Annotated in this window: 69 protein-coding genes and 1 pseudogene (1 of these 70 running past the window's edge); 45 read left to right on the forward strand and 25 right to left on the reverse strand. The window is 38.0% G+C overall.

Translation table 11 applies throughout. From position 1 onward, the window contains the following. Together hemW and AAC073_RS06935 are read left to right on the forward strand one after the other, a co-directional pair. Positions 1-370 carry the final stretch of a radical SAM family heme chaperone HemW gene (hemW, locus tag AAC073_RS06930; RefSeq protein ID WP_339923117.1) on the forward strand. It extends 755 nt beyond the left edge of the window, so the window shows 370 of its 1125 coding nt (coding positions 756-1125); the start codon falls outside the window, past its left edge; the stop codon is at positions 368-370. 23 nt (positions 371-393) lie between these two features. Further along, entirely contained in the window at positions 394-708 is a 315-nt protein-coding gene (locus AAC073_RS06935; RefSeq protein ID WP_339923118.1) for a DUF721 domain-containing protein, read from the forward strand. A 134-nt stretch (positions 709-842) separates the two neighbouring features. Here the strand turns inward: AAC073_RS06935 and AAC073_RS06940 are convergent, their stop codons facing one another. After that, positions 843-2291 (reverse strand): aldehyde dehydrogenase (NADP(+)), encoded by a 1449-nt coding sequence (locus tag AAC073_RS06940; protein ID WP_339923119.1) that lies wholly within the window; start codon positions 2289-2291, stop codon positions 843-845. Positions 2292-2584: 293 nt separating this feature from the next. Further along, positions 2585-3838: a dipeptidase gene (locus AAC073_RS06945; protein WP_339923120.1), complete on the reverse strand. Its 1254-nt coding sequence runs from the start codon at positions 3836-3838 to the stop codon at positions 2585-2587. Positions 3839-4001: 163 nt separating this feature from the next. Here AAC073_RS06945 and AAC073_RS06950 point away from each other — a divergent pair, with 163 nt between their 5' ends. After that, positions 4002-4898 (forward strand): ATP-binding protein, encoded by an 897-nt coding sequence (locus AAC073_RS06950; RefSeq protein ID WP_339923121.1) that lies wholly within the window; start codon positions 4002-4004, stop codon positions 4896-4898. A gap of 208 nt (positions 4899-5106) precedes the next feature. Continuing rightward, on the forward strand, positions 5107-6111 hold the full coding sequence (locus AAC073_RS06955) for an acyl-ACP desaturase (protein WP_339923122.1): 1005 nt from the start codon (positions 5107-5109) through the stop codon (positions 6109-6111). 604 nt (positions 6112-6715) lie between these two features. Here AAC073_RS06955 and recQ read toward each other — a convergent pair. The 3 genes from recQ to rho form a co-directional block, all read right to left on the reverse strand. Continuing rightward, positions 6716-8839 carry a DNA helicase RecQ gene (recQ, locus tag AAC073_RS06960; RefSeq protein ID WP_339923123.1) on the reverse strand — a complete coding sequence of 708 codons (2124 nt, stop codon included), beginning with the start codon at positions 8837-8839 and terminating at the stop codon, positions 6716-6718. A 335-nt stretch (positions 8840-9174) separates the two neighbouring features. After that, entirely contained in the window at positions 9175-10899 is a 1725-nt protein-coding gene (locus tag AAC073_RS06965) for a hypothetical protein (RefSeq protein ID WP_339923124.1), read from the reverse strand. Positions 10900-11149: 250 nt separating this feature from the next. Further along, positions 11150-12988 carry a transcription termination factor Rho gene (rho, locus tag AAC073_RS06970; protein WP_339923125.1) on the reverse strand — a complete coding sequence of 613 codons (1839 nt, stop codon included), beginning with the start codon at positions 12986-12988 and terminating at the stop codon, positions 11150-11152. A 275-nt stretch (positions 12989-13263) separates the two neighbouring features. On the opposite strand from rho, the gene AAC073_RS06975 reads away from it, so the two are divergent. Beyond that, positions 13264-14358: an AI-2E family transporter gene (locus AAC073_RS06975; protein WP_339923126.1), complete on the forward strand. Its 1095-nt coding sequence runs from the start codon at positions 13264-13266 to the stop codon at positions 14356-14358. A gap of 82 nt (positions 14359-14440) precedes the next feature. Here AAC073_RS06975 and AAC073_RS06980 read toward each other — a convergent pair whose 3' ends face one another. Further along, the gene (locus AAC073_RS06980; RefSeq protein WP_339923127.1) at positions 14441-14824 is read right to left on the reverse strand and encodes a hypothetical protein; all 384 of its coding nucleotides are present in this window, start codon (positions 14822-14824) and stop codon (positions 14441-14443) included. 202 nt (positions 14825-15026) lie between these two features. Then, entirely contained in the window at positions 15027-15539 is a 513-nt protein-coding gene (locus AAC073_RS06985; RefSeq protein WP_339923128.1) for a GNAT family N-acetyltransferase, read from the reverse strand. Between the two features lie 359 nt (positions 15540-15898). Between AAC073_RS06985 and AAC073_RS06990 the strand changes: the two are divergent. From AAC073_RS06990 to AAC073_RS07000, 3 genes and pseudogenes are all read left to right on the forward strand, one after another. Next, positions 15899-16009, forward strand: a pseudogene (locus AAC073_RS06990) (ATP-binding protein); the annotation flags it as partial. A 59-nt stretch (positions 16010-16068) separates the two neighbouring features. Further along, positions 16069-16200: a hypothetical protein gene (locus AAC073_RS06995; RefSeq protein ID WP_339923187.1), complete on the forward strand. Its 132-nt coding sequence runs from the start codon at positions 16069-16071 to the stop codon at positions 16198-16200. A gap of 46 nt (positions 16201-16246) precedes the next feature. After that, positions 16247-16345: an ATP-binding protein gene (locus AAC073_RS07000; protein WP_339923188.1), complete on the forward strand. Its 99-nt coding sequence runs from the start codon at positions 16247-16249 to the stop codon at positions 16343-16345. Positions 16346-16637: 292 nt separating this feature from the next. Here AAC073_RS07000 and AAC073_RS07005 read toward each other — a convergent pair whose 3' ends face one another. The 3 genes from AAC073_RS07005 to AAC073_RS07015 form a co-directional block, all read right to left on the reverse strand. Continuing rightward, positions 16638-17159, reverse strand: a complete 522-nt coding sequence (locus AAC073_RS07005; protein WP_339923129.1) for a hypothetical protein — start codon at positions 17157-17159, stop codon at positions 16638-16640. Positions 17160-17750: 591 nt separating this feature from the next. After that, positions 17751-18065 carry a type II toxin-antitoxin system RelE/ParE family toxin gene (locus AAC073_RS07010; RefSeq protein ID WP_339923130.1) on the reverse strand — a complete coding sequence of 105 codons (315 nt, stop codon included), beginning with the start codon at positions 18063-18065 and terminating at the stop codon, positions 17751-17753. Then, a complete protein-coding gene (locus AAC073_RS07015; protein WP_339923131.1) occupies positions 18047-18289 on the reverse strand; it encodes a hypothetical protein in 243 nt (80 codons plus the stop codon). Before AAC073_RS07015 ends, AAC073_RS07010 begins: the two co-directional genes overlap by 19 nt. A 488-nt stretch (positions 18290-18777) precedes the next feature. On the opposite strand from AAC073_RS07015, the gene AAC073_RS07020 reads away from it, so the two are divergent. After that, complete coding sequence (locus AAC073_RS07020; protein WP_339923132.1) at positions 18778-19071, forward strand: hypothetical protein; 294 nt, start codon at positions 18778-18780, stop codon at positions 19069-19071. Between the two features lie 122 nt (positions 19072-19193). Here the strand turns inward: AAC073_RS07020 and AAC073_RS07025 are convergent, their stop codons facing one another. From AAC073_RS07025 to AAC073_RS07055, 7 genes are all read right to left on the reverse strand, one after another. After that, positions 19194-19931 (reverse strand): hypothetical protein, encoded by a 738-nt coding sequence (locus AAC073_RS07025; protein ID WP_339923133.1) that lies wholly within the window; start codon positions 19929-19931, stop codon positions 19194-19196. A gap of 734 nt (positions 19932-20665) precedes the next feature. Beyond that, positions 20666-20965, reverse strand: coding sequence for a helix-turn-helix transcriptional regulator (locus tag AAC073_RS07030; protein ID WP_339923134.1), 300 nt, complete (start codon positions 20963-20965; stop codon positions 20666-20668). A gap of 43 nt (positions 20966-21008) precedes the next feature. Further along, a complete protein-coding gene (locus AAC073_RS07035) occupies positions 21009-21308 on the reverse strand; it encodes a type II toxin-antitoxin system RelE/ParE family toxin (protein ID WP_339923135.1) in 300 nt (99 codons plus the stop codon). Positions 21309-21928: 620 nt separating this feature from the next. Beyond that, the gene (locus AAC073_RS07040; RefSeq protein WP_339923136.1) at positions 21929-22774 is read right to left on the reverse strand and encodes a hypothetical protein; all 846 of its coding nucleotides are present in this window, start codon (positions 22772-22774) and stop codon (positions 21929-21931) included. Between the two features lie 543 nt (positions 22775-23317). Next, positions 23318-25279 carry an AAA family ATPase gene (locus tag AAC073_RS07045; RefSeq protein WP_339923137.1) on the reverse strand — a complete coding sequence of 654 codons (1962 nt, stop codon included), beginning with the start codon at positions 25277-25279 and terminating at the stop codon, positions 23318-23320. Positions 25280-25352: 73 nt separating this feature from the next. Further along, on the reverse strand, positions 25353-25883 hold the full coding sequence (locus tag AAC073_RS07050) for a hypothetical protein (protein ID WP_339923138.1): 531 nt from the start codon (positions 25881-25883) through the stop codon (positions 25353-25355). 350 nt (positions 25884-26233) lie between these two features. After that, positions 26234-27163 carry a glycoside hydrolase family 43 protein gene (locus tag AAC073_RS07055; protein WP_339923189.1) on the reverse strand — a complete coding sequence of 310 codons (930 nt, stop codon included), beginning with the start codon at positions 27161-27163 and terminating at the stop codon, positions 26234-26236. A 498-nt stretch (positions 27164-27661) separates the two neighbouring features. On the opposite strand from AAC073_RS07055, the gene AAC073_RS07060 reads away from it, so the two are divergent. The 27 genes from AAC073_RS07060 to AAC073_RS07190 all read left to right on the forward strand — a co-directional run bounded on the left by AAC073_RS07060 (position 27662) and on the right by AAC073_RS07190 (position 66130). Continuing rightward, positions 27662-30763: a TonB-dependent receptor gene (locus AAC073_RS07060; RefSeq protein WP_339923139.1), complete on the forward strand. Its 3102-nt coding sequence runs from the start codon at positions 27662-27664 to the stop codon at positions 30761-30763. A gap of 27 nt (positions 30764-30790) precedes the next feature. Next, complete coding sequence (locus AAC073_RS07065; RefSeq protein WP_339923140.1) at positions 30791-32296, forward strand: RagB/SusD family nutrient uptake outer membrane protein; 1506 nt, start codon at positions 30791-30793, stop codon at positions 32294-32296. Positions 32297-32457: 161 nt separating this feature from the next. Beyond that, positions 32458-33498, forward strand: coding sequence for a ThuA domain-containing protein (locus AAC073_RS07070; protein ID WP_339923141.1), 1041 nt, complete (start codon positions 32458-32460; stop codon positions 33496-33498). Between the two features lie 27 nt (positions 33499-33525). Beyond that, the gene (locus tag AAC073_RS07075) at positions 33526-34377 is read left to right on the forward strand and encodes a sugar phosphate isomerase/epimerase family protein (RefSeq protein ID WP_339923142.1); all 852 of its coding nucleotides are present in this window, start codon (positions 33526-33528) and stop codon (positions 34375-34377) included. A 59-nt stretch (positions 34378-34436) separates the two neighbouring features. Continuing rightward, the gene (locus AAC073_RS07080) at positions 34437-35261 is read left to right on the forward strand and encodes a sugar phosphate isomerase/epimerase family protein (RefSeq protein ID WP_339923143.1); all 825 of its coding nucleotides are present in this window, start codon (positions 34437-34439) and stop codon (positions 35259-35261) included. A 3-nt stretch (positions 35262-35264) separates the two neighbouring features. After that, positions 35265-36068, forward strand: coding sequence for an alpha/beta hydrolase (locus AAC073_RS07085; RefSeq protein WP_339923144.1), 804 nt, complete (start codon positions 35265-35267; stop codon positions 36066-36068). Positions 36069-36207: 139 nt separating this feature from the next. Further along, complete coding sequence (locus AAC073_RS07090) at positions 36208-36900, forward strand: hypothetical protein (protein ID WP_339923145.1); 693 nt, start codon at positions 36208-36210, stop codon at positions 36898-36900. A gap of 113 nt (positions 36901-37013) precedes the next feature. Beyond that, positions 37014-38144, forward strand: coding sequence for a VCBS repeat-containing protein (locus tag AAC073_RS07095; RefSeq protein ID WP_339923146.1), 1131 nt, complete (start codon positions 37014-37016; stop codon positions 38142-38144). 172 nt (positions 38145-38316) lie between these two features. Beyond that, a complete protein-coding gene (locus tag AAC073_RS07100) occupies positions 38317-39894 on the forward strand; it encodes a calcineurin-like phosphoesterase family protein (RefSeq protein ID WP_339923147.1) in 1578 nt (525 codons plus the stop codon). A gap of 402 nt (positions 39895-40296) precedes the next feature. Next, on the forward strand, positions 40297-40566 hold the full coding sequence (locus AAC073_RS07105) for a nucleotidyltransferase domain-containing protein (protein ID WP_339923148.1): 270 nt from the start codon (positions 40297-40299) through the stop codon (positions 40564-40566). A 359-nt stretch (positions 40567-40925) separates the two neighbouring features. Continuing rightward, complete coding sequence (locus AAC073_RS07110) at positions 40926-42482, forward strand: sulfatase (protein WP_339923149.1); 1557 nt, start codon at positions 40926-40928, stop codon at positions 42480-42482. 430 nt (positions 42483-42912) lie between these two features. After that, positions 42913-43686, forward strand: coding sequence for a Ku protein (locus AAC073_RS07115; protein ID WP_339923150.1), 774 nt, complete (start codon positions 42913-42915; stop codon positions 43684-43686). Then, positions 43687-46119, forward strand: coding sequence for a DNA ligase D (gene ligD, locus AAC073_RS07120; protein ID WP_339923151.1), 2433 nt, complete (start codon positions 43687-43689; stop codon positions 46117-46119). Between the two features lie 246 nt (positions 46120-46365). Continuing rightward, positions 46366-47874, forward strand: coding sequence for a biopolymer transporter TolR (locus AAC073_RS07125; RefSeq protein WP_339923152.1), 1509 nt, complete (start codon positions 46366-46368; stop codon positions 47872-47874). Positions 47875-48165: 291 nt separating this feature from the next. Beyond that, the gene (locus tag AAC073_RS07130; protein ID WP_339923153.1) at positions 48166-48522 is read left to right on the forward strand and encodes a hypothetical protein; all 357 of its coding nucleotides are present in this window, start codon (positions 48166-48168) and stop codon (positions 48520-48522) included. A gap of 84 nt (positions 48523-48606) precedes the next feature. After that, a complete protein-coding gene (locus tag AAC073_RS07135) occupies positions 48607-49134 on the forward strand; it encodes a hypothetical protein (protein ID WP_339923154.1) in 528 nt (175 codons plus the stop codon). 327 nt (positions 49135-49461) lie between these two features. Continuing rightward, entirely contained in the window at positions 49462-50037 is a 576-nt protein-coding gene (locus AAC073_RS07140) for a DJ-1/PfpI family protein (protein ID WP_339923155.1), read from the forward strand. Between the two features lie 468 nt (positions 50038-50505). Then, positions 50506-51615 (forward strand): amidohydrolase family protein, encoded by a 1110-nt coding sequence (locus AAC073_RS07145; RefSeq protein ID WP_339923156.1) that lies wholly within the window; start codon positions 50506-50508, stop codon positions 51613-51615. 22 nt (positions 51616-51637) lie between these two features. Next, positions 51638-52912, forward strand: coding sequence for a hypothetical protein (locus AAC073_RS07150; RefSeq protein ID WP_339923157.1), 1275 nt, complete (start codon positions 51638-51640; stop codon positions 52910-52912). Positions 52913-52977: 65 nt separating this feature from the next. After that, a complete protein-coding gene (locus AAC073_RS07155; RefSeq protein WP_339923158.1) occupies positions 52978-53709 on the forward strand; it encodes a carbohydrate-binding family 9-like protein in 732 nt (243 codons plus the stop codon). A gap of 288 nt (positions 53710-53997) precedes the next feature. Next, positions 53998-55233 carry a hypothetical protein gene (locus AAC073_RS07160; RefSeq protein ID WP_339923159.1) on the forward strand — a complete coding sequence of 412 codons (1236 nt, stop codon included), beginning with the start codon at positions 53998-54000 and terminating at the stop codon, positions 55231-55233. Further along, positions 55230-56177, forward strand: a complete 948-nt coding sequence (locus AAC073_RS07165; RefSeq protein ID WP_339923160.1) for an IPT/TIG domain-containing protein — start codon at positions 55230-55232, stop codon at positions 56175-56177. Before AAC073_RS07160 ends, AAC073_RS07165 begins: the two co-directional genes overlap by 4 nt. Positions 56178-56640: 463 nt before the next feature. Further along, positions 56641-58218 (forward strand): GDSL-type esterase/lipase family protein, encoded by a 1578-nt coding sequence (locus tag AAC073_RS07170; protein WP_339923161.1) that lies wholly within the window; start codon positions 56641-56643, stop codon positions 58216-58218. Between the two features lie 156 nt (positions 58219-58374). Continuing rightward, positions 58375-59847 carry an aminotransferase class V-fold PLP-dependent enzyme gene (locus tag AAC073_RS07175; protein ID WP_339923162.1) on the forward strand — a complete coding sequence of 491 codons (1473 nt, stop codon included), beginning with the start codon at positions 58375-58377 and terminating at the stop codon, positions 59845-59847. A gap of 109 nt (positions 59848-59956) precedes the next feature. Continuing rightward, positions 59957-62596, forward strand: a complete 2640-nt coding sequence (locus tag AAC073_RS07180; protein ID WP_339923163.1) for a PAS domain S-box protein — start codon at positions 59957-59959, stop codon at positions 62594-62596. A 537-nt stretch (positions 62597-63133) separates the two neighbouring features. Then, the gene (locus tag AAC073_RS07185) at positions 63134-65785 is read left to right on the forward strand and encodes a PAS domain S-box protein (protein WP_339923164.1); all 2652 of its coding nucleotides are present in this window, start codon (positions 63134-63136) and stop codon (positions 65783-65785) included. Between the two features lie 33 nt (positions 65786-65818). Then, positions 65819-66130, forward strand: coding sequence for a hypothetical protein (locus tag AAC073_RS07190; protein WP_339923165.1), 312 nt, complete (start codon positions 65819-65821; stop codon positions 66128-66130). Between the two features lie 882 nt (positions 66131-67012). On the opposite strand, the gene AAC073_RS07195 is transcribed toward AAC073_RS07190, so the two are convergent. From AAC073_RS07195 to AAC073_RS07215, 5 genes are all read right to left on the reverse strand, one after another. Beyond that, on the reverse strand, positions 67013-67240 hold the full coding sequence (locus AAC073_RS07195; protein WP_339923166.1) for a helix-turn-helix transcriptional regulator: 228 nt from the start codon (positions 67238-67240) through the stop codon (positions 67013-67015). A gap of 3 nt (positions 67241-67243) precedes the next feature. Continuing rightward, positions 67244-67723 (reverse strand): DUF2975 domain-containing protein, encoded by a 480-nt coding sequence (locus tag AAC073_RS07200; protein ID WP_339923167.1) that lies wholly within the window; start codon positions 67721-67723, stop codon positions 67244-67246. Positions 67724-68259: 536 nt separating this feature from the next. Continuing rightward, positions 68260-68808 carry a DUF3575 domain-containing protein gene (locus AAC073_RS07205; RefSeq protein ID WP_339923168.1) on the reverse strand — a complete coding sequence of 183 codons (549 nt, stop codon included), beginning with the start codon at positions 68806-68808 and terminating at the stop codon, positions 68260-68262. Between the two features lie 64 nt (positions 68809-68872). Further along, entirely contained in the window at positions 68873-69547 is a 675-nt protein-coding gene (locus AAC073_RS07210) for a DUF4386 domain-containing protein (RefSeq protein ID WP_339923169.1), read from the reverse strand. Positions 69548-69593: 46 nt separating this feature from the next. Beyond that, complete coding sequence (locus AAC073_RS07215; protein WP_339923170.1) at positions 69594-70178, reverse strand: Crp/Fnr family transcriptional regulator; 585 nt, start codon at positions 70176-70178, stop codon at positions 69594-69596. A 959-nt stretch (positions 70179-71137) separates the two neighbouring features. Here AAC073_RS07215 and AAC073_RS07220 point away from each other — a divergent pair. The 3 genes from AAC073_RS07220 to AAC073_RS07230 are packed head-to-tail and all read left to right on the forward strand — an operon-like array spanning position 71138 to position 74507. Further along, positions 71138-71539: a transcriptional repressor gene (locus AAC073_RS07220; protein WP_339923171.1), complete on the forward strand. Its 402-nt coding sequence runs from the start codon at positions 71138-71140 to the stop codon at positions 71537-71539. 1 nt (position 71540) lies between these two features. Then, positions 71541-73955, forward strand: a complete 2415-nt coding sequence (locus AAC073_RS07225; protein WP_339923172.1) for a TonB-dependent receptor — start codon at positions 71541-71543, stop codon at positions 73953-73955. A 15-nt stretch (positions 73956-73970) separates the two neighbouring features. Beyond that, a complete protein-coding gene (locus AAC073_RS07230) occupies positions 73971-74507 on the forward strand; it encodes a DUF4625 domain-containing protein (protein WP_339923173.1) in 537 nt (178 codons plus the stop codon). A 209-nt stretch (positions 74508-74716) separates the two neighbouring features. Here the strand turns inward: AAC073_RS07230 and folE are convergent, their stop codons facing one another. Both folE and AAC073_RS07240 read right to left on the reverse strand, forming a co-directional pair. After that, positions 74717-75394, reverse strand: a complete 678-nt coding sequence (gene folE / locus AAC073_RS07235; protein WP_339923174.1) for a GTP cyclohydrolase I FolE — start codon at positions 75392-75394, stop codon at positions 74717-74719. Further along, on the reverse strand, positions 75387-75791 hold the full coding sequence (locus AAC073_RS07240; RefSeq protein ID WP_339923175.1) for a MerC domain-containing protein: 405 nt from the start codon (positions 75789-75791) through the stop codon (positions 75387-75389). The genes folE and AAC073_RS07240 overlap by 8 nt, the downstream gene beginning before the upstream one ends. Positions 75792-76053: 262 nt before the next feature. On the opposite strand from AAC073_RS07240, the gene AAC073_RS07245 reads away from it, so the two are divergent. Both AAC073_RS07245 and AAC073_RS07250 read left to right on the forward strand, forming a co-directional pair. Continuing rightward, a complete protein-coding gene (locus AAC073_RS07245) occupies positions 76054-76389 on the forward strand; it encodes a metalloregulator ArsR/SmtB family transcription factor (protein ID WP_339923176.1) in 336 nt (111 codons plus the stop codon). Positions 76390-76531: 142 nt separating this feature from the next. After that, positions 76532-77005 (forward strand): protein-tyrosine-phosphatase, encoded by a 474-nt coding sequence (locus tag AAC073_RS07250; RefSeq protein WP_339923190.1) that lies wholly within the window; start codon positions 76532-76534, stop codon positions 77003-77005. A gap of 110 nt (positions 77006-77115) precedes the next feature. On the opposite strand, the gene AAC073_RS07255 is transcribed toward AAC073_RS07250, so the two are convergent. Next, positions 77116-78522, reverse strand: a complete 1407-nt coding sequence (locus tag AAC073_RS07255; RefSeq protein ID WP_339923177.1) for a sulfatase-like hydrolase/transferase — start codon at positions 78520-78522, stop codon at positions 77116-77118. Positions 78523-79180: 658 nt separating this feature from the next. On the opposite strand from AAC073_RS07255, the gene tnpA reads away from it, so the two are divergent. From tnpA to AAC073_RS07275, 4 genes are all read left to right on the forward strand, one after another. Continuing rightward, on the forward strand, positions 79181-79618 hold the full coding sequence (gene tnpA, locus AAC073_RS07260; RefSeq protein ID WP_339923178.1) for an IS200/IS605 family transposase: 438 nt from the start codon (positions 79181-79183) through the stop codon (positions 79616-79618). Positions 79619-80071: 453 nt separating this feature from the next. Continuing rightward, positions 80072-80530 carry a hypothetical protein gene (locus AAC073_RS07265; RefSeq protein ID WP_339923179.1) on the forward strand — a complete coding sequence of 153 codons (459 nt, stop codon included), beginning with the start codon at positions 80072-80074 and terminating at the stop codon, positions 80528-80530. Between the two features lie 475 nt (positions 80531-81005). After that, positions 81006-81770 (forward strand): DUF1919 domain-containing protein, encoded by a 765-nt coding sequence (locus AAC073_RS07270; protein WP_339923180.1) that lies wholly within the window; start codon positions 81006-81008, stop codon positions 81768-81770. A gap of 51 nt (positions 81771-81821) precedes the next feature. Beyond that, complete coding sequence (locus tag AAC073_RS07275; protein ID WP_339923181.1) at positions 81822-83213, forward strand: NosD domain-containing protein; 1392 nt, start codon at positions 81822-81824, stop codon at positions 83211-83213. Positions 83214-83381: the final 168 nt, after the last annotated feature.

The following is an 83381-nucleotide window of genomic DNA, read 5'->3' on the forward strand; positions in this document are numbered from 1 at the left end:
GAAAGGCATCCCCTACCTTGGGGTTGGCCCAGGCGCTCATTCTTATGATGGACTGCATCGGGGACATAACCTGAGTAATAATGGCAAATACATAAAACTACTCAACTCAGGAAAACAGGCTTTCCAGGAGGATTACCTATCGGAAGAAGACAGAATCAATGAATATATCCTTACTTCTCTGCGTACAATATGGGGAGTAGACACGGGGTGGTTAAAGAAAAAATACGGCTATGACCTGTTGCTTCAACAAGTAGAAAGGATAAAATCCTTGGAAGATCAAGCGGTGATTCAAATCGAGAATGGATTTATAAAATTAAGTGACAAAGGGAAACTTCTAGCAGATTACATTGCATCAAAATTATTTATTTAAGCGATTAGCCGTATCTTTATTTCATGAAAAAATATTCATTTGAGCCATCCAGAAACAAGCACACTTCTCCGCTAAAGGAAGTGTTTGAGGAGCTATTGGAAGCTTACCGACTCAAGGATAAATTTTCAGAAAAAACCGTCATTCAGGAATGGGGCCAACTGATGGGTAATACTGTTGCCTCTCGCACCCAAAGTCTCTCAGTGAAACAAAAAATCCTTTATGTAAAAATCACCTCTGGTCCTTTGAAGAAGGAGATCATGATGAATAAATCGAAGGTGCTTACGCTCATTGCTGATAAATACGGTAAAGGGGTTATCAACGACATTGTAATTTTATAAATAGAGGCTATCTAAATCCTTAACACATAGCTTACCTCAAGGCCTGTGGCCTTTTTTTAGCTATAAAAAAAAGCTGATTTAAAGAGTACTTTTCCCTTTTAAACCAGCTTTTCACTATTTGACGTGGCACTTTTTTATCTGACAAATACGCCGTCAACCTTCCTTAAAATCCCCAATGGGTTTTTTTCCATAAGTTCCGCTGGCAATAATTCTTCTGGCATGTCTTGAAAAGCTACCGGCCTCACAAAACGATAGATTGCAAAACTCCCAACTGAAGTACTTCTACTGTCAGTGGTAGATGGGAAAGGACCTCCATGTTGCATGGCATGTCCTACTTCCACTCCAGTGGGTACACCACTGAAAAGCAATCGACCACATTTCTCTTCTACCAAATTTAGAAAATCCTTATTGGCTGATAATTCAGCAGGTTCTCCCCATACCGTACAGGTAAGTTGGCCTTTTAATTTAACGGCCACTTTTTCAAGCTCTTCTATAGATTCATATACAACCATTATAGCGAAAGGTCCAAATACTTCTTCTTGAAATGCTTCATCACTAAGCCAATCACTGGCTTTTATTTTGGCCAAGGAAGGATTTCCTGCAAGCATTTCGGAAGCTTCTGTAGTCAAAAGCCAGTCAAGCTTGTCTGATGCGGCAAGCTTTTTCAATGCTTGGTGGTAGGTATTGCAAATTCCTTCATGAAGCATTGGCGCCCCAGAGACTTCTTTAAGCTGACTAACAACTTGGTTTCCAAAGGCTTTTTCATGTGCTTTTGGCACAAAGACTAACCCAGGATTGGTACAAAATTGCCCAACTCCTAGTACCAAAGACCCTGCATAAGCATTGGCAGCAGCGACTAAGTTCTCATTCAAATAAGCTTCCATTGCAAAGATTGGATTGACGCTACCCATCTCAGCATAAACTGGTATAGGTGTTTCTCTTTTATTACATGCATCAAACAATGCTTTACCTCCTTTAAAGGATCCAGTGAAAGCCACTGCTTTGGCTAAAGGATGAGCGGCCAATTCCTGTCCCGTATCTATTCCTCCTTCTATGTGATGAAAAGTACCCTCGGGCATACCGCACACGGTAACTGCCGCTTTTATTGCATTGGCAACCATTCTTGAGGTTTCAGGATGTGCAGGGTGGGCTTTGTACAATACAGGGCATCCTGAAGCCAAAGCGGAAACCGTATCCCCACCAGCCGTAGAGAATGCCAATGGAAAATTGCTGGCACCAAATACCACTACAGGGCCTAATGGCCTTAACATATTGCGGATATCCGGTTTTGGAGCGGGTTTTCTATCCGAATCTGCATGGTCTATTGTAGCATCCACCCAGCTTCCCTCTTCTACTAAATTAGCGAAAAGCATAATTTGCCCCAGCGTCCTGCCTAATTCTCCGGTTATACGGCCTACAGGTAAATGTGATTCTCTGGCTGCTACAGGAATTAAGTCTTCGCGTAGAAGTTCGATTTGGCTGGCTATTTCTTTCAAAAATGCCACTCTCTTCTGACTTCCTTGTTGCTTTAATATTAAAAAGGCTTTCTGTGCTTCTTGAAAACTATTTGCTATTTGACTCATATTGATTTTTATCTTTTACTCTTTTTAACCCAGAACATGCGAAAGACAATCCATTTTATATCACTTTCCCAAAGGAAATTGAATCCCAATTGGCTATGCAAATGATATCCTGGCATTGCCTAATTTTATTATAAGTGAAGTTAATAGTTATTCATGGCACATACAACTTATTCAAGTCGAACCCTTCTTCTCCTTTATATTAAAGGTCCTTTAGCCTATTGAGCTATTAAGCTGAACATATAAATAATCGCCATAATCACTTATAACAAGTTGCTATAAAACTAGTTCCGCATTTATGTTGCTTCTGAAAATGCGATTACTTTATTCCAAACCCTGAAAATGTTTTGGTAACAAATTTTCTCAATATCTTCTTTACTGTAACCCCTTTTAAGCAATTCTGCAATAAGATTAGGGTACATCGACACATCTTTAAGGCCAGTTGGTAGGGTATCACCTACGCCATCAAAATCCGAGCCCAAACCGATATGATCTATTCCCGCCAGATCACGAACATGATCTATATGATCCGCTACCTTTTCCACAGATGGAAAGGGATTATTTTCTTCAACATATTTTTCAATATACGCTTTTGCTTCCCGGTCACTTCTTTTAAAATCATTTTCCGCTAACCAATTCACAATGTGCTCATTGACATTTTTGTTTTTCTCATCAAAAGACTGATCTATAAAATTACCACCAAAATTTATCATAATTACGCCACCCTTGTCCCCCAACTTTTTAATCATTTCGTCGTCCATATTCCGCTCAAAACCAGGTGTAAAATGACGTGCCGATGAATGAGAGGCGATCACAGGCACTTTACTTATCTCCATAACATCGTAAAAGGTGGCATCAGAAACATGGGAGATGTCTACCATTATTCCCAGACGATTCATTTCCTTAATTACCAAAACGCCAAACTCACTTAAGCCACCATGTATATAGGTTGTGTCATAAGAGGAATCACCTATAAGATTATCTTTGCCATGGGTAAGCGTGATGTACCTAATTCCCTGATCATAAAAATACCCCAAATTCTCAATGTCTCCTTCAATTGGCGCTCCATTTTCCATACCTAACGGAAGGGAGATTTTCCCATTTTCAAAATTATTTTGGATATCCTGCGGACTGTAAGCCATCGCAAATTTTTCTGGCCAGGTTGTCGCAATACTTTTGGTCATCTGTATAAGTGAGTCCGCAAGCATCTTGGCGCCGCCTGTTTCCTGATACCTGGAGGGAATGTAGATGGACATGAAAGGAGCGTCTAAACCTCCTTCTTTGGACCTTGGGTAATCATAATCTCCTCCTTCGGTGCGTTCTGCCACATTTAAAATTTCTTGTTGATGGGTAGATTCATCCACCCACATTCGGTAAGGCAAGTCTACATGTCCATCAACAATAATCGTGCTTTGGGCAATTTGTTGGGCTAATTCAAACATTTCCGCTTCGGATAAGTTTTGATAATCCTGGTTATTGGTAGTTGAAGATGAACAAGAGAGCAATATTACAGCGATTAGGGAGCATACAAGGGTTTTTAAACTTTTCATTTATTATATTTTAAAGAGTTATTGCCAGCATTACGGATCAAGTATCACTAAAGATAAGGATCTATGACATTATAACTAAGCACAAAAACATTCATTTTTTAATGAACATTAAGTTTTCACCAAAAAATTATCGAAATTTGATGTTCAACCAAAAACCACAGCAATGAAAACTTCTAACAAATTTGTATTCAATAGTTTTATATTAAGTGTATTTGTACTTTGGAGTTGCGGGTCAAACAATTCAGATACTTCAACAGAAGAGAATACCCTTGAGGAAGAGACTGACCAGGTAGTTACTGCATCATTAGAAATGGTATGGGAAACTCCAGCAGAGTTGACAACTAATGAGTCTGCGCATTATGAAGAAAGTGACGACATGATTTATGTAGCCAATATAGAGGGTGGTCCCTCCGAAAAAGACGGCGTTGGCTCGATTTCAAAGTTAAACTCCAAAGGAGAGATAGTTGAAAGAAATTGGGTCAGTGGATTGAATGCACCTAAAGGCATGACTGTGATGGGTGATTTCCTTTACGTCACTGATGTAGACAGGTTATTAGAGATAGAATTGGCTACCGGCAAGATCAACAAAGCCTATACCGTAGAGGATGCCGTGTTTTTGAATGATGCGGATACTGACGGTGAAAAGGTCTATTTCACAGACATGAAAGCCAATAAGATCTTATACTTGGAAAATGAAGAGATTAAAACCTTTGCAGAAAACCAGCCTAATATCAATGGTTTACGTATAGGAAACGGAAACACCCTATATGGTCTTGATGCGGATGGTTTCAAGAAGTACAATAGTGATGGTAGTTTTGAGATCATCAACGATACGGTTACTGGAGGGGATGGCTTAATTGTAATTAATGAGGATACCTTTATCGCCAGTAAGTGGGGAGGGGAAATTTTCCTTATTCAAAATGGTGAAGCAGTAAAACTACTGGACACCACTGCTGAGGAATCAAATACGGCAGACATCGGTTATATTCCTGCGGAGAAATTGGTGATAGTCCCGACCTTCTTTAAGGATAAAGTTGTTGCCTATAAGCTCTCCTACTAAGGGTAGCGCAATAGTTTTTGTGAAATTGAATGAATTTTACGGTGCATTCGTTGTATAATAAATGCATTCGTTATATTATTAAATAATACGTCAAATTTAAACCCATGAAATGGTTCTAATTTGACAGTATTGTTAGTTAAATTGTAGCTTGGTGTTAATATTTTGGATAATACCAACTAATTGGCATCATAATGTGAAAGCCTAATTTATGAAGAAGTCAGAAAATATTAATTACGAACTTGAAAAGAACGCCGAAGTTATCAGTCAGCTGAGTGACTTTGTGACAGAAACCGTAGGGACAACCCTTATGGATCCAGATGATTGTTGGCAACCAACTGATTTTCTTCCTGACATGACACAACCTGATGCATTGGATCAGGTGAAAGAATTACGGGAGAGAGCTAGTGTAATCCCTGATACCATCATTACTTCACTGATAGGTAACATGATCACAGAAGAAGCATTGCCTAGCTATCAAACCTATTTCAATATGCTCGAAGGGGTAAATGAAGATGGATCCCTTATCAGTGATCAAGGTTGGGTACAATGGACCAAGGCATGGACAGCGGAGGAGAATCGTCATGGGGACCTGCTAAACAAGTATTTGTACTTGTCAGGAAGGGCCGATATGAGAGAAGTAGAGCAAACCATTCACAGGTTAATTTACAATGGTTTTGATCCAAGGTCTGAAAAAGACCCTTACCAGGCAATTGTCTATACCTCCTTTCAAGAAAGAGCAACCAAAATCTCTCATATGAATACTGGAAAACTAGCCGACAAGGCTGGGGATCAGGTACTAGGAAAGATCTGTAAGCAAATAGCTGGAGATGAAGCAAGACATGAAAAAGCTTATAAAAGTTTTATGTCAGAAATCATTAAAATTGACCCCAGTGGGGCAGTTCTTGCATTTGAGAAAATGATGCGCAAACAAATCGTAATGCCTGCTGTATTAATGGCCAAGGGAAACAAAAACCCAAGTATATTCGACCAGTTTTCAGCAATTACCCAAAAAGTAGGTATCTATACTGGCTGGGATTATGCCCGTATAATTGATCACCTGGTAAAACTATGGGAAATAGAAACTGTTACAGGTTTGAATGAAGCGGCTACGAAAGCACAAGAATATCTTTCTGGATTGTCTTCCAGGTACATGAGATTGGCAGATCGAATGAAAACACCTGATGAAATTAGTTTGGCATGGATAAAAAAATAAAAGGGCTAAAAAAATATATAAAAATGCCCTTTTAAAATATTAAGTAAAATAAAAGCTTAAAAAGTTGCTTAATCACCCATGACAAATGTACTAAATAAGCCTTCTTCAAAAAATACCCCTATTGGGGTATTTTTTTTGCATTTATGCATCATGAAGCAATATTGATTTTCGCCTAATCAGTTGTGAATCAACCCATAGATGGAATTAAATTCACCGATTAGGCTTACTTTTTAGGGAGTAACAGTATCTCATTTTTCCTGATAACCAAAGCAACCATCCCTAGCAATCACTCCTATAACCAGTACATGTTCTCCTACCACATCACCATTAAAAAAGCTAATTGAAGCGAAAGCTTCCTCTTTGACATTATGGTCTTAATCCCAAAAAATAAGCGATCTCAAATCAGGGTTTTGGTTCCGGGTCACCGGTGGTTTCGAACTTTGGATAATAAGACTCCTTTCTGAAATGAAATAGATTGGGTAATATATATGGTATTCCTGAGATAATCTATTGAGCCCATCACTCTAATCCTTGAGGATTAAAATCAACTAAAGCATAAAAGTAATAGACAATTACCTCCTTGACAGCAGTCAAACCGATTGATTTACTTTTTCTTCCCTGCTAAAGCTACCTTCAATTGAAAATAGGTATACTTATCACCGAAATGATCTTTTAAATTTTTGAGCCCATAACTTGCAAGTTTATTGGAATAATCTAAAATGATTTGGGTATTTTCCTTATCTAATATGGTATTCTTATCAATTTTATTCTCCTCAATAAGTTGCACCATATGCCCTTCGATAGTGGTATTGGCAAGACTTCTGGCCTGAGCGATTTGAAAAACAGACTTACCTTCTTGATAAAGTTCAAAAGTCTGAAGGACTGAAGCAGAAGGAGCAGTTTTGATTTTCCTAACGATGAGAGTTCCTGAACTTTTTGTGGGGACAATATTATTTTCTTTCACATGGCTTTTTATCTCCTTTAAAAAGTCCTCCCCATATCGTTCTAACTTAAGTTGACCAATTCCACCAATTCGAATTAATTCATTGTCACTTTGGGGATAACGCTGGCTCATTTCCACAAGAGTAGCATCAGAAAAAACAATATATGGGGGAACATTCTGCTTATCTGCAAGCCTTTTACGAATCGCCCTAAGCTTGTCGAAAAGGGCTTCATCCTTTTCTGTAGTTGTTTCCGCCCGCTTGAACACCTCTTCTTCCATGGCCAAAAGAAATTTCTCTTTGCGTTTCAATTTCTCCCAGCCCGATTCACTCAATTTCAATATTGGCATTTTTGGATCCTCCTGAGTGAGGTATCCTTCGGATATAAGCTGAAAGCCTAGCCTTTTCCAAAAGTCATCAGTTCTATCTTTACCTATTCCATATACTGACAATTGTTTTTGGCTTTCGGTTACTTTCGCTGCCTGGGACCCTCTTAAAACTAAAATAACATGGCCTAAGCCAAATTGCTGTCCCAACCGAACTACTGCTGAAAGGAGCATTTGGGAAAAAACAGTCATGTCTGACTTATTGTTTTTATGAAAGCAAACATCACAATTCCCACAGTCCTGAGAATACTGCTCTCCAAAATAATTGAGCAAGTATCGCCTTCTACATGATTTCGTTTGACAAAATTGAACCATCGTATTCATCTTGGCTTTCATGTGCTTTACATAATCTTCATTATCAGCACTTTCTATCATCCTTTTTAAGGTGATACTGTCCCCCAGACTATAAAATAACAATGCCTCTCCAGGCAATCCATCTCTTCCTGCTCTTCCAGTTTCCTGATAGTAACTCTCAATGTTTTGAGGCATATTGGTATGCACTACAAACCGAACATTGGACTTGTCTATCCCCATTCCAAAAGCAATGGTGGCTACTATAATTTTCACTTCATCTTTTATAAACTTCTCCTGATTTTCCTGTCTGGTTTCTTTGCTTAGGCCTGCATGATAAGGCAAAGCCGAAAATCCATTTGCATTTAATTTAGAAGCGGTAGCCTCTACCGACTTTCTGGATAGGCAATAAACGATTCCTGAATCCTTGGATCTCAAATGCAGGAAATCAACCAACTTAACAAATGCATCAGACCTTAAGGCAACCCTATAAGTAATATTAGGTCGATCAAAAGAAGAGATAAACCATTCTGGTTTTTTTAAACCTAGTCTGGCAGCTATGTCCTTTCGCGTTTGGTTGTCAGCCGTAGCTGTTAATGCCAGAAAGGGTGTATCTGAAAAAGATTTTCTTAATGCACCTAACTTCAAATATTCTGGTCTAAAGTCATGGCCCCATTGAGATACACAATGCGCTTCGTCTACAGCCACTAAGGATAAATTCATTTCTTTAAGCGCATTTACCAAGGGATGATTTCCTGAAAAAAGTCGTTCTGGAGCTACATATAACAATTTTAATTTCCCATTCATGGCCTGATCGGAGACATGTCTTTGCTCAGAGATATCCATGGTTGAATTCAAAAAAGCTGCAGGAATACCAATTTCATTCATCGCATCCACCTGGTCTTTCATCAATGCGATTAAAGGAGAAATAACCAGTGTAAGACCAGGCAAAACCATCGCAGGTACCTGATAACAAACTGATTTACCTGCCCCTGTAGGCATCAAAGCAATGCAATCTTTCTTTTTAAGTACTTGACTTATAATCGATTCCTGCTGTCCTCTAAAAGAATCGTAGCCATAAAACTTCTTTAATACTTCTATTGGTTGCATTCCTGGTAATTAATGGGGATAGTAAAGAGAAGCCTAAATTTAATACAATTAGATGTCCTTTTCAACTTCCAAACAAAGCATTGCCTCTAGCAAGTAAGCCAAATTACCTTAATTGCAATCTAGCAAGCGCTACCTAGCTAAAATAAACGTTAAGGATTAGCCGCTTAGCCAAGTCATTACCCACATCAACTAATTATAACAGTACGAGCAATAAATTCAAGCCTAAGAAATTCAATAGTAATACAATTTAAAAAATAGAAAAGAAGCCTTCCGACATGGAAAGCTTCTAACATTTAAAATAAATAAATGCAATCATCCAAAAAATGGGTGATAAACTAAATTTTCATTATTTTGATTCTATGTGCCTTTCCTTGGTAGATAATTTCTAAAACGCCTACTCCCCTACTGGCGTTTTTCACTACTGACTGCAACCATTGGTCAAGCGCAATTCCCACTTCACCTTCATAATCAACTACTGATGAAGCTTGTAATAACCTAACATAAACAGCACCAGATGCATTTCCTGATGATAATTTGATATTTAAAGATGAACCATCTGTAGGGTTTGGATAGGCTGTCCATTGAACAGCATCCGGAGTAAAAGTTGTATTTGAAGCCTTGATGGAAACTACATCACTTACCATTTGGTTTCCATCGAAATCTACTTGCCTGATTCTATAATAAATCATCCCTGTCAATTCTATCAACTGCTTGTCTTCAAAAGAATATTTACTAACCGTATTGGTCCATCCGGAGGCATTGATTTCGGCGATTTTTTCAAAGTTGGCTATGCCTCCAATAGAACGCTCTACTTCAAAATGACTGTTACCATCTTCAGAGGCTGTTTCCCAAACCAACTGAGAAACCCTATCATTGGTGATCTTCACATCAAAAGATTTCCAAACCACTGGTAAGGCAAAACATCCACGGCCATAAAAAGAACCTCCGCTCAAATTTATGTAGGAGGAATCTTCTTTAGTTGAGTTAGTGTAATCGCAGACATAAACAGCTCCGTCATTCTTTCCTATTACCTTGGCACCACCACTGGCATTGAGTGTGCCTCCTACCATAATTTCACTATTATCACTCAAGGTTATTTTCCCATTGGTCATGGTAATATTACCGTGAACTGTTCCTTTGGCACTGTCATTCAAGTTTATTTTCGCCCCTCCACTAGTGGTATAATTGGATTCAAAAGAAAACATAGCGTTATCATTCATCGTCATTGACCCACCACGTCCCATGTCCACATCCCCAATAAAACGAACATTTGCTTGATCATTCAAATTGATTGATCCACTGTTTCCAGTGGAAGAAGTTCCTTCTACCAAGATGGTACTGCTATTGAACATATTCAGAGAGCCATTTCCAATAACCATATCACTAGCAACAGAAACTGAACCTGCCTCAGTGGCTGATCCTATATTGATTGTTCCTCCTGAAGAGTAATTCAATTCAGCCGTATGAAAGTCCCCGTAAACATTTAAAGTGCTTTTGCTTGCCATGTTGGTCTCTTCATTAACTACCAACATGCCACCTTCTTCTACCGTAATAACAGGACTATTGTCTCCTATTTCGAAATTTTGAATGGTCAATTTTGCATTGTCAGGAATTACAATTGTTACTTTTCTATCAATATCGAATTTCCCATTTACTACCAACTCTGCACCCTCAGCCAAAGTAATAGTAGGAACTGAACCGCCACCATTGATCGTAATATCGTCTTCGAAGATTAATTTTCCATTGGGGCCAATTACAAGACTTGTAAAAACGCCACTACCAAATTCAGATACATTTCCTTTAAAAGTAACCTCATGATTGATAGTCACCGTGATCGGGCAACCCCAGCTTTTAGATGCAGGTGGCTGGCCATAACTAGTATTGCTCCATTGTGAACAGCTAGTAGTACTTTCCCAGGTATTGTCCTTTTTCCATTCTCCGTTTTCTACACTCGTGAAATCTTGAGAGAAGACAGGTTCAGTAACAAACCCGAAGGCCGTCATTAATATTAAGACTAAAAAAATATTAAGAAACCGAGAAGAATTAAAAATGGCTTTCATAGCTGTTTGTTTTAATTAACAGTATAAAAGTACTCGCTAAGCCTGTGCTATAGGGGCTTTTTCGATTAACGCAGTATTTTAGGGGTTAAATAGGAGAAAAGCGCAGGTGAATTTTTCAGGAAAAGCTAAAATTTGTATTCAAAAATACTTTTACATGGTTTGAAAAGCAAAAAACCCGTATAAAACGGGTTTTTCAACAATTGTTAATATTGCTTATTTGCTTTTGTAAAAAATGGCGGTTAACCAGATTCTAACTGTTCATGCTAATCAAGAACTCAGCGTTGTCTTTTGTACCTTTCATTCGTTGAAGAAGGAACTCCATGGCTTCTTGAGAAGTCATGTCGGACATGATTTTTCGTAGTATCCATACTCGTTGCATTTCCTCTTTGTCCATCAAAAGATCTTCTCTTCTTGTACCTGAACCTGGAACGTCTATGGCTGGATAAATTCTCCTGTTAGAAAGCTTCCTATCAAGAGAGAGTTCCATATTACCAGTACCTTTAAATTCCTCAAATATAACCTCATCCATTTTAGAACCTGTTTCTACAAGAGCTGTAGCAATGATAGTTAATGAACCACCATTCTCAACATTCCTTGCAGCTCCAAAGAAGCGCTTTGGTTTATGGAGTGCGTTGGCATCTACACCACCGGACAAGATTTTTCCTGAAGAAGGCACTACTGTATTATGTGCTCTGGCCAGTCGGGTAATGGAGTCAAGTAAAATGACTACATCATGACCACATTCTACCATTCTCTTGGCTTTCTCTAATACAAGTGCGGCTACTTTAACATGTCTTTCAGCTTGTTCATCAAAAGTAGAAGAGATCACCTCTGCTTTAACTGAACGTGCCATGTCTGTCACCTCTTCTGGTCTTTCATCGATCAAGAGGATCATCAAGTGAACTTCAGGGTGATTTTCAGCAATTGCATTTGCAATTCTTTGTAAAAGCACCGTTTTACCAGTCTTAGGCTGGGCCACGATCATCCCTCTCTGCCCTTTTCCAATTGGCGCAAAAAGATCAACTATACGTGTGGACAAGTTATCCTTCGTAGTAGTAAGTCTCAGGCGCTCCTCTGGGAACAAAGGCGTGAGGTATTCAAAAGGTATTCTATCTCTTATTTCGTCTGTAGTCTTTCCATTAACAGTACCTACTTTTAATAAAGCGAAGTATTTCTCGCCTTCTTTGGGAGGTCTGATTTGCCCCTGTATACTGTCACCTGTTTTAAGGCCAAAAAGTTTTATCTGCGAGGGTGATACATAAATATCATCAGGAGAAGCTAGGTAATTATAATCTAATGAGCGTAAAAAGCCATATCCGTCAGACATGATTTCAAGAACACCTGAGTTTTCAATAATTCCATCAAAATCTTTGATCGTTACTGAAGGTTTTCTTTTAGGCGAATAAGGTTTCTCTTGAGCGGGTTGCTCTTCGTTCACCTCTTTTACTGGTTTCCTCTTCTGAAACTCCGGCTCATTGCTGGGAGGAGTTACAACCTCCTGATTTGTCTTAGATTCTTCTACATCTACTACAGCTCTTCTCCGTGGTCTAAAACTTCTTCCTTTACCATCCTCTTCTTTGGAGGGGGCGTTAGGCTTTTTATTGCTAGATTTCTCTCTGGTTGTTTTATCAACACCCTCCCCTTTTTTCACATCTGCTTTGGCAGATCTCTCATCTGATTTAGAGTGCCTTTCATCCTGTTTAGTGGATTTTTCTTCAGATTTTCCGGGCCTTTCTTTAGGCTTTATTGCCTTTGAAGGTCGATTGTCTTTTACCGATTCTTCATTATTTTCATTCTGAATCTTGGTGACATTTTGCCTTTTAAATTTGGGCTTTTCTTCACTTACCGCTTCATTTTCTTTTGCAACGGTATCTGGTTCTTTTATATCTTGATCCGCCTCCACTTCCACTTCGACTTTTGAAGGTTTCTTTCTCGGTAGAGATTTCTCTGGTGTGATAGCTTGTTGGTCTAAAATGGCATAAACCAAATCTTCTTTCTTCAAAGATTTAAAATTTTTTACCCCCAACTCCTCGGCTATCTCTTTTAATTCAGACAGTAGCCTGATTCTTAATTCTTCTATGTTATACATAAAAAACGCGTGAATGTAATTCTAGACTGTGTAAATGATAAAATGGTATGTATCTTGATAAGTATAAAAAGGTATACAGACAATTCTGAAACTGCCAGGGTGGCAATCTTCTGCTTTTCGATGCTACAATATTACATCAATCACCAGTAATACGCAAATTTTTATGAAATAGTTATTAAAATAGTGAAAACCAAGCACCTCTGTATTAAGAAACGATTTGCTGGTTTATGGTTTTACTAATCCTTATTTTTATTGCTCCAATCATTTGCATTGCTATGCCCACAAACAATCTCCATCCTGTTCAGTATTTAGCTTATACTCTGGTTTCCATTGCGCTATTACTGTGGTTGATGAATATTGGGGCATTTATATTGGTTCCTTTGGTTTGGGGCGTCTTCTTTGCCTTTGCATTGTACCCTATTAGTAAATGGCTGGAATCCAAACGCTTTCCCAGGTCATTTGCAATTGCTATCAGTATTCTATTTGTCACAATTATTGGCGCAGCAATTATTTACATTCTTACCAATCAAATGATTTCATTGCTTAGCGATATCCCTGAAATGAATACCTTATTACACGAAAAAATAAATAGGTATAGGTCAGAATTAGAATCTACTTTCGGTATAAATAATTATTTCAATAAAGAAGAATGGCAATCTATCCAATGGCTTGACAGTGGGACATTAAATCAAACAATTTTCAATACTGGCAAATCGATTACCCTAATCGGAATCATTCCCTTGTATATATTTCTCCTATTGTACTATAGAGATTTTTTTGTGGCTTTCTTATTAAAAGTATCTTCCGAAAGAAATGAAGCCATTTTAAAGTGGGTGGCTGATGCCGGAAGGGTTATCCATGCTTACTTGATCGGCATGGTTAAAGTCACCTTATTTATTGCCCTACTCTCTGGCTTGTATTTTTATTTCTTCGGCATTAAATATTATTTGCTCTTCGCTTTATTTATAGGCATCCTAAACTTAATCCCTTATATAGGGGTGGCCATAAGTTCCCTCCTTGTGATCTTTTACGTTTTCCTTACTTCTGACACCCTTTTGGCACCTGTACTCACTTTGGCCGTTCTTTGGGGAATTCAGCTTATAGAAAATAATTTGATTACGCCTTTGGTTGTTGGCGCCAAAGTTAAAGTAAACGTGTTGGCTGTTGTATTGGCTGTATTGGTTGGTGGAGCGGTATGGGGAATTTCTGGAATGGTGCTATTCATTCCCTTCGTTGGAATTTTAAAAATCACCTTTGACAGCATCCCTAAACTTCAACCCTATGGCTATTTGCTAGGTGATGATTTTCCTAAACCAAAAAATGGTCAGTCTTTTATTAGACACCTCAAAAACAAGTGGTTAAAAAAATAACTGCAGACAAAAGGAATTTATTACCACATAGAAAATCTTAACCTCGGTCTTTGTATCCAAGCCTTGGATTTAGCAATAGGAATTAAAACCTACCCGACTCCATTAGTCGGTCAAGCCTCCGCTTATTTTCCTGTTGCAGTAATGAGGGATAAAGATTCATGAATGTATTTGCCAACATAATAATAAAAGAAAAAAGGTACTGACCATATACAATCTTTACCAAGGCAAAACCTCCTACAAACAAAAATGCCCCCAAATGGCTTATTTCTGAAAATGTCATTTCCTTTCTTAATTTCACCAACTCGATATACTCAACTTTTGCCTTAAGCCTCATATTGGGATTAAAAAATTTAAAAGGGGTATTCTTTACAATCCACTTGAAATAAGGAAGCCCCAAATTTTTATTTAACGCTTTATTCTCAATAAAATTAAGCTTGGAAAGTTTTTGGTAATGGTTCGATTTCATCAAAACAGCATTGATCACCATTCCAACTATCCATGATATAAAGGTTATTGATACACTGAATATGAAATATTTGGTGAGCATTAAATTAGTATTTTCAACTTATGAGAATTCCTTTTCCAAAAGGGAAATTAATAATTTCATATTGAAAACAAATAAGCATCTGTTAATCAATGGTTCAATACCTTTTTTCAGATGTGAAAATTCAGCCCAGCTCAAAGGTTGATATCCCATATACAGCCTGCATGTCCGGTTTTTGACTTTTACCGCAGTACATTCTGGCGCATTCAAAGACATATTGGGCTTTGTACTTTTCAACCAACCTTTCATCTCTAAAGGCAATTTCAAAGCCACCTTTTTCATAAAAGGGCTGCATGGCCACCACCCCATCCATTCCGATAAGCGATCCATCATGGAGTCTTTTTATAAGCAGATCTCTTCTTAAATACCAAAGTTTTTTACCTATTCCTTTTTCTCGGAAATCAGGACGAACAATGAACAAACCCATAATTCCATATTCCTGATTATAGGAAATAATTGCTCCTCCAGCAATTAATTTATCCTCATAGAAGAAACCATAATATCCATCGGGGTCCGTTTCCCAAAATACCTCAAAATCATATTTACCGGGATTCCAGCCTTCTGTGGCCGCCCAATCCACCAAAGTGTTTAGCCCTTCCTTGTCGAGTTTTTTTAGCTTAAAATCTTCCGCTTTCAATACTTTTAAAAAATTAATTGGGTTACTTCTACTTGGTATTTATGTCCTTTGGTTTTAAACCGTCTTTAAAAAAAAGAAACAAACTTTTTACTCTCGGCCTTACCATACCAGGCAAGTTGAAGACCATTGAAGCAAAAAACCTTCTGCGTCTCAAATAGCTTTTCGGGGAGCGTTGATGCCTGCGATGAAGAGATAAAATCGGATCCATTTTTTAAAGTTTTAAAGGGTCAAAGGATAAATGAGCACTTATTATTACCTAACCTATTCATAAAGAACATGGTATCCAAATTAATTGACAGCTATTTATTACCCTGCATGCAAATAAATACATCGATTAAAGTCATGGGAGCAAGCTTGACAAAAACTTATTCAAAAGACTTGCAATCTTTGATTTTCTACGTAAAAAAGAAAACATCATCATTACCGGACCTTCAGGAGTGGGCAAAAGCTATCTCACCAAGCATCCCTGATCAGATGCAAAACAATTTACAGTACCACTTCAAACCTACTCTCAAAACTCAAACGCTTTATAGTAGACGGCACCTCTCTAAAGGAACTTCAAAACACAGATGTACTTATTCTCGATGGCTTTGGGGTACAAGCTTTTGATACAACGGCAAGGGAAATAATATTGGATATCATTGATGACAGATTTACCTAGAAATCAACCCTAGTATTTTCTCAATTACCTGTATCAACATGATATTATTGGGGAAGGAACCATTGCTGATGCAATCCTAGACAGACTTGTGAACTCCTCCCACAGAATAGATCTAAAAGGAAAATCTTTAAGAAAGGAATCTTGAAAAATGAATAAAAATTTACCTATTTTAAATGATCTTTCGTAGTGGCACGGTTTGACCGAAATCATTGGCTTGGTCAGACCGAAATAGCCAAAGGCTAAGAAAACAAATGAAAAAAATCATTCCCGATAGTAACCCAAGTTCCCAACGCCATGAACTGGTCCCTAAGCCTGTGGTCCCTGAATGGAGTAGAAGGATCGAAGGGAATATAGCATTTAGACTAGAATGTTCCAGCAGTCAGAATACTGTATTATTACCTCGTTTATTTTGTATTGACAAATCAAAATTTCTTCATTTATTCATATGTACCTTTGTAACTTCCTGTTATAATTTCTCCATCTGGCCGTATAAATTCAAATTCTAGATCTATTTCATCTACCGATATAGATTTGATATTTACAGAACTAGAAACGGCTATATTACGAACTCTCGGGTCATTATATCTTAGAATTGTATTTCCTGCAAGAATTGATAAATTCTCAAAATCTGCATTTTCACGTATCGAGTACTGGGGAACAGGTGTTATGGTTCCTTCTATTACGTTTGTTGCTTCATATGCAAAATAAAAATAATTTACACCTCCCCATTTTGGATTCGTTCTAGATGGGTCTACATTTGACAAAACTATAGCGATATTGGAAGGTTCATTATCAATAATATTAAAGTCTTTTATAAAAGCTTTATCTACAGAAAAAAATGAGCCTTTATAGTTAAATCCATTTTTAGTTTGATCTATAGGTTCAATGTCTTCATCTACAGAACAAGAGCTAAACAATACTGCTATCGAAAGAACTATAATTAATTTAAACTTATTCATTCGTTTTTAATTTATTCGATTTTTGTTATTAATAAGATTTTTTTCAGAATTATTTTTTTTTAATGACCTCATTCAACAACTATACTAGCTCTATTTTCCTTTAGACATATAATGCGTGGGTTGAGTAGCCCCTGATAACCTACTTTATTAATACCTGTAAAGTTAATAAGAAGAAGCAGATTATCAGCGCCCTCTTCATCAAACCACATTAGACATCTCGACCATTTCTTTTAAGGCTACACATCAGATCAATATCGACAGACAGATCGGACAGGTGTATAGGATTGTGGAGAAGCCCGGCATCTTTCTCATTCAGAATTGTCCTTGTTGCAAAATAGGAGAAAGCATACACTGGCATGTTTCGACAAACTGGGGCTAGCAGCTAACTGGTTTAACAAAATCAGTAAATTTTTATTCTACCAACGCAAAGAAAACAAATGAAGAAAACCATTCCCGATAGTAATCCTAATTCCCAACGCCGAGAACTGGTCCCTGAGCCTGTGGTCCCTGAGCGGAGTCGAAGGGTCGAAGGGAACATTGCATTCAGACTAGGCTTTTCAGGCCGCCAGAATGCTTGGTTATTGTCCTTCGTTATTTTTCGTCTCTTAGGCTTCTTAGAAGCTTGTTTGAATCTTGGCGATAGTCCCAAAAGGCGGAGACTATTATTTCTTCTCCGGTTATTTTGTAGTAGATACTGTAATTGCCCAGCGATGTAACCCTTATGCCGGCATGGTCCGCTTTTTTATAAATGTAGGGCGTTGCTGCAATTTCTGCCGTTTTTGCAGCCACATCCTTGATAAGTTTTTTGGAATAGGTGTTCGATTTGTTTCTTTTTACCCAATATTCGAGGATTCCGGCGAATTGGATGTCAGCTGTCCTAGTCCATCTTACAGGGTGTCGAGCCATTCTAGATTGCGTTTGTCCATGGCTTCTTGAGATATCAATCGGCCGTTTTTAATGTCGGTCTCGCTTATTTCAAGCATTTTTTTCTGCGCGGCGGTCAGTTCCACTATTTCACTATTGTTCGAGCTAGAAGAGACAAGTGTGTCGAGTGCTTCTAGAAATTCCTTGTTATTGATCCTCAATATTTTATCAATAAGTCCGGCACGTATTTTATCTACTGTTCCCATTATAAATTATTTGATAGTTAAGGTCGGAAATTTTCTCGGGTTTTCATAATATATGACTACGGCCGGGCAATGAGTCAGGTTCTATGTATTATTTAGATGGTGTTGCCAATTTTAAATAGTTCTTTCAAATATTATGATCGAAAGAGGTTCAAAACAATCATTTTACAATTGTACCATTTGATTTCTAGTAGGATTCAGTTCCGAAATTGTTATGGTGGATTTATCCTCATTCAGTTTCAGGCCCGTCCCGGAATCCTATTGCAAGTTGTAAAACTGATGATTACTGTATAAGCCAATCCCTTCACTCCATTTCTATTACAGAAATTTCAACACTACTACGGATTGGTTCGTCCCTGAACCAAACACCGCTATTCTGCCTCTAAGTTGATCTTATTGTGCGTTTCGCTTTGCATTTTGATCCAGATTCCCGAGTTCCGTAAATAAGCCTTCCTAAACCTCCCCAGATCCTATCTCGTGTTTACGGGAACATGGCATATTCCTTCCGCCAATATCCACTGGATCCACCAGTAAGCCACCTGTTAGTTACCCAACCTCTGGACGTCAGTATGGTCCCGATGGGCGGGACAAGTCGTGCTACCTCTTCCTACCTTACCGGTCTCCGTATCCAGTTTCCCGATAATCGGGACAGGCGCTGTTCGTTGAATCCAAGGTTTGCAGTTTCGCTTTTAGCATACCCTGAGGCTTCAGGGCTTCACTCCATGCTTTACAACATACGAGCTTGCGACTTGCTAATGCTTCGGGACATTGATACCCGCACATAAGGGACTTTCACCCTCTGGAATAATTTGGTATCTTCGATACCAGATGCCCATGCTGGGCACACACACTGCATTCAGACTAGGCTGATCCGGCCATCAGAATGCTTCGTTATTTTGTAGCGTTTTTATTTTCTTTTCCTCCAAATTATGTAATCTACCTTACAATTTTGAGGTTGCTCTTCAGTCAATCCAAGTTCATTGAGATTTTCCAACATTTCTTCAGTCATTGTAAAGTCACCTGTCAATTCGTAAAAAATGTTTGAACTGTCAGGGTATAAATATGTGTGTTGATGGTAATTTGTTGAATTTTTAAAATCGTTGTTTCGCTTTTCCCTGACTTCTTGATATGTGTCTCCCACTCGAACTCCGTATTGGTCAATTGCACTTGAACTTACTATTCTGATTTCTTCAAGTTTGAATTTATTGTCAGGAGCAAAATTCAAATAAGCAATAGGATTATCATCGTCCTTCAAAATATCAATATAGGTAAAATCAGGCCCATCTTGTTGGCCAATATTCGCTTCTACCCAATAAGGCTCGTAATAGCTTTTTAAAGGCATCAACATATTCTTTTCAGGGAAAGGAATTGAAAATGTGTCAAGCGAATTTTCAGAGATTACGATTTCACGATAATTGTTTGTCTGTCCAACTGTTTTCGTTTCAATTTGAGATTCTTCTGTTGGTTTTTTGCCAACCACTTTCTTGTCTTGACTGTTTGTCGAGCAACTTATTAGGCCAATCAGAAATATGTAGAGTAGAATTAGTTTCATGTCTTTTTTAATGCAGTAGTAGAGTAGCGTCTGATAGCCTACTTTTTTAATGTCTAAATGAATCACATCTGTTTTCTCTTCATATTTGAACAAACAAATAGCGACATTTAGAATTAACTACCTATAAATTCAGCCGAATTGGACTAAGCCAGTACTGAAAGTATCGATTCTATACTCGCTTCTCTAAAGTAGCGCCCCTTTCCAGATATTTATAATTTTGTTCACACTACAATCATAGGTACTATGGGCTCCTCCGACTTCTCTTGTCCCCTTGCTGAACTTCGCTATGCTTATATCAGCCAGTTTAAGGATGCCAACCTTTGAAACAAGAGATCTCCCACAGCCTGCCCTAATTCATCAGGGTTCCGTGATAACCCATCTATAACCACGTCACCCCTATGACTCCGGTAGACCATTGCACTTCACATTACTGTTAATCCATGCAATGTTCCAGGGTTTGAGACCGTCAAAATTCTCCCCATCTACAAATACACTTATCGAAGCTACTATGGGTTCACGCTTACGGGTTTTTGCTTGCACATTTGATCATACCGAGCTTCAGCGAAACCCTCACGGGTTTAACTGTCGGGAGCTCTTCTAAATGAACAGCAAATTATTTAGGTAGGATTTACACCTACTGGATCACCACAGCTTCGTGGCACACTAACGGTTGGTACATGTTGCGGAGCGGATTTCGGAGCGCGTCCCTGTCCTTCAGGACGGAACGATGATACGAGAACCGCAGATGCTAAACGCACCAACCCCGCTCGGAAATATGTACTTTGTTATGGCGTCGTAGTTTAATTTTGGTTCAGATTATTACTTTTTTAATTAATTGTTAGTCCTAATTTTTTCCCCAAACCTTCTTCAAATATTTTAAACAACGTTGATATTTGAATGTCAATTTTCCCATTTTCAAGTCGGGATATATAACTTTTTTTAGTTCCAGTTTTTTTTGCTAAATCATCTTGTGTGAGATGGGCTTTTTTTCTTTCTTCTTTTATCATTTCTCCAACAATAAAAGACTTTGCTTTCATCTCAAATTCATCACGTTTTTCTGTTCCCAGTTTTCCGTATTTGATTTCTAATAATTCATCAAAATTTGTGGCATCTTTTATTGTTTTCATTTTCCTTCTCCTTTTTTATTTTTAAAATAATCCTCTTTAATTTTTAATGCTTTTTCAATTTCTTTCTTTGGTGTTTTCTGACTTTTTTCTGAAATCCATTAAACAAAACAACAACCCGGCCAGCGTCAAAACAGCAAAATACACGATAAATGTCTGAACCAACTTTTATTCTTATTTCGTAAAGCCCATTGGTACTTTCAATATGTTTCAAAAATTTCTGAGGAATTAAATCCACGGTCTTAATAACTTTAAAAATATATTCTATTTTTTCTTGTACAGATGAATCAAGTGAAATGTAGAAATCAATAAAATACTTTTTATGAAATTTTATCTCGCGGGTCATCTTACAAAGTTAACAGGTTTGTAAACAATTTGGTTTAAATATTCAAGAAATATTTGAATGTTTTGGTTTTCTTTCACTATGCGCCATAACGACTAGCATCGAGTAGGCAAAGGGAATTTTCGCCCTAAGCTTCTCACAGAACCGTGCTTGAAAGTTTCCCTTCACACGGCTCTTGTTGTACAAATCTAAGCTATAATGTTTATTTGGGAGAAGTTTCAATGGTAAAACAAGGTGGGGTATTGACTCCGTACTCTTGCTAACCATTTGTAACCTTTCCTAATACTCGACAGCCAAATCGGTCAAGGGATGATAAAAGTGGTGGGAAATTCAGACCGAACTGTCCTTGTTGCAAAACGGGAGACAGCATACACTGCCCTATTTTGAACAACGGGTCCACCAGCCAACAGGTTTAATAAAATCAGAAAGCAAAATAAAAAGCGCCAGTTAGCTTAATGGGACAGGTTCGTGAACTTTTTAAAAATTTTGCCGCAACCTAAATCACCCAACAATTCCCCTCCAATTCCCATAGCAGAAAGCTGTCGAAGGCTGAGTCCAACATACGCTACAATGAACCGAAGCCTTACTTGGCATCATTGTAGCTAAATTGTTGGCATACGTAATTATTGTTTATACATATTCTTTAGAACTTCGATAACTTCTGCTAATATTTTTGATTTCTTAGAATAAGAACCATTTTCCAATTCATATTTCGAAACTAGATTTTCGATTACTAAAGACGTTATTCTTGAGCAAATGAATAATACCGTCGAAGATGATGATGAATTTTCATTTTTGTTGTTAATAGAAGAATTAAGCTGTCTAATACTTATGTATTCTGAATGAATATGATTAGAATAAAGAGAATGAGTTTTAGATAAATCTCCTAAATGTATTAAACTATATATTTCTTCTGGCTTTTTCAACCTCGCGTATCTTGGCTTTGTATACTTCGCTTTTTGTTTCTTCGATGCAATTTTATATTCTTTAATCTTTCTAAGAGTTCTTAATTCTGCAGCTAGCTCATCTCTCATTTTTTTGACTTGTTTCAAGTCTTTTGGATGATGGTTTGCCAATGAAATTTGTTGGTTTAATCCTTGAATTTTATAAACGCAAATTTTCAGATTATCTGGTATATCAAAATCGATAAAAAACAAATAACTTAAATTTACAAAAGTTTCAATTTGTAATCTTCCTACAGTGTATATAGCTGTTAGATCATTCATATTTAGGTCTACGCTACGGATATTAATTTTGAACCCTTTGGATATATTGACTAAGCTAGCGTTATGTTTAATTATTTGAATCAATAATTTCTCAAGAAGACCTGCATTATCGAAACCAACTTTGAAGTCATATAAGTCTTGTATACAATTTCCTAATAATGAATTCAACTCAAGCAGTATTTTTCTCTGATTGTCTAGTGACATATCATTTAATAGAAGTAAAGCTTTTATTCTGGAGCTCATTATAATTATGTTTGCGTAGAGTAGAGCCTGATAGCCTGTCTTATTTAATTACCTATAAAGATAATAATAAGCAGTAAACTATCAGCACAAGAGACCTCCCACAGACTGCCCTGATTGTTCAGGGTTCCGTGATAATCCATCTATAACCACGCCACCCCTATGACTCCGGTAGACCATTGCACTTCACATTACTGTTAATCCATGCAATGTTCCAGGGTTTGAGACCGTCAAAATTCTCCCCATCTACAAATACACTTATCGAAGCTACTATGGGTTCACGCTTACGGGTTTTTGCTTGCACATTTGATCATACCGAGCTTCAGCGAAACCCTCACGGGTTTAACTGTCGGGAGCTCTTCTAAATGAACAGCAAATTATTTAGGTAGGATTTACACCTACTGGATTACCACAGCTTCGTGGCACACCAACGACCAGCTAAAATGAGTATGCACCCCAGCTGCTAGAAGCATCTAGATTTCCTCCTTGCATCACCCTTTCAAATAGCTCAGTTCGCAAATTCATTTTAGTGTTTGTTAGTGACCGTTACTTTATTAAACCGTTTAGTTTTTTAAATGCTTTTTCAAATCGATCTAAAGTGTGGGCACTTATTTCACTTTCAAAATCCTTTAAGTTTTCCGTGAAGTATCGTGCAGGTCTATAATGGCTAAATTTTGATTTCCCTTTCATTGGATTAGATTCTAAATAGTTTTCGATTCTTACTAGAATTCGAGATTGGGTAGTATCCAAATCTGATAATTTCAAAGCCTTAGAAAGTTCTCCTTTGAATTCGGCATTAACCAGTTTGAGATATAGTCCTGAATCGAATAGGTCTTCAATATCGGCCTCATCTTGGTCTACAAAATCAGCGAAGGTTAGAACCTTCTTCTTATCTAGTAGCTTTCGTTTATATAGATTTTCGATTTTTTGAGCATCTCTTTTTTGAAAATCAATTAGAGTAGCCAAATTCAAATGATTCTGCGAACCAAGTAATGCAACAAAAGTTGATACTTTATCTGACCCACCTACTGGAGTAATAGTCCAATCTCCCGATAATCCAGTTTTACCATTTCGCTCCAAAATTCCTGAAATACATTGGATATAAATCAAATCACTAGTCCCCTCAACAATTAGGCAATTTGGACCAACAAATAAAGTTTGATGAATTTCGTATCCAAGAGCACCCTGCAAAGGAAATAATGAATCATCAGTTGCCTGAGAAAAATCGTTAATAACCTTTGTTCCGTCTTCTTCTTTTGGCAGTGCTTCATCGATATCAATCGATATATCTTGAACTATTCGTACCCGTTCAAAATGCGTTGAGTCAACCATGAATGGTGAATGAGTACTGTAGATTAGTTGATGAAACGGTTTGAGTTCCTCCTCAAAATATTTCAGTAAGTCTGACTGTGCCTTGGCATGAAGAAAAAGCCCAGGTTCATCTAGGAGAAGGATAACATTTTGATTTTCTTTTTTGATTTTTGAATACCAAGACAAAAAAGAAAAGAACCAAACAAATCCTTTTGATCTCGAACTTAGATTAGTCGTTACCCATCGCTTATTATCATAGACCCTAGCCCAAAGATTAGTACCACTGGTCATACCTTCTGGATCTCCATCTCTTCCCGGTCTTACATCAAATTTCATTTGTAGATGCTTATTTTGAGACCAATATTTTAAAACCTTTTTACTCAAATGATTTCCTGCACCTTCAATTTTATTCACAAGTTCTTGTGTTCTTTCTGGATTTAAAAGTTGGTTAACTTCAATCCTTGCAAGATTTAACAAGCCAAGCATTGGGTAATCAGAAGCCTTTAACTCTTCATCGTCCATTCGTTTAATAAGAGCTTCAATATTTTCTTGGCCAGCCAGTTGATAGTAACTATCAAAATAGAGGAATTGTGGAATGAATGGCTTGACATAATTAGTATAAATATAAAGGCGGAACCCATCTTTATTAACCTTACCAATAAATTTGATCAAATCCTCATCTTCTGACTTAGCCTCAAATTCCTCAATAGCTTCACTTGCATCTGAAAATGATTTTGATTCCTTTAACTGTTCCTTTAAATCTTTAGAACATGTTGCATTTTTTAAAGTAAATTTAAAGGCCTCTTCCTCATTAACTTCAAGCCAGTATTTCTTTGAATTCTCATATCCCTTTTTAAGAGTGAGCTTGTTGTTTTTTAAAGCTTTAGTTCCAAAATCATTGTTGATGTCCTCAAGTTCATCGTCAAGCACAAACGTTGTATCAATTACAATGGCGTGATCTCGTTCCCCTTGTTCTACGTCATATTGATAATCTTCAACATCAGTTCGTGGATAGTCATCTGTTATGTCAAAATCTGCTTCATTGGCTATTATTGGATTCAATTTGTATAGAGCCTGTAGTATTGAAGTCTTACCCGCTTCATTTTTTCCAACTAAACAAGTGATATCACCAATTTCGAAGAGATTGCTGTCTCTTACGCTTTGATATTCTTTGACTTTGACTTTAGATAATTTCATATTCTTTCGTTTTGGCGATGGTCACTAACGGCTTTGCATATACAGCGTGACCAGCTTTTGCTGGGCATGACTGTTATATGTTTTGTTGTGTGTCGTTCTCTTTTTCGGAGCTATTTAGATTTACAAGTGTTGAGGCAAAAGCAGGGCCTAAAATTTCCATGTTTGCATTCCAAAGTCTTAGCATAAGGTCAACACATATCGATTCAAACTTTTCTATTTCTTGATAATCCCTTGGTCTGATGTTTTGAAAATATTCTTTCTTGAGTTTGAATAAAGGGTCGTGCGCTGCTTTATTACGTATTTTTCTAAACCAATCGTATACTCTGTAATCCTCATCACTTAAAGCTCCTAATTCATTTAAGATTAAAATTTTGGTGGAGTATGGATAGCTTCTATTGTCTGATATTATTTTTTTATAGTTTTTGGTTTTAGCTTTAATTAATTCATTCATTAATAGTTCTAAATATCCATGGGCTATAAAAATTTGCAACCTATGGTGCCCTTTGTGCGACTGCAATTCTTGCATTACTTGAAGAATAAGATTATTCTCGATTCTTTTCTTTATCTGTTCTGGACTATTTAAGCCTTTTTCATTTTCGCTCATGATTCAATTTCTTCTTAATAACACACAACATCCGCCTAAAGCCCACAATGCACTTTATTCGCCTTACATCTTTCACTAAAACTAATGATTATTTAATGATAAAAAAATAAAACCCAGCCTTACCGGCATAAAACGTTCTGTTTTGGCTAGTTTATCACTATCAAAACCAAATTTATCTAAGCGTTTGTAAACGACTGTAAACGTTTAATAAACAGATAAGAACTTTATAAACCAATGGGTGAGTCCCAAACTAAGAGGTTGAGAGGGGTTTTGCGCACCTTTGCCTCCACCAAAGCTTATTATTCCTTATAAAGTAAAATGCATTCCCCCTAAAAAATGGAATCCATTACTTACTTGATCTTATTCAAGAGCTGATCAAAAATTGTGCGATCTACCTTAAATACTGTGCCATGCCTGGTGCCTTCCGGAAAACTGATTTTCTCAGAAATATCCGTCCAGTTTTTTAAATCTGAGGACATCACTGCTCCCATACTGTGTTCTGTATATTTATCGAAATAGACCACCCATTGATCACCAACTTTCGTAACCGTAGGACCTTCAGCCCAGTAATCCCCAGTAATGGGCTCGCCTGCATCCCCATAGCCGCTAGTAAGCGAATCACTTACAGCTATGCGAATATTCTTCTCCGCTGGCTCTCTGGTTTCGTCTTTTACAAAAAGGAAATACTCGTCTCCATCCTTCTGAATGGTGCCATCAATCACATTAAAGCCTGGCTCGTAAAACAGCTTCGTTTCTGAAAAGGTCTTGAAATCTTTTGTGGTTACATAATATTGCCTGTGGTTGTAACCATCGTCCTCTTTGGATTGTGTCTCAGGATAGAGACCTGTTATTGTGGTGGACCAATAGATAATATACAAGGCTGCTTCAGCATCATAATATACCTCTGGCGCCCAAGTATTGCGCGCTTCCGGCTCATGAGCCATCACTGGGATAAATTTTTGCTCAGACCAGTTGACCAGGTCCTTGGAATAGGCATAACCTAGCCCTTTCTCCTTCCAACTTACCGTCCAAACCATATGGAACAAACCATCTCCACCTTTTATGATGCATGGATCCCTCATTAATTTATCCCCTCCAACCATCGGTGTAAGTAAAGAACCTCCTTCATTCAAGGCTTCAAAGGTGAAACCATCTGTAGAATAAGCCAGGTGCAGCCCATCTTCACCATTTCCGGTGAAATAAGAAAAAAGATAGACCTCTTCTTCTTCTTTTTCTTCTTTGACTCCTGTTTTACAGGAATAAAACATTAGGACGACCATTAATAACATCCATCCGGAAAGCTTTCTGAAACCCATAGCATTAAAATTTACCCCTAAGATAGCAACACATAGCTTAGAAATACAACACTTTCCAATTCATCATTTACCCATTAAACATAGAAAGCTACTTTACCTTTTTTCAGCTGGGTTGGTTTATGCTTTATAACTAAAAACACTATACCCAAAACCAGCTCCGCAATTCACTTCTATCAATATAAACAGCTGACTAGTAGCACATATCTTTTGGTTAAAACCTGTAACTAAATGGGTATGTGCTACAAAACCACAAACCCAAATTAGAATGCTAAATAACCAGTTCTCGCAAAACAATATTTCAATTTGTTAAAAAAAACTATGCTTAAACAATATAAATTTGTTTGGACACCTTAATAAAACACATTAGAATCTATTTTATTAAATTATTTTATTTTATTATCAATAAATAACTATTTTTTATTTGTATTTTTTTATTTTCAAATATCATTAAACCCAAAAATTATGAAAAGAAATTTTATTAAAACTAACAAATACCAAATACTGGCATTTGTTTTCTCTCTTTTCTTATTCACCGGCCACACAATGGCTCAAGAAAGCAGAACGATTAATGGCTTGATCAAATCGCAAGAGGACCAAGAATTGATTCCTGGTGCATCTGTTTTGATCAAAGGGACAACTAGAGGTACTGTCACAGATATTGATGGCAGGTTTAGTTTGGAAGTAAGTAATGGTGAAATTCTCGTAGCCAGCTTTATTGGATATGAAAAAAAGGAGATCACCGTTGAGGCAGGAATGAACACCCTAGAAATTATACTTGGTTATTCATTTGCAGACTTGTCAGAAGTGGTAGTCGTAGGATACGGTACGCAAAAAAAATCTGACCTAACGGGAGCGGTAGGTTCAGTAAGCAGCGAGGCCCTCGAGGAGCGACCTTCAGCCTCTCTAAATCAAGCCTTGTCGGGAAGAATTCAGGGTGTAAATGTATCTGTTAATTCTGGGAGACCGGGAGGACGCGCTAATATCAGGATCCGAGGAAATACCTCTGTAAGTATTGCCAATGATCCCCTGTACGTTATTGACGGTGTCATCATACATGCGGCCGGTTTGGCCAACGGAAGCACCCCAATCGATTACCTCAACCCCAATGACATTGCTTCGGTGGAAGTGCTAAAAGATGCCTCCGCAACAGCCATATATGGAGCTAGAGGAGCCAATGGTGTGATTCTAGTAACCACAAAAAGGGGGAGTAACAAAGGGGGAATGATCACTTTTGACACCGATGTAAGTGTAGGCGTTTTACCAAAGAAAATACCCTTGTTAAATGCCGAAGAGTTTCTAATGGTAGAGGATATCGCTTACCAAAACGCCCAAAAATACGACCCTACAGGTTGGGCAAACGGCATCTACACGGATCCCAAATTAAAAAGAACCAACCCACTACTGTTTGATGCAAATAGAAATCCTCTTCATGACACTGATTGGCAAGATGAATCTTTTCGAAAAGCTGTCACTCAAAACTACCAATTGGGCTTAACAGGAGGAAATGAAAAAGACTCCTATGGCATCTATGTCAATCACAGGAATGAGGAAGGCTTAATGCGTGAATCTTACCTAAAAAGGTATGCCGGTAGATTTGTCTTTGACAGTCAAATAAAACCTTGGCTAAAGGTAGGAGGCAGCCTTAGTTATACCGATCAGAAAGAAAGCCAAGTAGACCCACTAGGTGCCGGAGGTATTATTGCTATGCGACAAGTATTGGAAGCACTCCCCATTATTCCGGTTCGCTACAATGATGGTAGCTGGGCAGGAAATGAAGACTATCCAGGAATGGAAGGTGGAAACAACCCCTTACACGTAGCAAACGAGCGGGTATACATCGTAAACACCCAAACCATGCTTGGAAACATTTATGCCAATTTCAACTTGGCAGAAGGGCTTGAACTTCGTTCCGTCCTAGCAAGCAATATAATCAATCAGAGGGTAGATTATTATGGAGGAAGAACCCTTAACTACATAGCCAAAAATCAGCGGGGTGATGCTTCGGTAATGAATGATCGCTTAAACTCCTGGCAATTTGAAAACTACCTTACCTACAATAAAGACATTGATGAAAACCAATCTATCAATGCACTCTTAGGGATTTCTTGGCAACATGTAGACCGTTTCAATAGTACCGCTAGGTCTCAAGATTTCCAAGACGATTATTTTATGTTCAACAACCTAGGGGCAGGAGCCAATGTATTTCAGACCCTATCGGGAACTTCTGCTTACGGTTTAAACTCTTATTTTGGCAGGTTTAATTATAACCTTAAAGAAAAATACCTGGTAACCTTTACCGGTAGAATTGATGGCTCATCAAAATTTGGCGAAGCCAACAGGTATGCGGTTTTTCCCTCTGCCGCTCTGGCCTGGAGAATTTCTGAAGAAGACTTTCTCAAAGACCACCAAACCGTTTCTAACTTAAAACTACGGGCTAGTTATGGTGTGACCGGGAATTCTGAAATAGCCGCCTACCAGGCTTTAGCAGGAATGGGTAATTATACCGTCATATTTAATGACTCCAGAAGCATAGGATTGGGTGTCAATCGACTTTCAAACCCCGACCTTAGGTGGGAGAAAACCTTCCAAACTGATGTAGGATTGGAATTGGGTCTATTAAACAACCGACTTACTTTTGAACTTGACTTTTACAGAAAAATAACTGAAGACATGCTCCTTAACGCTCCTGTCCCTTCAAGCAGCGGGTACAGTCTCGTCACAAGAAATATAGGCAGCATGGAAAACAAAGGGGTCGAATTTGCTTTGAATTCTGTTAACATGGTGAACAAAGATTTCAAATGGGATACGCATTTCAATATCTCAATAAACAAAAACAAAGTATTGGAATTAACTGGTGGGGCTGATATATTTTCAGGATCTACAGTTATTAGAGAAGGCGAGCCAGTAAGTTCATTTTTCGGGTTTGTACACCAAGGGACCTGGGATATAGCTGAAGCGGACTTGGCCGCTCAGTACCTTAAGTTACCTGGTGATATTAAATATGAAGATGTCAATGGTGATGGAGCCATTAATGACAACGATCGGGTCATTATAGGCCAGGGAATTCCCAAGGGATTTGGTACGTTGATGAATACCTTTCAATACAAAAACCTTGAATTGATGGTAGACCTACAATTTAACTACGGCAATAAAGTTTTATGGAGAAGTAAACATTCAGCAGAAGACCGTCAGGGAATCGCCAATAGTTTCAAAACTGTTTTAAATGCCTGGACCCCAGACAACCAGAACACAAACATTGCGCAACTGAGACCATTAACTGCAGGATACAATACATTTAACGATTCTGACAGAACCCAAGATGGATCATTTTTAAGAGGAAGAAATTTACTCCTCGCTTATACTTTTGAACCTACACTGATTCAAAAGCTTAAGCTAAGTAGGTTAAGGGCCTACGTTTCCGTTCAAAACTTTTTCCTGAGCACCAAATACCAAGGCTATGATCCAGAAGTTTCTACCTCTGGATCTCCGTTTGACCAAGGGGTGGACTTGTATGCCTACCCTAAACCAAGGGTATTTATGCTAGGATTAAACATTGCCCTTTAAATAGTTTCACTTGAATATTTGAATGATATGAAAAAGAATATAAATAAAATAAGTCGTGTGCTACTTATTAGCTTGCTAATGATCACCACATGGGGATGCAATGAATTCCTCGATGAAACAGACAAATCAAACTTTACCTTAGAAAATTACTTTACCCGTCCGGAACATGCTACAAGTGTGGTAAACTCAATCTATGAAAGCCTCAGACCGGTGATGGAATCTGGGTTTGGGGGTGGCCCCTGGATGATGCTTGAATTTTCCACAGGGCTGGCCAACACAGAACTTGGACAGGCTCAAAACAGCTTATTTGTTAGAAGTTTAATTAACAATTCAGACAATGGCTATGGCCAAACCTATTGGACGAGTTATTATAGGGGAATAGCTAACGCAAATCTGGCGATAGAAAAAATTCCAGAAATAGAAATGGACAATACCGCCCAAAGCAAACTTCTCGGAGAAGCCAGGTTTTTGAGGGCTTATTATTACTTCAACCTGATAAGGATCTTCGGTAATATCCCTCTAATCACCACTCCTATAGATCTAACAAGTCCAGAACTGTATCCAGAAGTGGCTTCCACTTCTGCTGTATACGACCAAATAGTAGCTGACCTTGAAGTAGCAGAAAATGCTGGCTTACCTTGGAGAGAATACAGCGGAAGGGTTTCACTTGGAGCAGTCAAAACTTTGATGGCAAGTGTATACCTTACCATGGCTGGCTATCCATTGCAAGCAGGTGATCAATACTATCAATTGGCAGCCGAGAAGGCAAATGATGTCATTCAATCCGGCACTTTTGATTTATTTGCTGATTATGATAAACTTCATTCTGTCGAAGACAAAAACCAAGGGGAGCATATCTTTATGGTACAATATGCGGCATTCACTATCCCTTCTTCCTGGCAAGTTTCCATCATTCCTTACAATCGTGGCATTTCTGCTTATAGTGCAGAGACCGGCGGAATCTTCTCCAACCAGGAGTTTGTCGACGCTTTTGAAGATGGAGACAAAAGAGCTGACGAAAAGACATTCTTCTATACAGCATACAGCCTGGAATCCGACCGAAGCACCATCAAAGAACTGGGAGATTATTATATCTGGAAGCATTTTGATGAAGAGGCGCAACTTAACTCTACCAGTAGTGGCATGAACTGGCCTGTTTTTCGATTCGCTGAGGTATTACTCATCTATGCTGAAGCTATGAATGAGGTCAATGGCCCAACAGACGCCACCTATGAAGCCATCAACAAAATCCGAGACAGAGCGGAATTGCCCGCACTTGAAAACCTTAGCCAGCAAGAATTTAGAGAAGCTGTATGGCGAGAAAAGTGGGTGGAAATGTGCTTTGAAAACAAGACCTGGTTTGACATGGTAAGGCTGCGCAAAGCCTGGAATGTTACCACCGGAGAATTTGAGGACTATGTTGGTCATCAATTCACCTATGGACCCACAGTAAAAGAAAGAGAATTACTCTTTCCAATACCTACAGCAGAAATAAGAAACAATGATAAATTGAGCCAAAACCAAGGATATTAACTACCTTATCAGATTCAATAATCAAGTAATAAAAGGGGTAAACAGGAGATCAGTCATCCTTTTACTCCTTTTATCCATTTTTACTAATATCTATTTGAATAAAGGAAGGATTGTTCCGAACAATTTTATTACTTTAATTCTTGAATTAACACCTAAAATAAATGAATACTAAAAACCAATTTGACAATAAAGGCTTCAAAGTTGCTGCCTTATTTATTTTCACCATTATAATGTCAGCAAGTTTGGCATTGGCTCAGGGGGATAAACTTCTGTTACAATTTAAAGGAGAAAATGGCGCTGGGCAAAGCAAAAACATCGTCCTAATAAGTGGTGATGACGAATACAGATCTGAAGAAGGCTTGCCTATGTTGGCAAAAATGCTTTCCAAGCACCATGGTTTCAATACAACTGTTCTTTTTGCCATCAATCCTGAAAACAACGAAGTTGTCCCTAATTACAAAACCAATATCCCAGGCATGGAGCATCTTCAGGAGGCGGACCTTGTCATCATCTTGATGCGATTTAGAGAACTTCCCGACGAACAAATGAAGCATTTTGACAATTACCTGAAGTCAGGAAAACCTTTGATTGCTTTGCGTACTTCTACGCATGCCTTTAATTACAGTAAGGACAGCAAAAGCCCTTATGCCAAATACCATTGGCAAAGCAATGTGCCCGGATGGGAGAAAGGATTTGGTAAGAAAATATTGGGTGAAACCTGGGTGGCACATCACGGCCACCATGCCGTAGAAGGCACTAGAGCTCTTTTGGACGGAATTCAGGTTTCTGCCAAAAACCCAATTTTGAATGGAGTAACCGACATATGGGCTGCTTCAGATGTGTACACAGTTAACGGTATTGGTGAAGATGCTGAGGTTTTGATCCATGGCGCATCCACTTCCGGAATGAATGCTGAGGCAGCTATCAACTGGAAAAAATCATTAATGCCTGTCGTATGGACCAAGTCCTACCAAATAGAAGGTGGGAAAAAAGGAAAAGTATTTGCCAGCACACTGGGTGCTTCCATTGACTTGCAAAGTGAGGACTTACGCCGATTAATTGTGAACGCGAGTTATTGGGGACTTAATATGGAAAACAAAATACCTGAAAAAGCCAATGTGGATATTGTTGGAGATTATGCGCCCACCATGTTTGGTTTTGACAATTTCCGACGTGGAATGAAAGTCACTGATTTCGAATAATTTTCAAAGCATAAATAACAATAGATAATGAATAAGATTGGATTTAATGTCTTGGCTTGGTCAGCTGCAGTTTCTGACGAATTAAAGCCTATTATCGAAAGACTAAAAACCATTGGCTACGACGGAGTGGAGTTTTTTGTAGGAGCACCGGATGAAAAAGCTTACAAAGAAATTGGCGATTTCACGCAAGGGCTAGGACTAGAAAGCAGTACCGTTTTCGTAATGGGCCCGGATGAAAACCCTATCGATCCCGATCCAAAAGTAAGGGCCAAAGCCCTTGACAAAATGAAATGGACAATTGATCGTTCTCATGATTTGGGCGCAAAAATTATTTGTGGTCCTTTTCACTCTGCCTTTTCTACTTTTGCCCAGAGATCTCCAACAGAGGATGAATACAGCAGAAGTGCTGAAATCCTATACCAAGCTGGTGAATATGCCAAGCAAGCCGGTATAATACTTACACCGGAAGCCTTGAATCGATTTGAATGTTACCTGTGTAACACCATGGATCAGTTGTTGCATTTGATTACCAAGACGAATCATCCCAACGTTCAGGCCATGTTTGACACCCATCATGCCAATATTGAAGAAAAGAATCTGGGAGATGCCATAAGGAAAATTGCTCCGGTATTGGGCCATGTGCATATCAGCGAAAATGACAGGGGAACACCCGGTTCTGGTCATGTTCCTTGGGATGACACCTTCGCAACCCTGGCTGAGATAAAGTTTAAAGGATGGCTTACCATAGAAGGTTTTACCCGAAATGACCCAGATTTTGCCAATTCGATTGGCGTATGGAGGGATTTTTCCGAGCCTTGGGAAATGGCTGAAAACGGTTACAAATTCATTAAATCCATGGGAGAGAAACATGGGCTTTAAGCCTTTTCCCCTTATATTATTTTGCACTAAAAAAAACAATAACCAAAAACCCCGATATTATGTCTGAACTACCCTTTCGCTTTGGCGCAGAAGTGTACACTTGGTTTATGAGTAGCAATGGAGAAACCTACAAGGGCCAGCTAGGCCATATGATAGAAGTGATCTCTGAGGCAGGATTTACTGGCATCCAGCCAATTTTTACCTGGATGGGTCCACTGGCAGATGCCGACCAGCTAGAAGCAAAGTTAAAAGAACAAAACATTTCATTGGCAGCAGTAGCTTTGGCATTGGACTGGAACGGCAGCAAAGAAACTGAGGAGGAAAAAAAGATTGCTGATGAAGCCATCAAATTGTTGTCCCGTTTTCCAGGGTCGGTACTATGCACCGTACAGATTCCTACAGGAAGGCATGAACTTATTCAGCGGAGAAAAAACCTGGTAGACATAGTAAACACCGTATCTGCCAGGGCAAAAGACCAAGGAGTCACCAGCAGCTTTCATCCCAATTCCCCACACAGTTCCATTACAAGGACAGAAGAAGATTATAAAGTCATTCTCGAATCTTTGGACCCTAAAGTTACCGGTTGGTGTCCTGATGTGGGACATATAATCAATGCAGGCATGGATCCTTTGGCTAAGATGAAGGAATACCAATCCCTGATCAACCATGTCCATTATAAAGATTGGGATGGAAATCCTGAATTCACCTTGATGGGAAATGGCAAAGTGGAACTTACAAGCATTACCCAATGGCTTAAAGATGAAAAGTTTGACGGCTGGATCATTTGTGAAGATGAAGGCCAGGAGGCTTTAAAAGATCCTGATTTCGTAACCCTTCACGATGGAAAATGGGTTCATGAATCGCTAGTTCCAAACTTGAAATAGCCCATGCCTACCGTTAAAACCAATGGAATAAACCTCTATTATGAGGAACATGGACAAGGAGATCCTTTACTACTCATCATGGGCATAACTGCCCCGGGAGCAGTATGGGAGAAACACCTGGAACATTGGAAAAAATCATTCAGGTGCATCCTCGTAGACAACCGCGGTGTGGGGCTTTCGGACAAACCAGCTGGCCCCTACAGTTCTGCTCAGATGGCAGATGACTGTGCAGAATTATTGACACATCTTGGTTTGGAAAAAGTAAGGGTGGCAGGAGTATCCATGGGAAGTATCATAGCCCAAGAACTTGCTATCCGACACCCTAACCTAGTCAAGTCAATGGTGCTGATGTGCCCTTGGGCTAGATGTGACAATACCGCTAAGGATATCTTTAAGCACATGGTAGACATCAAGGCCAGGTTAAAACCTGAAGAATTTAGCCGTTATATTCAATTGCTGATTTTTTCGAAAGCTTCCTTTGACGATGAAGCCACCTATAAAGGCATGCTTGAAGACCGAGAAAATGCCAAAAATGACAGTAATCCACAACCACTTATTGGCCTAGAAGGGCAAGCTGCAGCCTGTATCCATCACAATACCCTTGAGCAGCTGCATGAGATAAAGCAAGCTGTGCTGGTAATTGGGGGGGAAGAAGACAAATTCACACCAGTCTGGATGACCAAAGAAGTTGCGAACGCCCTTCCAAATTCAGATTTATACATCTACCCTGGGAGTGGGCATGCTTTCCATTGGGAAAACATTGAAGACTTCAATCCTAGGATAAACCAATGGCTTATAGCACATTAATTTAAATAGGCACGACCAATTTTATAATACATTGGTCGTGTTTTTTTGTGACTAAATCGCCTATTTTTTGATAAGAAAGAATATTTTATTATATTAACAAATACCCTACGTTACCTATAATAAGCTAATCTTCACCCAAATGAAATTCTTCATTCCTACTGAAAAGCTATTTAAAGCTTTTTTAGTGGCAATATTCTTGTTGCTACTTTTAAATTTCTTAAGCATCTTCCTAGCTATAAATCATGATGGAAGTAATACTTTAGAATCTTTTATTATTCGGCTTTTTGATTTTAATCAAGAAGCAAATATCCCTTCATTCTTCTCTTCGTTGCAGTTTTTGACCGCGTCCATTTTATTGTTGGTCATCACAATTTATAAGAAAACAAGTGGTAAAAAATACATTGGTTGGCTTGGCATGACGCTATTATTCTTTCTTTTAATGGTGGACGAAGCAGTTTCTATTCATGAATTTTTACTCGGCTTTTTAGTAGAAAAATACAATTCCTCCACCTTATTCTATTATGTTTCTCTATTTGCCTTTGGTTTGGTTTTACTAGGAATAGTACTTATATATATCCCTTTCTTTAATCATCTGAATAGAAAATTGCTTTTCTCTATGCTCCTATCTGCTGGGGTATTCTTACTTGGCGCCATTGTGTTTGAAACCATTGGAAATAATACCCTTGACACCGATGGACTAAGCTTTGGTTATAGACTAATATACACAATTGAGGAAACACTAGAAATGCTTGGATTGGCAATATTTATCAACACCCTAAATTGGTATGTTGCAATCAAAATGCAAAAAATATCCGTAGTCCTCACCCTTTAAAACTAAAAGCCAATCAAATTTTCGTAAAAACTTTAAGGACATCTATTATTTCGATTATTAGAAAACTGGACAGTACAGGATGGTTGTCTTCGATAAACAACTATCTTTAGTGTATGAATCTAACCCTTAATATCGCACTTTTATTGGCAGGATTGAGCAATGATCCCAAGCCCATTACTTTTGAAAAACAATTCATAGCCATGGAGACTGCTGAATCAGCAGGAGTCTTTGATGTAGATGGAGATGGGCAACTCGATATTGTCTCAGGAAGCTATTGGTACAAAGGCCCTGAATTTACCAAAAGACAATTGATTGGCCAGGTAAAGCGAGTTAGCGAATACTTTGATGATTTCTCAACTATCCCTATGGATGTCAATGGGGATGGAAAAATAGACTATGTCACAGGAGGCTGGTTTGGACAGACACTGTATTGGGTAGAAAACCCAGGGAGCAATAAAGAGTGGGCTGTACATGAAATAACAAAACCTGGCAATGTGGAAACTACGCGTGCCTGGGATGTTGACAATGATGGACATCTGGATATCGTCCCCAATACACCCAATCAACCACTTGCCTATTACAGCTTGGTTCGCGATGCCGAAGGCAAAGGAACTGGAGAATTTGAAAAACATCCTGTGACAGAAAAGCATGGGCATGGTCTAGGATTTGGGGATATAAATGGAGATGGTAGAGGCGACTTTATCATTCCAGAAGGTTGGTTAGAAGCACCTCAGGACCTAAAAAACGGAAAATGGAAACTCCATGACACTTTTAAACTGGGAGGCGCCAGTGTACCAATTGTCGTTGTGGATGTAAACAAAGACGGTTTAAATGACCTTATTGTTGGCCAAGGACATGATTATGGCTTGCACTGGTACGAGCAGGCAAAAGAGGGAGAAAGCATCTCTTTTATAAAACATGCCATAGATCCCTACCAATCTCAATACCATACCATGGAATGGGTAGACATAGACAATGATGGCGAAATGGAACTCGTAACCGGCAAACGCTACCGTGCACACAATGGCAATGACCCTGGAGGGAATGATAATTTGGGGATGTATTATTTTAAATGGAATGGAGAATCTTTCTCTAAGAACGTAATTGACTATGGTCCATTTGGAGATGGAAAAGGCGCAGGCCTGTACTTTTCTGTTGCCGATTTAAATGGCAATGGCTTGAAGGACATAGTGGTGGCCGGCAAGGATGGTTTGGTTGTATTTCACAACAAAGGAAGTCGTTAACAACTACCCAATTTAACCTGGATGTTAATAATAGGTGTTTGAAAAATAACTTTTAATTAATAGGCTGCAACTATCCTTGGTCAGGGCAATCTCTATATTTGATTTTCATTCCGGAGGGGCAATAGTACAGTTAATATTTCCCCTCCCAGGTATTTTAAACAAACGATAGCTCATGAAGAAATTAATTGCCTTTTGCTGGGCCCTAAGCCTCAGCTTTGGCCTTTTGGCCCAAAACAATGTGGTTGGTTATGTCTACGAAGACAGCAATCAAAATGGTAAAAAAGAACGGCGGGAAAAAGGCATCGCAGACGTTGCCGTCAGCAATGGAAAAGAAGTGGTCCTTACAGACAGTAAAGGGAAATACGATCTTCCATTAGGAATGGATAATATTATTTTTGTGGTTAAGCCGAGCGGATACAAAATTCCCTTAGGAGAAAATCAGTTACCAGATTTTTATTACAATCACAAACCAGAAGGCTCCCCTGAGCTTCAATACAAAGGCACAGCGCCTACGGGGAAATTACCAAAAACTTTGAATTTTGCCCTTTACGAAAGTGACGAGCCTGATAATTTCACGGCCATGGTATTCGGAGACCCGCAACCTTATAACACAACGGAACTGGATCAATTTGCCAAAGGTGTTGTTGACAAGGCAAAACATGAAAGCAATATTAGCTTTGGTATTAGCCTGGGTGACCTGGCAGGTGATGACCTGGATTTACACCCTCCCTATGTGGAGATCCTGAAAAAAACCAGTTGGCATTGGCACAATGTAATGGGCAACCATGACATGAACTATGACGCCAGCAAAGATGAGCATTCCGACGAGTCCTTCGAACGAGTATTTGGACCTGCTTCCTACTCCTTCAACCATTCAAATGCCCACTTTATCATTTTGGACGACATACTTTACCCAGACCCAAGAGATGGCAAAGGGTATTGGGGTGGCTTCACAAAAACCCAGCTGGCGTTTATTGAAAATGACCTAAAGCATGTCCCAAAAGACAAATTAATCGTGCTGTCTTTTCATATCCCCTTCTTACACATCAATGAAAATGGTTTCAGGAACAGTGACCGCCAAAGGATCTTTGACTTACTAAAGGACTATGACAACGTTTTGGCCCTTTCAGCCCATACCCATTTGCAACGCCATAATTTTTACACCGAAGAAGATGGCTGGAAAGGTAGCAATCCATTTCATGAGTACAATGCAGGAACCACCTCTGGAGACTGGTATTCCGGTAAAATCAATGCAGATGGTGTACCTGTTTCCACCATGCGTGATGGCACCCCAAAAGGCTATGCGCTATTGCACATAGAAGGCAACCAATACAAAATCGATTATCAGGTAATCGGAGAATCAAAAGAACACCAGATTAAGATCTTTAATCCCAAGGTAGTGGCCAACAATAGAGGTACTGGCTCAGGCATCTTTGCTAACTTCTATATGGGTGATAAGAACGACCTGGTAGAATATAAAATAGACAATGGCCCATGGAATAAAATGGCTTGGGTAGAAGCCCCAGACCCATCCTATTCAGCCACAGTAATGGAATGGGACCTGATGGAGAAATTAGAACCTGGAAGGAGACCATCCAACCCCGTAAATGTCACCCACCTTTGGAGAGGCAGTATAGATACCAAATTGCCAGTAGGCAAACATACCATTACCGTGAGGGCAAAGGACATGTTTGGGCGGATTTTTACAGAAACAAGCGAATACACCGTTGCTGAGCCAGTGGCTTATTAAGCTTTATTAGAATTTCTCACTATTTAAATGGTGGCTAAGATGCTAGAGGTTTAACTCTTGCACTTGGTCACCATTTTTTTTAGCATTAGATAAACTTTCAGTTCCTGAAAACTGTAATGGTAATCTTTTCATTTTGCATCACCTATTGTTCTGATTAGGCAAAAAAGCACTCTTCTAACCTTGAAACTATTGAATCTATTAAAAACCCATTAGAGTAGTAATTCAATCAAATGGGTAATATTCATCAAGAAACTTATTGCCAAACTAGCAACCTATCGAAATAGAAGGCTGTAACGATTGAATTGAAAAATATTCCAAAAAGAGTATATTTGACTTATGATGATTCGTGATGAAATACTAAAGAATCAAAAAGTTTTTATGAATGGTTGCAAAAATCATAATGTGAAATATTTATATGCATTTGGTTCATCTACGACTGATAGTTTTGACTTTCAGAAGAGCGATATTGACTTACTTGTCGAAATTGATAACCCTGACCCAATGGAAAGGGGTGAAACACTTATTTCTCTTTGGGACAAACTTGAGGACATTTTTCATAGAAAAGTAGACTTATTGACTGAATCTTCAATTAAAAATCCTTACCTAAAGAAGAGTATTGACTCAACCAAGGTGCTAATTTATGACATAGAGAAGTCAAAAATATTTTGCTGACGTAGCTTAAGCCATTGAACTGATTTATCAATTTGTTGAATCGGTTGAAAATTATTCGGAATACTCAAGTGATTTGAAGACTCAGAGTGCTGTAGAAAGGCAATTAGGAATAATTGGAGAGGCCATAAACAAATTTGATGCTATTCATCCTGAAATATCATTGGAAAATGCCAGGAAAATAGTGGGTTTCAGGAATTGAATAATTCACGCCTACGACTCAGTTGACAACTCAATAATTTGGGTAATTGTCAAGAGGCACCTTGAACCTCTTCACAAGGAAGTATTATTGAAACTGAAATAGGCGGCCGCCTCCCCAAAAAATCAACAATAACACCACTATTAATTTTCAGCCACCAACAATGAAAAAAACACCACTAATAATCCGTTTTCCTATTTTTGTCCTTGGCTGGCTAATTCTCAGCCATTGCAGCCCTACACAACAACAAATTGAGGAGAAACCAAACATCCTATTTTTAGCAGTAGATGACATGAATGACTGGGCAGGTTTTTTGTCTGGACACACAGGCATGAAAATCCATACTCCCAATATAGACCGACTGGCTGCAGCTTCAATGATTTTCACCAATGCCCATACACCAGCACCTGCTTGTGCGCCGACGAGAGCAGCCATACTGACTGGTGTACATCATGCCCGGTCTGGAGCCGAAAATGTGTACTGGGGAGACGGCCCAAAATGGAGAGAGTTTGACGCATTAAAAGAGGTGCCAACCCTTGAACAATTTTTCAAAAAAAATGGCTATAAAACCCTGGGTGCAGGCAAGATTTATCACAGTCAGGCGCCTCCATGGACACCCACTAGCCAGGTAGAACCGGCAAACTGGGATTTTTACTACCCCAGCCCTTATATTTCTCATCCTTACCAAATCCGTGCCCCTGAGGAGGTGATCTATCCTGAGGAGGTAGACAATGAAAGCCGCCCCGGAGGAGGAGCAAATGGCTGGTGGACCTGGGGAGCAATACCTGTTCCTGATGAAAAAATGGCCGATTACCATGTAGCAGATTGGGCAAGTTATCAACTCAGGCAGCAACATGACAAACCCTTTTTCCTTGCTGTTGGAATGTGGAAACCACATGACCCATGGGAGGTACCTCAAAAGTATTTCGATATGTACCCACTAGAAGACATCGTTTTACCGCAACGAAAAAAAGATGACCTCGAAGACGCCTTCGATCACGGCAGGCGAAGGATCATGAAATGGGTATTGGACAACGATCAATGGAAAAAAATAATCCAATCCTATGCCGCTTCCATCACCTTCTCTGACGCTATGGTAGGACGCATATTAGATGCTTATGAAAACGCTGAACATTCAGACAATACCATTGTCGTCCTATGGTCTGACCATGGCATGCACATGGGTGAAAAAGACAATATCGAGAAATTTACGCTTTGGGAAAGATCTACCAGAGTACCTTTGCTCATTTCCGCTCCGGGCATGTCTCTAGCAGGAACTGTATGTGATCAGCCGGTAAGTTTGATGGATTTATACCCTACGCTTGTGGAGCTAACAGGATTTGAGCAACCTTCCCATCTGGATGGAAATAGTTTGTTGCCACAGCTTAAAGATCCAAACACAATTACCTCTCCAGTAATATCAAGCTATAAATTCACCAATCAAAAACAGGGGGCGATCATTGGTCATGCCGTTAGAAGTATGCGGTACCGCTATATTTATTATCCTGAAATCAACTTTGAGGAGCTTTACGATCATGAAAATGATCCCAATGAATGGGACAATATCGCCTATAAAGATGGTAATACGCAAATCATTGATGAGCATCGAAAAGTACTTTTGGAAATGTTGCCGCAAATGACCTGGAAAAAAGATATTCCTGAAGGTTATACAATTGACAATAATGGCAAGGTGAGAAAGGAGGACTTTGAATCCTTTTGAATTTATAGAGGAGGTTCTCTTCTTAAAAAGGATTGGCATATGGGTTTCGATTTGCCCTGAAATGTGATGGTATTTAGCTCGTCGAGTATTTTTTTACGTCACAAAAATATTCAATTGAAAGCGTTCAAAAACCCAATTTTCCGTTTCATTTATTGTCAAGGACTTGCCATCTAAGCTGGATTTAAAAACATTTCAGGTTCGATTATTAGGCAAATATAGCCAAGGATTTTGTCGGTATTTGGAATTTAGAAAAAGAAACAAAATTAGCAACTAGGAAGCGTAAGATAGAATTCTGGAATGGCGGGTCCCATTATCCTAAGAATGGAATGCCTCGCAAGTTATCTGGTTTTGGCGGTTTTAATATGGTACGGCTATTGTAGAAAAGTAAGCACAAACAATTTGGTTATTTCGGGTTTAAACTAACAACATTATGAAATCAATTTGGAATGGTACCCTCAGTTTTGGACTTGTCTCAATTCCCATTAAAATGTATTCGGCGTCAGAAGGGCGCACCCTCGATTTGGACATGCTTGATAAACATGACCATGCCAGAATAAGGTACAAACGGGTCAACGAAAATACTGGCGAGGAAGTAGAATACAAAGACATAGTCAAGGGTTTTAAAAAAGATGACGCCTATGTCATATTAGAGAAGTCGGATTTTGAAAATGCAAATATCAAAAAAAGTAAAACCATTGACATCGAAGAATTTGTCGAAGAAACCGAGGTGGCGGATATGCTTTTTAAAAACCCATATTACCTTGAACCGCAAAAAGAAGGCGGAAAAGCGTACAATCTGCTAAGAGACGCCCTAAAAAAAACCGGCAAATTAGGGGTTGCAACCTTCGTGATGCGTCAAAAAGAAAACCTCTCACTCGTTGGCGTGTATAAAAATGTAATTGTATTGCATGTCATTCGCTTTGCTGAAGAAATTCGTGACACTAAAGAAATTAAAATCCCAAAATCAAAAACCTCTGATAAGGAAATTGCCATGGCAGAGTCCCTTATAGAAAATTACACTGAAAAGTTCGATTTCGAGAAATACAAAGACGTCTACAACGAACAACTGATGAAGACCATCGAATCCAAATCAAGCGGTAAAAAAGTAAAGGTTGAAAAGGTGAAAAGTGAGCCCACAGCTGCCAAAGATTTGATGGCAAAATTGAAGGCTAGTCTCGAGCAAAGAAAAAAGATGGCCTCCTAAATGGGACTAAAAGCTTATCGGCAGAAAAGAAATTTCAAAGACACACCTGAACCTAAAGATGGTCTTGAAACAAGCGACCAATTCAGGTTTGTGATCCAAAGACATCGTGCCAGTACTTTGCATTATGACCTTCGCTTAGAAATGGACGGCGTACTCAAAAGCTGGGCAGTACCAAAAGGTCCTTCCATGAATCCCAGAGACAAACGCCTTGCAGTACAAACCGAAGACCATCCTGTAGCTTACCTAAGCTTCGAAGGGATCATCCCAAAAGGCAACTATGGTGCAGGAAAAATGTCCATTTGGGATGAAGGCCATTACAAAAATTTATACCAAGAAAACTCCTTGTCTACTGATTATGAAAATGGAAAGCTGAAAATCATCCTTCATGGAGACAAACTTAAAGGGCTCTTTACCTTGGTGCGTTCATCCTCCATGAATAAAAAAGAACAATGGTTGCTCATAAAACACAATGATGCCTTTGCAACTGAATTGGATTATGATGCAGAAGATTTTATCGATGAGGGATTTTCTGTAAAACCACACCAAAGCCCGCAAAAATTAGACTTAAGGAAGCTTGTAAAACCCATGCTTGCCTCTCCGGGAACCAAAATCTTTAATGATAAGGACTGGATATACGAGTTAAAATACGATGGCTACCGAGCAATGGCAAACATCAACAATGGCAAGGTCGAGCTCTATACACGCAATGGAATTTCTCTTAATGAAAAATTTAGTCCCATACATAAGGAGTTGAGTACAATAGCACATACAGCAATACTGGATGGTGAAATAGTCGTGCTGAACACTGAAGGAATGCCCCAATTCAATGCCTTACAAAATTATAATGAAGAGACCACCAAAGGCTTGCTCGTATATTATGTTTTTGATTTGTTACATCTTAACGATCACGACACTTTGGAGCTTCCACTGACAGACCGCAAGCAATTGCTGAAAGAATTGATACCGGATGCTTCGCATCTTCACTATTGCGATCACGTTGAAACCATGGGCATAACGGTTTACAACCAAGCTGTAGAAATGGGCATGGAAGGTGTCATCGCTAAGAAAGCCAATTCTGCATACGACCTGAACCTTCGTTCTCCCAACTGGCTAAAGTTTAAAAAAATTGAAAATACGGAAACGATCCTTTGCGGCTACACGCTATCGGAGAAAAAATCCAGAAAATTTGCCTCTTTAATTCTAGGGATGGTAGAAAATGGTCAACTGATTTATGTTGGCACTTGTGGTTCTGGTTTTTCAGAAGAAAAGATAAAGGAATTGTATTCCAAATTTGAAGTACTTAAAAGAGAGGAGCCTGTGTTTGATATCCGCAAACACCTCAAAGGTCGTGAAGCAGTGTGGTTGATACCTAAATTGATTTGTGAAGTGAAATTTTCGGAATGGACTTCATCTAAGGTAATGCGCCACCCTGTTTTTTTGAGGTTGCGGGAAGACAAGAATTTGGATTTCGAACAGGATCAAAAGGACTCAAAAAATCCAAGCCCACAAAAAAACACCTCTGACGATGAATTTGGACTAAAAGTGGATGGGGTCACCCTTCACATCACCCATCCTGAAAAGAGCTATTGGTCAGATTCCGGTTATACCAAATACGACTTGTTAGATTATTACATTCAGATATCCGACACCATCCTACCCTACTTGATGGATCGCCCGGAAAGCTTGCATCGACATCCCAATGGTATCAATGGTGAATCCTTTTATCAAAAAGACCATGAACATCTGCCTGATTGGATCGAAACCCATCCCATTCATTCAGCATCTTCTGATAAAGAAATTAATTATTTGCTATGTCAAAATAAGGCAACCTTGCTGTTTTTAAACAATCTCGGTTGTATCGAACTGCACCCCTGGCATTCCACTATTTATCAATTAGACCATCCCGACTATGCCATTATCGATTTAGATCCATCAGACGAAAACACATTCGAACAGGTAATAGAAACAGCATTGGTCGCAAATGAAGTGTTGACAATGGCAGGCATTGAAGGCTTTTGCAAAACTTCTGGTTCATCGGGATTGCATATCTATCTTCCTATGGGAGGGAAATACACCTATGAAGAAGCGCGCGATTTCACCAAATTACTTTGCTATTATATCCAAGAAAAGCTTCCAAAATTAACCACTCTGGAACGCTCCCTCAAAAAGAGAGGTCCAAAAATATATTTGGATTACCTACAAAACCGAAAAGGTCAAACCATTGTTGCCCCTTACAGTTTAAGGCCGCGGCCTTATGCACCAGTTTCAATGCCATTGCACTGGTCAGAAGTTAAAACCGGATTGCAAATCACCGATTTTACCATGAAAACAGTTCCAAATATTATGGCTAAAAGGAAAGACAATTTCAAAGCTGTATTAGGCGAAGCCATTGAAATGGAAGAAGCCATCGAACAACTGAACAATTTAAGTTGACCTTTGAGGTTCAATCCTAGGTTTAATGCCCCACACCCACATAATTGATTTATGCGCACTTTATTAAAAAAGTGTAAAATGGAAAAACTTCTTACCATGGGGTTACTAAGTATTGTTACCAAAACAAAGCTTAACCAATTGATTAAAAGCAATCTAATTATTCTAAGATTAGAATTTAAATAATACTAATCCTTTTATAAGAATTCCTAAAAGGCTAAATTTCATTTAGAAATAACCGGACAAAATATGCACCTCATTAAATATGCTTTTAGCTTAGCAATTATATTTATCGGATGGGATTTCGCTGAAGCCCAGACTAAAATTGGTTTGTTTGACAATCATTTGGACATAGGGGAAGTCAAAAATGAAGGTTTTGCCCAATATCACAAAATCAATCAAACCTATACGGTTGGGGGTAGTGGCGGAAACATGTGGTTTGACCAGGATGAATTCCAATACCTATGGACCACAATTCAGGGTGATTTTATAGTTAGGGCAGAGCTTGAGTTTCTGGGAAAGGGTGTAGATCCTCACCGAAAAGCAGGATGGATAATAAAAAACGACTTGAATTCAGATACTCCTCATGTCAACGCATCTGTTCATGGGGATGGGCTTACCGCTTTGCAATACCGAAATGCCATCAAGGGTATTACGGAAGAAAATATTTCCACAGATAGTCTTCCCGATGTTATCCAGTTAGAGAGAAGGGGAAGTACCTTTATAATGTCAACGGCAAAGTTTGGACAGCCCTTTGTAGAGGTCAAGACAAGCAATGCAAGCATCAAAAATCAGGTATATATTGGCCTTTATGTATGTGCCCATAATGCTGATATAGTTGAAGTAGTTAAGTTCAGAAATGTTAGAATCATACGTCCAGCAGCCTCAGATTTCAAACCTTATAGCGATTATATTGGAAGCAATCTTGAAATAATGGAGGTATCAACAGGTCATCGGAAAATCCTCTACAGCACGGCGAACACTATACAAGCTCCAAATTGGACCCCAGATGGGAAACATTTAATTTACAACGGAGGAGGCCGCCTCTACAAACACCCTATCAGTGAAGGGAAAATAAGTCCAATCAATACGGGTTTTACTATTAAAAACAACAATGACCATGTGTTGACCTTTGATGGCAGTTTAATGGGCATCAGCAATCACAATGAGGATGACAATAACCAATCTACCTTGTATTATTTACGCTCAGAAGGGGATTCCATTCCTGTGCGAGTTACACCATCAGGTGCTGGGGATTCGTATTTACATGGTTGGTCACCAGATAATAGTAAAATGATTTTCACGGGAAACAGAAATGGGCAATTTGACGTCTACACTGTCGATATTAATACCGGTGTTGAACAACAATTGACTGAGCAAAAAACTTTAGACGATGGAGCAGAATACAGTCCTAATGGGAAATATATTTTCTTCAACTCTGTAAGATCTGGTAAAATGAAACTCTGGAGAATGAATGCCGATGGAGAAAATCAAGTTCAATTGACAGATGACGAATACAACGATTGGTTTCCTCATGTAAGCCCTGATCAAAAGTGGATTGCATTTATTTCTTTCCCAAAAGACATTGATCCCAGCGATCATCCCTTTTACAAACAATGCCTTTTAAGAATTATGCCTTTCAATGGAGGTACACCCAGGATAATCGGATACATTTATGGGGGGCAGGGAACGATAAACGTTCCAAGTTGGTCTCCGGACAGTAAGTTTATTTCATTTGTAACCAATACAAGGTTTTAAAATAAGTCTTTACCAAATCTTGAAAGCTGCAATAAGATTTCTATTCTTTGTTCTATCAAATAGTCCAAGCCTCAATGGCAAATAAAGCAGGTTCTTCAGCCAGCTCGACAGTATTGATCATCCTATTTTTTTTCAAAACAATTGTCCTTTAATGCACATAAAACGTATAAAAAAATAATACTGGTAATAAATTAATGCTAGAAGAGATTCGCTTTCAATTAGAGAATTGTCACAAAGCAACCCATTATTTTGATAACAATTCAAAGAAAGCAGTTATTTAAATAGGCCCTTATGAAAAATTCAATTAAAATAGTTGCGGGACTTTTCCTTTCCTCCTTGGCAATTATGTCCTGTACGGACCTTGAATTGGAAAAAGATGTCCCAAATTGCATCAAACAAAAAATTAAAAAAATACAAAAAGAGGATGTTCACAATCCTCCCGCAAGTGTTTGGGAATGGAAAGTTGAGAGTCATACCTATTATTACATTACCTCAAATTGTTGCGATCAGTACAATTACCTGTTTGATGAAAATTGCAATGTAATCTGCGCTCCCGATGGTGGGTTTTCAGGTACAGGTGATGGCAATTGCCCTGACTTTACAGCAGAAATAGAGAAAACACTGATTTGGGAGGACAACAGAAAATAAAATAAGTATTTACATCGGTGTTGGCGTTGAAAAATTCTTCCACAATAAATCTTTTTGACGGATAATGAAACTCAGGACGACTTTATGAAAAAGGCACGTTTTAACAATATAATTACCTTGTTCATAGCCATATGCAGCATAACGTCTTGTGATCCAACGCGTAATTCTGAAAATAAGGAAAAAGATTTAGCAGAGATAAAACCAGCCATAAACCAGAATGAGGTAATGCTAAATAAGGAAATGCCATCCTCTAGTAATACCGTTTCTAACGAGCTTTCCTTTCTAAAAGCATACGACAAAAAGTATCCCTATGAAATAAGCCTTTTGGACAAACCAGTAATAAAAAAACGACTTGAGGTAATGCTTGGTCCTCAATATGCTTTTATCAAAGGCATTTGGGAAGTAGAATCCCCTATTACCATAACAAATGCAATATTTTTTTCTTGGGGCATGCAAGCACATAGTGGAGGTGACCCTGGTGCCGTATTAATGGCGGACCTTAATACAAATGTTTTGTATGTGGGCATAAGGAAAAACAATGATGAGAAATTCTATTCGGAAGATGGAAGCGATGTTCCACAAAAAATGAAAGACTGGGCCGATGAACAATAAGCTCCACTTGTAAAATAATGATTAGTAGAACTCAAATGCCATAGAGAAACCTATTGAGCTACTACTTAGTCTTTTCTTCCATGTTGTCCCATGAAATAGTCTTTGAAATTATATTTTTGACTTATATTTTATTTTAATATACAGTGACCCTTCTTGATGATAAAAACGTATGCAGGAAGGTGTTAATATTGCCTAATCGTAAAAAGTCTTTCGAATTTTTTATTCAGATCGATTTAATTAAATTAGGAACTCAAATGCCCAATAAACCACGAATAACAAGGTTGTTCGCAACCTTAAAAACCAATTAAAATTTTTAAATTATAAGAAATGAAAAAGGTATTATTCTTAACTGGAGACTTTACAGAGGACTATGAAACAATGGTTCCTTTTCAAATGCTTGAAATGGTAGGTTATACGGTGCATACCGTGTGCCCTGACAAAAAAAAGGGAGACATTGTTAAAACTGCCATCCATGATTTTGAAGGTGATCAGACTTATACGGAGAAACCAGGTCACAACTTTGTGTTAAATTATAGCTTTGATGAGGTAAAAGTTAGCGACTATGATGGTTTGGTGATTGCAGGCGGTAGAGCACCGGAATATTTGAGGTTAAATGGAAAATTAATCGAAATGGTAAAACACTTTTTCGATGCTGACAAGCCTGTTGCTGCCATCTGCCATGGCATTCAGATATTAACTACCGCTGGTGTGGTCAAAGGAAGAAAACTAACCGCTTATCCAGCTGTCGGTCCTGAAGTAACTTTAGCAGGTGGCGAATTTCAGGATATCCCAGCAGATCAAGCATTTGTAGACGGTAATCTTGTAACCTCACCAGCCTGGCCAGGTCACCCAAGTTTTATCAGGGAATTCCTGAAAATTATGGGGACTAAGATTGAAATATAAAACCCATCCATCAAAAAGGATATGGGGGCTCAACGCTACCCCATATCCTTTTTGATGGATCCATTCCAATTGCCTTCACACTCAATTTTACCTTGACCTTTTTATTTCCTTAATGGAATAATGTACTTAAATCTCTTATTTACCTACCCAGCCTAGCCACTCCATTTTTACAAAGATTTCCTGCATTTAAAGATCATTTATCCAATTCTCCTATCCGACACCGAACTTGCACGCTAAAAATACGCGATGTATATTGAACAATTCACTCACTTCAATTACGAACATTCCTGCATTAGTTAATAATAAATACAATAGATTATTTTTCCCCTTTAAAAATCCAATATGTTGGTGGTATTTTTTAGCCCAAAATAGTCTTTGCCCTAAGAAGGGCCTCGACTGTATATGTTCTCATTTGAACGGTCAACTTTTTACCTTATATTTATTTCTAACTACATCTGAAATCAAGAAATGAAAATAATAAAATTGCTCCTCCTTTTGCCTTTGCTAATGCTTATTATCCCCTTTATTCAAGGAAAGGTAATTGAGAATATAGAGAAAGCGGTCCATAACCATGAGGAGCAATACTACAGCATGGAAGATTTTGCGGCTGTTAAAAAATTTGACATTCATATTCATCTCAATACGGTGGAGGAATTATTTATGGAGCAGGCGCAAGAAGATAATTTTCGATTCTTGGACATTATTGACGACCGGCCTTTTGGCGTTCCTATGAGGAAGCAGCAAAAAATCGCTAAGGATCATTTAAAGCATTTTTCCAAAATCATGGCAATGGCAACCACCTTTTCAGTCAAAGACTGGAATAAAGCCGACTGGACTACAAACACCATAAAAAGCCTGAAAAAATCCCTGTCGGAAGGCGCTGTAGCTGTGAAAATTTGGAAAAACATCGGCATGGACCTAAAGGATAAGAATGGTGAATTTGTAATGGTCGATAACGAACAGCTTGATCCCATTCTAGACTACCTTGTTGAAAATAACATCCCCTTACTGGGTCACAATGGTGAACCAAGAGATTGTTGGATGCCCTTAGAAGAAATGACTTTCAGTCAGGGCTATTATGGTGCACATCCTGAATACCACATGTACTTGCACTCTGAATACCCATCTTATCAAGATCAGATAGATGCCAGAGACCATATGCTTGAAAAGCACCCAGAACTGACTTTTATGGGCGCGCACTTGGGCAGTCTGGAATGGAGCCTAGATGAATTAGCTATTCGGCTGGAAAAATTCCCAAACATGTATGTGGATTTAACACGCCTTTCCAATTTGCAACTCCATACTTTTAATGACAGACAGAAGACCAGGGCTTTTTTTATTAAATTTCAGAACAGGCTCATTTATGGAACCGACAGCCAGATCAATCCGGCCGATAATCCAGAGGCATTCAAGAAAAGTATTCATGACCGCTGGGTACGTGAATGGAAATTTTATGTGACAGATGAGGAGATACATTTAGCCAATTTTGGAGCGCTACAAGGATTGAAATTACCAAAAGAGGTCATTGATAAAATCTATTCAAAAAATGCTATGCGTCTGCTAAGACTTCAAAGTTAGTAATCAGGAAAAAAAGATTTCAATGCAAAATATGACAAGACGTGAATTCACTAAAAAATCAGCAATTCTAAGCAGCGGACTTGTTTCTTCCACATTAATCGCTTGTGAGGGCACGAAAACCATTCGCAATGATGAGTTGAAGGTTACCCTACCCATGCCCATTCAGATCGTAATAGATGATGTAGGCTGGTGGTCCGGGGAAGATGGGCATACACGTCAAAAACCCTATCGAACAGGCATCAACCGCAACCACGTTCCTGCAGATTATCAAGCGATAGTCGAACTTGGAGAAAAATTGGATGTAAGACCACAGGCAGCAACAATCCTCTGTGAATGGGACAGAGAAAACATACTCCGAAACCTTCCAACCAGCACCTGGATGCGCGGAAAATGGGACAACAGCAAATGGGTTGGCCCATGGTTGGATGAGGCTGCTGCTATTATAAGGGACAATCAAAAGCATTATGAGCTAACCATGCATGGCGTGGGGCATGAATATTGGCAAGATGAAAACGCCACAAGGGCAGAATGGGCAGACACTTCCGGAACAATGCGTCCCCTTGATCAGGTAGCGCTTCACTTGGATTATTTTGAAAAATTAATGGCGCAAAATCAATTGGGTCCTTTCCCTACTTCTTTTGTTCCTACCGCTTTTTTGCATGGGTTTGGTTTAACTGGTGCCCATAAAATCAGTATGGCCTCAGTCTTAAAGAAACGAGGGATAAATTATATCAACACTCCTTTTTATAATATGTACAATGCCGAAGGGGCACAGTATGGATTATTTGGGATTGACGCTGGAGTAATGACCGTAGACCGTGGAAAAGATTTGCTAGATTGGGATGTTTTTGGTGGAACCCCAACAGGAATACTAACTGGCCCAACTTGTGGTTTACACTGGCCCAACATGTTGCATGAAGACCCAAGTCGCAATTCAGAAATTGTCGATGGCTGGATAAAGCACCTGGCACCCTATAAGGATAAACCAGAAACATTATTGGCAAGGAACTCCTCCTCATTTAGAAATCAACTTGTACATCATGTCTGCACAAAACTGTCCCTTCATGAAGAGAAGATTAAAATTGATTTTTTGGAAACCAATAAACTGCGAGACCATCTCAATGAAAATCCATTAACCATCAAAATTGAATCTAAAAGAAAGTTAACTTTCACATCTGATGATGTAAAGCTAGCTGATTCAAAAATCCTTCAGAAGAAAGACAATTACCTGTACACTTTGGAAATTGAAAGTGTGAAAGGTCTAAAAAAAGCTGTGGTGAAATTCGAAGCAGCTTAAGGGTTAAATTTTCAACTATTTTCAGTCAATAAACTACGTGGAACTTACAATCAATCACCCATAATATGAGACTTAAAAATTTATTGATCCTTAGCGTATTATTGCTGTTGATTCAGTGTACTGAGAAAACGTCTTCGGATTATACAATTGAAGCTTCTTTTGCCTCCACCGCTCCTGAGATTGATGGTAAAGCGAACGATCCCATTTGGCAGCAGGCCAAACCCATAGCTCTGAAAAACAATCGTACTGGAATGGAGGTCCAAGAAGCAGAACTTCAAACCCATGTCAAGGCAGGTTATGATAATAACACCTTGTATTTCTTATTTGTATGCAAGGATCCGGATATTTGGGCAAAATTCACCCAGCGAGATGAATATTTGTGGAAAGAAGAGGCTGTAGAAGTATTCATTGATGTAGATAATATTCCCGACACCTATGTGGAGATAGAAGTCTCCCCTGCCAATATTCTATTTGACAGCTATATTGTAGATCCTGAAAACATTGATGTTCCCGAAACAGCAAAATTCAACTTATCAGGTCTTCGAACAGGTGTAACTGTACAGGGAACGCTTAACAAGCGTGATGATATAGACAACAGCTGGATGGTAGAAATGGCCATTCCCTTTAAAGATTTGGCCAATGCAACTACTGAGAGAGTAGGCCCAGAGACTGAAATAAAGCTTAATTTTTATAGATTAGATAAAAACCAAGGCAAAGAATCTGCGTCTTATGCCTGGTCTCCCACAGGAAAAAGCTTTCATAAACCATCTGTTTTCGGAAAACTGGTATTTAAGTAGGGCAGCCTTAGTAAGATTTAATCAAGGAAGCTTTTCTACTATTCGGTTTAGCGCACAAAAAGTTAGGCCGCATTTTTTTTTACAGTAAATATTTATGAACATTAGATTAATTTTCATCTTTTCTTTATGTTTGCAACATAAAGACTTTTACGTTTACACAATATTGTACTGTTTTTCAAAGAAGTACCATTCAATTTTTATGGCAATAACTGATTCATTTATAGCACATTTAAAAAACAATATTTTATAAACACCCTCCTTTTTTAAGGTTTAATTTTTTTTTGAATTATGAGAATAACAAGACTACTGGCTGCAGCAATTTGCTGTTTTTTCGCTACCACCTACCTGGTTTTTAGTCAGGATGTAAGCCAGGACTACATCATCAATCAAGAAGGCCATAAAATATATGGTACGATCAAAAAATCATTTGATTTTAACACGATCACATATATCCCTTTCGTTTCGAATGAAGGAGTAAAAACAAAGTATTATCCCGATGACATTCAAGGGTTTGGCTTGTCAAATGGAAGAAAGTTCAAAAGCAGGCATATCCCAGAGAAGGAAGTAGATGGACTAGTATTTTTTCAAATCATATTAGAAGGAAATGTCAGCCTATTGAGCTATAAAAATTGGTTTTTTATTGAAAACGAGGACTATTTTTTGGAATTGAATATTGTATCTGAAGCAAAAGATGCTGAAGGGAACTTGGTAAGGGCCAAAGACAGGGAGTACATGGGACGTTTAAGTTATATGCTTTACGGGCCATGTGGTGATGTATTACAGGAAAAGATTGCTACCACCAACTTATCTGAAAAAGAGCTGATATCAACTTTTAAGGTCTACTATGAATGCGAGCAGATACCATACGCGCTAAATGTGGAGAAGTTGCCTTTTGTGAGGGCTTCACTAGTTGCAGGTGCTGGAATTTTTTTTACCCAATCCTACCTGACAAAAGACTCATTTGATGAAATTCCTCATGTTTTTGACACCCAACACAACCCATATATAAGTCTTGGTATAAAGCTGGATCAATGGAGAAGGTTGCCTCGTTTTGCTTTTGATACTGGCATAGGTTTTACCAAAGGGGAAAATGTAATTAATATGGAATTATTTAAACCAAACCAGAGATATTCCGCTACTGAAGAATATTCTAGATCAAGTTTAATAGTGCCCATTTTCATCAATTACCTAACATTCCGAACGAAAAAAAATGAATTCTATTTTGGTGCAGGAGCTGTTATTCGGACCAATAAATTAGAAAGCAAGTTTAGCATAGTGGACCATAAAATCACCTATGAACCGGTTACAGTGAGGCTCTATGAAGAATCTGTTCTAACATATTCATCTTCTAAGTTTTCCCCAGCAATTAAATTAGGCATCAACTTCCTTTACAACCGACGTTTTGGCATCGTGTCTGAGTTTCAATTGGAGCATATTTCGAAGGAATACACGATTGATCTAAGTAGTCGTCAATCTTACTACAATTCCCTTGTTGCATCTTACATGATAGGTTTTAGGTTATGAAAAGACATTTAATTTTTATTGCGCTGTTAGTTTCATCCCTTATAAGTGCCTGTGAACAGGTGGAATTGTCACCCCGAACAAATCCTCGATTTAGTGTGACCTCTATTCAGAAGATAGATGAAACTGGGGTAGAATTTGTCTCCAATATTTACGATTTTGGAACCGAGGAAATAATTGTATACGGTTTTCTGTATAGTCTTAATATTTATCCAATTATGGATAATTCCGAGGTGATTTCAAAGCAAGGAAGACCTGAAGATCAGTTTTCAATGAAAGTCGAACAATCTTTAATCAAAGGTGAAAGCTATGCTGTGGTTGCATTCATACAAACCACCACCGAAAGAGTATATTCAGAACCCATTGGATTTGTAAGTCAGGGGGCACCTGGTTTTACCTTTGAAAGGTTCGAATATAAATCACCTGTTTTTTATGGTGACACCATCACTGTAAAAGGAAGCCGGCTAAGTAAACTCACTGAAAAGTACGCCGTGAGATTTCAGAACCAAGATGCCAAAGTTATCAATATTGAGGAAAATTCATTCCAATTTATTATCCCAGAATTTTACGAGTTCAACACCAGCGGAAATGGCCCTGACTACTTTGATGTTACCCTACAGGTTTTGGATAAAACGATACCAATGAATGTAAATATCCCCTTCCAAGACGCTGAATTTGAAGAAAGAGATATACAATTAATAAATTATGGAGGCAGTGTTGAATTAACTGGCAACTATTTAAAAGACAATAATCTGAAAATTGCCACCAGCACAGCTATCCTGGAGAGCATTTACTCAACCAATGTCACCATTGAATATGCTGGAAACGATAAGATCGTATTTAAACCCAAAACCTCCTATTCCGAGACCCCACAATACTTGACCCTAGAGATCCGCGGCAAGATATATTCCTTAGGCAACAAAGTCTTTGAATTTAAAACTCCTTGAATAAAGCCTGATTGATGGTATCGATATTCCAAAAATACATAAGACACTGGTTTTCCAACACATACGAAAGGTATTCGACAAAATAACCTCTCATTCACAGCCCTAGTATTGCCCCTATAATGCTATCAATTAGCCATCAAACCTTCCCCATTTATGTCTTTTAATACAGGATTGAAATGGGACATTGGGTTGAACTCAAAATATGCAATAGACAATTTATTACGTGCTGAAATCACTTCCCGTAAACACTTGAAATCCTATTGCATAATCCGGGTTGATGCCCCTCTTCTCTTAATAATACCCCAAATCATAGGACTAAATATTGGCGCAAAATTCTTAAATTAAATTTTGGTTTGTGAAAAGCAGATATTAGCTGTTTTACAGACCAAAAACCTTGTTAATATCAGCACAAATTCTCAGGAAGCAATAATCAATATTGAATCGCGTGAAAATCAGATCCCCAATGAAATTAAGCATTCTATCAATCCTTTTCTTATTTGTCACCAATGCATTTGCTCAAAACGATCCCGCCTGGGACAATACCCAGATTGAAAACTGGCCGGATGAATGTACGAAAATAATGATTCCCTCCACTTTGGATGGAGAAAATCAGCCTGCGATTTTTTACGCTGCAAAGCAAAAAAATAGACCTTTGATTGTCAGCCTACATACATGGAGCGCCAATTACGAACAGGAAGATGTATTGGTAAATGAGAGCATAAACAAGGACTACAACTACATTCATCCTGATTTTAGAGGGCCAAACAAAAATTTTAAAGCCTGTGGTAGTGAATATGTAATTCAGGACATCGAAGATGCCATAGCCTATGCGATAGAAAATGGTAACGCAGACCCTAACAATATTCACGTAGTCGGAACTAGCGGAGGAGGATATGCCACCTTACTTACCTATATGAACACCAATTTCCCTGTAAAAACCTTCTCGGCTTGGGTACCCTTGTCGGATTTAAAAAAGTGGTATTATGAGTCAGAAGGCAGAGGAAACAAGTATTCAATTGACATTGCCGCCTCGACGGTTAAGGAGGAAGACTTTGAGAGGGAAAATTATTATTTAGGTGAAGAGGAAGCAAAAAAACGGTCTCCCATTTACATGAAAACACCTGTAGAAAAACGCAAAAACAGCAAACTCTATATTTACGCTGGCATTCACGATGGATATACTGGTTCAGTACCAATAACGCAATCACTGAATTTCTACAATAAGGTAGTTTCAGATTATGATGCATTGGAGAAGAAGGCCATCATTCCTCAGGAAGACATGATTGAAATGCTTGCTTCCAGAAATTTTGTAACCGATGAAAAGGACAGTATAGCCGATAGGCTTATTCACTATCAAAAATCCTACAAGGATTTGGTAAAACTTACCATTTTTGAAGGTACCCATGAATGCCTTACAACTGTGGCTTTAGATCAGGTGGAAACAGACAAGGTGTTGGTAATTGGTGACTCAAATGGCGCCAAAGAGAATGGCTGGGTGGATCAATTGAAGAAAACCTACTTTGAAGATTTTGTTTACAACACCAGCATTTCTGGTAATACCATCGGGTTTAATAATAATGAATTGGAAAAGCTCAATACATTGCTTAATGTGGACCGGTACATGGATGAGGCAGAGCAAAACCTACATGGTTTGGACAAAGTGGTGATTATGCTCGGTACCAATGATTGTAAAGCGGTCTTTGCACCGAGAAAGGAAGAAATCCCAGCCAATATGGCCAAGCTACTGCAGAAGATTAAATCACACCCTGCTTATGTCAAATACCAACCGAAAATTTATGTGATTTCACCTCCACCTTGTGGAGATGATGCTATCATGAAAGAAAAATACCATGGTTCTTCCGAAAGAGTTAAGTGGCTGATTCCTGAACTTAAAAAAGTGGCCACCTTAAATGGCAGTAAATACATTAACATTCATACCACTCTGGCTCCTCAGTGGGCCTCGTTAGCCAAAGATGGCATTCATCCTGAAGAAGAAGGTCAGATCATAATGTCTAAAAGTATAGCCGAGCAAATGAATTAAACCTGTAATTAGCACTTACACTATTTTTGTTTTTTTGACCTAAAAACCTGATAAAAAGATGGTTATACTTTAATCCTCTTTTAGCTTATTTGCTTCCTCACAAACCTGTAATACCTCGTAAATTGACGATGATAGGCATAGAAAAATAAAATTATAATGGAAAATACCAGGAAATCAGCTTTAGAAATAAGCAAGGAGGAGTTTCGGAAAATTGGTCATCAATTAATTGATGACCTAGCTGACTTCATTGATTCAATCGATGAAAGGCCTGTCACTCCAAATGAAAGCCCTGGCCAACTGAAAAACTTATTGGGCAATTCCCAATTGCCCAATGCTGGTAAACCTGCAGCCGAATTAATTACTAAAGCAACCGAACTGTTACTCAACCATTCTTTACTTAATGGACATCCTAAATTTTTCGGATACATTACCTCATCTGCAGCACCAATTGGAGCCTTCGCTGATTTATTAGCAGCCTCAGTAAATCCTAATGTTGGTGCACATATTTTAAGCCCGATCGCTACCGAGATTGAAAAGCAAACCATTGGCTGGCTAGCTGAATTTATTGGTGTTTCGCCTAGCTATGGTGGCCTCTTGGTTAGTGGTGGCAATATGGCGAATTTCACAGCATTCTTAGCCGCAAGAACAGCAAAAGCACCTAAGGCAACCAAGGAGGAAGGCATTGCCAGCACCCCTAAAAGATTTACGGTCTACTGCGCTACCACCACTCATACTTGGGTAGAAAAAGCCGCCATTCTATTTGGGCTGGGCACTAAGGCAGTAAGATGGATACAAACTGATGCTTCCAATAAAATGGACACCAAAGTTTTAGAAACCACCATCGCAGCAGACTTGAAAGATGATTTTAAACCCATAATGGTAATTGGCACAGCGGGGGACGTAAGTACCGGCGTGGTGGATAATTTAGAAGCTATAGCTACTGTTTGCAAAAAACATGATTTGTGGTTCCATATTGATGGCGCTTATGGTGTGCCTGCGGCAGTGGTCCCAAAATACAACTATCTTTTTGATGGAATCAAAGACGCCGACTCTATTGCATTGGATCCACACAAATGGTTGTATAGCCCTCTAGAAGCTGGATGTACATTGGTAAAGAACCCACAGCATTTAATTGACACCTATAGTTCCCATCCTGAATACTACAATTTTGGCAACGAAGGGAAAGAAAGAAAGCAAAACTTCTATGAATACGGACTTCAAAACTCCCGTGGCTTTAGGGCTTTAAAAGTTTGGTTAGCCTTGCAGCAAGTCGGTCGAAGTGGATATGAAAAATTAATTAGTGAAGACATTGAACTCTCCCAAATGTTATTTGATCTTGCTGAAAAACATCCTGAATTGGAAGCTGTTTCACAAAACTTAAGTATTGCTACTTTTAGGTATCTCCCTCTTAATAGTAATAAAAGTATTGATTACCTAAACGCCATGAATGAAGCCCTTTTAAATGAGCTACAAGCTGGGGGACAGGTCTTTATATCCAATGCCATCGTTGACAAAAAGTATTGTTTGAGGGCATGTATAGTAAATTTTAGAACCTCCCAAAAAGACATTAAAGACATCATTGAAATAATAATTCATTACGGAAGAAAATTAAATTCATCACTAAGGTAGAATTTATATATATTTAATAAAAAATATCCATATATATTATGTTATTTGTTAAGTTAAATTATCTGAATAAAATTTAAATAGAATATTTATTTTTTAACGAAATCGATTTATGCAGGCTTCCAGTAAACAAATAGGCTTTATAGCTGCGAATCACAATCCAGCTTTATTAGCCTTCTGGGATAAAAACGAAATATGCAGATTTGCAAATGCAGCCTATTTGGAATGGTATGGAAAGCCTCATGAAGATATAATAGACAAAATCTCAAAGAAAGAATTGTTGGGGGAGGAATATGAAGATCACGTTCCATATATAAGAGAGGCCCTAAAAGGTAAAAAACAATGTTTTTACCGCAAAACAAAATCGTTAAAGAATAAATCGCTCCATTCTGAAGTTACCTATACCCCCTATATTGAAAATGGAGAGGTACTTGGATTTACCGCACATATTACAGATAAACCCATAAATGTCCCAAATTTAAAGACTGAAAAGCTCTTTAAAGACCTTTTGGAATCAGCTCCGGACGCCATCCTAATAGTGGACAGTACCGGGGAAATAAAAATGGTGAATCAACAGGCTGAAAACATTTTTGGCTACACAAAATTAGAGATGCTTGGAAAAGACATCACCCTTCTCATGCCGGAGGGCAATAAGTCAAAGCACAAAAGTCATATTGAAAAATTCTCCAATTTGTCCACTATCAGACCAATGGGCACTGGCATGAAATTGTATGGCAAACGGAAAAATGGAGGGGAATTCCGAATCGAGGTAAGCCTGAGCTCCACAAAATCGGAAGATGGCATTCTTGTAATGGCCTCTGTCAGAGACATTACAGACAGGATTAGAATTGAAAATGAACTTAAAGAAAGCAATAGGCGAAATAGTATATTTATCCAACAGTCTCCAAATGCCATTGCCATGCTTGACAAAGACATGCGTTATATGGCAGTCTCTCAAAAATGGCTTGAGGATTATGATTTAAAAAGCCAAAACCTTATTGGTCAATCTCATTATGATTTATTTCCAGAAATTGGAGAGGACTGGAAAGAAAAGCATCAGCTATGCTTGAAGGGTGAAATCCACCATTGCGATGAAGAGGCTTTTAAACGTGCCAATGGATCTACCCAATGGATTAAATGGGGAATTCGCCCCTGGTATGTATCAGAGAATAATATTGGAGGCATTATCATGCACTCCGAAGACATTACGCCTTTAAAAGAAAATAAGCGGGAAAAAAAGCGGATAGAAAAAATATTGGAAAGGACCAATGCTATTGCAAGAATTGGAACCTGGGAAGTGGACTTGGACAAAGAAGAATTTATATGGAGTAAAATCATCTACGAAATTCATGAAGTCCCTGAAGATTTTGTGCGCGATTCTACATCCGTCATGGCTTTTTTCAAGAAGGGAAGAAGCCAGGATCTAATGTCAAAAGTAATTTCAGAATGCATTTTCAATGGTACTCCATATGACGTGGAAGTGGAACTTCTCACCGCAAAAGGCAATGAAGTGTGGGCCCGTATCATTGGACAATCCGAGTTTATCAATGGAAAATGCAAACGCCTTTATGGTATCCTGCAAGACATCACTTCTATCAAAAAAGTCGAGATCAAATTAAATAAGGTAAATGAAGAATTAAAGGCCATTCTAGACTCTGGAACAGTTTCTATTATTGGTACTGACAATGAAGGTACAATCACCCATTTTAATCGGGGTGCTGAAAAAATGCTAAAGTATTCAGCATGGGAAGTGGTTGGAAAAAAAACCCCAGAGGTTTTTCATTTAAAAGAGGAAATCCTAAAACGTGGTGCGGAACTTTCCCTTCAACTTGGGCGGCAGGTAAGTGGATTTGAAGTTATTGCTGAGACCTCAAATCTTGGAGACCATGGCACCAATGAATGGACCTATATCAGAAAAGATGGGCAAAAGCTTGTCGTACTATTAACCTTAACGCCCTTGAAAAATCAGCTAGGTGAAACTTTTGGTACGCTTGGAATAGCTACAGATGTAAATGAGCGAGTAGAAAATCAACAAAAGTTAAAGGAAGCCAAGGCGAATCTGGAAGTTTTGACAGAAAAACTTTCCTCTCAAAATATGCAACTCGCTAACTTTGCACACATCACTTCCCATAACTTACGGGCGCCGGTGAGCAATTTAAATTCCCTTCTTCAATTTTACCATACCAGCGAGGGACAAGAGATAAAAGATACTGTGATTGATAATTTCGAAACCGTCTGTAAACACCTAACAAATACGCTTGATAATTTAGTAGGATTACTAGAGATTCAGGAAGAAGGTTCTAAAAAAATCGAAATCATAGAATTTGATGAAGTACTTGGCAAAACAAAAGAAATGCTTGTTAGCTACATAAGGGAATCGGGGGCGCAAATAATTGCTGATTTTTCTAAAGCACCCAAAATCACCTACAATCGTATTTTTTTAGAAAGTATCTTTTTAAACCTTATTGGGAATGCGATAAACTATCGGTCCTCGGAGAGCGCCCCTGTTATTAAATTAGAAACAGACATTAGTTACAATAGGATCCATTTTACAATTTCTGACAACGGCTTAGGCATAGACTTGAAAAAACATGGCAAAGATTTATTTGGTTTACACAAAACATTCCACGAAAATTCGGAAGCAAAAGGAATAGGATTGTTCCTTACTAAAAACCACATTGAAGCCATGGGAGGAGCGATCTATGCGAGAAGTGAAGTAGGAAGGGGAACTACTTTTACTATCAAATTTTAGCATTACCTTTTTCCTATTGTATTAAAAAAACTTTCCCAATCAATTCAGTTTTAACCATTGGTTTCTCCCTAATAAGCTGAGTTTGTTTTTAAAATCGTCATAAAAAACGGCAATAACCTCACTTCGAAACCTTTTGGTTAGGTTTCTGAGGTGGCAAAGGATTTGGCAGACTCGTCTTCATGGGGATTCCCACGGTTTTCACCACTAAAAGCCTTCCCAAACCTTCAGAATGATGATTTTTTTTGATAATAAGTTGAACCCAGGTTAATTCGCATTACAGAATTTAGGGTTTTTATAAAGTAAAAATCAGGGTTTTCGTTATGCTGCTACTTATTATAAGACCTTTTAAGAAACGACCTTTTCAATATAAAGGCCAGCTACCATTGTAATTTAAAAAGGTTTTATTCTCAAACTTTTCTGCATGAAATCGGTTTTCATATAGCTTATCACTAACTTAATGCTTCTGTTGTTTATTCTTTTAATTCGATAATTTGTGGATTTTACCATAATTTAATTTTTATTTAAACCGTTTTTAAAATGCAAGCTTCTAGTAAACAAATAGGTTTAAAGGCTGCTGATCAAATCCCGGCCTTATTAGCTTATTGGGATAAAAACGAAATTTGCCGATTTGCCAATCTCGCCTACTTAGAATGGTATGGAAAGTCCCAAGAGGTGATGATAGATAAAATGTCTAAGCAGGAATTACTCGGGCCAAAATATGGCTTGCATTATCCCTATATCAGGGAAGTGCTAAAAGGAAACATACAAAGTTTCGATATGGAAGTGGGTATGCCTAATGGAGAATTGAAGTATTCTCATGCCACCTATACGCCCGATATTGAAAATGGAAATGTCATTGGGTTTACAGCACTTATTGCTGATATAACAATCCGCAAACAATTGGAAATCTCCAATGCTAAATCAGAAAAGTTATTTTCCAATCTTTTGGAATCTGCTCCTGATGCCATTGTAATAATCAATAGCTCTGGAACAATTCAACTGGCAAATCACCAAGCCACAGCCATCTTTGGCTATTCAAAAACAGAGCTACTGAGAAAAGGCATGGAGCTTTTAATTCAAGATGAATATAGAGCTGAAAACAATTTACAAATTGAAAAATATTTTAATCCTTCCACTGTCAAGTCGATAGAAAAAGACCTCAATTTCTATGGGATACGAAAAAATGGAGAAAAATTTCGTGCAGAGATGAGTCTGAGCCCTACCCAATCTGAAGACGGCATCCTTCTAATGGCTTCAATCCGGGACATTACAGCTAGGGTAAAAATGGAAACAGAGTTGGCAGAAAGCAACAAGCGAAATAGCATTTTCATTCAACAGGCGCCCAATGCCATTGCCATGTTTGATAAGGAAATGCGTTACATGGCAGCCTCCCAAAAATGGATTGAAGATTATGGATTAAAGGACAGGGAAATTGTGGGTCATTCTCACTATGTAATTTTTCCCGAAATTGGAGACGAGTGGAAACAAAAGCATCAACGCTGCTTAAAGGGAGAAATTAACCAATGCGATGAAGCTCCTTTTGAACGAGCAGATGGCTCCACACAATGGCTTACATGGGATGTGCGCCCATGGTATGTATCAGAAGACCATATTGGCGGACTGCTTATGTATACCGCAGACATTACGGCTATAAAAGAAAAAGAACAGGAAAAACAGCGGATAGAAGAAATACTAGAAACCACAAATACCATCGCTAGGATTGGTACCTGGGAAATGAATTTAAGACAAGAAAAATTACTATGGAGTAGCATAACAAGGGAGATCCATGAAGTGCAGGAGGACTTTGTACCCGACTTGGCAACCGGCATTAACTTTTATAAGGAAGGGAAAACCCGTGACTTAATATCTAAAGCGGTATCAGAGGCAATAGAAAAAGGTACTCCCTTTGATTTAGAACTTGAGCTAGTGACTGCCAAAGGCAATCCTGTATGGGTACGTTCCATAGGCCAGGCCGCCTTTGTCAACGGGAAATGCCAACGTGTCTACGGCATCTTTCAAGACATCAGTTCAATCAAAAATGCCGAAATCAATTTAAACCGCGCCAATGAGGAATTGAAGGTAATCCTCAATTCTGAATCAGTCTCCATCATCGGTACTGATACAGCTGGTTTGATCACCCATTTTAACAAGGGCGCAGCCAAAATGCTTCAGTATTCTTCATCAGAAATGATTGGAAAGCAGTCTCCAGCAACCATTCATGTCCATGAAGAAGTAGTAAATATTGGAGCCAAATTATCTGCTCAACTGGGTCACCCTATAAGTGGATTTGATATTTTTGCAGCCTGTGCTAAAAATAAAGCCTTCAACACACTTGAGTGGACCTACGTCAGAAAAGATGGCTCAAAGCTCATCGTCCTTCTGGTAATCACTCCGCTAAAGGATGCTCATGGCGGAACGTATGGTTATTTAGGAATGGCTACAGATATAAGTGAACGTGTTGAAAATCAGCAAAAACTAAAGGAGGCCAAGGAAAATCTGGAAATATTGGCAGAAAAGCTTACCTCTCAGAATACGCAACTCGCCAACTTTGCCCATATCGCCTCTCATAATTTACGGGCACCAGCGAGCAATTTGAATGCCCTCCTACAACATTACAATTCCAGTGATGATCCAGAATTGAAAGATGCCATCATCGGCAATTTTGAAACCGTAAGCAATCACTTGTCTAGCACACTTGACACCTTGGTGGATACACTAAAGATTCAAGACGAAGGTTCCAAAAACATGGAAATTTTGTATTTTGAAGAAATTTTAGCCAAAACCAAAGAAATATTAGTTGCCCATATAAGGGAATCGGAGGTTCAAATAATTGCTGACTTTTCTAAAGCACCTAAAATTACCTTCAATAAAATATTTTTAGAAAGTGTATTTTTAAACCTTGTTGGCAACGCTATTAAGTATCGGTCTCCAGACAGAAAACCAATTATTGAATTGAAGACGGAGTACAGTTATAATCGAATAATACTAACAATTGCTGACAATGGATTAGGAATAGACTTAAAACAACACGGCAAAAATCTATTTGGGCTAAACAAAACCTTTCACAAGCATCCTGAGGCTAAAGGAATTGGCCTATTCCTTACAAAAAATCACATTGAAGCAATGGGAGGAGCCATCACTGTAAGAAGTGAAGTTGGTAAAGGCACCACTTTTATTGTCAAATTCTAAGACTTCGACTCGGATCAGACACCGGATTTAGATATGTCAATGGAATATGCCCATGCCGATGGTCAATTTCTTCCTCCCTATATGCATTTGGATGAATTGAATAAGGATTGGGAAGCGGTGAAGGGTTTGATGCCTTTACTTAGAGATTTGCAACAAGTGGAAAGCAACCTGAATGACACCGTAATGATGGCAGGATCTGAAGCCTATGTGGGAGCGCTTAGCTACTACAACTCCGTGAAATATGGTGCCAAAGTAAATGTAGCGGATGCCAAAGTGATCCATGAAGACCTCAAACAGCGCTTTTTAAGAGCCAAATATGGTCCAACCGATGAAACAAATAACTAAACATTAAAATATGCTTGCGTCACCCAAAACAAATTGAGGGGTACAGTCAATAACTATTGAGCTGTACCCTGTTTTTTTGGACCTGACTTTTTATTCCTGTTGCTTTATATCCTTATTTCGCCTATCCAAATAGCCAATATTGTATAATAATGGTCGAATTGTGTAGTTCTACCAATGAATTTTGTCCCTTTTTGGTCGAATTGCCGAGCTCTGAAGTCGAATGAGCTGCCAAAAAGGCGGAATTTTCCGGATAAAACATTGAAAACCCCACCTCAAAGCTCGAATTTTGAAGCTTATAACTGCAATGAGTACCCTCGAAGGTACCCTTCTCTACTTTGGGATACCAATTTTCTCACCCATACCCTTAAATTTCCGGCAATTATGTCCTATTTTCGACGTTTAGACCAGACTGATGTCCCTTTTTGGTCGAATTTTCGATGTTTTAGGTCGAAAATTTGAGTTCAAAGGTGGAAAATTCGAGCTAAAAGGTCCAATGTTGTCAGTTTTGGGCACCTACCCCCTATTTCTTGTCAGAAATTGGCGTTACGAAGGTATAAGGGTAGGTTCCGAGGTGCCTTATAAGCCTCTGAGGCACTCAACAAAACCTACCCAATTCGCAAACTAGGACTTCAACGGAATCTTGTGTCCAATTCCGATCGAGCGAGCCTACCTTGAATCAAAACCTTAATTGTATAACCTTTGCTAATTTATTATGCACTAGGTTTTGGAAATGATTTCACTGGCTGTTTCTAAAAATACTTCACAGGTATAAGATTAGTTGCCTATGTAATCAACTGTCTTATTATAATTGTAATATACCATAGAAAGATTCGCAGGGGCTTCCGAATAGGGAAGAATCAAACATTTAATATTTATGGGATATTAGCCGTTGGTTGATACATTTTCATCCTTTACATACTCCAAAATATCACTTGGCTGACAGTCCAATGCTTTACAAATAGCTTCTAAGGTACTAAAACGAATAGCTTTCGCCTTACCTGTCTTTAAGATAGAAAGGTTAGATAAGGTTAGATTAACCCTTTCAGAAAGTTCATTGAGAGAAACTTTACGCTTGGCCATTATCACATCTAAATTTACAATAATTGGCATAGCTTAAATTGTCAAGTCATTTTCGGATTTCATATCAATGGCATTTTGCAATAGTTTTTGAAATATTGCCGCTGTGGTAGCAATGACTATTGCTGCAAAAGTAGTTACAATGCATATGGCGAGAAAGCCCGCTGGGTCGTCCTCTATATTATGAGATATTCTTATGAATAAACCTGCTGCTACAATTAATGCACTTATTGCAATGGCACAATGCTTAATACGCTTTAAAGCATTAACAGCGTTTGATGAAAACACATTATTTTGTCCGATGTATCCTAGTAATCTGAAAGCCTGGTAAAGTGCAATAAAAAAGAGGATTGATACAGCATATCCATACAAAATGAACGAGTCAAAATATATGTTAAACAAATCTAAATTAGTGGCTCTTCCTTCGGTTAAGGGAAACCAAATCAAAATGGCAAGTGCCACAATTCCGATAAGCAATAGGACTGCCTTAAGGAATATTATTGAATATTTATTCATAATGAGTTTACGAAATTTAATTATTATCAACAAAAGTAATAAATATTTATTGATAAACAATAATTATTTATTGCAAAGATGAAATATCAAAAACTCCAACTGGTCTAAGCTTAGCGAAGCGTAACTTAGACCTAATATTCTGAAAGTTTCCAACTTTCATTTAATAACCTAGTAACCCTCACAAACAAATTGATAAATTCAACCCCCTCAATAGTAATGGCTTCAGCCCATTTATTAAAAGACAATGTCATTTCACCCGGCTTTAGCCAAAATTTAGAGCGCAAATAGAACGCTTTTAAATTATGGGGAACCTTGGGTTAGGCTTCAAAATTATTTAATGTCTTCGCGTAAAACATTGGGCTGAAGCCCTCAGACGACATCTACCAATTTAATCCCCCAGCTGAAGCAGGGGACTATTGAGTTACGGGAATCGATTCGATAGGAATGGAATACATTAGGCCTTTTCGAGTTTATATTATAAATGAAAACACATCAATGGCCATTTATAATAGCGTTGTGAAATTTTTATATTCAGATTAAAATCTATAACCTACACCTATTGCACGACGATTAATGATATTGTGGTCTGTTTTATCAGCATTAAATAAATTTCCTCCCATTCCAAATAAAGCCTCAAATGAAATTCTATTTTTGATTACCCATTTGTACCCAACACTTAAACCAAGTGATAAATCTATTACATCAGGGCCTTCATTAACAGTTAAACCACCATTATTATCAGTTAATTGTTTACCATCAATTGAACCTAAAGTAGCAAATCCTTCAGTAAAAAAACCTGATGCATAATGTTTACCAAAGTATCTCCTATAAAAAGGAGATATTTGATAATTTACATCCTCATCGAACTTTTGGTTAAAAGAATACAATCCAATTATTCCCCATGATGACGCGCTATTTAAATTTCTTTCGTAAGTTCCTTCAAATAGTCCAAGAACTGTGAAATAGACATTAATTTTGAGTTCATTTTTCCTTTCCAAAAGTTTAGGAATTGTTCCGCTTTGACTTTGCCCTTTAACAACAATAATTGAAAATAGCATCACCATTATTAAAAAATTTTTCTTCATGAATTGCAAGTTGGAATCGTTCTTATAAGACTTAAATTTAAATATCCATTAACAATAAATCCTACTAAATTAAAAGTTTTGTATACCTTAACCCATACTTTATAAGCCAAATTGCCAACACAATCTCTTGTAATAATAGAGGAATTGTCATAACTATATACTCAATGGAAATGACATCAATTAGTTGAAATAAAATTAAAAAGCTTGCCACTATTATTACTACATTTCCTGCTAGGCCCCATATTGACAACCATATAGGTGTATTTTTTTCTTTATAAAGTATACTGTAAAACAGAAGGTTTCCTAACCCTGTCGCTACTATTACCCCTAAATGATTAATTAAATCTCTAAAAACCTTTAATATTTCGCCAACTGTTTCAAAAAAAATTAAATTACTATTGATTCCCAATGAGTATTTTTCACTTAAAAAGATAAATGCTGGTAATAATATAATCCCTAATAACTGAAAAGCTCCAGCCATAAATCGAAACCCAACAAACCCAATAGAAAGAACCCTATTGCTTTGGTTTATTAGGGGATACATCAGTAATGAGAAACCTATATATATTGGAATTAGAAGAAACTGAAAAAATGCTGCAATTAAAACCTTGGTTTTATTTATATATACAATTTCAAGATAATTTTCACTTTCGACAGCAGGAGTAACACTTAAAATACCTGCAATTATTCCAATAAAGATTAGAGTTCCTGCTAATTTTGAAATTTGTTTACTTTCCATATACTACAAAAGTAGATGGATGCAATTTTTATTTCATTGACTAAAGTTAAGAAATTACTTTTTTATCAAATATTCTCTTTCTTATTCTGCTCAACGATTCTGGTTTTACACCTAAATAACTAGCAATCTGATGTTGAGGAGCACGCTGAATTAATTCTGGTCTCGTTTTCAACATATTTAGGTATCTTTCCTCTGGATTAGATGTTTTAAATTTGGCAAAGGAGTCTTGATTTTTAGCCATTATTATTTCAGCAATTACTCTGGATAAAGATTCTAATTGTGGGTATTTTTGAAATGTTTCTTCTTCCAATTTAGGATTACCTACACTGACGATGACATCTTCGATACATTCCAAATAATAATTTGACGGCGTAGATTTCCCGTAGTTAGATGGTGTAACTACCTGTTCTTCTGTATAAAATTCAACAGTCTTTTCTTCACCCTTTTCAATTATATAGCTTCTTACACAACCTTTTAGCAAAAAATAACATTCAGTTGAAACATCTCCTTCACTAAGTAGCATTGTCCCTTTATTAAAGCTTTTAATAAAAGTATTTTCAGTAATTGCATTTTCTAACTCATTAGTGATTTTAGTATATTTTGAAAGGTACTTTAATATTTCTTTTTTCACGATTAAATAGGTTTTTGCAACAATTCTATTCCCATATATTAGCATAGGAGTTGCGTATATCCATACAATTCAGCACGCTCCTTAGCTTAAATTCCTTCGTCAAATTAAGCATTTCGGAAGAAAATAATCCTCGAACAAACAAAAAATTTTGCCTACATAGTACAGCTTAAGTTGGGGGCTATTAATATTCCAAATCAATTCCATTGGAAATATTCATACATTTTAAATTGTCAGGTATATTCTTGAATTATTTGATGAATCCTTCTCAATAGAAATGGGCTGAAGTCCATTTATTAATGGGCATCATTACATCCCGGTTTTAGCAGAGATTTTGGAGCGCAAATTGAACGCCTTATAATTATGGGGAACCTTTGGTTATGCTGCTAAATTATTTAATGACTCTCCGGGAGTATCTTTGGGCTAAAGCCCCGAAAACATGCAAATACCTTTTGACCCCCAGCTGAAGCTGAGGGCTATTGAGTTACGGGGATCGATTCGATCGGAAATGGAATACATAAGGCCATTTTCGGGCTATCCCACAACTTGTCTAAGTTTAGCGAAGCGTAACTTAGACCTATAATAATGAAAGTTTCCAACTTTCATTTAATAGCCCAGCATTCCCCCCACACAAATTGATTAAATAAACAAATTCAATACGAATGGGCTTCGGTCCATTTACCAAAGTAAATACCATTTTACCCGGCTTTAGCAAAATATAAGAGAGAAAATGGGTCATTTATATCCATACTTTTGCCCAAATATCGGGTATGTCAACATAAGACTTCGACTCCGCTCAGGCACCAGACTTCGACTCCGCTGGCTTCGACAGGCTCAGCCACTGGAGTTAGTTGGGAAAAGCCATCCATAAAACCTAGGCAGAAGAGATTCCCTATAAATTTTAATTATGAGAATTTATTTATAATTTGCATCATTGTTGCACATGAAACTAAATTGCATATATGGAAGCGATTGAAATTTTAAACTACCATAAGTTAAAAAGAACAAGCTGTCGAGAAGGAATCCTTGAGGTGATGATGGGCTCAAAACAGGCTTTATCTGAAAGCGAGATCAGGGAAAACTTTAGTGGAAGTTATGACCGAACCACCTTTTACAGGTCATTTAAAACGCTTGAAGCCAATAGAATAATTCATAAAATAGTAATTGACAACCTATTTGTCAAATACGCTTTAGGAAATGCCTTAAATCCCAAGAAAATGCATGCCCATTTCTATTGCAATGATTGCAACGCAGTAGAATGTCTAAATAATACACCCATAAATACTCATCCATTACCCAAGGGGTACACCTGCTCCGACACTGAATTAATTATCAAAGGTTTATGCGCCAAATGCAACCAGTAAAATGAAGAAAATTTTAATTCTAATGTTGGCCTTGAACTCGATTATTGGTCATGCATTCAGTCAATCAAATCAGGAATTGAAAGGAACCGTCACCAATGAGAAAAACAAACCATTAAAGGGAGCCCTTATTAAACTTGTTCAGCTGAATAAAGGTGCCATAACCGACGTAAATGGGGAGTTTATAATTTTAGGCCTTCAAAAAGGCCATTTTGACATTAACATTAGTTTTCTGGGTTATGAAAGCCTTACAAAAAGTGTATCCCTGCCCACAAACAGCCCAATTAAGTTCATTTTAAGTAAAATACCCATAAGCCTTGATGAGGTCACCGTCACTGATAATTATGCAGAAAACAGGAAAAAAGAAGAATCCTTGGCCATTGAAATTGTAAATGAAGACTATCTTAAACAAAACCTTGGTGGAAGCCTGATGAAATCCCTTGAAAGGTTACCTGGGATTTCTACCATTGATATCGGATCCGGCCAGTCAAAACCTGTAATCAGGGGACTGGGCTTTAACCGAGTGGTGGTGGTGGAAAACAATATTAAACATGAAGCACAGCAATGGGGAGCAGATCACGGTCTTGAAATCGACCAGTATGCTGTAGACAATGTTGAGATTATAAAGGGACCTGCTTCTCTTATGTATGGCTCTGATGCCATAGGTGGTGTCATTGACATGAAAAATAAAAAACTGCCGGAGAAAGATTCTTTTGGCGGCACCATCGATATTTCTGGGAAAACGAACAATGATTTTATAGGCACGTCTGTTTCTGTGGCTGGAAGAAAGGAATGGTTTTTTGCCTCAATCACTGCGACCCTGCTGGACTATGGGGACTTTAAAGTGCCTACTGACAGTGTAGACATTTACAATTACCGCGCTGCATTGCACAATAATTATTTAAGAAATACGGCAGGGAAAGAGCAAAATTTTCACCTTTCATTCGGACTCGTTAAAGATAAGGTCCAAAGCAGGTTTTATCTCAGCAATGTGAACAGCAAAAGTGGTTTTTTTGCCAATGCTCATGGATTAGAACCAAGGAATGTAGACACAGATGTACATGACCACTCAAACAGAGATATCCATTATCCCTACCAAAAAGTAAATCACTTTAAAGTGATCAATACCACAACCTTGTGGCAAGAAAAATCCAGGCTTGAAATAGACCTTGGTTACCAGCGAAACCATAGAGAAGAGTGGAGCCAATATGTACAACATGGCTATATGCCAGCCATTTTTCCCGACACATTGGATTTTAACATGGACCTGGAGCGTAAATTTATTAAAGACATCTATGCTGCAAATGTCAAATTTTTCTATCAAGCCACAGGTAAAACGCAACTAAATTCCGGGATCAACAGTGAATTTAAAGATAATAAAATTAACGGCCGAGGGTTTATTATCCCGGCCTACAATCAAGTTAATATTGGCGCTTTTGTTTTTGCCCGCCATGAACTTTCGCAAACCAAACAATTTCAGGCAGGTATAAGGTTTGATGTTGGAAGAATAAAAACCTCCTCCTATTTGGACTGGTTCCCTTCACCAATTGATAATTCAGATGACCTTGAAGGTAAATTCCTCCAAAGAGCTGCATCTTTAAACCGCACATTCTCCAATTTCACTTGGTCTTTAGGCTATAATTTAAACCCCGGAAAATGGAATTATAAAGTGAATGTGGGGAAGAGTTTCCGCATGCCCATTCCTAAAGAACTTGCCGCAAACGGTGTAAATTATCATCGCTTTAGTTATGAGGTAGGTAATCCTGATTTATCTCCAGAAATAGCTTATCAGCTAGATTTAGGAATAGCATTTAGCTCGGCGAGATTTGCCGCAGGCGCTTCTCCATTTTTAAATTACTTTTCAAACTACATCTACTTAAATCCAACATCTGGACACGACCGCCTATATGGGAATGGTAATCAGATATTTCTTTATACCCAAAGCCAGGTATTGAGATATGGAGGAGAATTTCATACCCATTATGAACTACTGAATTGGCTCCAGTTGGGCATCATAGGGGAGTATGTCTATTCGAGGCAGTTGTCTGGAGAGAAAAAAGGCTATACACTCCCATTTTCTCCACCAGCATCTGCAATTATTAATCTCAAATACCATGAGGAAACATTGGGAGGTTTAGTGAACCCCTATCTATCTGTGGATTACCGAATCACTGCTGCACAAAACAACATCGTTCCTCCCGAGGTAATTACAAAAGGATATCAGGTTTTCAACGTAGGCATGGGGGGAGAAGTAAACCTTTACAAACAAAAAGTCAATCTTTCCTTTCAGGTACAAAATCTCCTGAATAAGAAATATTTTAACCATACCAGTTATTACCGACTGATAAATGTCCCTGAACCTGGAAGAAACTTTATTGTCAATATGAACATACCCTTTTACTCAAATAAACCGCTATAAACGAAAATTTAAGCCATGAAAAAATTTAAATTATTCACCCGAAACTTCGCACAGATCAAAATGAAAACATTGAAATACATTGGCTTGTTAGCCCTGGTTTTTATTTTCTCAGTTTCTTGTGACCCGACAGAGGAAACAGATACCGAAAAACCATTAATAGACCTTTCCATAGATGATGCTTTCCCCAATAGTTGCGCCATAATGTACTTTGACGAACCTTTCAATTTTAAGGCCTATTTTTCCGATAATTTTGCTTTAGGGTCGTATAGTATTGACATACACAATAATTTTGATCACCACTCTCATAGTACCGAAGAAGATGACTGCACTCTTGATGACAAGAAAACTGCTACACACCCTTTTGTATTTATAAATGATTATGAAATTCCTGAAAACTCGTCTTCCTATGAGACAGACCTTACAATGACCATACCTTCGGCCGATGAATCTGGATTATTTCAGGAAGGGGATTACCATTTTTATATCAGCTTAACAGACAAAGAGGGCTGGTCAACTCAAAAGGGCTTAAGCGTAAAAATATTACACAAATAAGATTTGCCATTAGATTAATTAATATGCTTTTTTAAAGGAAAGTGGAGGCAACAGCTTATCCCCTTTCCTTTCTACGACTTTGTTTCAGATTATGCATTCCCCTACTATTTAGTCCTATTATCATTCTGAAAAAGCCAATTTGTTTCCTTTTTCGAATAAACACTGTAGGTGCAAAAATCATGCTTTCAAACAGTCTGATTTTCTAAGATTTATTGGGATTTCTGACTGGAAAACCCGCTGCCCAAGATGTTGAAAAATTCCTTTCTATAGGCTTTGGTTTTAAAACATCCACCAAATTCTACTGTAGTTGTAAAACTGTCTTTATCCTTAATACCCCTGGAGGAAACGCAAAGGTGTTTCCCACAAATCACCACAATCACATCTTCAGTCTCTAAAATCTCTTGCAACTCTTTAAGCAGTTGTAAAGAAAGCCTTTCCTGAACTTGTGGTCTATGGGAAAAATAATCAACCAACCTGTTGATCTTAGAAAGGCCGATAACCTTTTGTTTTGGGACATAAGCAATATGGGCGTGACCTGTAATGGGCAAAAAATGATGCTCGCATGAAGAATCAATGTTGATATTTTGTTCAACAAGCATTTTAGAATAGCCATATTTATTTGGAAAAACAGACATTTTGGGCTTGTTCGCGGGATTCAAACCATAAAAAAGCTCCTTAACATACATTTTAGCAAACCTGTAGGGTGTCCATGATAAGCTTTCATCTGTCAAGTCCAATCCTAGCTCAGCCATGATTTCTCCGAAATGCTGTGCAATATTCTTAATTTTTTCCTCGTCAGATTTATCAAAGGCATCACTTCGAAGGGGAGTCTCTGAATTGGTCATTACGTGATCATCCCCGATTATATCAAATTTTTCATTATCCATTTTTATGACAACATTTATCGGTTTCACATTTACAATATTTCAGGTTATACACATGCAAAAGTGCAAGTAGCATCGCCGAAACATAGATCATAATTTCAGGGATTAGGTACCAATTATTCTTTTCAATGAGGAGCAATGAAAAAAGCAATAACCAGCTACACCACAAAGCAGGCTTCATGAATCTTCGAGAGGTATTTAGGGAAGAACGGCTTACAGCAAGAAATGAAACAAATAGAAACAAATAGTCAAGTTTATTCCAATAGTCTGCCACCCCTAGGCAATTCTCTGTAGGACAGTTCAACAAGACAAACACCAATGGTGTAGCCATGCAGTGGACTAGGCACAAGCCACCTGCCAGGACCCCGAAGGTGTCTGAGTTTTTTAAGGATAGGTTCATTTGATAATCACTTTATGCAACACTATTGCAAATATACAAAAACACTACCTTATTGCAACACTATTGCATAAATAAATATAATAGGAATGGGCTTCAACCCATTTACCAAGGTCCATATCATTTCATCCGGCTTCAGCCAAAAACAAATTGTCACAAAACCGAAGCATAATAATTAACTCTTTAAAAACCAACTATTTTTTTTGGCACAATATGTTGTGTGACTAAAATTCTAATCGTAATATTGCAATGAGATATTATATCAATGGGTTTAACAAAATCAGATTTATTTACTTCGGAACAAAATGACTTGGCACTAGTGGCGAAGGCATTTGCTCATCCTGCCCGGGTAGCAATCATTCATTTCTTGCTAAAAACAAATGCCTGCGTCAATGGAGACTTGGTACAGGAACTCGGACTGGCTCAACCTACTGTTAGTCAACACCTCAGAGAACTGAAAGATATTGGCATTATTCAGGGAACTATTGAAGGACCAAGAGTGAGTTATTGCATCAATCCTGTGAAATGGAATGAAATCAAGATTATGTTTAACGACACCTTCGACCAGTTTAAAGACCCATTATTAGGGAGTTGTTGTTAAAAAAAATTTACTCGTCATATCGTTATATTGCAATGATATAATGAGCCTTTGAATAGAAAGTACAATAAAATTTAAGGAAGTTTTAAAGAATTAGAAATCAACACCATCCAACCAAACCAATGAAGATGCAAATCTAACTTTTATTTGCACTCACAATAGCCGAAGAAGTCACATGAGTCAGATTTGGGCAAGCACCGCTGCCAATTACTATGGTGTAGCGGATGGAGTAAATACTTTCTCTGGGGGAACTGAAGCCACAGCTTTTAATTCAAGAGCAGTTGCAGCCATGGAACGAGCGGGTTTTAAAGTAAACAATCCAGGCGGAGACAATCCTCGCTATCAGGTGACATTTGCCGATAATGGTACTTCTTTGGAATGTTATTCTAAAATATACGACGATCCAGCCAATGCCAACGAGAATTTTGCAGCAGTGATGACCTGCTCAGAGGCGGATAAAAATTGTCCTTTTATTCCAGGAGCCTCTTTAAGGGTACCTATCCCTTATGAAGACCCGAAGATTGCAGATGATACAGAACAAGAAGCTTCCAAATATGACGAAAGGTGCATGCAGATAGCAACTGAAATGTTTTATCTCATGTCACAAGTCAACGCTTAAAAGTAAATCCGAATGAAAAAATCTCTGATACTTTTACTGCTTTTGCTTACAGGTACCCAAGTGCATGCTCAATCTGTCTTTGATCAATTGAATGGATGGGTTTGGAAAGATTATTCGTTCACTATTTTTGGCATTGAATCGTACCATGAAGTCACTTTTTGTGTCATTGATTTCACCCTATCAGGCTGCTCATCAGCAAGATTATTTTGCTCTCCTCCATCCCCTATTATATGGTACAATTCAGGCCTTCCCCCGTCATAATCGCACAAAAGTTTCCATTCTCCTTCACGTACTGCCAAGTCAGGGAGGTTCTCGAATCCATAATAATTTTTCCTATCTGGTGGCCGGCTATAGAAGATCGGAGATTTACGGGATAGATTGGATTCCCCAAGGATAGTTCCTATTAAGTTTTCACCATCCGAAACCTCATTTTCAGAAGCTTTTGCTCCAGCAAACTCAAGTAAAGAAGGTTTTAAATCAATGGCAGAAAAAACCGATTCACCGTTTCGTTTTCCTTTTGATGCTTCATTTACAAAAGTGGAGCCCCACACGATTAAAGAAGAACGAATACCGCCTTCATACAAATGGGTTTTATAACCTTTCAAGTCTCCGGCACTTCCAGCCCCAAGTTCCGGACCATTGTCAGAACAAAATAAGATTAAAGTATTGTCTCGCAAGGCTTCATCGTTCTGGATATAATTGAATAGTTTACCAAACTGCTTATCCATTTGTTCCAAAACAGCATGGTACAAATCTCTTTTACTGGCTTCTTTGGTAAGGTTATACTCTTTAAATGAAGGCCAAAATGGACTGTGTACATCATCTGGCCAGACATTAACATAAAATGGTTTTTCTTCATTCTGCGCTTTATCCATAAAGTCTATTGCGGCATCAATAAATCCAGTGGTGATTTCAGACCGTTGCATCCAAGTAACAGGTTCGCCTAGTATTTCAGCCTGTTCCCAAATTTTCCCAACTTTCCCTGTTTCATCCATGGTAAGAGGGAGCAACTTTGCTCCCAATCCTTCAAAATTGGTTAAGGATTCGTCAAAACCATATTCTGTGATGGCCGGAGCTTCATTGACATCCCTTTGTCCTCCCATGTGCCATTTCCCAAAATGGCCGGTGGCATAGCCTACCTTTTTTAGTCCTCTAGCCAGCATCGGCGCTGCGGGATCCAGCCAGTTTGCAATTCCTCGCTCAGCATTGACTTCCCTATAGGCCAAATAGGAGGTAATGTTCCATCTTTGGGGATAAGTACCTGTAGAAATGGCTACCCGTGAGGGCGAACAAATTGGTGAATTCACATAAAATTGATCGAAACGAATTCCTTCTGAAGCCAGTTTATCGATATTAGGCGTTTGGGCATCCAAATTTCCGAAACTAGACAAATCCCCATAACCCATATCATCGATAAATATTAAAATGATATTTGGTTTTTTGTCCGTTTTAGGTGTGGCGCATCCACAAAAAAGTGTCAGAATAAAAATGGCTATCTGATTGGGTGTTTTTTTCATTTGTGTTCTATTCAAATTACTAAAGTAGGTTCTATGTGCATAGCCTCATTGTAGTAAATATGTAAGATAGGGGTCAAATTTATGGCAATAATTCTCACATTTCAAATTAAGGATTCCGGTTGAAAAAAATAGTAGAGAACGCAAATTATTTTTTAAAACCTCCTCAATAGGAATGGGCTTCAGCCCATTTACAAAAGACGAAATAATTTATCACGGCTTTAGCCAAATTCTGGACAGGAAATGGACGATTAATTAAATTTACCAACAACCTACCTTTAGGGACTAATTGTTCTTTTTAACCTTTTAAGGTGAATGTTTGGGCTAAAGCCCCGTAAATTAACACCTATATATTTACCCCCAGCTGAAGCTGGGGGCTATTGAAAATGCGGAATCATCATGATTGAAAAAAATAAATGATTTGCAATTGTCAGGAAATTTCGGAATTATTTAACGAAACCATCTCAATAGGAATGGGCTTCAGCCCATTTACAAAAGACGAAATAATTTATCACGGCTTTAGCCAAAATTAATCTGGATCAAGGGAAAAACTAACCTACCAACTTAAATTACAGCATTTTATAAATTTATTTCACTTAAAGAAGACATGAAAATTATTAAGAAATCATTAAATTAGACCTTGAACCAATAAGAATTACTCATGTCTTTTGTTAAGGTTTATATTCATTTTGTTTGGAGTACTAAAAACCGAGTTCCATTTTTAAGTTCCAAAGAATTGAGAACTAAGGTATGGACCCACATAAAAGAAAACGCTAATAAGAAAGGGGTTTTTATCGATCACATAAATGGATATTCAGAACATTGTCATTGTTTGGTTTCTCTTGGAGTCGATCAAACCATTCAAAAAGTAGTGCAATTGATAAAAGGAGAATCTTCTTTTTGGATCAACAAAAACAAACTTACCCTAGAAAAATTTGAATGGCAGGATGAATATTTAGCTGCATCTATTTCAGAATCCGGGGTAATAAAAGTCAGAGATTACATTAGAAACCAAGAAATGCATCATAAAGACAAAACTTTTGAGGAAGAATATTTAGCGTTTATTAAAAAATATAATTTTGAGGAAATGAAGGATTGAGGTTGGGCTAAAGCCCTAAACATGATATTCTATTATAATCCCCCAGCTGAAGCTGGGGGCTATTGAAAATGCGGAATCATCACGATTGAAAAAAATAAATGTTTTGCTAATTGTCAGGAAATTTCAGAATTATTTAACGAAACCATCTCAATAGGAATGGGCTGAAGCCCATTTATAAAAGACGAAATAATTTATCACGGCTTTAGCCAAATTCTGGACAGGGGTTGGCCGATTAATTAAATATACCATTAACCTACCTTTAGGGCCTAAAGTTGCTTCCTATTGGAACTGAAAAGGATAAACCTTATATTTATTCACATAGTAACAAGTGGAGATTTGGATTTCGGTAGGACGGAATGCTAAAGAAAGCTTATCAATATAAAAACGTCAATTATTCATTTTAATCTTTTTTGTAATTGTCGAGGCCATCCTCTGCTTTATAAAAACTACCTTATGAAGATCAATAACCTAAAATCAAGGCCAGAAATCAGTAACAAACCCAAAGTTCAGAAGCATTATTCTCAATTTGAAGCATTGATAGAAGAACTCCGAAAAAATGAATTGCCTGAAAAAGTAATTGATTCTATCAATACCTCCATTGATGAAATAAACGCTGTTTCGGAAAAAGAATTACATAGCAAGACAAAAAAGCAACAGGCCAAAATTATTACCCTAATTGAAAAAGAACTAAAAATTGTCCCTAAAAACCACTATCGAAACACTTGGATGGCCGTCGGAATAGCAGCTTTTGGTATTCCTTTGGGAGCTGCTTTTGGGGCTAGTCTAGGAAACATGGGGTTTATAGGAATTGGTATCCCCATAGGTATGGCCATTGGGCTTGCTATAGGAACAGGCATGGATAAAAAGGCTTTTGAGGAAGGCCGCCAACTCGATTTAGAATTAAAGTTTTAATGCTATCCGAATGGGTTTTGCTCATTTTTTAATTCCTCCTTGAAACAAGCTAAACAAATTATTCTTAGCCACATGCACTTTGTTTGTTAGAAATTTTTAATTTATATTAACATTCTAAGCGCAACTCGTAATCACCTAAATTAAAATTTACATAAAGAATTTTTATACAGTACACATTTTTTTTAAAGTGGGAAGATTAATCGAATCAAAATTTAAAAAATAGGAAGTGTTCAATTAACGTAACCTTTTTGGTCTAATCCTACTTTTTAAATAAACCCGCAAAACTGAGTTGGCTTAAGTTTAATATGCATTTTTAAAGTGGACAATAATGCGTTTTTTGAAATTTTAATGTTTGAATAAATCATTTTCAAGGACAAATGCAATGTCCAGGTCATTTAAGACATTATGGCCTTTAAAGCGCAATTCATTGCATTTTCTATAATTTTTGGCGCAAGAATTTGAAAAGATGAGGGGATTGAATCGTGTAAAAATCCGAAAATTTTTTAAGGCACTTTTATATTCTAGAAGGATATTGGCGCGCCATTATTCCTTAAAAAGGATAAAATACCATGACTTTTCAATTATTTCAGACAATTGTTGGGGAAGGGAGTTAAATAAATTCCTAGACCTACCTAATTTAACACCGACAGTTGGGATTGGTATTGAAAAAGATTACTTGGATTTTATCGAAAATTTAAATAATGTAAACGCCCATGAGGTATTGGAATTAGACACAATTCATTGCGAGCAAATTACTGGGACAATATACCCTGTTGGACGTACTCCATATGCCAAAATTCATTTTCTACATTATCCAAGGTTTGATTTGGCCCAAAGGTTATTTCGAATACGACACAAAAATATTAACAGGAAAAGGGTTTTTTACAAAATAGATTTTGACTACTATTATTGTCGCACTCCTAAAGACATCCAAAGGTGGAATAAAATGAAATTACCCAATAGTGTGGCTTTTTATTCCGATGACACACTTAAATTTTATTCAGGTGAAATTCACAATGGCGTTTACATTAACAAGAAAAACATACCTGAAAACAATTATATTTTCGGTTATACGCAAAAATATTTTGACTATATTAAATGGCTTAATACAGGGATTCCCAGCAGTAATTTTAAATATCGCATGCTAAATTATATTTTATTAGATGACAGTACTAATCTCAGATTCATACATTTTACGAAATCTCTTTTAAAAGCTTTAACCTGGAAATCAAAAAATTAAAACCCTTTAGTAAACAATTTTATAATCTAACTAAAAATAACCCAATAAAAAGTGGCATCTAACAAATTGACTACAAGTATTTTTATTGCTCTCTTGTTTATTTCAATGAGTTCAATGGTTGTGGGAAAAACCATTAATAAACAAAAATTACCCACCCTTAAAGTCACAAGGGACAATATGGCTACTGTCGAGGCCTCGACCAACCATGGGAAATTCGCTTACCACCTGGACAATACAGGAAAGCTTGATGTTTCAGCTGCTTTACAGGCTATCTTCGATGAACTTGGTGCTTTAAAAGATGTCTCCGCAACCATTGCTTTTTTGCCAGGAGTCTATTTTCTGGATGCTCCGGTGGTTGTAAAACTGGCCAGTGTAAAACTAATTGGGCAGGCTCACGGAGGAATTGACGTACATGGTGCAAACATTGAAAGTGGTACAATATTCCGACTAGGTAAAAACACTGGTCCCAACTGTATCACCTTTGACTATGCGGGACGAAGCAAAGCCTTTCCCTCTGGAGAAACACCTTGGCCCAACCAAAACTTAAAAGTGGAATTGGAGAACCTTTCTTTTGTGGGTTATAACAATACCGGGGTGAATACTGCCGATGGCTATAGCCGATTCAGAAATGATGAACCCAATTTTAGAGGATTGAACTGGTATCCTGCTAAAGACAGGTACAAAGATGTGGCAGCAGAAGGACAACGGGCAATTGTATTGCCAAAGGCTCCTAAAGGAGAAGGGGTGGCAAAATGTGAGCTACTTAGGGTTACAGGCTGCTATTTTACTGAATTATATGTAGCCATTGACATTGCGGATTGCGACGTTAGTTATATTAATAAAAACTGGTTTGGACAATTGACCTACGGGATCCTATTGCATGGCAATGGCCAGGGAATGATGGCCAGTGACAATTTGTTTGCTGACTTAGAAACAGCCTTTAAATTGAATAAACCGGTATTTTCTACCTTCCACAACAATACCTTTGCCTATATAAGCAAATGCTTTGAAATTGATGAAATCCAAAGTTCTACAATTACGGGAAACGCTGTTTACAACTGGAAAATCTCCACAGGTGCAGCAGCCTATGGCTCTTTTTGCCATGTCAAAAGCTCCATGAATTTAAATGTCTCAGGAAACAGCATTGCCCAATACCTCGATAGCAGAAAGCGAAGCAAAACAATAGACTCAGAACCCAATGGACAATCTTTTATTCAGTTCGACAATGCAAAACAACTTATGTTTTCTAACAATATTGTCCATACCCTTATTAGTCAGACGGTTGTTCGCTTACACAATGCCAGTAACTGTGTGATTGTGGACAATATTATCACCTTTGCAGAGGGTGGCAATGCCGTGGCTGAAACGGGAGGCTCCAAAGACAACCTTTACCGGCCAATAGATCCAAAAAACTCAGCTCCATTTGACAAGTACAAATATTAACTTGTAACCGATAAGATTTTGTCAGCATTGTTGCAGAAAAAAAGCAACAATACCGCCAAAATCATGGTATGCCCATTGTTTTCCCAGGGGCTGACACCCCTGGCTATGATATTTCGCCCCGTATTCTAAGATTAAAGCAAGTAGAATAGTACAATTTTTAATTTTTAG

The organism is uncultured Cyclobacterium sp. (genome assembly GCF_963977555.1).
Lineage (GTDB): Bacteria > Bacteroidota > Bacteroidia > Cytophagales > Cyclobacteriaceae > Cyclobacterium.

Coding starts and splice junctions, on each gene's coding strand:
- AAC073_RS06935 (WP_339923118.1), top strand. CDS start 394: ATGAAAAAATATTCATTTGAGCCATCCAGAAACAAGCACACTTCTCCG.
- AAC073_RS06940 (WP_339923119.1), bottom strand. CDS start 2,291: ATGAGTCAAATAGCAAATAGTTTTCAAGAAGCACAGAAAGCCTTTTTA.
- AAC073_RS06945 (WP_339923120.1), bottom strand. CDS start 3,838: ATGAAAAGTTTAAAAACCCTTGTATGCTCCCTAATCGCTGTAATATTG.
- AAC073_RS06950 (WP_339923121.1), top strand. CDS start 4,002: ATGAAAACTTCTAACAAATTTGTATTCAATAGTTTTATATTAAGTGTA.
- AAC073_RS06955 (WP_339923122.1), top strand. CDS start 5,107: ATGAAGAAGTCAGAAAATATTAATTACGAACTTGAAAAGAACGCCGAA.
- recQ (WP_339923123.1), bottom strand. CDS start 8,839: ATGCAACCAATAGAAGTATTAAAGAAGTTTTATGGCTACGATTCTTTT.
- AAC073_RS06965 (WP_339923124.1), bottom strand. CDS start 10,899: ATGAAAGCCATTTTTAATTCTTCTCGGTTTCTTAATATTTTTTTAGTC.
- rho (WP_339923125.1), bottom strand. CDS start 12,988: ATGTATAACATAGAAGAATTAAGAATCAGGCTACTGTCTGAATTAAAA.
- AAC073_RS06975 (WP_339923126.1), top strand. CDS start 13,264: ATGCCCACAAACAATCTCCATCCTGTTCAGTATTTAGCTTATACTCTG.
- AAC073_RS06980 (WP_339923127.1), bottom strand. CDS start 14,824: ATGAAATCGAACCATTACCAAAAACTTTCCAAGCTTAATTTTATTGAG.
- AAC073_RS07005 (WP_339923129.1), bottom strand. CDS start 17,159: ATGAATAAGTTTAAATTAATTATAGTTCTTTCGATAGCAGTATTGTTT.
- AAC073_RS07010 (WP_339923130.1), bottom strand. CDS start 18,065: ATGGCTCGACACCCTGTAAGATGGACTAGGACAGCTGACATCCAATTC.
- AAC073_RS07015 (WP_339923131.1), bottom strand. CDS start 18,289: ATGGGAACAGTAGATAAAATACGTGCCGGACTTATTGATAAAATATTG.
- AAC073_RS07020 (WP_339923132.1), top strand. CDS start 18,778: ATGGCATATTCCTTCCGCCAATATCCACTGGATCCACCAGTAAGCCAC.
- AAC073_RS07030 (WP_339923134.1), bottom strand. CDS start 20,965: ATGAAAACAATAAAAGATGCCACAAATTTTGATGAATTATTAGAAATC.
- AAC073_RS07035 (WP_339923135.1), bottom strand. CDS start 21,308: ATGACCCGCGAGATAAAATTTCATAAAAAGTATTTTATTGATTTCTAC.
- AAC073_RS07040 (WP_339923136.1), bottom strand. CDS start 22,774: ATGAGCTCCAGAATAAAAGCTTTACTTCTATTAAATGATATGTCACTA.
- AAC073_RS07045 (WP_339923137.1), bottom strand. CDS start 25,279: ATGAAATTATCTAAAGTCAAAGTCAAAGAATATCAAAGCGTAAGAGAC.
- AAC073_RS07050 (WP_339923138.1), bottom strand. CDS start 25,883: ATGAGCGAAAATGAAAAAGGCTTAAATAGTCCAGAACAGATAAAGAAA.
- AAC073_RS07055 (WP_339923189.1), bottom strand. CDS start 27,163: ATGGTCGTCCTAATGTTTTATTCCTGTAAAACAGGAGTCAAAGAAGAA.
- AAC073_RS07060 (WP_339923139.1), top strand. CDS start 27,662: ATGAAAAGAAATTTTATTAAAACTAACAAATACCAAATACTGGCATTT.
- AAC073_RS07065 (WP_339923140.1), top strand. CDS start 30,791: ATGAAAAAGAATATAAATAAAATAAGTCGTGTGCTACTTATTAGCTTG.
- AAC073_RS07070 (WP_339923141.1), top strand. CDS start 32,458: ATGAATACTAAAAACCAATTTGACAATAAAGGCTTCAAAGTTGCTGCC.
- AAC073_RS07075 (WP_339923142.1), top strand. CDS start 33,526: ATGAATAAGATTGGATTTAATGTCTTGGCTTGGTCAGCTGCAGTTTCT.
- AAC073_RS07080 (WP_339923143.1), top strand. CDS start 34,437: ATGTCTGAACTACCCTTTCGCTTTGGCGCAGAAGTGTACACTTGGTTT.
- AAC073_RS07085 (WP_339923144.1), top strand. CDS start 35,265: ATGCCTACCGTTAAAACCAATGGAATAAACCTCTATTATGAGGAACAT.
- AAC073_RS07090 (WP_339923145.1), top strand. CDS start 36,208: ATGAAATTCTTCATTCCTACTGAAAAGCTATTTAAAGCTTTTTTAGTG.
- AAC073_RS07095 (WP_339923146.1), top strand. CDS start 37,014: ATGAATCTAACCCTTAATATCGCACTTTTATTGGCAGGATTGAGCAAT.
- AAC073_RS07100 (WP_339923147.1), top strand. CDS start 38,317: ATGAAGAAATTAATTGCCTTTTGCTGGGCCCTAAGCCTCAGCTTTGGC.
- AAC073_RS07110 (WP_339923149.1), top strand. CDS start 40,926: ATGAAAAAAACACCACTAATAATCCGTTTTCCTATTTTTGTCCTTGGC.
- AAC073_RS07115 (WP_339923150.1), top strand. CDS start 42,913: ATGAAATCAATTTGGAATGGTACCCTCAGTTTTGGACTTGTCTCAATT.
- ligD (WP_339923151.1), top strand. CDS start 43,687: ATGGGACTAAAAGCTTATCGGCAGAAAAGAAATTTCAAAGACACACCT.
- AAC073_RS07125 (WP_339923152.1), top strand. CDS start 46,366: ATGCACCTCATTAAATATGCTTTTAGCTTAGCAATTATATTTATCGGA.
- AAC073_RS07130 (WP_339923153.1), top strand. CDS start 48,166: ATGAAAAATTCAATTAAAATAGTTGCGGGACTTTTCCTTTCCTCCTTG.
- AAC073_RS07135 (WP_339923154.1), top strand. CDS start 48,607: ATGAAAAAGGCACGTTTTAACAATATAATTACCTTGTTCATAGCCATA.
- AAC073_RS07140 (WP_339923155.1), top strand. CDS start 49,462: ATGAAAAAGGTATTATTCTTAACTGGAGACTTTACAGAGGACTATGAA.
- AAC073_RS07145 (WP_339923156.1), top strand. CDS start 50,506: ATGAAAATAATAAAATTGCTCCTCCTTTTGCCTTTGCTAATGCTTATT.
- AAC073_RS07150 (WP_339923157.1), top strand. CDS start 51,638: ATGCAAAATATGACAAGACGTGAATTCACTAAAAAATCAGCAATTCTA.
- AAC073_RS07155 (WP_339923158.1), top strand. CDS start 52,978: ATGAGACTTAAAAATTTATTGATCCTTAGCGTATTATTGCTGTTGATT.
- AAC073_RS07160 (WP_339923159.1), top strand. CDS start 53,998: ATGAGAATAACAAGACTACTGGCTGCAGCAATTTGCTGTTTTTTCGCT.
- AAC073_RS07165 (WP_339923160.1), top strand. CDS start 55,230: ATGAAAAGACATTTAATTTTTATTGCGCTGTTAGTTTCATCCCTTATA.
- AAC073_RS07170 (WP_339923161.1), top strand. CDS start 56,641: ATGAAATTAAGCATTCTATCAATCCTTTTCTTATTTGTCACCAATGCA.
- AAC073_RS07175 (WP_339923162.1), top strand. CDS start 58,375: ATGGAAAATACCAGGAAATCAGCTTTAGAAATAAGCAAGGAGGAGTTT.
- AAC073_RS07180 (WP_339923163.1), top strand. CDS start 59,957: ATGCAGGCTTCCAGTAAACAAATAGGCTTTATAGCTGCGAATCACAAT.
- AAC073_RS07185 (WP_339923164.1), top strand. CDS start 63,134: ATGCAAGCTTCTAGTAAACAAATAGGTTTAAAGGCTGCTGATCAAATC.
- AAC073_RS07190 (WP_339923165.1), top strand. CDS start 65,819: ATGTCAATGGAATATGCCCATGCCGATGGTCAATTTCTTCCTCCCTAT.
- AAC073_RS07195 (WP_339923166.1), bottom strand. CDS start 67,240: ATGCCAATTATTGTAAATTTAGATGTGATAATGGCCAAGCGTAAAGTT.
- AAC073_RS07200 (WP_339923167.1), bottom strand. CDS start 67,723: ATGAATAAATATTCAATAATATTCCTTAAGGCAGTCCTATTGCTTATC.
- AAC073_RS07205 (WP_339923168.1), bottom strand. CDS start 68,808: ATGAAGAAAAATTTTTTAATAATGGTGATGCTATTTTCAATTATTGTT.
- AAC073_RS07210 (WP_339923169.1), bottom strand. CDS start 69,547: ATGGAAAGTAAACAAATTTCAAAATTAGCAGGAACTCTAATCTTTATT.
- AAC073_RS07220 (WP_339923171.1), top strand. CDS start 71,138: ATGGAAGCGATTGAAATTTTAAACTACCATAAGTTAAAAAGAACAAGC.
- AAC073_RS07225 (WP_339923172.1), top strand. CDS start 71,541: ATGAAGAAAATTTTAATTCTAATGTTGGCCTTGAACTCGATTATTGGT.
- AAC073_RS07230 (WP_339923173.1), top strand. CDS start 73,971: ATGAAAAAATTTAAATTATTCACCCGAAACTTCGCACAGATCAAAATG.
- folE (WP_339923174.1), bottom strand. CDS start 75,394: ATGGATAATGAAAAATTTGATATAATCGGGGATGATCACGTAATGACC.
- AAC073_RS07240 (WP_339923175.1), bottom strand. CDS start 75,791: ATGAACCTATCCTTAAAAAACTCAGACACCTTCGGGGTCCTGGCAGGT.
- AAC073_RS07245 (WP_339923176.1), top strand. CDS start 76,054: ATGGGTTTAACAAAATCAGATTTATTTACTTCGGAACAAAATGACTTG.
- AAC073_RS07255 (WP_339923177.1), bottom strand. CDS start 78,522: ATGAAAAAAACACCCAATCAGATAGCCATTTTTATTCTGACACTTTTT.
- tnpA (WP_339923178.1), top strand. CDS start 79,181: ATGTCTTTTGTTAAGGTTTATATTCATTTTGTTTGGAGTACTAAAAAC.
- AAC073_RS07265 (WP_339923179.1), top strand. CDS start 80,072: ATGAAGATCAATAACCTAAAATCAAGGCCAGAAATCAGTAACAAACCC.